The organism is Arthrobacter sp. Soil_C_60, assembly GCF_057656375.1.
In genome coordinates this window covers 506266-621608 of the sequence record NZ_JBDGKM010000001.1, presented here as the reverse complement: position 1 = coordinate 621608, position 115343 = coordinate 506266, and the positions used below count along the sequence as shown (strand labels likewise).

Genomic DNA, 115343 nt, shown 5'->3' with positions numbered 1-115343 from the left:
GCCGGGCCAGTTCAGAGGTGAAACCCCACCGCGCCTCAAAAACGTTTTCGGTCACCATGCCGTTGCCATCCGCCACCGCGTTCAATGCAACAACGAATGGCTGGAGGTCCGTCGGGAAACCCGGATACGGCAGCGTGGAGACGTTGATGGGGGCCGGACGGCCATTGCCCTCGACGATGAATCCATCCGCGCGGGTAGTGATTGTGCACCCGGCCTGGGCAAGCTTGTCCAGCACCACGGAGAGATGTTCCGGAACCGCGTTGCAGACGTCGACGCTCCCGCCGCTCATGGCAGCGGCGAACGCCCACGTACCCGCAACGATCCGGTCCGGAACAGTACGGTGCGTGACAGGCCTCAAGCGTTCGACGCCGGTGATAACCAACGTCGGCGAACCGATCCCTTCGATCTCCGCGCCCATGGCCACCAGCAACTCGGCGATATCGCAGATCTCCGGTTCCCGTGCCGCGTTGTCAATGGTCGTAACGCCGTGTGCCAGGGTCGCAGCCATCATCAGATTCTCGGTTGCCCCTACCGAAGGAAACGGGAGCCTGTGGTGGGCGCCGTGCAGGCCGTCAGGCGCACGCGCGACTAGATAGCCGTGGTCGATGACTATCTCCGCCCCCATCAGCTCCAGGCCGCTGCGGTGCATGTCCAAGCCGCGGGAGCCAATGGCATCTCCACCGGGCAGTGCTACTTCTGCCTGGTGGCAGCGGGCTACCAGCGGTCCCAACACCGATATCGACGCCCGCATCGCCCGGACCAGGTCATAGTCAGCCTGATGGGCCGGCTCAGCAGGAACGTCAATGTGCACGCAGGAGGTATCGACGTCGTAATCAACTGTGCAGCCAAGCCTTCGCAGCAACTCCGCCATGATCCACACGTCCTGGATATTCGGCACGTTGGTGATCGTGGACTTTCCCTCGGCCAGCAGCACGGCAGCCATCAGTTTCAAGACACTGTTCTTCGCCCCAGCCACCTCAACCCGCCCCGACAGGGTGCTGGGTCCGTTGACGACGATCACATCTTCCATAGTCCCCATCCTAATGAGCGGTCCGTAAAGAACAGCGGCGCGGCTCCGGTGAGGAGCCGCGCCGCGAAAGCATTTTCAACGCCAGGTACCGATCCCTATCACCGGACCGGCCTCCAACCAGGAAGACAGACCCGCGTAAACATCGAAACTCATGGCGAGCAGTAATTCCTGCTGGTCATGGCGAAGCATTACCACGATGGCCCCGGGCTGAATTTTCGCCCGCTCGGCCTCCGTAGGTTGGCGCCACCCCTGCAGCTCCAAGGCGCTGCGCCGGAATCTGTAGCGCGGGCTGGGACTCAGGGAAAAGAGCCGCAGCCACTCCAGGTGTTTGTCCGCATAACGACAAACCCCCATCTGCCAGCTGCCAGGCAGCATGCAGATGGAGGCGTCAAAAGTGCCAAGGGCGCGCCGCAGTTGATAGCGGCGCACCCCGAAGGCAAGCAGCGTCAGCAGCAGCAGCAGGAACAGAGCCGCCAGAATAGCGAACGTGTAACCGACTTCTTCCACTGTCGCCGCTAGCTGTACCTAAGCCGTGGCCAGGTCATTGACCGTGGCGTTATCCGCCACGATGACCACGCGGTTGCTGTCGACGGAGAAGAACCCGCCGTCCACGGTCACGTTGATCCGCTCGCCGTTGACCGGGTTGATTCCCAGTTCGCCGGGAGCCAGAATAGCCAGCACCGGCGAGTGGCCGGGCAGGATTCCGATCTCGCCTTCCGCGGTACGAGCCTTGACCAAAGTTGCCGCACCGGACCACACGAAATGGTCCGCCGCCACAATCTCTACTTCCAGTTCAGCCGCTTCGTTAGCCATTGGCTTACTTGCTCTGTTCCTGGATCTTGGCCCACTGGCGCTCTACGTCGTCCAGGCCACCGATGTTGAAGAACGCCTGCTCCGCAACGTGGTCCAGGTCGCCGTCGCAGATGGCCTTGAAGCCTTCAACGGTGTCCTTGATGGAAACGGTGGAGCCCTCCACGCCGGTGAACTGCTTGGCGGTGTAGGTGTTCTGCGACAGGAACTGCTGGATGCGGCGGGCACGCGCGACGACGATCTTGTCTTCTTCACCGAGTTCATCGATACCGAGGATCGCAATGATGTCCTGCAGTTCCTTGTTCTTCTGCAGGATCTGCTTGACGCGGACAGCGACGTCGTAATGCGCCTGGCCGATGTACTGCGGGTCCAGGATTCGCGACGTGGAGGTCAGCGGATCCACAGCGGGGTACAGGCCACGGGAAGCGATTTCACGGGACAGTTCCGTGGTCGCATCCAGGTGCGCGAACGTGGTTGCCGGAGCCGGGTCGGTGTAGTCATCGGCCGGGACGTAGATCGCCTGCATCGAGGTGATCGAGTGGCCCTTGGTCGACGTAATGCGTTCCTGCAGCAGGCCCATTTCATCGGCAAGGTTAGGCTGGTAACCAACGGCGGAGGGCATACGGCCCAACAGCGTGGAGACCTCGGAACCTGCCTGGGTGAAGCGGAAGATGTTGTCGATGAAGAGCAGCACGTCCTGGTTCTGCACATCGCGGAAGTATTCCGCCATGGTCAGCGCCGACAGTGCCACGCGCAGACGCGTTCCCGGCGGTTCGTCCATCTGGCCGAAGACAAGGGCAGTGTCCTTCAGAACACCGGCTTCTTCCATTTCGACCCACAGGTCGTTACCTTCACGGGTACGCTCGCCGACACCGGCGAATACCGAGGTACCACCGAAGTTACGGGCAACACGGGTGATCATTTCCTGGATCAGCACGGTCTTGCCGACACCGGCACCGCCGAACAGGCCGATCTTTCCACCCTTGATGTACGGGGTGAGGAGGTCGATGACCTTGATGCCGGTCTCGAGGATCTCCGTGGAGCTTTCCAGATCGGCAAAGTTGGGAGCCTTGCGGTGGATCGGCCAGCGCTCGCTGATTTCCAGCTCGGAGGCTTCAACGTCGAGCGGTTGGCCCAATACGTTGAAGATGTGTCCCTTGACGCCATCACCAACAGGCACGGTAATGGGCGAACCCGTGTCCGTGACGGTGGTGCCGCGCACGAGACCGTCGGTGGCCTGCAGGGAGATAGCACGAACGAGATTGTCGCCAAGGTGCTGCGAGGTCTCGAAGGTGATCGTGTGGGTGTCGCCGTTGAGCGTGATCTCAGCGGTCAGTGCGTTGTAGATGCCGGGAATGGCATCAGCCGGGAACTCGACGTCGACAACCGGGCCGATCACACGGGCAATACGGCCAGTGGCGCCCGAGCCGACGGAACCGGTTCCGTGCTCGATAGTTTGGGCAGTCATCTCTCTCACTTCATTCAGTTAGATGGCGTGGGTTAAAGTTTACTTTGGCCTGAGGCGCCTTCGACGCCGAAGGTCAGGACGCGCTTAGCGCGTCCGCACCGCCGACAATCTCGGTCAGCTCCTGTGTGATTTCGGCCTGACGTGCGTTGTTCCGGAGCCTTGTGTACTTCTTGATGAGGTCCGAAGCGTTGTCGCCGGCAGACTTCATGGCCCGCTGGCGGGCGGCAAGTTCACTGGCGGCGGACTGCAGCATGGCTGCGAAGATACGCGACTCGATGTAGCGCGGCAGCAACGCGTCCAGTACCTGCTCAGGTTCCGGCTCGTACTCGTACAACGGCAGCAGATCCGATTCCGAGGCAGCCTCCTCCTCCACAACTTCCAGGGGCAGCAGACGAATAACCGTCGGCTCCTGGGTCACCATGGACTTGAAGCGCGTGTAGACGACGTGAATCTCGTCGACACCGCCTTCTTCATAGGCAGTGTTGAAGTCTGCGAGTACGGCGTCGCCGATCTCGCGGGCAACCTCAAAGGCCGGCGCATCTGTGCCGCCGGTCCAGACCTGCTCGTAAGGAAGACTGCGGAAATCAAAGTAAGCCTGCGCCTTGCGGCCAACAATGTAGTGGCGCACTTCCTTGCCGTCTGCCCGCAGCAGTTCGGTCAGCGACTGTGCCTGCTTCAGAATCGAAGCAGAGTACGCTCCTGCCAGACCGCGGTCGGAAGTCATTACCACGACGGCCGCGCGCCGGATCTGCTCCGGCTCGGTGGTCAGCGGGTGTTCGATCTCCGACTGTGACGACACAGCAGAAACGGCACGGGTGATCGCATTGGCGTAGGGCAGTGACGCAGCCACACGGGTGCGGGCCTTTCCAATGCGCGAGGCAGCGATCAGCTCCATCGCCTTGAAGATCTTCTGCATCGACGTGGTCGAAGCAATCTTCTGGCGGTAGACCCGAATCTGGGCTCCCATACTTTTCCTTTCCTAATCCTCGCTGATTGAGCGAAGTCGATTCCTATGCATGACGGCGTCAGGATTTCGACCCCGCTCAATCAACGAAAATGAATTAGCGCTTCTGCCGGACGATCTTTTCCTGATCCACGGCTTCCTCGGCCAGAGCGTCATACTCTTCGTGGCCTGCACCGACAAGCTGGTTGTCGCCTTCCCCGAAGAAGCCCTTCTTGAATTCCGTGATCTGCTGATTAAGTTCCTGGACCGTGGAGTCCTCAAGCAGGTTGGTCTGCGCGATCGTGGTCAGGACCGACGAACGGTGGCGCAGATGCTGAAGGAACTCGGTTTCGAAACGGTTGATGTCCTCAATCGGAACCTCATCCAGGTGGCCGTTGGTACCGGCCCAGATGGAGACAACCTGGTCTTCAACCGGGAACGGCGAGTACTGTCCCTGCTTGAGCAGTTCGGTCAGTCGCGCACCACGGTTCAACTGCTGCTTCGTAGCAGCATCGAGGTCAGACGCGAACATTGCGAACGCCTGCATGTCGCGGTACTGCGCCAGTTCCAGCTTCAACGTACCGGAGACCTTCTTCATGGCCTTGACCTGTGCCGAACCACCAACGCGGGAAACGGAGATACCCACGTCCACAGCAGGACGCTGGTTGGCGTTGAAGAGATCCGACTGCAGGAAGATTTGTCCGTCAGTGATCGAGATGACGTTGGTCGGGATGTACGCCGAGACGTCATTGGCCTTGGTTTCGATGAGTGGCAGACCGGTCATCGAGCCCGCACCCAGTTCGTCGGAGAGCTTCGCACAACGCTCCAGCAGACGGGAGTGCAAGTAGAAGACGTCACCCGGATAGGCTTCACGTCCCGGCGGACGACGCAGCAGCAGCGACACGGCGCGGTAGGCTTCTGCCTGCTTGGAGAGGTCATCAAACACGATCAGGACGTGCTTGCCGCCATACATCCAGTGCTGGCCGATTGCCGAACCGGCGTAGGGCGCCAGGTACTTGAAGCCGGCCGGGTCGGAAGCCGGAGACGCCACGATGGTGGTGTACTCCATCGCGCCCTTCTCCTCCAGCGACTTGCGGACTGCAGCGATGGTGGAGGCCTTCTGGCCGATCGCGACGTAGACGCAGCGGACCTGCTTGTTAACGTCGCCGGACTCCCAGTTGGCTTTCTGGTTGATGATCGTGTCGATCGCGATCGCCGACTTACCGGTCTGACGGTCGCCGATGATCAGCTGCCGCTGTCCGCGGCCGATCGGGATCATGGAATCGATGGCCTTCATGCCGGTCTGCATGGGCTCGTGAACCGACTTGCGCTGGGTCACGCCCGGTGCCTGCAGCTCCAAAGCGCGGCGGCCTTCAGATTCGATGGGGCCCATGTCGTCCAAGGGCTCGCCCAGCGGATCGACAACGCGGCCGAGGAAGTTATCTCCCACGGGAACGGACAGAACCTCACCGGTACGGTGAACTTCCATGCCTTCGACGATGCCGGTGAAGTCACCGAGGATGACGACACCGATTTCGCGGGTGTCGAGGTTCTGGGCCAGGCCCAGAATGCCGTTCTCGAAACGCAACAGTTCGTTGGCCATTACCGAGGGAAGACCCTCAACACGGGCAATGCCATCACTGGCGGTGGTTACGCGGCCAACTTCAACGCGCTCGGCGCTGCCCGGTTCGTAGGACGCCGCGAACTCGTTCAACGCATTACGGACGTCGTCGGCGTTGATGGTCAATTCGGCCATCTGCAGTCCCTGCTCTCCTATGTTGTGATCATCGCGGTGGCGACGACCTGTGTGTATATCAGTCTGTATTGAGGCTTCCGGCTCCAGCTCCTCATTCCCCGAAGGGACGAGTGCTAAGCCGCGAGCTTCCGACGAAGTTCGGACAGGCGGGTGACAACCGAGGAATCAACCACTTCGTCGCCTACCTGCACGCGGACTCCGCCAACTAGTGATGGGTCAACGTTGACATTGATCTTCAGCTCGCGGCCGTACAACCCGTTGAGCCCGGCCTGCAGACGTGAGATCTGCTCCTGGGTCAGCGGACGGGAAACGCTGACGTTGGCGATCCAACGCTGCTGGCGCCGGGCAACCAGTTCCACAAAGCGACGGACCAGAGCGGTCGGTTTGAGCCCGCGCGGGGCAGTAACTGCCTGGCGGATCAAGACCTGCGCCTCGGGTCCGGCGTTCGGAACCAGTTTCAGAGCCAGAGCCGATTTAGCCTCGGCCGATGCCTGCGGTTCAACCAGCGCGCGCTGCAGATCGTGATCTGCCTCGACGAGCCGGATGAAATGGAACAGGTCGTTCTCCAGACCTTCGAGTCCGTCAACTCCAGCGCCCTTGCTCTCCGCAACAGCGATAGCAGTGGTAGCCGCAAGGGTTTCCAGAGCATCACCAATGTCACGTGCAGAGCCCCAGCGGGATGCGGCGAGGCCTTCAGCTATGGCCCGGGCATCAGCCGAGACATTGCCGCCGACCAGCTGGGAAACCAGCCGTGCCTTGTCCTCGCCGCTGCGAGCCGGGTCCGTAAGGCTCCGGCGCAGTCCGGCATTGCTGTCCAGCAGACCCAGAATTGCAAAGAGTTCCTCTGCCAGGGACAGCGGAGCGGTGGGAAGCTTTGCTTCCAGCTCCTGCTGTGCCGCTTTCAGTGACTCGCTCGATACACCAGCCATTAGTTCGAAGCACCTGCATTCTGGGATGCCGGAGCCGAAGCTTCAAGATCGGCCAGGAAGCGGTCAACAACACGTGCGGAACGCGCGTCATCGTTGAGAGATTCCCCGACAATCTTGCCGGCCAGTTCGGTGGCCAGCACGCCGACTTCGCTGCGTAGCGAAGTAACGGCTGCCTGACGCTCGGCTGCAATCTGCACCTGCGCCTGCTCGCTGATGCGATTAGCTTCAGCAGCGGCCTTGTCCTTCAGCTCTGCGAGGATCTGGGCACCTTCGGCACGCGCGTCCTCACGGATGCGGTTGGCTTCAGTGCGTGCGTCCAGCAGCTGCTGCTTGTACTCATCCAAAGCGGCGCTGGCCTCGGCCTGGGCGGCCTCAGCCTTGGCAATGCCGCCTTCAATAGCTTCGGCGCGCTCTGCATACGTCTTCTCGAACGCCGGAACGACGAACTTCGTGACGATGTACATAAGTACGGCGAAGCCAAGCAGTGTTACCGCGATTTCCCAGATATTAGGGACTAGAGGGTTGACGCCCTCTTCGGCGGCGAGGATAACTGCCTGTTTCATATCTCACCCGTCCTATCTACTCGGTTTGAAAAGTAAGCGTTGCCTACTAGAGAACGAACGCGAAAACCAGACCGAGGATGGCCAGAGCTTCAGTCAGCGCCAGGCCCAAGAAGGCGATCGGCTGCAGCACACGCTGTGCCTCCGGCTGACGTGCCACACCGTTGATGTAAGCGGCGAAAACGAGGCCCACACCGATGGCACCGCCGATTGCGGAGAGACCGTAACCTACGAGGTTGATATTGCCTTCCATTATTTTCCTTTCAAGATGCCCAGTGGGCAGGTTGTTTGGTTCAGGTGCTTCCCCAGCGGGGAAATTTAGTGTTCCTCGGCCAGGGAGCCTTGGATGTAGATCGCGGTCAGCAGGACGAAGACATACGCCTGAAGGACCTGGATCAGAATTTCGAACATGTACATGCCGACACCGCCGGCAATCGTGAGAATGCCAAGTGGCTTGAACCAGAAGTCGGCATCCATGATCAGGAATTCGGAGCCCGCGGCCGCCAGCATGATGATCAGGTGTCCGGCCAGCATGGTGGCGAAAAGACGGAGGCTGTGGGTGACGGGCCGAACCAGGAACGTGGAGATGATCTCAATGATGACGATCAGCGGCAGAATTGCCTTCGGGACGCCTGCCGGCACGACAGCGAGTTTGAAGTAGCCGATGCCGTGCTTCTTCAGGCCCAGGACGATCCAGGTGATGTAAACGATCCCGGCCAAGGCGTAGGCCGTGCCGACATGTGACGGCGTTGGGATCTGGAGCAGCGGAATCGACCCGAAAAGGTTGTTTACCAGGATAAAGAAGAATAGGGAGAACAGCAGTGGAACATACGGCCGGTAGTCCCGCTCACCGATGATGTCCTTACCTACGGAGTTTCGGACGAAGTTGTAGCTCATTTCGCCCAGGTGCTGAAGCTTGCCTGGCACCAGCTGACCGCGGCGTGACGCGGCCAGGAAGAACCAGGCAATCAGTGCAACAGAGAGCAGGACCAGCAGCATCTGCTTGCCGAAACCTGTTCCGTACTCGGCAGCCCAAGGGAGAATCTCCGGAAGGTGCATATCTTCGAGGGTCGGTGGAACGAAGCCACCTTCATTAGCGGCCGCCGGAAGCGCAAGCGCGATCAACGCGTTTCCTCTCTGCAGTGTCCATCATTGGGCGTTTCAGGGTGGATTGCCGTCTCGGCACGCCACCATATGAAGTTTTCTGACATTTAGATGTTGTTCCCTTGACCGTCCCCATGGCGGCGCTTAGCGCTGCGGGTGAGGTTGTGTTTTCGGGCCAGATAATATCCACCGCCAGCGCCTAGAACGGCACCAACGATGAACAGCCACCGGGTATTCAACAGATAGTCCAGCCCCCAGCCTATCAAACCCCAGGCTATGATCCCGCCAACTATATAGGTCAAGACCGTGTTGCCACCCTGGTAGCCAGAGTTGCTGCCGTCGGGATCTGAATTGTGGGAATTCTGGGCAGGCATTAGTGAGCTCCCTTCCCGGCTGTAGTGCTTTCGCCGTCTTCCGGATCATCGTAGATCTGGTATCGAACGCGGGAGAATGCGAAAACTTCCGCAATCTGCCACACCACAACGCTGACGACGGCAGCAATGAAGAACCAGGTCGTTTCAAGCCAGTCCGGCGTGCCGACAATAAAGAGCGCAGCGCCGAAACCAATAACCTTGAGCACGTAGGTGGCGATGAAGGCACCAATCGCGCCGGAGGGATTTCTCCGCCCGACGACATGGCCGATCAAAAGGCTGATGGCGAAGAAGAGTACTACCAGCGCCGAACCGAGCACGGCGCTAAGGGCACCCACTCCGTCCGCCACAAGGAATGCCAGCACTACCACCAGAAGAGTGGCTGCAGCGGCACCGAGGGAGGAAGTTTTCAAGATCTTCAGCCATGGTGTAGCCGTGGGACCGGAGACAGGTACGGCACTGCCAGCGGCACTGTTGCCGTTGGAATGATGTGTGCTCATAGCTGTCCGATCGGGTGCACAGGCGGGGATGATGACCGGTAGACCGGCCGACAAGAATTCTACACGAGATAGAAGTCAGCCTGTGAATGCATGTCCTGCTGCTGACGCTATCCGGTCGCAGCGTCGGCGGCCCGGCGGCCGAAGATGCGTGGCGAGCGCAGGTAAAAAAGTACGACGGCGGCACAAACCAGCAGCGCGGATGCCTTGCCCGGTACGTTGCTGGCGGCAGCCACGAGTCCGCACAACCCGGTCAGCAGCGAGCAAACCGCGACCACCAAGGCTGACTGCACATGGCTGAGCCCAACGTCGGTCAGCCGTTGATAGACGTGCTGGCGGTGCGCCGCGTACCACCGCTCCCCCGCACTGATCCGGCGCAGCAAGGTGGTCATTGTATCGGCAAGATAGATGGTCACCGGTCCCAGGAGATACTCCGGCTGGACTCCGCTGAGAAAACCCGCAGCCCCTAAGACGGCTAGCGAAGCGCCCAGCAGATAGCTGCCGACGTCGCCAAGGAAGTTGCTGCCGGAGAGGTTCCAGGGCAGAAAAGCCGCAAACGCGGCGGCCACCACCAGCCCCGAGACCGTCAGCCAGTCAAGCGATGACATCATCCCCGCCACTGAAAACAACAGTCCCACGACCAGCCCATGCAGGCCCGATATGCCGTTCACCCCGTCCATGAAGTTCGCAACATTGATGTAGCCGGCAATGGCCAGCGCGCCAACCGGAATCCACAACCAGGAGGTGTCGGTCAGGACCACGATAGTGGCCGTACCTGCAGCACCAATCGCCAACTGCAGCAGGAAGCGTACGGAGATGGCTACACCTCGGAAGTCCTCCAGCCAGCCCAGCACAGAGGCGGCTGCGCAAACGCCGGCCACAGCAGCAATGATTGCCACACCATCGGCAGCGGCCCCGGTCAGCACAGCCGTGAGCAGCCCGCCAAGGACGCCGACCGCCACGGTGATGCCCATACCCCGGACAACTACTTTTGTATGCGAGGATCTCTCGTTCGGAATGTCCAGCACGCCCAGCTTGAGCAGCAGTGGTTTCAAGGCAAGGGGCAGCGACAGGCTGAGGACGAGGGCAACAGCACTCGAAAGCACTCCGGTCATTTGGCCGACTCCGGCTCGTTACTGGCCAGTGGCAGGTGCTGCCGGTTTTTCCACTCCTCAAGACTCATCTGGTGCGGGTCCAGCGCGTCAATGGAAGCATGCGAAATCTTCGGGTGCAGCGGACGCGAATCGTCTTCACCGATACCGATGAGTTCTTCATGCAGCTTTTCACCCGGACGCAGACCGGTGAAGACGATGTCTATCTCTTTGCCGGACATTGCGATCATGCGCTGGGCGACGTCGAGAATCCGTACTGGTTCACCCATGTCCAGAATCAGGACCTCTCCCCCGCGTCCGATGGCTCCGGCCTGAATCACCAACTGGCACGCTTCCGGAATCGTCATGAAGAAACGGGTTGCGTCCGCATCGGTCACCGTCACCGGTCCCCCGTTGCGGATCTGCTGGTTGAAGAGTGGCAGCACTGAACCGCGGCTACCCAGGACATTTCCGAAACGGACCGAAACGTACTTCAATCCGGTCTGCTGTGCGAGCCACGCTGTGATCTTCTCCGCAACCCGCTTTGAATGACCCAGCACTGTCGTCGGATTCGCGGCCTTGTCGGTCGAAATATTGACGAACGTCTGGACATCGGCCAGACGGGCGGCCTGGAGAACGTTCAAGGTGCCGAGGATGTTCGTCTTCCAGGCTTCCTCGGGATACTGCTCCAGCAGGGAAACGTGTTTGAGCGCCGCTGCGTGGAACACCACCTCGGGCTTCCGGTCCAGGAAGATCTCCTCCAGGGCAGCCGCGTCGCGGATGTCGGCCAGCACCGTGTCTTTGCCGTTGAGCAGGCCCTGGCCGGTAATCGATATCTGGGTGGACTGCAGCCCGGTTTCGTCTCGGTCCAACATGATCAATTCGCGCGGTTCGAATTCGTTGATCTGCCGGCACAGTTCCGACCCTATGGAGCCGCCTGCCCCGGTGATCAGCACGCGCTTTCCCTTGACGTAATGGGCGATCTCATCAACATGGATGTCGACCGGCTGCCGTCCAATCAGATCCTCGATTGCCACCTCGCGGAAGGAGAAGTCGGACCCGCCGGTCAGCATGTCCTTCAGCGGCGGGACAACCAGCACCTTGATGTTCAGGCCCGCGACTGCGTCGGAGATCCGGCGGACTTGTTTGGCGTCGATGTCCGCTATGGCAATCAACAGGACCGTCGCGTTTGTCCTGGCAACGATTTCCGGCAGATCCTCCATGCGGCCAAGCACCGGAACGCTGACAATACGCAGGTGTTTCTTCGCTGGGTCATCGTCAATCAGGCCGACAGGCAGCCAGGGCGACTGCGGGTCGTTGCACATGCGGGTCACGATGGACTTTCCCACAAAACCGGCGCCGTATATCAGGGTCCGGGCGGCTTCTTCACCGGGTTTGGCCTTGCTCTCAACGTACATCCGCTTCAGGTAACGGATGGCCGCCATGAAAAGGCAGGCGAAGGGGAAGGCGATGATACCGGTACCACGGGCGATACCCATGGAGATGCCAAAGAACAGCAGGGCAACCGTGGTGATGGCCGAAACCGCCACCGTCACGATCACAAGCAGCTTCGCCTCGTGGAAGCTGCCAAAACTGTACCGGCCTTTATACAGAGCGAAAGCTGAACCTACTGCGAACTGTGATGCGATCGCTATGGCGCAGAGGATGATGATGCCGGGGATTTTCGAGGGATCCAGCACCATCTCGTACCGCAGGAAGACGGCCAGGACGATCGAAACGATCCAGGCGAATGAATCGAGCAGGAACTGCGACCAGAGCCAGAGGACCTTGTCGCTGCTGGCAGTCTTACCGGATGCGGGGCCACGTCCAATGCTCATAGCTGGCTGCTCTCCCCCGGCGTTTCCGCTTCAAAGTCAGGCGTTAACCCTGCCGGTTCTTCCCCAACGCCGAGGAGGTCCGGCACGATTTCGCGCAGCCGGTCTACCGGTATGGCACCGTCACGGACCACGCGGAAGGGCTGTGAAGTGCAGTCGACAATAGTAGACGGCAGGGACTGGCTGTCTTCGGTATCACCGCGCAGTCCATCTTCCAGGTAAACCTCCACGGATTCGGCGAGCTGCACGTGGGCTTCGGCGGCGGTCCTGGAGGCAGGGTGTCCGGTGCGGTTCGCTGATGAGACCGCCAGCGGACCTGTTACGGCCAGCAGGTCCAGCGCCAGGCGGTCATCGGGCATGCGCAGTGCCACCGTGCCCTTGGTATCACCCAGATCCCAGGTCAATGACGGCTGGGCGTGGAAGATCAAAGTCAGGCCGCCGGGCCAGAATTCGTCCGCCAGGCGTCGAGCCTCCTCGGCGATGTCCACCGCGAGCCCGTCCATGGTCTGCGGACGGGGAATGAGGACCGGAGGGGGCATGGTGCGGCCCCGGCCCTTGGCAGCCAGCAGCGTGGCAACCGCCTGCGGCGAGAACGCATCCGCGGCGATGCCGTAGACCGTATCCGTGGGCATGACAATGCACTGTTTTGATGCGATCGCCGTCTGCGCGGCGGCAAGGCCTTCACTGCGTTCGACGTCGTCCGTGCAGTTGAATGTGGTGGTCACAGGATTATTCTTTCATTTCGGGGCAGCGCTACCGCCGGACAGCGGCGGTGGCCCGCTCGCGTCCGGTCAAATCGTAGACTGTGGCAACATCGTCCCAGTACCCGGCGCTGCGCAGCAGGTGCGACACAGCTTCGGCCTGGACTTCTGCATGTTCCATGATGAAGTAACCGCCGGATTTCAGCAGCCGTGCGGCGGTGCTGGCCGTGGCCGCCGGCAACTGCAGACCGTCGGCGCCGCCGCCGTACAGCGCAATCTGCGGGTCATGTTCCGCCACTTCCGGGTCCCTCGGTACGGCTTCGGAAGGAATGTATGGAGGATTGGAAACAACGACGTCGAAGGTTCCATCGTGTTCGGCAAGCGCGGTACGTAGGTCTTCCTGAACCAGGGTCACGCCCCACGGCTCCAGATTGCGTCCTGCCCAAGCATGGGCGAGATCGCTCAGTTCCACGGCGAAGACATCCGCCTCGGGAACTTCCTGGGCAACGGACGCCGCAATCGCACCCGATCCGGTACCAAGATCAACGACCTTCGCACGCCTGATCTTCGCGGCGCGGTCAATAGCGTACTGGGCAACGGTCTCCGTCTCCGGCCGCGGGATAAAGACGCCGGGTCCAACCTGCAGTTCGAGGTGGCGGAAATACGCCTTACCCGTAATGTGCTGGAGCGGAACCCGGCGCGCCCGTTCCGCCACAAGCTCATCGAACTCTGGCGGGACCAATGCGCCGGTCAGCGCCAGAGATCTGATCCTCCCCAAGGACTCCGCCATGAGGTGCGCCGCCAGAAGCTCGGCATCTACGCGTGGACTGGGCACCCCCGCCCGTTCCAATATCTGAGTTGCCTCGGCGAGAGCTTCGGCAAGCGTTTCTGCGATCACTGGTGCCTAGCGATCCTCGCCGACTGCCTCAAGCCGCGCCTGCTCGTCCGCCTCGATAGCTGATTGGATGACGGGTTCGAGCTCCCCGTTCATGACGGCATCCAGGTTGTAGGCCTTGTAGCCGGTGCGGTGGTCCGCGATGCGGTTTTCCGGAAAATTGTACGTGCGGATGCGTTCCGAGCGGTCCATGGTCCGGATCTGCGATTTACGGGTCTCGGAGTTGGCTGCGTCGATCTGCTCCTGCTGGTGCGCCAACAGGCGGGCACGCAGCACGCGCATGCCTGCTTCACGGTTCTGCAGCTGGGACTTTTCGTTCTGCATCGCGACCACAATCCCGGTGGGGATGTGCGTGATGCGGACCGCGGAATCCGTGGTGTTGACCGACTGCCCGCCCGGCCCGGAGGAGCGGTAGACATCGATCTTCAGATCGTTCTGGCTGATGTCGACTTCTTCCGGCTCGTCCACCTCCGGCAGGACCAGGACGCCTGCGGCGGAGGTGTGGATACGGCCCTGGGATTCCGTGACCGGAACGCGCTGAACCCGGTGCACGCCGCCTTCGAACTTCATCCTGGCCCAGACGCCTTCCGCGGGATCGTTGGATGAACCCTTGATCGCCATAGACACGTCCTTGTACCCGCCCAGATCGGACTCGGTGGCGGAGATGATCTCGGTCTTCCAGCCGCGCTGTTCCGCATAACGGGTGTACATGCGCAGCAGATCACCGGCGAACAAGGCGGCTTCGTCGCCACCTTCACCGCCCTTGACCTCGATGATGACATTTCGTGCGTCGTCCGGATCCCGCGGGATCAACAACCGGCGCAGTCTTGCCTGTGCTGTCTCGAGATCAGATTCAAGCCCAGGGATTTCGGCTGCGAACTCGGGGTCCTCTGCGGCCATTTCCCGTGCCGCGCCCAGGTCGCCCTCCAGCTGGCTCCAGCGGTTGTACGCCTCGACAATTCCGTTCAGCTGCGCCGACCGGCGGCCCAGCTTGCGAGCCAGTCCCTGATCCGCGTATACGGCCGGATCGCTCAGCCGCTTCTGCAGCTCTGCATGCTCCTCGAGCAATCCCTTTACGGACTCAAACATTTCTCAAACCTCTTTCGACTTCTTCAATAAGTCTAGATAAGACACCAACCGGCCGCTTAAACAACGAACCGCCCAGATCTCTCCGCTCCCGCATTTGCGGGACCGGAGAGATCATGAGCGGTCAGGGCAGCTACTTGTCGTTGTCGGACTTCGCGCCCAGCGTCGTCTTCTGTACCTGCATCAGGAACTCGACGTTGGACTGGGTGTCCCGGATCTTGTTCGTGAGGAGCTCAAGCGCCTGCTGCGTATCGAGTCCGGAAAGGACCCGGCGCAGCTTCCACATGATCTTGACTTCCTCCGACGAGAGCAAGTTCTCCTCGCGACGGGTGCCGGAAGCGTTGACGTCCACGGCAGGGAAGATCCGCTTGTCCGCCAGATTGCGGGACAGGCGAAGCTCCATGTTGCCCGTGCCCTTGAACTCTTCGAAAATGACTTCGTCCATCTTGGAACCGGTTTCAACCAACGCGGTGGCCAGGATGGTCAGAGAACCGCCGTTTTCGATGTTGCGGGCAGCACCGAAGAAGCGTTTCGGCGGGTACAGCGCGGAGGAATCCACGCCACCGGAGAGAATACGACCGGAGGCCGGAGCAGCCAGGTTGTAGGCGCGTCCCAGACGGGTCATCGAGTCGAGCAGAACGACGACGTCCATTCCCATTTCCACCAGGCGCTTGGCGCGCTCGATGGCGAGTTCGGCAACCGTGGTGTGGTCGTCGGCGGGACGGTCGAAGGTGGAGGCAATGACCTCGCCCTTGACCGTGCGCTGCATGTCGGTGACTTCTTCGGGACGCTCGTCAACCAGAACCATCATGAGGTGGACCTCAGGATTGTTGATGGTGATGGCGTTGGCAATGGACTGCAGAATCAGCGTCTTACCGGCCTTCGGCGGCGAAACGATGAGACCGCGCTGGCCCTTGCCGATCGGCGCGACCAGATCGATAACGCGGGGGCCGATCTTCTTCGGTTCCGTTTCGAGGCGCAGGCGCTCCGAAGGGTACAGCGGAACCAGCTTGGTGAAGTCGACCCGGTCCTTGTTGTCTTCGGCAGGCTTGCCGTTGACGGAGGTCAGACGCACCAGGGCGTTGAACTTCTGGCGGCTGTTCTGGTTGGCGTTTTCGCCGTCCCGCGGGGCGCGGATGGCACCAACCACGGCGTCGCCCTTGCGCAGGTTGTACTTCTTGACCTGTGCCAGCGAAACGTAGACGTCGTTCGGACCGGGCAGGTAGCCGGAGGTGCGCACGAACGCGTAGTTCTCGAGGACGTCGAGGATGCCGGCCACGGGCAGCAACACGTCGTCGTCGGTAACCTCGGTATCGTCCACGTCCGGGTTCTGGCCGCGTCCACGGCGGCGCTCGTTGCGGTCACGGTACCGGTTGCTGGTATCCGTGTCGCGGTCGCGGCGATTCCGGTTGCGGCGGTTGCGTCCGCGGCCGCCGTCGTCGCCGTCGTCGCCACGGTTGTCACTGCGGCTGTCGCTGCGGTTATCGCTGCGGCTGTCCCGGTTGTCGCTGCCGGCGGACTCGTTGTCGCGGCCGCGGGTACGGCTGCGCTCACGCCGGTCATTGCGGTCGCCACGATCGTTACGGTCGCTGCGCTCACCGCGGTCAGCGCGCTCGGTCTGGCCTTCCTTCGCACCCTCAACAGGAGTTTCGGACGGCTCCGGCTTGTCAGCGGGCTTCTCGGCCTGCTGCTCCGGCTGGTCCTCACGGCGGCTACGGCCGCGGCTACGACGGCCCTCGCGGCCGCCTTCGGATTCCGGCTTCGCCTCGGCGGGCTGTGCATCCGTCGACTGCGCGTCGGCGCGCTGGGCGTCTGCAGCCTTGGAGCCGGCAACTTCGCCGTCCGTTGACGTTTCGGCTGCAGCGGGTGCCTGCGCCGCTTCCGGCGTCACGTTGCCGTCGCTGGTCGCGCGGCGATTGCGGTTGCGGGTCCGGCTGACGCGTTCGGCGGCCTTGTTGAGGTCACCACTGTCTTTCGCCTCCGCTTTGTCCGCGGTATCGGCTGCAGGCGCTGCAGGGGCCGCGGGCTCTTCAGTTGCGGGAGCAGCTTCTTTGGCACTTGCACGGCCGGTGGTCTTCTTGGCAGGACGGTCGGCTACTGCGGAACCACGCTGGTGGTCCGAAATAGCCGCCACCAGGTCGCTCTTGCGCATCCTGGAACCGCCGGTGATGCCGAGCTGGCCGGCCAAGGCCTGCAGCTGGGCAAGCTTGAGTCCGGCAAGTCCTGCGCTCTTCGGCGCAGCAGAGTCTGATGATGTATCCACACCTGCAGCCAGGTCAGTGGTTTCAGTCACGAAGGATCCTTCCCCCTCGTCGGGCGGTCCGCATGTGAAGTGGACCGCGTTGTTTGCGTCCCGGCCTATGCATAAGAAACAAGGCCGGGTCGGGGTTGCCCAAGTGTGAGACCAGGCAACGCCGAGTGACATGAGAAAAACCTTGAATGGATCTCGTTCACCATGGTCTTAGGGATATGCTGCCCGCACTCTTACGCGCACTTACAGCACTCAGTAATTCCGTGACGGATCCTGGAAGGTTGCACCGATCTTTGGTTCGCTGCCGGATGTTGTATGTCCACGCGGGACTTTCGACAGATTGCCAAGCCGGTTATTTCCGGCGGTGCACTTCCACTTTAGCACCATCTGTGTCAACCGTCAGTTTAAGGACACGCCAGCCGTCCGGCATTTGCGAGGACTCCAATGTGGCGGCGATATGCCGCTCGACCTCATCCGCCTGCGCGGACCCTGCAGCCAGCGTCATCACCGTCGGTCCGGCACCGGAGACAACAGCGGCGAAACCGGACGCACGCAGCGACTGCAGCAGGTCTGCGCTCGGTGCCATGGCAGGCGCCCGGTGGCTCTGGTGCAGCTCATCCACCGTCGCCGCGAGCAGCAGTTCCGGGTCACGCGTCAGCGCTTGCACCAACAGAGCTGCCCGTCCGGCATTGGCCGCGGCGATATGGTGCGGCACCGAGACCGGCAGCAGGTTCCGGGCCATTTCGGTTGACAATTCATAGGACGGAATGGCCACGACCGGAACAATTTCCGTAGCGACATCAACGGCAGTGCTGAAGAAAGAACCCGCCGATTCCCAAGAGATGGCCAGCTTGCCCGCCAGCGCCGGTGCCACGTTGTCAGGATGGCCTTCCTGGGCGGAACAAAGCTGCAGTACTTCCTGGGCACTGAGCCGGGCAGCCACGGGCAGCAACGAGTTGGCCAGCAGCACCGCGGAGACGATGGCCGCCGCAGAGGAGCCGAGTCCCCTGCCGTGCGGAATCACGTTCTCGGCCTGCAGCCGCAAGCCTTCCGCCCGGTACCCCGCACGTCCCAGTGTGTCCTGGATGGTGCGGATGATCAGATGGCTTTCATCCGTGGGCAGGTTTGCGGCGCCTTCACCGGAGATCTCGGCATGGAATACGCCGTCGTCGGTGGTTTCAACGCTGACCGTGTCATACAGGCTTACGGCCAGACCGAGGCTGTCGAAGCCGGGCCCGAGGTTGGCGCTGGTCGCCGGTACCCGGACGCTTACGCGCTGCCCGGGCACCACGGCGGTACGCTCTGCGGTCCTCACGGCGGTGTTATTCGAGACCAAGAGCTGCAGCCACGCTCACGACGTCGAAATCCACCTTGACGGGTGTAACCTCATGGCCGTCTTCGGTCTGCAAGGCCCACTGCGGATCCTTCAGGCCGTGGCCGGTCACCGTGACCACAATGGTCTTGCCCGTAGGAACTTCTCCGGCAGCGTGCTTCTTGATGACGCCCGCAACGCCCGCTGCCGAACCCGGCTCGACGAACACGCCTTCCTTGGAGGACAGCCAGCGGTGCGCGCTGAGGATTTCCTCGTCCGTCACGGAATCAATCAGCCCGCCCGACTCGTCACGGGCGGCAATGGCGGTATCCCAGGATGCGGGGTTGCCGATCCGGATGGCGGTGGCGATGGTTTCCGGCTCGGTGACCGGGTGTCCCAGCACCAGCGGTGCCGCACCGGCGGCTTGGAAGCCCCACAGCGTGGGTGTCTTGGTGGCGACGGCTTCGAGGGTGCCGGCAGTCTCGGACTCGTAGGGCTTGGCGTACTCCTGGTAGCCCTTCCAGTACGCCGTGATGTTGCCGGCGTTGCCAACGGGCATCACGTGGATGTCCGGGGCATCTCCGAGGAAGTCGACAGTCTCGAAGGCAGCCGTCTTCTGGCCTTGGATCCGCGCGGGGTTGACGGAGTTGACCAGGAAAACCGGGTACGCCTCCGAAAGTTTCCGGGCAACTTCGAGGCAGTTATCGAAGTTGCCGTTGATCTGGATGATCTCGGCGCCGTGGGCGATGGCCTGGCTCATCTTGCCCATCGCGATCTTCCCGGCCGGCACCAGGACAGCGCACTTCAGGCCCGCCTGCGTGGCGTACGCGGCAGCGGAAGCCGAGGTGTTGCCCGTTGACGCGCACACTACGGCTTTGGCCCCGGCCTCCACGGCCGCGGTGATGGCCATGGTCATCCCGCGGTCCTTGAAGGAGCCGGTGGGGTTCATCCCCTCCACCTTCAGGTAGACGGCGGAGCCGGTCAGCTCGGAGAGGGCCTTGGCATGGACCAGCGGCGTTCCGCCTTCACCGAGCGTGATGATCTCGGTCCGGTCCGTGACGGGCAGACGTTCGGCATACTCGCGGATAACGCCGCGCCATTGGTGGGCCACTTAGACTCCTTCTACTCGCAGTACGGAAGTAACTGAATTAACAATGTCGAGATCCTTGATGGCTTCCACCGTCGCGGCGAGTGATTCCTCGGTGCCGCGGTGGGTGATGATGCGCAGTTCCGCGGACGCCGTCCCATCGGCGATCGAGACCAGGTCTTCCGTGTGCATGGTCTGGCGCATGACTTCGATCGATACCCCATGCTCGGCGAAGACGTGGGCAATCTTGGCCAGGACGCCGGGCTGGTCCGCTGCGTCGATGTCGATGTAGTAGCTGGTGAGGATGCTGTCTTCGCCCAGGACCGGCAGGTGCTTGCCCGTTGTTTCGGTGCGTCCACGGCCGCCGCTGACCATGCGGCGGGCGGCGCTGACAACATCGCCGAGTACGGCCGAGGCCGTGGGACGTCCACCGGCGCCCTGGCCGTAGAACATCAGCTCGCCGGCGTTCTCCGCCTCGACGAACACGGCGTTGAAGGCGCCGTGGACAGCAGCCAGCGGGTGGGTACGCGGCAGCAGGGTCGGATGCACGCGTACGGACACCCCTTCGCCGCCGTCCTTGGTCGGCTGCTTCTCTGCGATCGCCAGCAGTTTGATCACGAAACCGGTGTCTTTGGCCGCGTCGATGTCGGCGGCGGTGATGCCTGTGATGCCCTCGCACTTGACCGCATCCAGCGGGAACATGGTGTGGAAAGCCAGCGAGGCAAGCAAGGTTCCCTTCGCCGCGGCATCCAGCCCCTCGACGTCGGCCGTTGGATCCGCCTCGGCGTAGCCGAGGGTCTGGGCAGCCTTCAGCGCGTCCTCGAAGGCTGCGCCGGTGGTGTCCATCTGGTCGAGAATGTAGTTGGTCGTACCGTTGACGATGCCCAGCACCCGCTTGATCCGGTCCCCGGAGAGGCTTTCCCGGATGGGGCGCAAAATCGGAATGGCTCCGGCCACGGCCGCCTCATAGTAAAGCTCGACGCCGGCGGCAGAAGCCTTCTCGTACAGGGCGGGCCCGTCGGCGGCGAGCAGCGCTTTGTTCCCGCTGACCACGGAGGCACCGTGCTCGATGGAACGCAGGATCAGCGAACGCGCCGGTTCCAGCCCGCCCATGAGCTCAATGACGATGTCCGCGTCCTTGACCAGCGTCTCGGCGTCGTCGGTGAACAGATCCCGAGGCAGGTCGACGTCGCGCGGCGCGTCAACGTTGCGGACAGCGATTCCGGCCAGCTCCAGCCGGGCTCCCGAACGCGAGGCCAGTTCAGCGGCGTCGTCCAGGAGAATCCGGGCCACCTGGGATCCGACATTTCCGCATCCCAACAGTGCCACTTTCAGCGTGTTCATTGCTGTACTTACTCCCAAAGCCATTGTTGTTTCAAGAATTCCGCCGCCCCCGAGCAGACTGACCGGGCCTCAGCCCAGGTCGCGGGCCAGAAGATCCTCTTCTGTTTCGCCGCGCACAATCAGCCGTGCCTGGCCGTCATTAACCGCAACTACCGGCGGCCGTGCCACATAGTTGTAGTTGCTGGCCAGCGCCCAGCAGTACGCACCGGTGCCCGGCACCGCCAGAAGATCCCCGGCGGCTACGTCACCAGGCAGATAAACGTCCCTGACTACAATGTCACCGCTTTCGCAATGTTTTCCAACCACGCGGGAAATAATCGGGTCTTCATCCGTCACACGGGAAGCCAGCACAGCCGAATAGTCGGCGTCGTACAGAACCGGGCGGGCGTTGTCGCTCATGCCGCCGTCCACGGAAATGTAACGCCGCGGATAGGTCCGCCCGTCCTCGCTGTCCACGTTCACGGTCTTCAGCGTGCCCGTTTCATACAGGGTGAACGTGCTCGGACCCACGATGGCGCGCCCCGGTTCGATCGAGATCCGCGGGACCTTCAGTTCCAGCCTGCGGCAGGTGGAACTAACGACGGCGGCCATCGCCTCCGCGAGTTCGGCCGGCGGTCGCGGCGTGTCGACCTCTGTGTAGGCGATGCCGTAGCCGCCGCCCAGATCCAACTCCGGGAGCTCCACGCCATGTTCATCGCGGATCTGGGCGACGAAGGTCAGCAGCCGCTCCGCAGCCAGGGCGAAACCTTCGGGTTCGAAGATCTGGGAACCGATGTGGCAATGCAGTCCCAGCAGATTGATGGACTCGGATGCCAGGGCCTCGCTGACTGCCCGTGCGGCCGGTGAGTTGCCTACGGAAGGCGACGTCCCGCCGTCGTTCGCTGTGCCGGACTCGGTGTCCGCTCCTGCCATGGAGAGGCCGAACTTCTGGTCCTCGTGCGCGGTGGCGATGAATTCATGCGTGTGGGCGTGCACGCCGGGCGTCAGGCGCAGCATGACGTTGGCCCGCTCGGACCGGGCTGCGGCAATGGTTGCCAGCCGTTGGAGTTCATCCAGGCTGTCCACCACGATCCGGCCCAGCTTCATGTCCAGGGCCCGATTCAGTTCCGCATCGGATTTGTTGTTCCCGTGCAGGCCGAGCTTCTCACCGGGAATGCCGGCGCGGGCAGCCACGGCCAGTTCGCCGCCGGAGCAGGTATCCAGCCGCAGGCCTTCCTGCTCCACCCAGCGCGCTACCTCGATGCAGAGGAAGGACTTTCCGGCGTAGTAGACGTCCACTCCCCCGCACAGGTCGGCAAAAGCGGCGTCGAAGGAGTCCTTGAAGTCCCGGGCGCGGGCGCGGAAGTCCGTCTCCGACATGACGAAGAGCGGCGAGCCGAAACGGGCCTTGAGGTCACTGACGCCAACGCCGTCGATCTCCAACTCGCCGCTGGCACCGCGGGCCACGCCGCGGGCCCACATCTTGGGCTGCAGTTGGTTGGCGTCTTCCGGATAGCTCAGCCACTGGGGAGCGAGCGGGGAGGCTTCGCGAATTGTTGAAGTCACGTGCTTACATCCGTTCCGGCGCGCTGACGCCCAGCAGGCCCAGGCCATTGGCCAGAACCTGCGTGGTTGCGTCATTGAGCCACAGTCGGGTGCGGTTCAGGTCAGTTACTTCGCCATCGCCCAACGGCGTCACGCGGCAGGAATCGTACCAGCGGTGGTAGGCGCCGGCGATGACTTCCAGATGGCGGGCCACCCGGTGCGGTTCGCGCAGCTTGGCCGCGGTGGCCACGACGGACGGGTAGGCGCCGAGGTAGGCCAGCAGTTCGTTTTCGGTGGCGTGGTCCAGCAAGGATGCGTCGAAGGCGCTGCGGTCCACCCCTGCGGCTACGGCGTTGCGCGCAACGGCACAGGTACGGGCATGGGCGTACTGCACATAGAACACCGGGTTCTCGTTGCTGCGCTTGGTCAACAGGTCCAGATCGACGTCGATATTGGAATCCGCGTGCGACCTGGTCAGTGCATAGCGGGCCGCGTCCACACCAACTGCGTCCACCAGATCCTCCATAGTGACCACCGTGCCGGCGCGCTTGGACATCCGGACCGGCTTGCCGTCCTTGACCAGGTTCACCATCTGGCCGATCAGGACCTCGACACTGTCCGCGCTGTCGCCCATGGCGGCGGCAGCAGCTTTCAGCCGCGCCACATAGCCGTGGTGGTCGGCTCCGAGCATGTAGATGCACAGATCGAAGCCGCGGTCGCGCTTGTTCTTGAAGTAGGCGATGTCGCCGGCGATGTAGGCTGCATGGCCGTCCGACTTGATGACCACCCGGTCCTTGTCGTCGCCGAAGTCCGTGGACTTCAGCCACCAGGCACCCTCGTCGAAGTAGAGGCTGCCGGACGTCTTGAGCTGTTCCAGCAGCGCGTCGACCGCGCCGTCTTCAAAGAGCGCGTTTTCGTGGAAGTAGACATCAAAATCGACGCCGAACTCATGCAGCGACTTTTTGATCGCAGTAAACATCAGCTCGACGCCCCGGCTGCGGAACTCTTCCTGCGGGTCTGCAGCGGAGAGTGCGTCCGGATTCTGGGCCAGCACGGCGTTGGCAATATCCGCAATGTAGTCGCCGCCGTAGCCGTCTTCCGGTGCGGGCTCGCCCTTGGCGCTGGCGAGCAGGGACCGGGCAAAGCGGTCAATCTGGTTGCCATGGTCATTGAAGTAGTACTCGCGCGTAACTTCTGCCCCCTGCGCCTGCAGGATGCGGGCCAGCGAATCCCCCAAGGCTGCCCAGCGTGTCCCGCCCAAGTGGATGGGCCCGGTGGGATTGGCGGAGACGAACTCCAGGTTGATCTTGGTACCGGCGTACTCCTCACCGGTTCCGTAGCTATCGCCGGTTTCGACGATAGTCTGGGCCAGTGATCCTGCGGCCGCGGCATCCAGCGTGATGTTCAAGAATCCGGGACCGGCGATGTCGACCTTGGCAACGCCGTCGATCTTGGAAAGCCGGGCACTGAGGATTTCGGCGAACTGGCGCGGGTTCATTCCCGCCTTCTTGCCCAGTTGCATGGCCACGTTTGTGGCCCAGTCACCGTGCTCGCGGCTCTTCGGTCGCTCCACGCGCACCTCGCGGGGCATCTCGACGGTGAAGTCACCTGCGTCGACGGCATCCTGCAGGCAGGCGGTAATGGCAGCGGAAAGTTCTTCAGGAGTCACCTGTTAAGCATAAGTGCAGTGCAAACTGGATTCCGCCGCCGCCCCGTGGCCTGTGGCTGCCACCACGGAAGACCTGCAGGACAGGGCCGTCGCACGGTTTCTCCAGGGGTTTTCCACCCGGCAGTTCGCCAAATTCACCGCGATGCCTTCCTCGGACGCTGACAGTTTGTGTCTGTGGGGGTAGTTCCTGATAAGCTCATTGACGTCCCAAAAGGTGCTGGCAGATTTACCCGGCACCGCGCCCTCGTAGCTCAGGGGATAGAGCGTCTGCCTCCGGAGCAGAAGGCCGTAGGTTCGAATCCTATCGAGGGCACCGCAGAAAACCCCGCCGCTGGAATACCAGCAGGCGGGGTTTTCCCGTTCCGGCAGGACACGAAGTGTGCAGGCAAGCCTGGCGACCGTCGTGGTCAGTGAACAGCCATGGCCGCGGAGCTTCCGCGGAACGTCCGGCGATAGGTTGCCGGCGAAATGTTGAGTGCTTTGACGAAGTGATGGCGCAGCAGGACCGCCTGCCCGAAGCCGGTGGCGCGGGCAATCTCGTCGATGTTCAGGTCAGAGGTTTCCAGCAGCTCCTGGGCCAGCAACACACGCTGGGCATTGATCCACGCAGCGGGCGTCGCACCGGTCTCAGCGCGGAACCGTCTGGCGAAAGTCCGTTCCGACATGTGCACGCGCTGGGACAGTTCCGAGATGGAGACCTCGCGGTCAAGGTTCTCGCTGAGCCAGACCACGAGATCCTTGAGAGTGCTGCAACCTTCCAGCGACAAGGGGCGCGCAATGTACTGGGCCTGGCCACCCTCCCGGTGCGGCGGTACCACCATGTCCCGGGCAATCGCTGCCGCCACACCGGCGCCGAGCTCCGTCCGGACCAGATGCAGGCATGCATCGATCCCTGCCGACGTACCGGCACTGGTGATGATCCGGTCATCCTGGACATAGAGCACGTTCTCGTCGACATGGATCTGCGGGTATTGCTGGGCAAGCTGCTGCGAGTACTGCCAGTGGGTGGTGGCGCGGCGTCCGTCCAGCAATCCGGCTCCGGCCAGCACAAAAGCACCTGTGCACAATGACATCACCCACGCTCCGCGCGCATGGGCGCGGCGCAGGGACTGCTTAACCTTTTCCGGGACGGGCGCGTCCCATTGATAAGGCGCCACGATGAGCAGATCCGCGTCCTCGGCCGCTTCCAGACCCAATGCGACGTCGATGGAAAACCCGGTCTTGGTGTCCACTTTCCCCGGCGTAGGTGTGCAGACCTTGAAGTCGAAGGCTGGCACCCCCGTTCCACGCGCGGAACGGTCAATGCCGAACACCTCGCAGGCGACCCCGAATTCGAACGGCGAGGTACCCGGAAGTACCAGCACAGCCACGTTTTTGAGCATGAGTCCATTATGGCAGTTTTTTATCGTTAGTGGTCGTTTCTGCCACTCTTTTTTTGGTCCGTACCGGCGCACCATGAAGTCATGGAACTTCTTCTAGCTCTGGCTTTCATCCTCGTTATCGTTGCCACCGTCGCCATCATCCCCAGCGACGGACACGGCCACACTCCGGAAGAGCGGTCCCTGCAGGACTGGTCCGACGGCGCACTGCCCAGCCGCCCGTTCTCCCAGCTGATGCGCTGGTAAGCGCCTGCTGCTCCCCGCTCGAAGACGGCGCTGCTGAAATACTTACTGCCGGTGGGCAAACAGGTCCCGCAGCAGCGCCACTTCGGCAAGGTGATGGATCATTTCGCGGTTGATGTGCAGTACCAGCGCACCCATGGAACGATCCGCAAACCGCCCTTCTGCCGCCCCGCACGGTTTCTCCAGGCCCGGCTCGCCCAAGGAACCCACGCCGTCGATCCAGCGGGCATAGTATTCGTCCAGCAGCGCCAGCGCACCGTCTGCGGTTCCCGGATAGTCAAAGCTTTCGTAATCGACCGCCGGCCCACCGAAGTGCGACGCATTCCTGGTTCCCAGCACTCCGACCAAGATATGGCCCAGCCGCCATGCAATGGTGGTGACCGGTGCGGGATAGGGCTCGGGGATGGCGAAGTCGATCGTGTAATCACCGGAGCCTACGGCCATCGGCGCATGGCTGGTCCCGCGGTGGCGTACATTCCAGCAGTCCTCCCCCGGTTCCCAGAAATACTCCTCGTCGGTCAGCCCCTTTAGCCGGGGCCTGGCCTGGTTCTCCCAGTGCCACTGAAGCTGGTCCAGCAGTTCGAATTCAGCGTTGAACACCATTTCCCGCTCCCTTTCCCGATGAACTCCGCCCACGGCGGCGCTGCAGCTTGTCTGGCTCCATCATGTCGTGCGATCGCCGGTTTGCCCAGAGAATTCAGGACGGCGGCTGTCCGCAATGGGGCGTAGATTATGTGCATGCTTGAAACGTCGGCACGGCTGCTTCAGCTATTGTCCCTGCTCCAAATGCGCCGCGAATGGACCGGTTCGGCTTTGGCTGCGCGCATGAGTGTCACGGAGCGGACAGTCAGGCGGGACATCGACAAGCTGCGCAGTCTCGGCTATCCCATCAACGCATCGCCTGGCGTGGCGGGCGGTTATCAACTCGGCGCTGGCGCGCAGCTGCCGCCGCTGTTGCTGGACGATGACGAAGCCCTGGCCGTTGCGCTGGGGCTCAGCGCCGTCACCGCCAGCCCCGTTTCCGGTGTTGCCGAAGCTTCGGTACGTGCGCTGACCAAGCTTGAGCAGGTACTCCCGTCGAGACTCCGGCCCAAATTCACCATGCTCAAGAACGCAGTTACCACGCTGAGCAGCCCGCGGACGGTGGTAAACCCGGACACTCTGACCAGCGTTTCCGCCGCCATCGCCGACCGCCGCGTTGTGGCCTTCCGCTACGCCAAACCGGACAGCGAGTCCTCCCGGCGGCTGGCCGAGCCGTACGGCCTGGTGGATACCGGACACCGCTGGTATCTGGTGGCCTGGGATCTGGGCCGCCAGGACTGGCGGACGTTCCGCGTGGACAGGTTCGAAAGCGTTCCTTCCGCACGGGAGCGCTTCACGCCCAGGCCGCTGCCGCAAAAGGATCTGGCAACCTATGTCCAGCGCTCGATCACACGCTCGCCCTACCGTTATGACGTCGTCGTACGAATTTTCGCGCCGCTTCAAACGGTGGCCGAACGGATACCGCCCCAAGTAGCGGAGCTAACTAACGACGGCGGCAATACCGTTCTGCGTTCGGGTTTCGATTCGCTGGACTACCCCTTGATGCAGCTCGCCGCCATGGGGTTCGAGTTTGAAATCCTCCAGCCCGCCGAATTCAAGGACCGTGCGGTGGAACTGGCGGGAAAACTGGCGAAGGCCGGACGCTAACGCGTCCGACCTTCATCAGTCCCGCCCGACACTGGCCCGCAGCCTGGGTCCCGGCAGACCTACTGCAGCATGGTGCGGTCGTCCAGGGCGCCGCCCTTGATCTTTTCGAACTCGTGCAACAGGTCCTGGACGGTGGTTTTACGCTTCTGTTCCTGGCCAATGTCCAGGATGATCCGGCCTTCATGCATCATGATCAGCCGGCTCCCCAGGCGTAGTGCCTGCTCCATATTGTGCGTGACCATCAGTGTGGTCAACTGGTGCCGTTCCACAACCTCCGCGGTCAAGCGGCTCACGAGGTCAGCCCGTTGCGGATCCAGTGCGGCGGTGTGCTCATCCAGCAGCAGGATTTTCGGGCTGCTGAACGTGGCCATGAGCAGTGAGAGCGCCTGGCGCTGCCCTCCGGAGAGGAGGCCCACCTTGGCTTTGAGCCGGTTCTCCAGGCCCAGCTCCAGGGATTTGAGCTCCTCCTGGAAGAACTCCCGCTTCTTCTTCGTGACACCGGGGCCCAGGCCTCGCGTCTTACCGCGCTCATAAGCCATGGACATGTTCTGTTCGATGGTCATGTCCGGGGAGGTCCCGGCCATCGGATCCTGGAAGACCCGGCCAATGAATTTTGCCCGCTGGTGGTCCGCCAGCTTGGTCACGTCATTGCCGTCGATCCTGACCGTACCGGTGTCCGGGCGGAGCTTGCCCGAAGTGATGTTCAGGACCGTCGATTTCCCGGCGCCGTTGCTGCCGATCACCGTGACGAACTCGCCTGGCGTCAGCGATAGGTTGATCTCCTTCAGCGCCACCCGCTCATTGACGGTGCCGGCAAAAAAGGTCTTGTGCACATTAGTTATATCCAGCATGTCAGCCCTTAGCTCCAGCCCCGGTCAAAGACTTCCTCATGTTGGCCAGTCCGCCGATCCGTTTGAAGAACTTCCATTGTGGCAGCACCAAGGCGATGACCACCAGCACTGCGGAGATCAGCTTCATATCGTTCGGGTTCAGACCCGCCTGGAGGGCAAGCTGAATAACCACTCGGTACAAAACGGAGCCGAGAACTACGGCCAGCGAGGCGATGATGATGAGCCTCGAGCCGAAGATCGCCTGCCCGATGATGACTGATGCAAGGCCAGCCAGAATCAGGCCGATGCCCATGCCGATGTCGGCGAACCCCTGGTACTGGGCAATGAGTGCCCCGCACAGGCCAACCAGCCCGTTGGAAAGCGCAAGACCCAGGATTTTCATCCGGTCCGTGCTTACGCCGAAGCTGCGGATCATTTCTTCGTTGTCACCGGTAGCCTGCATGGCCAGACCGACGTCTGTGTGCAGGAACCAGTCGATGACGAACTTGACCGCCAGGGCAAACAGCGAGAAGACCACCACGGCCATGGCCGTGCCAAGCAGGCCTGCGTCGCGCAGGGGCGTAATGAGCGTGTCTTCGCGCAGCAGGGGCAGGTTTGCCCTGCCCATGATGCGCAGGTTGATCGAGTACAGCGCGATCATGGTCAGAATGCCGGCCAGCAAGCCGTTGATCTTGCCCTTGGTATGCAGTATCCCGGTAATCCAGCCGGCAACCAGCCCTGCACCGAAAGCAGCGATGGTGGCGACCACTGGCGAGGAGCCGTTGATAATCATGATCGAGGCGACGGCGGCCCCGGTGGTGAAGCTGCCGTCAACCGTCAGATCGGGAAAATTCAGAATGCGGAAGGTCAGATAGACCCCCAGAGCCATGATCGCGTAGATCAGGCCCAGCTCAACCGCGACAATCATGTGTCGGTATCCTCAGGTTCTACTCGATGACGCGGTCGGCGGATTCCAGCAGGGAAGCCGGAATCTCGATGCCCATGCGCTCAGCGGCTGCGGGATTGACGACAACTTCCAGTTCGGAGGCTGTCTGGATCGGCATGGATGCCGGGTCGGCACCCTTGAGGACCTCGATGGCCATCATGCCCGTCTGGTAGCCCAGGTCCTCGTAGTTGATGCCCTCGGTAGCGACGGCACCGCCTTCAACGCTGGCGGCGTCCGAGGCGATCACCGGGATCTTCTTGGATTCCGCAACGCCGATAAGCGACTTCAGGGCAGACACAACGTTGTTGTCCGTGGGTACATAGAACGCGTCGACGTCCAGGGACTGCGCGGCCTGCTGGACCTCGCTGGAGTTACTGACAGTGGCTTCCTTGATTTCAAGACCCATCTCGGCGGCGACCTTCTTCGCCAAGTCAACCTGGACCTGGGAGTTCACTTCTCCCGAGCTGTAGACAATGCCCACGCTCTTGGCGTCCGGAACCAGTTCCTTCAGCAGGCCCAGCTGTTCCTTGACGGGATTGAGGTCGCTCGTCCCGGTGATGTTGCCGCCGGGGGCTTCCAGCGATCCGACCAGGCCAGCCTCGACCGGATCGGTGACGGCGGTGATCAGGATGGGGATGTCCTGGATGGCCTGCGCGGCCGCCTGGGCAGTCGGAGTGGCGATCGCGAGGACAAGGTCCTTCTGATCGGTGGCGAACTTGCCGGCAATCGAGGTGGCGGTAGCCTGGTCGCCCTGTGCGTTCTGCTCGTCGTAGGTGACGTTTTCACCCTCGGTGTAGCCGTTCTCGGCCAGGGCCTTCTTGAAGCCCTCCCGCGACGCATCCAGCGAAGGGTGGGAAACAATCTGCGTGATGCCGATTTCGACCATTTCCCCGGCCGCCCCGCTCTCGCCGGAGCCGGCCTCGCCGCCGCCGTTACCGCACGCTGTCATCAGCAGCGCCGAGGCGAACAGCGAGGCGCCCATGGTTGTGTATGTTGACCGTTTCATGCCAGTGATTCCTTTCAAATCGCAAACGTGCCGGATGCTCCCGGCCCGCTCCCCCAAGTCACAGCCGTCCATGCGCTCCACCACGTTGCTGACGGCGGAATATGCCGCTTGCCGGCGGCGTCATTACCCGGCTGCGGACACGGACAGTCATTCCCTGCGGAAAGTCCACTTCGATAGTACCTGTGAACAGCGTCACATTGTCTAATCTTGGGCACAGGCCTAGGACAAGAGTCCACTCATGCGGTCCTAAGAATGGACGATCCGTATCGAAATGGCAGCAAGGCTCCGGTTCTGTCCATGGATGTGTGGATGCCTGGGAACCGATAAACTGGGCGCAATCATGACACTGAAAATCACTTATCCCGAGATGTTGCCGGTTTCGGAACGGCGGGATGACATTATGGCGGCCATTGCCGCCAACCAGGTCACCATCATTGCCGGCGAAACCGGTTCGGGGAAGACCACCCAGATCCCCAAAATGTGCCTCGAGTTGGGGCTCGCGGAGAAGGGCCTGATCGGCCACACCCAGCCACGGCGGCTCGCGGCCCGCACCGTTGCCGAGCGGATCGCGGAGGAACTCGACGTCAAGCTGGGCGAGGAAGTAGGCTTCCAAGTCCGTTTCACCGGCCAAGTTGGCCGCAGCACCCGGATCAAGCTGATGACGGACGGCATTCTGCTCGCCGAAATCCAGCACGACAAGCTGCTGAAGAAATACAGCACCATCATCATCGACGAGGCGCATGAGCGAAGCCTCAACATCGACTTCATTCTGGGCTACCTCAAGCGTATTCTGCCGCAGCGCCCCGATCTGACAGTCATCATCACTTCCGCCACCATTGATCCGGAGCGCTTCGCCAAGCATTTCGGCGACGATGAGCCGGCTCCGATCATCGAGGTTTCGGGCCGCACCTACCCCGTGGAAATCAGGTACCGCCCGCTCAACATGCCGGCAGGCACTATCGACTCGGACGATGAACTGGAAGAGGACCGCGATCCCATGGACGCGGTCTGCGACGCGGTGGACGAACTGGCCGGCGAAGCCCACGGCGACATCCTCGTCTTCTTCTCCGGGGAGCGGGAAATCCGCGACGCCGCGGACGCACTGCGGTCGCGGGTGCAAACCAACCGCCGGTTGGCGGGAACCGAGATCCTGCCGCTCTATGCCAGGCTTTCCCTGGCCGAACAGCACCGGGTCTTTTCGCCCGGTTCCGGCGGCAAGCGGCGGATCGTCCTGGCCACCAACGTGGCGGAAACCTCCCTGACCGTACCGGGGATCAAATACGTCATCGATACGGGCACGGCCCGCATCTCGAGGTATTCGCACCGGACCAAGGTCCAGCGTTTGCCCATTGAGCGGATCTCCCAGGCCTCCGCCAACCAGCGCTCCGGCCGCTGCGGCCGAGTCAGCGACGGCATCGCAATCAGGCTGTATTCGCAAGAGGACTTCGAAGCCCGGCGCGAGTTCACCGATCCCGAAATCCTACGCACCAATCTGGCCGCCGTCATCCTCCAGATGACAGCCATGGGTGTGGCCCGCAGCCCGAAGGACATCGAGAATTTCCCGTTCGTCGAGCCGCCGGAGACCCGGGCGATTAACGACGGCGTCAACCTCCTCCGCGAGCTCGGCGCCCTGGCTGAGCCCGGCAAACCAGCAGACGCGGTGCGCGAACCGCAAGCCACCGGCCGCGGCGGTGGCCGTAACCCGAGCCGCGAACCCGGCCTGACCGCCGTCGGGCATCAGCTGGCCCAGTTGCCGGTGGATCCCCGTCTGGGCCGCATGATTGTCGAAGCCGGCAAACGCGGGTGCGTCCGCGAGGTCATGATTCTCGCTGCGGCGCTGACCATCCAGGATCCGCGTGAACGGCCCTCGGCCGACAGCGGCAGTAAGCAGCAGCAGGCCGCCGAACTGCACAAGCGCTTCGTGGACGAGAACTCGGACTTCACCGGCATCCTGAACCTATGGCGCTACGTGCAGGACAAGCAGAAGGAGCTGTCCTCCACCCAGTTCCGCAAGGTGTGCCGCACCGAGTTCATCAACTACCTGCGGATCCGCGAATGGCAGGATTTGTTTGCCCAACTGCGGCAACTCGCCAAGCCGCTGGGCATCACGCTCTCTTCCGGCAGCGAAGTAGATCCTGTTGGCAAGCATGACGACATCCACAAGAGCCTGCTGGCCGGCCTGCTCAGCCACATCGGCGCCTACGAGGAGCGCAAACGTGAATACGCCGGCGCCCGTGGCACCCGCTTCGCAATCTTCCCCGGCTCGGCCCTGTTCAAAAAGTCACCCGATTGGGTCATGGCGGCCGAACTGGTGGAGACGTCCCGGCTGTGGGCCCGCGTAGCTGCCCGGTTCGATCCGGTGTGGGCCGAGGAAATCGCCCCGCAACTGCTCAAACGGACCTATTCCGAGCCGCACTGGTCCCGTCGCCTGGGTTCCGTTATGGCCTACGAGAAGGTCACGCTCTACGGCGTCCCGATCATCCCGCAGCGGCGCATCCAGTACGGCAGGATCGACCGCGAGCTCAGCCGGGATCTCTTCATCCGCCATGCCCTGGTTGAAGGTGACTGGCGCACCCACCACAAGTTCTTCCACCGCAACCGCGCCCTGCTGGCAGAGGTCGAGGAGCTGGAGACACGTACTCGCCGGCGCGGCCTCCGTGTGGATGATGAAACGCTTTTCGAGTTCTACGATCAGCGCATCGGCGAGAACGTGGTCTCCGAGCGACACTTCGACAAGTGGTGGAAGGCGGCACGGCAGGAAAATCCCACGCTGCTGGACTTCGACCCCGATGCGCTCCTGACCGAAGAAGCCGAAGAGCTCGATCCCGGCGCCTTCCCGAAGATCTGGCGCCAAGGCTCTTTCGAACTGCCGCTGAGCTATGAATTTTCGCCGGTGGCGCCCGGCGGGACACCCAATCCCTCGGACGGTGTCACGGCGGAAGTGCCAGTGCTGTTCCTGAACCAGCTCAATCCGGCACCCTTCCGCTGGCAGATTCCCGGCCTGCGGGCCGACCTGGTCACCGCCTTGATCAAGTCCCTGCCGAAACAAGTGCGCAAGAACTTCGTGCCGGCCCCCGATGTGGCCCGGACGGCTGCCGCGGCTCTTGCCGAGGAGTTTGTTCCGGAAGAAGACGAGCTGGAACCCTCGCTGGAGCTGGTGCTCCGCCGGCTCAAAGGCCACATCATCCCGCCCGGTTCATGGAACTGGGAAGCAGTGCCGCCGCACCTGCGGGTCAGTTTCCGTGTGGTGGACGCACGCGGAAAAGTCCTGGGCGAAGACAAAGACCTGGCCCGGCTGCAGGAAGAACTTGCACCGCAGACCCGCCGTGCCATCGCCGATTCACTCGGTGCCACGCCCAAGACGGCCAAGCCCGTGAAACAGGCCAAGACGACGTCGACGTTGGCGGCTCCGGCGTCGAGCGGCATCCAGGAACTGACAGGGCTGACCGAGTGGACGGGCGGCACGCTCGAACGCGAGGTCAAGCGGTTGGTAGCGGGCCACACGGTCACGGGCTATCCGGCATTCGTGGATGAAGGCCAGACGGTCGCGCGGCGGATCTATCCCACTGCCGCAGAGCAGGAGTCCGCCATGCGGTCCGGCGTCATCCGGCTGCTGGCGCTTCGGGTGCCGTCCCCGCAGCGCTACGTGCTGGACCATTTGAATAACACCGAGAAACTCACCTTCAGCCAGAACCCCCATGGTTCGGTCGCCTCGTTGATCGATGATTGTACGCTGGCGGCCATCGATAAGCTGGTGCCGCAGGAGCTGCCGTGGTCCAAGGAAGAGTTCGACCGCCTGTATGAGGTGGTCCGTGCGGAACTGATCGACACCGTCTTCTCGGTGACCGCCGTCGTCGAAAAGATCCTCTCCAGCAACCGGCGGATCCAGAAATCGCTCAAGGCCAGCACGAGCCTGGCCCTGATCAGCGCCCTGAACGACATCAAGAGCCAGCTCGAGCAGCTGATCTATCCCGGTTTCGTCGCCCGTACGGGCTATGCCCAGCTGAGCCATCTCCCCCGCTATCTGACGGCGATCGAGCGGAGGCTGGAAAAGCTGCCAACCAACGTGACGCGGGACGGCCAGCAAATGGTAGCCGTGCAAAAGCTTGAAGACGAGTACGACGACGCCGTCGCGGCTTTGCGTCCAGGCTCACGGCACCCCGAAGAGCTGCGCAGGGTGCGGTGGATGCTCGAGGAACTGAGGGTCAGTTTCTTCGCCCAGGAACTGGGAACGGCCTATTCCATTTCAGAGAAGCGCGTGCGTGCTGCCCTGAACGAGGCCCTCAGTAAATGACGCTGGACGGACGGCCCAGCGTCACCGTCTAATCTGCCGGGACGAATTCGCCGTAGCCGGCGTCGCGCAGGCCCGCGCGCAATTGCCGGGCGTTGTTCTCCATCCGTTCGGGATCCGGGTTCTGCTCTGCCCGCTTGAAGTCGAACTCGGCTTCCGAGCTGGCCGGCCACACGTGAAGGTGGAGGTGGTCCACTTCGAAACCGGCGATAATCATTCCCGCCCGCGGTGCTCCGAACGCCTCAACCTGCACCTTGCCGATGGTCTGGGCAACGGCCGTGACTTTCTGCCAAAGCTCCGCCGGCGCGTCCGTCCAGCGGTCCACTTCCGCACGGGGAACCACCAGCGTGTGGCCGTCCGCCAAGGGCCCAATGCTGAGGAAAGCAACGACGTCGTCGTCCTTCCACACAAATTTGCCGGGAATCTCACCGTTGATGATTTTCGTGAACAGCGTGCTCATGCTTTCTCCTTCACAGATGCTATATCCAGGACAAACCGGTACTTCACATCACCGGCAACCATTCGGTCGTACGCGTCATTGAGCTGGTCGGCGGTGACCATTTCAACGTCGGAAGTGATGTTGTGTTCGGCGCAGAAGTCCAACATCTCCTGCGTCTCGGCGATCCCGCCGATCATTGAGCCGCCATAGGCAATGCGCTTCCGGATGAGCGCGCCGACCGGAACCGGCGGCATGTCCCCGGGAGGCAACCCCAGCTGGATCAGGGCGCCATCCCTACGGATGGTCCGCAAGTAGGGGCCGAGATCGTGCGCAGCCGCGACGGTGTCGATGATCAGGTCGATGCTGTTCCGGACCTGCGCCATCGACACCCTGTCTGAGGAGAGGACTACGCGGTCTGCCCCCAGTGTGCGGGCTGCCTCGGACTTGCCTTCCGACGTAGTGAACACCGTGACTTCGGCGCCCATGGCCTTGGCGAGCTTGACGGCCATGTGCCCGAGGCCGCCCAGGCCCACAACTCCCACCGAATCGCCGGCCTCCACCCCGAAGTACCGCATAGGTGAGTAGACGGTGATGCCGGCACACAGCAGCGGGGCCGTGGCCGCCGGGTCGAGGCTCTCCGGAACGCGCAGACAGTAATTTTCGTCGACGACGATCGAGGTGGCGTAGCCGCCCTGCGTCGGCTCGCCCCCGCGCCGCCGGTCGGGCACACCGTACGTGCCGGTGGACCCGTTCTCGCAGTACTGCTCCAGGCCCTCTTCGCAGCTGATGCATTCGCGGCAGGAATCCACCAAGCAGCCCACGCCCACTAGATCACCGATAGCGTGGAGCGTCACGTCCTGCCCAATCCCCGTCACCCGTCCGACGATCTCGTGGCCGGGCACCAGCGGATACCGCGACGGCCGCCACTCGCTGCGCACGGCATGCACATCCGAATGGCACAGTCCGCAGAAGGCAATGGTGATCTCCACATCGTGAGGTTCGGGCTCACGCCGCTCGATCTGCAGGGGAAGAAGCCCCGACGTCGGCGATGTCGCGGCATAGGCCTGCGCGGTACTCATGGATCTCCTCGGATTCGGCGCTGGCAGGGGCTGGCCCAACGGCGGCGGTTTGGGACGGCCAAGACTCATACAGCGACGCTACCCTGTTGCCGTATCAGCCTGCCAGTTGGGAACGAGGAGCTGTCCCTGGTTCAGAAACAGTGTCGACGGCATACCCGCCCGGCTAGCTCCCCAGAGCCACGGGCAGTTCCGAACGTTGCGACCACTGCGACCAGGAGCCGGGGAACAAGGCGGCCTCGAGGCCAGCGTGGGCCAATGCGGCAACCTCATGGGCGGCCGTGACACCGGACCCGCAGTACACTCCAATCGCCCTGCCCGGCATCACACCCAGCTCGCGGAACCTGGCGGCCAGCTGTTCCGGGGGCAGGAACCTGCCCGCTGCATCCAGGTTGGCGCCGGCCGGAGCGTTGACGGCGCCGGGAATGTGACCCGCCTTCGGGTCCACGGGTTCGCTCTCGCCGCGGTACCGCTCCGGTGCCCTGGCATCGAGCAGCAGCCCGTAGCTGGTAAACCCGGTGACTTCCTCGAGCCCCAGCACGGGCATTTGGCCCGGCGCCAGGGCGACGCAGCCGAGGCACGGCAATTCGTCGCCGCTATCGGTTTCTAAGCCCGCAGCCTGCCAGGCTGACAGTCCGCCGTCGAGCAGGAAGACGTTGTCGAAGCCACCGTCTTTGAGCAGCCACCATAGCCGTGCGGCGGAAAGCCCGCCCACGTTGTCATAGGCGACCACCGTATCCCCGTTGTTGATTCCCCATTCCCGGGCTGCTTCCTCGAAAGCGGCTGCGGCGGGCAGCGGATGGCGCCCGGCTTGCGGGGACGGCGGCGCGGCCAACTGCCTTTCCAGATCGACGTAGACAGCGCCGGGAATGTGCTCGGCAAGATAGTGTTCGCGGCCGTGGGGGTCGCCCAGCGCCCAGCGGACATCGAGTACAACCGTGCGGAGGCCGGAGGTCATCCGGTCCTGCAGGGTCCGTACGTCCATCAGAGTCCTCATGAGATCTCCTCCTGAACTGTTGCCGGCCCCGTTGCCGGCGGATGTGCTGCTGCCCAGGATTTGGGCAGCTGGGTTATTACAACGTGACGCTTTGCCCCGGCTCCAGATGTTCGTAGCGGGTGCCATACCGTTCGCCGAAGGACTTCACATGTTTTTCGACAATACCCTTGCCCGCGCTGTTCAACAGGCCGTCATGAATCGGGAACGCCCGTTCTGCCCGCACAGCCGTGACAAAATCGATTACCTCGCCGACCTTGGACCAGGGCGCATGGATCGGCACCAGTACCGTTGAAACCTGCAGGCCATGGGGCACGATAAAGGAATCCCCTGGGTGGTACACCTCGTCATTAATCAGGTAACCGATGTTGGCGACCATGGGAATGTGCGGGTGGATCAGGGCGTGCTGTCCGCCAAACGTGCGGATGTCGAAGCCGGGAATCGAAAACCGGGTTCCGGAGTCCGACGCATGGATTCGCCCGGCCGCCTCGGGCACCAGCGCACGCAGTTCCTCTGCCACACCCGCCGGGCCGTAGACCTGCAGTTCCGGCATGGCCAGGATGGCCGAAGGCAGCCGTTCCCGGTCGACATGGTCCTCGTGTTCGTGCGTAATCAGGACGGTGCCGGCGCCGTCCAGAGCCTGGTCAACCTCGGACAAGTTTCCGGGATCGAGGACCAGCACGTGTCCGTCGCGCTCAAGTCTGACGCATGCGTGGGTGTACTTGGTTAGCAGCATGGTCCCAGCCTACCCAGCCGGTGCCGTCCGGCAACCGGTCCCGGGCCGGCTGATAGGCTGGAGGTCAGCCTTCAGGCCGCACCACCAGCTGTCAAGGAGACCTCCCACGCAATGTCGACCCCCTCTGCCGATTCCCAGGCACCCCGCCGCGGTTCGGAGCAACGAGTGACCCGGCAGCGGCTCGCCGTCAGCGGCGCACTGGACAGCCTCGACGATTTCGTCAGTACTCAGGAACTGCACCGGCTGCTGCATGGCCGCGGTGAATCGGTCTCGCTGGCTACCACGTATCGGATCCTGCAATCCATGGCCGAGGACGGGCAGGTGGATGTGCTGCGCAAGGACGACGGCGAGGCCGTGTACCGGCGCTGCGCCGTTGAGCACCACCATCATCACCTGCTCTGCAGGGACTGCGGCAAGGCCGTGGAGATCGAGGCGCCGGCAGTCGAACAGTGGGCTTCCCGTGTTGCGGCCGAGCACGGCTACACGCAAGTCGCGCACACCGTGGAAATGTACGGGCTCTGCCCGGAATGCAGCGCTAAGCGGCAGTAACTTTCACCGCAGCGATATCCGGGGAAGTGCTCCGCTTTGTCCTGCCCAGCTTGTCGCGCCGCGCACCGATCAACCGGCAGACCAGGTAGATCAGGAACGAGATCGTGGTGACGTAGGGGCTGATTGGAATGCGCCCGCCCAAAGCCAGAAGAATGCCGCCCACCACGGAAACCAGCGCGAAGATCACGCTGAGACCGACCACCAGCCGCGGAGAAGCGGTGACCCGAAGTGCCGCGGCAGAGGGTGTGATTACCAATGCCAGCACCAGCAGCGCGCCCACTATCTGGATGGACAGGGCGACCGCCAGCCCCAGCAGGAACATGAACGCGATGGCCAGCTTGCCCACGGGCACTCCCCGGGCCTCGGCAAGATCCGGATCCGCGCTGGCAAACGTCAGGGGCCGCCAGATCGCCAGCAGGGCCACGATAACGAACAGCGAGCATCCCAGCATCACATTCAACTGCACGGTGTCTACCGAGACGATCTGCCCGGTCAGCAGGCCGAACTTATTCGCGGACCTGCCCTCGTACAAGGACAGGAAAAGAATGCCCAGGCCCAGGCCGAACGGCATGATGACTCCGATAATGGAGTTCCTGTCCCGCGCCCGCATGCCCATGACGCCGAGGATGACGGCGGCAACCACGGAGCCCACCAGCGAGCCGAAAACCACGTTGGCGCCGACGAGCAGCGCGAAAGCGGCGCCGGCGAAAGACAGTTCGGCGATGCCGTGGACGGCAAAGGCCAGATCCCGCATCATCACGAAGGTTCCGATGAGGCCGCCGACCAGGCCAAGCACGGCTCCGGCAATGAGCGAGTTGGTCACCAGCGGAAGCAACTGGGCGTAGTCTTCAAAGTTGAAGACCGCGTTCATGAACTCATTGAGGTCCATGCTCAGTCCTCCTCGCCGTGATGATGGGTGGTGGCGTCCGGCAGCCCGACCACGATGATGCGGCCCTCGTTATGGATGACTTCGACGTGGCTGTTGTACATGTCCGACAGGACTTCGGTGGTCATAACCTCTTCGGGCGCCCCGACCCGGAACTGGCCGCCCGCCAAGTACAGCACCCGGTCCACGTAATCGATGATCGGATTGATCTCGTGCGTCACGAACACCACGGCGCTGTTCTGCTCATGGCATTGCGCATTGATCAATGCACTCACTGCCTGCTGATGGTGCAGGTCCAGCGACAGCAACGGCTCGTCGCACAGCAGCACCTTGGGATCCGTGGCCAGCGCCTGCGCGGCCCTCAGCCGCTGTTGCTCGCCGCCGGAGAGCAAGCCGACCGGAGCCTCCGCATAGGACGAGGCACCGACCAGATCCAGCAGTTCGTCCACGCGCCGGCGGTGCTTGCGGCCATTGAGCCGGACACCCCAGCGGTGACCGTCCAGGCCGAGACCGACAAGGTCCCTCGCGCGCAGTGGCGTGCCCGGAACAAATGACTTCTGCTGCGGGATGTAGCCGATCTCGCGGCTTCCCCGCGCGATCGAGCCGCCGTTGATGCGTGCACTTCCGTGCGTCAGCGGCTGCAGTCCGAGCAGTACCCGCAGGAAACTCGTCTTGCCGGACCCGTTCGGCCCGAGCACCGCAAAGAACTCGCCCGGGTTGATCTCGAGGTCCAGATCATGCCACAGCACGCGGTTGCCAAAGGAAAGGGAGGCCCCCTGCAGGCTGACGGCGGGTGTTGTCACACGGTTCCTTGTACTCGGTCCGGCTGGCTGGGACAAGTCAATCACAGTACTGCTGGTCATGGTCGTCACTTAGGCCGCGAGCACGGTGGAAATATTGTCCAGGTTGCTGCCCATCCACGACAGATAGTCCTGGCCTTCGGGCAGCGTTTCAGTGAAAACAACGACGGCGACGCCGGCCTCTTCCGCCACGGCGCGCAGCTGCTGCGTCTGGGGGCCTTCTGTCTGCTCGTTGTAGGCCACGAAACGGACGTCTCCCCCGCTGATCAAGTCCTGCGTCTCCTTTACGGCAACCGGCGCGGCATCGCTGCCTTCCTCGACCGCCTGCAGGAAGTCGGCCGGAGTCTCGTTGTGCAGACCCAGCGCTTCGAGCAAATAATGCGGCACTGGATCCGTCGCCGCCACTTCAGCGTTGCCAGCACGCTCGGCCAGCGCATCGCGTTCCTGCACCAAGGCGTCGATGTCCTCGTTGAAGGCGGCGCTGTTGGCCTCGAACGTCGCGGCGTTGGCTGGGTCGAGCTTGCTGAGCTTGTCGGCGACGACAGTGGCCATCTTGCCCATGGTCTCGAAGTCATACCAGACGTGTTCATTCAGGCCTTCAATATGCCCGTGGCCTGCGTGCTCATCGTCGGCTTCCGGCTGAGCGGATTCCCCGGCCTTCCCGCCCAAACCTGAGACGTCCACGGCGGTGACAACATACTCGTGGTCCTTACCGGTTTCATCGACCAAACCGTGCAGGAACGGGTCGTAGCCGCCACCGTTTTCGATGACGACATCCGCCTCTGACACGGCCAGCTTGTCCCTGGCGGTTGCCTCATAGGAATGGGGATCCTGCGAGAGCTTGTTGATAATAGAGGTCACCTCCACGGCCTCACCGCCGATGGTGGCCGCGAGGTCGCCGTAGACGTCGGTCGAGGCGACGACCTGGACTTTTCCGGCTTCCCCGCCGTCCGTCCCGCCGGCTCCGGAATCACCTTGGCCACAGGCCGAAAGCACTAGTGCGAGTCCGGCGACGCCGGAAATAGCAGTCAGACCACGAAACAGCCTCATGGACACCTCGATCTACTCATAATGAGAATCAATACAACAGGGAACCCGTCCAGTGTAACGTAACGCGAACCGTTCGCATTACAGGCGCTGCCTACTGCCGGCGGCCTGCTGCGGCCCGGAGCTGTCACGCTCCGGGCCCCGGGCCGGGGGTCAAGCGCCCAGCCGGCGCACACCCTGATTCTGGGTAGTGTCCCGGATCTCCCCTACCAGTTCCTCGAGCACGTCCTCCAAAAAAAGCACCCCGTGGGTCCGGCCCCCCGGGCCAATCACGCGGGCCAGATGGGAACCGGTGCGCTGCATGACAGCCAGCGCGTCCTCGATTTCCTCGTCGAGCGACAGGTTGGCCAGCGTACGCACCTTGGTCACCGGGATGGCCATCGAATACCGCTCCTCGGGGATCGTCATGATGTCCTTCAGATGCAGATACCCCGTCAGGTTAGCGTCGCCGTCGGCCACCGCGAAGCGGGAGAAACCCGTCCGGCCCACTACCCGCTCGAACTCCGCCGGCGTGGTGTCCACGCCGATGGTCACCAGGTCATCCAGCGGAACCATGATGCTTTCCGCCGTCTGGCCGGAGAACTCCAGCGAGCTGGAGATCAGCCCCGCTTCATCCTCCACCAGGCCGTGCCGGGTGGACTCCTGCACGATGGACTGGACTTCCTCCAGGGTGAAGGTGGAGGTCACCTCGTCCTTCGGTTCAATGCGGATCGCACGCAGAATGTGGTTCGCCGACCAGTTCAGGACAACGATCACCGGCTTGACGATCCTGCTGACAAATACCAGCGGCGGAGCCAGCAGCAGGGCCGCTTTATCCGCGGTGGACACCGAGATGTTCTTCGGCACCATCTCGCCGAAGGTCACGTGCAGGAACGTCACCAGCAGGAGGGCAATCACGAACGAAATTCCGTAGGAAACGTCGTGCGGTATCCCGATCCACCGCTCCAGCGGAATCAGCAGCAGTTCCTTGATGGCGGGCTCGGCGACGTTGAGGATGAGCAAGGAACATACGGTGATGCCCAGTTGTGCACAGGCCAGCATCAGGGAGACGTTTTCCATGGCCCACAGCGTGGTTTTGGCCCGCTTCGATCCCGCTTCGGCCAACGGTTCGATCTGGCTTCGCCGGGCCGACATGACGGCAAATTCGGCACCGACGAAGAAGGCATTGCCGAGCAGCAACACAACAAGCCAGAGGATGCCCATACCGGCGCTCATCGGACGCCCCCTTCGGCAGCCGCGGTCCCGGGCGTCGTCGTACTGCCGCCCTCACCGGCCACCGGATCCGGAATGAATCGGACCCGGTCCACCCGGCGCCCGTCCATGCGCTCCACTTCCAGCACGCCGCCGGGTACGTCGATGCGGTCGCCGGCAGCAGCTATGCGGCCCAGCTCGCTCATGATGAATCCGCCGACGGTCTCGTAGCCTGCTTCGTCCGGAACAGTAAGGAGCGGGATCTGTTCGGAGACCTCGTCCGGGCGCATCAGCCCCGGAAAGTACCAGTTGCCGGCAGCGCTCTGCAGCACACCGGGCTTGACCCGGTCGTGCTCATCGGAGACCTCGCCGACGATTTCTTCCACCAGGTCCTCAAGCGTCACGACTCCCGCCGTGCCACCATATTCATCGAGAACGACGGCGAACTGCAGGTTTGATGCGCGCAACTCCGACAGCAGCGAATCCAGGTGCACAGTCTCTGGCACCCGCAGCACATCGGTCATGATCGTTGCGGCGGCCAGCTCGGACCGTTTCCAGCGCGGCACACCGATGGCCTTTTTGATGTGGACTACCCCACGGACATCGTCCGGCGAGTCGCCCAGGAGCGGGAACCTGGAAAAGCCGGTCCTTCGAGCGGCCGCCACGATGTCTTCGACGGTGTCGTCGGCATCGATGAACTCGACCCGGATACGCGGGGTCATGACGTCGGCGGCCGATCGGCCGGAAAACCTTAAGGTCCGGGACAGGAAGTTTGCCGTACCCGCATCCAGCGTGCCCATTTCGGCGGACCGGCGTACCAAGGAGGCCAGCTCAGACGGCGTCCGGGCGCCGGAGAGTTCTTCCTTGGCTTCCAGGCCGAACAGATGAAGCACCTTGTTGGAAAAGCCATTAAGGACAATGATCGCCGGTTTGAATACTGCGGTGAACAGCAGCTGTGGCCGTGCAACCGCTTTGCCGACTGCCATGGGCAGGGCGATGGAGGCATTTTTAGGCACCAACTCGCCGATCAGCATCGAGAGCAGAGTTGCCACCGTCATGGCGGTGACAACTCCGGCCGTCTGGATGATGGCCTCAGGCAGAGCCAGCATCGCCAGCGGCGCACGAAGCAGACTGCTGATGGCGGGCTCCATCAGGAAACCGGTCAGCAAGGTGGTCAACGTAATGCCCAGCTGGCAGCTGGAGAGTTGGGTGGAAAGGGACTTCAGGCACTTCATCACAGCGACGGCGCCCTTATCGCCCTTGTCGATGGCCCGCTGCACGGTGGCCTGGTCCAGCGCCACGAGGGCGAACTCAACCGCCACAAAGAAGCCGGTTCCGAAGATCAATAGCATGCCTGCGGCAATCTGGATCCACTCCATCAGAGGACCACCACCGCACCCGGTGAAGTTAGGAGCGCAGACTGCGCCGGCGGGGGCTCGTCGTCAGAGCCCGGACTAGAAGGCTCCTGTCCGGCCGCCGGGGCGTCAGGAAGTGAATGATGGGCACGGGTACGGGGTCTGCCGGTGCTGTGTGAGCCATCCGATTGCGTTGCCACTGCTGCAATCGTGCCCACGGACCGGCGCCTAGAATAGCTGTCCATTATTCGTTAAGCGTAGCAGGCGCTACCAGCTTTGCGGCAGCGGCCGGCCTTCCTCATACCCGGCCGCGGACTGCACCCCGACGATGGCCCGTTCGCGGAATTCGGCCAGGTTGGTTGCTCCCGCATAGGTCATGGAACTGCGCAGTCCCGACGTGATCTCGTCCAGCAGGTCTTCGACGCCGGGGCGGGCAGGCTCAAGATACATCTTGGAGGAGGAAATGCCTTCCTCAAACAGGCCCTTGCGCGCTCGCTCGAACGCCCCTTCGCGTTGTGTCCGGTACTGCACGGCACGGGCCGAGGCCATGCCGAAACTCTCCTTGTATTGCCGGCCGTTGCTGTCCGTCATCAGATCCCCCGGGCTCTCATAGGTCCCGGCGAACCAGGAACCGATCATGACCTGGCTGGCACCTGCGGCCAAAGCCAGAGCCACGTCGCGGGGGTAACGCACTCCGCCGTCCGCCCAGACATGGGCGCCAAGTTCGCGGGCGGCCGCCGCGCATTCGTACACGGCGGAAAACTGCGGCCGGCCGACGGCGGTCATCATCCGCGTGGTGCACATTGCGCCGGGTCCAACGCCGACCTTGACGATGTCCGCACCTGCTGCGACCAGATCGCGTACGCCTTCGGCACTGACCACGTTCCCGGCCACCACCGGGACGGCAGGATCCAGTCCCCGTACAGCCCGCAGCGCGTCGAACATCTTCTGCTGGTGACCATGGGCTGTGTCGACAACAAGAACGTCGACGCCGGCCTCGAGCAAGGCGGCGGCTTTGGCCTGGACGTCTCCGTTGATCCCCACGGCAGCTGCGACCCTGAGGCGCCCCTTACCGTCCACGGCAGGGCGGTAGATCGTTGAGCGCAGCGCACCGGTGCGGGTCAGCGCCCCGAGGAGGTAGCCCTCGTCGTCGACGACCGGCGCGAAGCCGACCCCAGCGCCGTCGAAAAGCTCAAAGGCCTTCCGGAGCGCAGGCTGCAGCTCACCGGAAAACATGGATGCCTGCAACGTCAGCGGGTGCTCGCGCATGACCGATTCCAGCGAGGCGAACCTGTCCACGCCTTCGCATTCGTCGGCCCGGACCACACCGAGGCAACGCCCTTCGCCGTCGACAATCGCAACGGCTCCATGGGCGCGCTTGTTCATCAGGTGCAGCGCGTCGATGACGGTGTTGGAGGGCTGCAGTTTCAACGGAGTTTCGTAGACCGCATGGCGTGCTTTGACCCAGCCGGTGACTTCGCCCAGCACGTCGAGGGGAACATCCTGGGGCAGGACCGCCAGACCACCGCGGCGGGAAATCGTCTCCACCATCCGGCGACCGGTCACCGCGGTCATGTTGGCCACAACCAGCGGGATGGTTGCCCCCGTTCCGTCCCCCGAGGCCAAGTCAACGTCCAGCCGTGAGACCACTTCCGACCTGGACGGAACCAGGAAAACGTCCGAGTAAGTGAGGTCCGTCTGCGGCTGATTGATGAACTGCATGTTCTGCTCCTGAAATTGACGTGCAGGCAACGACAGCACGAGTCTACGACGGGCCGAGCGAAATCACCGTCGCACCGCTTTTGACGGGTCTCTTGGTGCTTCGTCACATTGGTTTCAAAACAATCGTAGGAGATTGGCCTGCACAGCGGATGTGTCATTAGACTGGCTAGAGGTCCAGACCCGGTGCGTCCAAACGCACCTCACGCGCCCGTGACGACTGCAGCAGGTTGTTGCCATGGGCCGCAGCGTGTGGTCTGCAGGGCAAGCGGCAACACATGGAAGAGGCGTATAACAAGTGCCAGAGCATCCCAATCTTCGTCTACCCGAGGAATTCGGCGGTAACGAATGGCTCGTCGACGAAATTTACGAGCAGTACCTCCAGGACAAGAATTCGGTGGACAAGAAATGGTGGAGCATTTTCGAATCGGCCGGCGCCGGCTCAGCTCAAACCGCTAATGGCAATGCGCCGCGCGCTGCAAGGGAGGAAACCGACCCCCAGACGCGCCAACTGCCGGTAGTCAAGGAGCCCAAGGGCACCCCGCCGGCTTCCGCCGAAACCACCGCGAACAGCCGCAGTGCGGAAAAGCGGATCCCCGCGGATGCCGAGCCTGCACCCAATACTTCCAAGGACAAGGCAGTGCCCGCCGCCGCTGCCGATGCGGCTAAGCCCGAGCCGAAGACGGCTCCCATCCCGGCCCAGCTGCCGAAGTCTTCGCCAAACTCGCAGACCGAGGAAGACATAATCTCGGTCCTGCGCGGCCCCGCCAAGGCCATCGCCACCAACATGGACCAGAGCCTGAGTGTCCCGACGGCTACGACGGTGCGCGCTGTCCCCGCGAAGCTGCTGATCGACAACCGCGTGGTCATCAATTCCAATTTGGCACGCGCCCGCGGCGGCAAGGTCTCCTTTACCCACCTCATCGGCTACGCCGTGGTCAAGGCACTGGGCCAGTTCCCCAGCCAGAACGTGCACTATGACGAGGTCGACGGCAAGCCCGTTGCGGTCCAGCCGGCCCACGTCAACTTCGGCATCGCCATCGACATGCCCAAGCCGGACGGTTCCCGCCTTCTTGTTGTTCCGAATATCAAGAAGGCCGAAACCATGAACTTTGCGGAGTTCTGGCACAACTACGAGAACCTCATCAAGCGCGCCCGCGCCGGTAAGCTGACCGCTGACGATTACGCGGGCACCACCTCGTCGCTGACCAACCCGGGCGGCATCGGTACCGTTCACTCGGTGCCGCGGCTGTCCAAGGGCCAGGCGACCATCGTCGGCGTCGGCGCTCTCGAATATCCCGCCGAATTCCGCGGGGCAAGCGAGAAGACCATCGCCGCGCAGGGCGTTGGCAAGATCATCACGCTGACCTCCACGTATGACCACCGCGTCATCCAGGGCGCCGGCTCAGGCGAGTTCCTGCGCCTCGTAGAGTCGCTGCTGCTCGGCGAGCAGGACTTTTACGACGAGATCTTCGAAGCCCTGCGAATCCCGTACGAGCCGGTTCGCTGGCGTCCGGACAACCAGGTTGACGTAGAACTGCAGGTCAACAAGATTGCCCGCATCCAGCAGCTCATTCACGCTTACCGCGTCCGCGGCCACCTCATGGCGGACACCAACCCGCTGGAGTACGTCCAGCGCAAGCACCCTGACCTGGACATCCTCACTTACGGCCTGACCATGTGGGATCTGGACCGCGAATGGGTCACGGGCGGCTTCGGCGGCAAGTCCCGGCTGAAACTGCGCGACATCCTCGGTGTGCTCCGCGATGCTTACTGCCGCACCACCGGCATCGAGTACATGCACATCCAGGATCCGGAAGAACGTAAATGGTTCCAGGACGAGTTGGAGCGCCCGTACGCGAAGCCCAGCCGCGAGGAGCAGCTGCGCGTCCTGGGCAAGCTCAATGCAGCCGAGGCATTCGAAACGTTCCTGCAGACCAAGTTCGTGGGCCAGAAACGCTTTTCGCTGGAAGGCGGCGAATCCCTGATTCCGCTGCTGGACGCAGTGATCTCCGATGCAGCCGACGACGGCCTGGACGAAGTGGCCATCGGCATGGCCCACCGCGGCCGCTTGAACGTGCTGACCAACATTGCCGGCAAGACCTACGCCCAGGTGTTCCGCGAGTTCGAGGGGACGCAGGACCCACGCAGCGTTCAGGGCTCGGGCGACGTGAAGTACCACCTCGGCACCGAGGGCACCTTCACCTCGGACAACGGTAACGAGACCAAGGTCTACCTCGCCGCAAACCCCTCCCACCTTGAAGCCGTTGACCCGGTCGTCGAAGGCATCGTGCGTGCCAAGCAGGACCGTCTCGATCAAGGCGACGGTGCGTTCGGCGTGCTCCCCATCATCATCCACGGCGATGCGGCCTTCGCAGGCCAGGGCGTGGTTGCGGAGACACTCAACCTGTCCCAGCTGCGCGGCTACCGCACGGGCGGTACGGTGCATGTCATCGTCAATAACCAGGTCGGCTTCACCACCTCGCCGCACGCGTCGCGCTCCTCGGTGTACTCCACCGACGTGGCAAAGATGATCCAGGCACCGGTCTTCCACGTGAACGGGGATGATCCCGAGGCCGTTGTCCGGGTGGCACAGCTTGCGTACGAATACCGCCAGCGTTTCCACAAGGACGTTGTCATCGACATGGTCTGCTACCGCCGGCGCGGGCACAACGAGGGCGACGATCCCTCGATGACCCAGCCGATGATGTACAACCTGATCGAAGCCAAGCGCTCCACCCGCAAGCTGTACACCGAGGCCCTCGTTGGCCGCGGCGACATCACGCAGGACGAGGCGGACCAGGCACTACGCGACTATCAGGAACGTCTGGAACGGGTCTTCGCCGAAACGCATGCCGCCCAGACCTCCCCGATTCCTGTTGTCACCAAGGACGCGGCCGCAGTCTCGGACATCGAACGCCCGCTGTCCCAGCAGGCCGAAGACGAGGTCCGCATCCCAACCAGCACCGCTGTCACAACCGAGGTGCTCGCCCAGATCGGCAAGGCACACGTCAGCATCCCCGAAGACTTCACCGTGCACCCCAAGCTCAAGGCGCTGCTGGAGAAGCGCGAGCAGATGTCGCGTGAAGGCGGCATCGACTGGGGCTTCGGCGAAATTGCCGCCTTCGGCAGTCTGCTGATGGAAGGCGTTCCGGTCCGTCTGGCTGGCCAGGACTCGCGCCGCGGTACGTTCGTCCAGCGCCATGCCGTCTTCCATGACCGGTCGTCCGGCAAGGAATGGGCACCGCTGACGCAACTGTCCGAAGACCAGGCGAAGTTCTGGATCTATGACTCGCTGCTCTCCGAATATGCGGCCATGGGCTTTGAATACGGTTACTCGGTTGAGCGACCGGATGCGCTGGTCATCTGGGAGGCGCAGTTCGGCGACTTCGTCAACGGCGCACAGACCGTAATCGACGAGTTCATTTCTTCGGCCGAGCAGAAGTGGGGACAGCGTTCCTCACTGGTCCTCATGCTGCCGCACGGTTATGAAGGCCAGGGGCCGGACCACTCTTCCGCTCGCATCGAACGATTCCTGCAGATGTGCGCTGAAGACAACATGATCGTGGCCAACCCGACCACCCCGGCGTCGCACTTCCATCTGCTGCGCCGCCAGGCTTACAGCCGTCCGCGCAAGCCGCTGATCATCTTCACACCCAAGCAGCTGCTGCGCCTCAAGGCTGCCGCCGCCAAGGTCGAGGACTTCACGGAGGGCCGCTTCCAGCCGGTCATCCCGGAGGTCCAGGAACTGAACCCAGGGGAAGTCGACCGGGTGGTCCTGGTATCGGGCCGCCTGTACTACGACCTGCTGGCTGCGCGTCAGAAGAACGGCGACACCAAGACGGCTCTGGTGCGGGTCGAGCAGCTGTACCCGCTGCCGGCACAGGAAATCGAGGCCGAACTGGCCAAGTATCCGAACGCCGAAGTGGTCTGGGCCCAGGACGAGCCCGCCAACCAGGGACCGTGGCCGGTTATTGGAATGATGCTCCCGCAAAGGGTGGACACGAACCTTCGCCTGGTTTCGCGTCCTGCCTCCGCCGCCACCTCAACAGGTTCCGCCAAACGGCACGCTGTCGAGCAGGACGTCCTTGTGAAAAAGGTGTTTGAGCGTAAGTAAGTAAGATGATGGGTGGGGTGCACAGACACCCCACCCACTTCTTTTTAACCAGAGGCCTGCCCTAACCAACAGAAAGCATCTTGTGGAGCAACGCAAAATCAGGATCGCCGCTGTCGGCGACGAACTCCTTGCCGGTACCGGTGATCAGCGCGCCCTCGGTTGGCTCGGACGGACTCTGGCCCGTACCAATCCCGCGCCGGCCAGCCTCGAATCTTTCACTCTGGCATCGCCTAACGAGGGCACGGAGGAGCTTGCCGGACGCTGGCTGCAGGAGGCAGGACGCCGGTTTGATGACGGCTACGAAAACCGGCTCGTTATCGGGCTGTCCGACCGCGACCTGGATCTGGAGCTGACAACCGCCCGGAGCCGGCTGAATCTGGCCAACATTCTTGATGGTGCTGCCCAATTGAGCGTCAAGGCTTTCGTCGTCGGACCGCCGCCCGGCCTCGATGCAGAACGCAACCAACGCCTTGCCGAACTGTCCGCTGCGTTCGGAGATGTCACCACCCGGCGCAAGCACGTCTACGTTGATACCTTCACTCCCCTGCTCAACCACGAACAGTGGCGCACGGATCTTGCCGCCAACGGCGGCGCTCCCGGGCAGGCCGGCTACGGTTTGATTGCCTGGCTGGTTCTCCACCGCGGCTGGTACAGCTGGCTGGAACTGCCCGAGCCCTCCTAACTCCACTCCCCCTGTCGAGTCCGCCGGTCAACACGGTTCAGCGGCCGTCACCGGTTAGGCGTGCATGGGCGGATGTGGGAGACTAGTACGCAGTTCTTTTTCATCCAGGTAAGGAGGCAGCTATGAGCAAACGAGCACGCAAGCGTCGTGACCGTAAGCGCGGCGGCGCAAACCACGGTAAGCGTCCCAACACCTAAGCAACCGGTTCTTCCGGTTTGGCTTACGGGTCACCCGCCAGCTGAATAAAGCAGGAACCCCCGCCGACCATCAGGTCTGCGGGGGTTCCTGCTTTATCTATTCCGGCAGGCAGTTCTAGGCGTCGGCCTGTACAGGGTCGCCGGCTTCGAGGTGCCCGATCCGGTCCAGAATCCGTTCCTTCAGTGTCTGCGGTGCAGCCTCTTGGCACGACCTCTTGACCACGCTTCGGATCAGGCACTCCAGGCTGTGCTCCTGGGCGCATTCTTCGCAGCCGTCCAGATGCTGTTTGATCTCGTTGAGGTCCTCGCGGGACAACGCGCCGTCAACGTATTCATAGATCCGCTTCATGCGGTCGTCTTCGCAGTCGCCCAAGCCGTGGCAGTCGCTCATTTGCCGTTCTCCTGTTTTGTCCCCACAGTGGTTTTGTCCGTCTTTTTGCCCATTCCGCGTTCGTGCGCGTAGTCGGCCAGCAGATCGCGCAATAGCTTGCGTCCGCGGTGGAGGCGGGACATAACCGTTCCGATCGGGGTGTTCATGATTTCCGATATTTCTTTGTAGGCAAAACCCTCTACATCTGAAAAGTAGACAGCCAGCCTGAACTCCTCCGGGATAGCCTGGAGGGCTTCCTTGACGTCCGAATCCGGCAGGTGGTCCAGGGCCTCCGCTTCGGCGGAACGAAGTCCCGTCGAAGTGTGCGAAGCGGCTTGGAACATCTGCCAGTCCTCAACCTGGTCCGCGTTGGACTGGAGCGGTTCGCGCTGCCGTTTGCGGTACAGATTGATATAGGTGTTGGTCAGGATCCGGTAGAGCCACGCCTTGAGGTTGGTCCCCGGCTTGTACTGATGGAAGGCCGAAAACGCCTTCGTGTACGCCTCCTGGACCAGGTCTTCGGCATCGCTGGGGTTGCGGGCCATACGCATGGCAGCTGAGTAGAGCTGGTCCACATACTGCATGGCGTCGCGCTCGAAGCGGGCACTGCGTTCTTCTGGTGTCTCGGTGTCAGCGGCCGCTGCCGGCGCGGATTCCTCCGCAGCCTCCAGCGGGGCAGCCTCATCGGATTTGTCTGTTGTCATCGGCATCAAGTCTACGCTGGAGGTGTTCCGGGCAGGGTCCAAACGCAGCTGCAGTCCCGCAGCAGGCTGGAGAGTTGCTGATGGCACTGATTGTCCTTTCGACACGGTGGCGCCGGCGCTATGTTCGAGAACCCGCACCTATTGCTCCTCTTCACAACGATGCAGGCACCGTCCTTATTCCGCCTTCGGTCATCGTGGATACCCCAACGTTGCGTATGCAGGATGTACAGTGCACGCAAAAGTGCCAGACTAGAGAACAGCGTCACCAGCAGCCCTAGAAACAGCTTCCGCACTGCGGACAGCGCCAGCCAGGAGGTACTTATGACCATCGTTCGCTTTGTTGCCCGCCCCATGCTTGCCGCAACGTTTGTGGCTTCGGGAGTCGATCGCTTGCGAAACGTGCAGGACACCGCGGACCAGCTTCAGCCGGCCCTGCGGCAGGTCCAGACCATGGTTCCCTCCGCAGCACCGGTAACAGGCAACGAGAAGCTGGTTGCCCAGGTCATTGGTGCCACACAGGTTGGGGCCGGCGTTTTGCTGGGGATCGGCAAATTCCCACGCATTGCGGCACTGCTTCTGGCAGGAACGGCAGCGGCGAACGCACTGGTGGAATTCAACGCCGCGGACGCTACGTCGCCTGAATCCCGCCGGACCCGGCGCAACCAGTTGCTCAAGAACGTATCCCTCATCGGCGGCGTTCTGTTGGCCGCAGTCGATACCAACGGCCGCCCCGGACTGGTCTGGCGTGCCGAACATCTCGCCTCTGATGCGCGCAGAAATGTGCAATCCTTCGGCAAGGATGCCCGCAAGAACGCTAGCACCCTGAGCAAGGACGCCCGCAAGCAGTTGCAGAAGGCTGAGCGGACCGTGCGGGCGGCTGCCTCCGATGTGGTGGGTTCCTAGTTTTCATGACTGAGCAAGCAAGCGCCGGCAGCAACAGCACTCACTGGTCCGCACCTTTCGCCCCGGGGCCGGTCGATGCCACCGTATACGTACCGGCCTCGAAATCCCTGACCAACCGCTACCTCGTGCTCGCGGCTTTGGCGGACGGCCCGTCGCGCCTGCGGGCTCCGCTGCACTCGCGTGATTCGGTTCTCATGATCGATGCGCTGCGTGCGCTCGGGGCCCGCGTCGAGGAAACGCCGGGCGAGGGCCGGTTCGGTCCCGACCTGCTGGTCACGCCTATTGAACAGGACAGGGAGCTGGGCGAGACGCAAGTGGATTGCGGGCTGGCCGGTACGGTGATGCGCTTCGTGCCGCCTCTGGCAGCATTGTGCACTGGAACTGTGACCTTCGACGGCGATCCCCAGGCGAGGAAGCGGCCGATGGGCAGCACGATCGACGCGCTACGCGGCCTCGGCGTCCGGCTGGAGGACGGCGGAAACCGCTCGCTGCCGTTCACGCTGGCCGCTTCCGGCGGCGTCGACGGCGGGCATCTGGTCATCGACGCCGGAGCCTCCTCCCAGTTCGTCTCGGCGCTGCTGCTGGTCGGCGCCAGATTCGGCAACGGGCTCCACCTCGAACATTCCGGCCAGAGCGTCCCTAGCCTGGACCACGTTGCCATGACCGTGGCGGTACTGCGCAGCGTCGGGGTGGAGGTAGACGATTCCCGGCAGAACCACTGGGTGGTCCGGCCCGGACTGATCAAGGCTTTCGACGTCACCGTCGAACAGGACCTTTCCAATGCCGGCCCCTTCCTCGCGGCGGCCCTGGCCACGAAGGGAACGGTTCGGATCCCGGGCTGGCCGGCGGAAACCACGCAGGTGGGTGACAAATGGCGCAGCATCCTGGCGCAACTCGGCGCCACCGTCAGCTACGAGAACGGCACCCTCACCGTGACCGGCGGAGCAGAGATCACCGGGGCGCAGCTCGCCGACACCAGCGAACTTGCCCCCACCACGGCGGCGCTCTGCGCCCTGGCCGGCAGCGAATCCAGGCTCACCGGAATTGCCCATCTGCGCGGACATGAAACCGACCGGCTGGCGGCTCTGGTCGCGGAAATCAATGCCTTGGGCGGCGACGCCGAAGAAACCGAGGACGGGCTGATCATCCGTCCGAGGCCGCTGCACGGCGGGGTTTTCCATTCATATGAGGACCACCGGATGGCTACTGCCGGAGCCATTATCGGGCTGGCGGTCGAGGGCGTGGAAGTCGAAGACATCGGCACCACGGCCAAGACCATGCCCGAGTTCCCGCGGCTATGGCAGGACCTGTTCGAGACTTCCGCCCGCCAGTCCGAGGCGGGAGCGGTCTAAGGTGGTGCGCGGCAACCGTACGTGGGATGAATCCGATGTCCGCATCCGTCCCAACAAGCGCGGCTCGCGTCCGCGTACCAAGGAACGGCCGGCCCACGAAGACGCGGTCATCGGGCGGATCATCACCGTGGACCGCGGCCGCTACACCGCGGTGGTCGATGAAGACACTGCCCAGGAACGCGTGGTTGTCGCCGCCCGTGCCCGGGAGCTTCGCCGCAGCCCGGTGGTAGCCGGCGACTTCGTAGCGCTCGTCGGCGACATTACGGGCGAGCCGGACTCTTTGGCCCGGCTGGTCCGGATCGAGGAACGACGGACGCTGTTGCGGCGCAGCGCCGACGATACCGACCCGGTGGAGCGGGTAGTCGTGGCCAATGCGGACCAACTGGTCATCGTGGTGGCCGCCGCCAACCCGGAGCCGCGCACCGGTTTTATCGACCGTGCCTTGGTAGCAGCGTACGACGCCGGGATCAGCCCGCTGCTGTGCGTCACCAAAGCGGACGTCAAGGATCCTGAAGAACTGCTCTCCAACTACCGGCACCTCGATCTGCCCGTCATCGTCAGCCGGACCGCTGGCACGGAGGGCTTTGGAATTGATGCACGGTCCGCCGACGGGCTTTCGGCCCGTCTCGACCGTGACGCCGTGGCCGAGCTGAAAGGCTATCTGGACGGGATGGTCAGCGTCATGCTCGGCCATTCCGGTGTCGGCAAGTCCACCATGGTCAATGCGCTCACGGGTGCGGAACGCGCCACGGGCGGCGTCAACGCCGTGACCGGGCGGGGACGGCATACTTCCTCCTCGGCGCTGGCCCTGAAGCTGACCGATGCCCCGGCCGGCAGTTGGATCATCGACACGCCCGGCATCCGTTCTTTTGGACTCGCCCATGTGGACCCGGACCGGATCATTTCCGCCTTTCCCGACCTGGAGCCCGGCACGGCCGATTGCGAGCGCGGCTGCAAGCACGACGACCACGCCGTCAACTGCGGCGTGGACGCGTGGGTGGCTTCCGGGCAGGCCGGCGAATCAGGCCCGGCGCGGCTGGCGTCGCTGCGTCGTTTGCTGGGAACCGAAGAACGCGCCCAAGCTAAGGAACTGGGGTTCCAGTAGCACCGCCGTCGTCGGTCGGGGACTTCACATCCCGCATCCGGCCACCGAATAAGGATAAGTTGAAGCCTATGACCCGTGACGTTCAAAGCTATAACGATGATCTGCGCCTGGCCCATGTGATGGCCGATTCCGTGGATTCGCAGACCATGGCCCGCTTCAAGGCGCTGGACCTGAAAATCGAGACCAAGCCGGATCTCACCCCTGTCACGGATGCTGACCGCGCCGCCGAAGAGGCCATCCGCGGCCAACTCTCCCGGGCCCGGCCGCGCGACGCGGTGCTTGGCGAGGAGTACGGCAGCAGCGGCCACGGCTCCCGCCGCTGGATCATCGACCCCATCGACGGCACAAAGAACTTCGTCCGCGGGGTGCCGGTCTGGGCTACCTTGATCGCGCTGGTGGACGAAGACCGGCCCGTGGTCGGCCTGGTCAGTGCCCCCGCTTTGGGCAAGCGCTGGTGGGCCGCGACCGGAACCGGTGCCTACATGGGACGTTCGCTGTCCGCGGCCACCCGGCTCCGGGTCTCCGATGTCAACCGGCTCGAGGACGCGTCCCTCTCCTATTCCAGCCTCACCGGCTGGCAGGAACGGGGCAACTTCCCGGAGTTCCTCGGCCTCACCGAATCCGTCTGGCGCACCCGTGCCTACGGGGACTTCTGGTCGTACTGCATGGTGGCCGAGGGCGCCGTCGACATTGCCTGCGAACCGGAACTCAACCTCTATGACATGGCGGCACTGGTGCCGATCGTGACGGAGGCCGGCGGACGGTTCAGTTCGCTCGAGGGCGAGGACGGCCCCTTTGGCGGCAACGCGCTGGCCACGAACGGCACGCTGCACGACGAGGTGCTCTACCGGCTCAATCCCCAGTTGCGCGGCCAGCGTCCGGCCGCACACCCGGAGGATGCGCCCTTGCCGGAAACCGCTCCGGAGGCCTCTGTGGAGGCGGACGGCCTGCGCTGACGCTGCCTTTGTGACGAATTACGACGGCGGCCGTCCCCACTCCGGGGATGGTCGCCTTTTCGTTCCCGTAACAAAGGTGCGGCCGCTCCCGCCGGACAATAATCTCGATGGCAGGTCACGAGTGCCAGCGCTAAACCCCGGTTTGCTGGCCGGCAACCCTCCTAACGCGGCGGGGTGCCCCGGGTGACGACCTGGCCGTGCCTGACTGGTTCGGCAAGCGCGGATCCGCTCTGCCATGCGCACGGATCCCTCACCAGATGAGGTCATATGAGCACCACTGTTATCGATTCCGCCCTTTCCCCCGAGCTGCTGGCAGCGGAACAACCGTTCCAGGAAGTTACCGGCGCAGAACTCGCCGCTCCCCTGCTGGACGGCGGCACCATCCGCTACGCCAACTTGGACTACGCCGCGTCGGCACCCGCGCTGGCTTCCGTCACCGCCTATCTGGAGCAGTTGCTCCCCTACTACGCCAGCGTCCACCGCGGTGCCGGGTACGCATCCCAGGTCTCCACCTCCGTCTATGAGCATTCACGCGACGTTCTGCGTTCTTTTGTGGGCGGGCGGACCGATGACCTGGTCATCTTCACCCGCAACACCACCGATTCCCTGAACCTGCTCGCCGGCTGCGTCCCTGCCGGCGGCGAAGTACTGTACCTGGACATCGAACACCACGCCAACCTGCTGCCCTGGCAGGCGGTACCGCACCGCAGCGTGGTGGCCCGGCCGAGTGTTGCAGGCACGCTCGAGGCCATCGAGGCCGAACTGGCAGGTGGCCAGGTGGCACTCGTGGCCATCACCGGAGCGTCGAATGTTACCGGCGAGATCTTCCCGATCGCCGAAACCGCGCGGCTTGCCCACCGGTATGGGGCAAGGGTAGTGGTGGATGCTGCGCAGCTCGCCCCGCACCGGCGCCTCGACATTGCCCGGGACAACATTGACTATGTGGTCCTCTCCGGACACAAGCTCTATGCCCCGTTCGGTGCGGGAGCGATCATCGGCCGGGCCGACTGGCTCGATTCCGGCACACCGCATCTGGCTGGCGGCGGCGCGGTGAAACAGGTCCGGCTGGACGGCGTGGTCTGGACAACCGGGCCGGCCCGGCACGAAGCCGGCTCTCCCAATGTGCTCGGTGCTGCCACCCTGGCCCGGGCCGCGGAGCACATTGCGCAGCTGGATGAGGAAGCGTGGCAGCAGCATGAGTCCGTGCTGCGTGGGTATCTCATCGAGCGGCTGGAGGCGGTGGACTCGGTCACCGTGCACCGGATTTTCAGCGGCGAGGCCAGCCCGCTGGATGCCATCGGCGTCGTAAATTTTTCGGTGGCCGGATACGACGCTGGCCTCGTGGCCGCGTATCTTTCGGCAGAGCACGGCGTCGGCGTGCGGGACGGGAAGTTCTGCGCCCATCCCTTGCTCAACCGCCTCGGGCTGCCGTCCGGTTCGCTGCGTGCCAGCTTCGGGCTGGGTTCCCGCTTGGAAGACGCGGCCCGGCTAGCGGACGGAGTGGCAGCGCTGGTCCGTGACGGCCTGCGCCACGACTACGTCGTGGAGAGCGGTCGCTGGGTGCCGGCGGTGGAAACACGGGCCTTCCCCGAGTGGGCACCGGTGACGCCGGGAACCGCCGGTGCGGCGCCGTGCTCCTAGGGCTAGGAACGTATCCCTGCGCGCCGGATGGGGCATGATCTAATTGACCCGTCGTTGCGAAGCCGCCGGTGCAACGGCACGGGCGGCTGGCGGCGTCAATGACAGGTCAATGAGAGGCCCCTGACCGAGAGCAGAGGGTGCACGAGGAGTGTGGCAGTGGTTCGCGGCGGACCCCGGATGGACGACGAACGGCGCCGGGAGTTCGGCAGCAGCTTCCAGCAGGGTGGCGCGCATTATGACCGGGTCCGTCCCGGCTACCCGGATGACGCCGTCGATTGGCTGGTGCCGCCGTCGGCACGGGACGCCGCGGATGTAGGCGCCGGTACCGGAAAATATACGGCCGCGTTGCTCGCCCGGGGCCTGCGGGTGACCGCCGTGGATCCCTCGGCCGACATGCTGGAACAATTGGCAACCAACTATCCCGCGGCCCGGATCCTGCTGGGGACGGCCGAACATACCGGCATCGCCGATTGCGCCGTCGATCTGGTGACCGTGGCGCAGGCCTGGCATTGGGTGGATCAGGCAGCGGCCAGCGCGGAGGCTGCCCGGATCCTGAGGCCCGGGGGAACGCTGGGCTTGATCTGGAACCAGCTCGATGTCTCCATTCCGTGGGTCCACCGGCTCTCCCGGATCATGCATGCCGGTGACGTTTACAGGCCGGACTTCCGCCCCTTCATCGGGCCTGAGTTCATCGGGCCTGAGGGCCATGAAACCCACTGGGCCGATCCGCTGACGCCCGCCGACTTGCTGGAACTGGTCAAGTCGCGCAGTTACTACCTGCGGGCGAGCGAACAGACGCGCGCAAAAGTCCTGGCCAATCTGGACTGGTACCTGCATGAACATCTGGGCCACGACAGGGAAGAGAATATCCAGCTCCCCTACCTGACCCTGACGTGGCGCGCTGTGAAGGCCGACCGCTAGGTTCGAGGGCTTCGGCGTCAACATTCCGTGCCGCTCCGAGCGGTAACGAGCAGAAATTTTAGCCACACCCTATTATTCCGGCGCCCCTTTACGATAAATTTAGGCATGCCGAAAAAACTGTGGTCCGTGCTGGCCGTCTTGACGATGGGTATGCTGACGGCCTGCGGTCCCGTGGGCAACGGTTCGGCGGCCGTACCGGAGCCGTCCGACGAGCGCCCCATGGTGTTGACCACCTTCACAGTGCTTGCAGACCTGGTGCGCCAAGTGGCCGGCGAGCATGTGCGGGTGGAATCAATCACCAAAGTGGGCGCGGAGATCCACGGCTACCAGCCCACTCCTTCGGATCTGGTCGGCGCCCAGGAAGCGGACCTGATTCTCGATAACGGACTGGGCCTGGAGCGTTGGTTCGCCCGGTTTGTGACGGCGGTACGGGCCCCGCACGCAGTCCTGTCGGAGGGGATTGACCCGGTGGATATTCGCTCCGGAAACTACGAGGGCAAGCCCAATCCGCATGCCTGGATGTCGCCGGAGGCCGCCAAGCTCTATGTCGACAACACTGTCGTCGCCCTAAGCGAACTGGATCCGGCGCATGCCGCGGACTTCCGTGCCAATGGCGAGCAGTACAAGGACCAACTGGACGGTGTCATGCAGGAACTGAAGGACGCCTTCCAGGACAGCGACGCCGTTGCTGCCCTGGTTACCTGCGAGGGCGCTTTCTCCTATCTGGCCAGGGACGCCGGCCTGAAGGAAGCTTTCCTGTGGCCGGTGAACTCCGATGCCGAAGGCACCCCGCGGCAGATCAAAGACACCATCGCCTTTGTGCAGCAGAACCAGGTTCCGGCCGTGTTCTGCGAATCCACAGTAAATCCCGGCGCGATGGAACAGGTTGCCGCTGCGACCGGCGCCGAGCTCGTCACCCCGCTCTACGTCGATTCGCTGTCCGGTCCCGAAGGCCCGGTGCCGAGCCACCTGGACCTTATCCGGCATGACATCGCACTAATCAAAGAAGGACTCGCCTCATGAGTGTGCATGAACTTCCCACCGGCGCCGACGCCATTACCGTGAGGTCGCTGCATGTGGCGTACAACGAGGTCATAGCCCTGGATGGCGTCACGTTGACTGTCCGGCCGCAGACCATTTGCGGGCTGATCGGCGTCAACGGCTCCGGCAAGTCCACACTGTTCAAGTCCCTCATGGGCCTCGTCCAGCCGACCAACGGCGACGTGCGGCTGTTCGGCGTCGAACCCAAGGACGCGCGGAAGCTCAACGTCGTCTCCTACGTGCCGCAGTCCGAGGATGTGGACTGGACGTTTCCCGTGTCCGTCCGCGACGTCGTCATGATGGGCCGCTATGGCCGGTTGGGACGTGCACGCCGTCCGCATCGCGCCGACCGGGAAGCTGTGGCGGCAGCACTGGAACGTGTTGGCCTGTCGGAGCTCCAGCACCGGCAGATCGGCGAGCTCTCGGGCGGTCAGCGGAAGCGGGCCTTCGTGGCGCGGGGAATCGCGCAGGATGCAGGCCTGCTGTTGCTCGATGAGCCGTTCGCCGGCGTCGACAAGGGCTCCGAAGGGGCCCTGATCTCCCTGTTCAAGGAGCTGCGGAACGAAGGCCGGACCGTACTGGTCTCGACCCATGACCTGGCCGGCATCCCCCAGCTCTGCGACGAAGCCGTCCTGCTCCACCAGCGGGTGCTCGCCCATGGCAAACCCGAGGCGGTCCTGACCAACGAGAACCTCGCCCGGGCTTTCGGTACAGCCCTGGCCACCGCCCCGGAAGGAGCGCATCATGGACGTCATTAATTGGGTGCTGGAGCCGCTGCAGTACGGCTTCTTGACCCGCGCGCTGCTGGTGACACTGGCGGCGGCTGTGGTCTCGGCTGTACTGTCCTGCTGGCTGATCCTGATGGGCTGGTCCCTCATGGGCGACGCCGTATCCCACGCAGTGCTGCCCGGCGTCGCGCTGGCGTACATTGTCGGCCTGCCGTTCTCGCTGGGCGCCTTCATCTTCGGCGCGGGTGCCGTAGCGTTGATCGGCGCCGTCCGGTCCACCACGAAACTCAAAGCGGATACGGCCATCGGCGTCGTTTTTACCGGGTTATTCGCACTGGGTCTGGCTATCATCTCCAAGACTCCGAGCCAGACGGATCTGCAGCACATCCTGTTCGGCAATGTCCTCGGCGTGAACACCGCCGAACTGCTCCAGGTGCTCGTTTTGGGCGCGATCACCCTGGCCGTGCTGCTCTACAAGCGGCGTGACCTGACGCTGCTCGCGTTCGACCGGATCCATGCCCACGCCATCGGGCTGAACACGCGCTGGCTTTCCGCCCTGATGCTGGGCCTGCTGGCACTGACCGTTGTGGTGGGCCTGCAAGCGGTGGGCATTATCCTGATGGTGGCCATGCTGATCACGCCCGGCGCCACGGCATTCCTGTTGACCCGCCGCTTCGATACGATGCTGCTGATCGCAGCGTCGATAACCGCATCGGCCGCAGTCGCCGGCATCTACGCCAGCTACTATCTGGACATTTCCACCGGAGCCTCCGTGGTCCTGGCCCAGTCCGTGGTCTTCGTCGCCGTCTACCTGTTCTCCCGGCGGAACGGGGTAGTCTGGCAATTGCAGCGGCGGCGCAGCGCCAGGCGCCGGGTCTCCGAACAACCGAGCATCCCCACGTCCGTCTAGAGAACAAGATGCCTCCCAACAAACACAGTCCCGCCCTGAGCAGCGGCTCCGCCAGTGTTCAGGACTACGTCAAGGTGATCTACTCATTCACCGAGTGGCAGGACGAACCGATCAGCTCGTCCCAGCTGGCCAACAGGCTGGGCGTCGCCAACTCCTCGGTATCGGAGATGGTACGTAAGCTCGTCGAGCTTGGCCTCGCCATCCACGAACCGTACAGCGCCGTGGAGCTGAGCGACGAGGGCCGCCGGCTCGCTCTGGCCATGGTCCGCCGGCACCGGTTGCTGGAGACCTTCCTGGTCCAGGAACTCGACTATGCCTGGGACGAGGTCCACGACGAGGCCGAACTGCTCGAACACACCGTTTCGGACACGTTCATCGAACGGCTGTCCGCCAAACTCGGCTACCCCGACCGTGATCCGCACGGCGATCCGATTCCGGATGCGCACGGCGCCGTAGACATCCCGCAGGCACACCAACTCGCCAGCCTGGATGCGGGCCATACGGGCCGGATCACCCGCATCAGCGACGCGAACCCCGAACTCCTAAGGTTCCTCAGCGCTGAGGACATCGGCCTGGATGACCATGTGGAGGTCATCGGCCGCAAGCCCTTCGGCGGCCCTCTGGTAGTCCGCGTCGCCACCGCCGGGCGCAACCGGGAGCTGGATCTGGGTGACGAGGCCGCATCGGCACTGTGGGTTTTCAGCGACAAACCCCACGCTGGCTGCGCCCTCATCACATGAGAACGACGCCGGCGACGCGCCTTGGGCGGCTGGGAAAGCCTCCGCTGCCGCCCGCCACCGTCTGGACAGCTGTGGCCGTCGGCGGACTGCTCGGCACCGAGGCGCGCTTCGGCCTGGGGCTGCTATTTCCTGAAGACGGCGGCGGTGTTCCGTGGACCACGCTGGCGATCAATGTCACAGGCAGTCTCCTGCTGGGGATAGTCACCGCCTTCTGGACGGAACGACCGGGGGCTCCGGCGTGGCTCCACGCCGGCCTTGGCCCCGGCCTGTTAGGTTCCTTCACGACGTTTTCGGCGGTCACTATCGCCATCGAGCAGCTCGCCGCTACCGGACGTCATAATGTTTGGCTGGCGTATCTGGGACTGTCTCTCGCCGCCGGGCTCGCCGCGGCCGTGGCCGGTTTGGTGCTCGGCCGAGTGCTCGCGAGTCGCTTGGTGGGCTCAACGGACGGACAGTCGTGACCGCTCTGGCCGCATTGCTGGTGGGTGTCTTCGGCATGGCAGGGGCGCTGGCCAGGTTCGCGGCGGATATCCTGTTCAGCCGGGCCGCTGACTCCGGGACCGCCCGGATGGCCTGGCCGTGGTCAACCTTGCTGGTCAACGTAACCGGTTCGCTCATCATCGGGCTGACCGCTTCAACGGCCACGCAGAGTTCGTTGGCGGAGCCATGGAGTACGGCGGTGGCGACGGGACTGGCCGGCGGCCTGACCACGTTCAGCTCCTGGACGGTTGCCACCGCCAGACTGTGGGCAGAACGGCGGCCTGTTGCCGCCGTCGTCAATCTTGCGGCAAATCTGGTGCTGGGCCTGGTAGCGGCCGCGCTGGGAGTGCTGCTGCTCCGATGAGGGGGCTGTCATCAGCACACTGACAATTTGGGTAAGCTCAGGTTTGTCCGCTTCAGCCAAGGGAAGGGCGTTTAATGGCAACGCTGGGAATTGAGGAAGAGTACCTGCTGCTCAATCCGGCCACGGGACTGCCCGAGGCGGTCGCAGACAAGGTGGCCCAGAACCTGGAGTCCCTGCAAGTTGCCCGCGGCGACATCCAGCGGGAGCTGCTCAATTGCCAGATCGAGACTGCCACGGCCGTTTGTTCAACACTGACCGAGGCAGAGGAATCGCTGCTGAACTTCCGCCGTCAGCTGGACACTGCCGCACGGAAGGCGGGCGTCCGCGCGGCCGCCACCGGCACGGCAGCGCGGATCCACGAAGACTACCCGGAGCTGACGGACAAGCAGCGCTACCACGACCTCAAAGCCAGCGCCAAAGGGATTGTCGCCGACCAGTTCGTCAATGGCCAGCATGTACACGTTTCAGTCCCTGACAAGGAGTCGGGCGTGCAGGCCTTGAATCGGATCCGGCCCTGGTTGCCGGTCATCGTAGCGCTGAGCTCGAATTCGCCGTTCTGGCTGGACCGCGACAGCGGGTTCGCCAGCTGGCGGATTGTGCACTACCGCCGTTGGCCGGTCCAGGGCTGCCCCCCGCTGTTTGCTGATGCTGCGGATTACGAGCGGCGGATCCAGCGGTTGGTGGACACCGGAGTCGTCATCGACCGAGGCGTCCTCACCTGGCTGGCACGCCTGTCCGACCGCTACCCCACGTTGGAAGTGCGCGCGGCGGATGTGCAACTGGAAGCCCAAGATGCAGTCCTCATCGCCGCGCTGATCCGCGGACTGGTCGTCACGGCCCTCACCGAAGCGGAGGCCGGCAAGGAGTTTCCCGACCTCGACGCCGAGCTCCTCGACGCGGCCGTCTGGCAAGCCGGAAGGCAAGGGCTGGCCGATAAGCTGATCGACCCGTTTTCCGGACTCCTCCTGCCCGCACGCGATGTGGTCAACCTGCTGGTTCGCCGCATCCGGCCTGCCCTTGAGGAAGCCGGCGATGCTGAGTGGGTAGACGCTTCCCTGGAACGCTTATGGGCCGACGGCATCGGTGCCGAACGCCAACGGCGGGTCATGGCAGCTGGCGGAATGCCGGCGCTGATGGATCTCTACGCTGGCTCGCTGACCGCCGAGGCTTGAGCGTCACGGGCTAGCCGCGGCCACCGCTCCGCCCCAGCTGCTGCTCGCCATCCGACCCTTCCACCAGCGAACTGATCAAGTCCGAAATGATTGGCGAGGGGGCAACGCCGAATTCCTGCCGCAACCTGATCCGGAAGGACTGGTAAGCCCGCAGCGCTTCCGCATTGTTTCCCTCCGCCAGGTAGCACTGGAGCAGTAACCGCTGTGCACTCTCGCGTAGGGGTTCTATGGTCGTCGCTGCGCGCGCCGCTTCCATCGCCGGATCGATCCTGCCCAGCAGCAGGAACTGCTTGGCCAGTCGTTCAAGCACCGACAGCCGCAGTCGCTGCCACCGCTCCTGCTCGGAGATGACCCAGTCTTCGTACCAGCCCGGCAACAATTCCGCATCCTGCACCGCCTCCAGCAGGCTCTGCTGGAGGCCGGGATTGGCATGTTCCTCCAGACGGGCTGCCTGTGCCCTGAGATCGCGGACGTCAACGCTGACGTGCTCGTCCAAGTCCAGCGGATCCTGAGTCGATGACAGGAGCTGAGGCAATGTCCGATTAACTAGGAAAACACTCTCCCGAAGACTGCCCGCCGCCTGATGTTCGGAGCTGTCCGGCCACAGCAATCCGGCCAAAAAAGTACGGGACTGCCTGCCGTACAGCGCCAAGGCCGCAAGAAGGCGCTGCTGACGCAGAGCCACTTTAACGGGTTGACCCCCGCGATGCAGTTGCCAGCCCCCCACAAGTCGTAAATCCCAAGGTCGATCGGTAGCCATAGCCGCAGTGATCCCCACAGTACACTCCCCACAGAGCCAGCCGGACTCTCCGGCCCCGGCTCCCCTCGCGGGCCCCACCGCTTGGAGTCTTCAGGATCGCTAATGCGCGCGGCAGTGTCAATGAATCGGGCAATCCGTATCAGGAAAGCCCAAGGTCCACGAAAAAAATCAAGATCCAGGGGTTATCGCCAACCGGAAGCCGGCAGCTAGGAGGCGTCATGGACTGACAGTCGGCCCATTGGTGGCGGGACGCTGGGTCTCGCCTCGACATGGCGGCGACAAATCAGCCCACTCGCGGGGGAGCAGTATTCCCCGATCCGTTTCGAATCGGCGCTCATGGCGGCATTGGCCTATTGTTGATGACGATGATTACGAGACGAGATGCAGCCCTGGCCCTTGACATTCCGCTTGAGATGGCCCGGCGGCACGGCATACCTTCGCGGCTCAGCGAGGAGGACCTCGCCGAGATTGTGGCTAATCCGCCGCAGTGGCTACTGCAATCCCGCGCCAACCGCACAGGCAAGAGGCCTGTCTGGGTTGAATTGCGGTGCCATGTCTGCGGCTTTTCGGAGGCGGCGCGGCCTAAGAAGTGGTGGCCTGAGTTTACTTACGTCATCTGCGAATTCCACGATCCACAAGAGTTGCCCGAACTCGGGGCCGGAATGCGCCGGAGCGAATTCGATGGTGTAGGCAGTCGCTTCATCGGTATAGTCGAGGATCCTGTAGCAGGTTCCTGACGCTGTCCAGATCAGCGGCCAGCATGCTTAAGCGACAAACAGGCCGGAAGCGTTATGCCTCCGGCCTGTTTCCGTTGGTGGAGATGGGGGGAATTGAACCCCCGTCCGATGTTGCGTTGCCAGGACTTCTCCGGGCGCAGTTTGCTTCGGGATTTCTCGGCCCCAGCCATCCTGCAAACAAGTGGCTGACCCGGGCCCAGCCGTCTAAAAGTCCCGGACACTCCAACGGCGAAAGTGTCCAGCAGTGGCCCTCTAAATGACGCCAGAAACCGGGTCGAGAGCGTACCCGGACTGACGGACTATGCCCGCTGCTTAGGCAGCGAGAGCGAAGTCGTGCTGTTTAGATTCAGCAGTTATTTTTTTGCAGAGAGCGTTAACGAGATAGCCCTGCATCCTCGGCCCGCTTCCCCTGGCGCGACTAACATCGTCGAAACCTGTCATCCCCATATTGAATTACCAAACCGGTGGTTCACACCGGACTATCTATTCTAACCACAACATCTGCGAATGTATTCCCCGAGGCCTCAGATGTTTTATGGCCCTCCGGGCACGCGCTGATTTAGGCTCTATTTAGGCTTGCCGGCGACCACTGTGGCCGCCTCGCTGGGGTCAAGGAGCTTACTCATGCTGGTCAAGGCTGGGTGGCCAGGCTTGGCCGGGAAGGTAGCAGGGTCTGGCGCCAAGGCTGGCTGGCTGGCTATGCAGCGTTTCAGCGACCCTGGGGCGAGTTGCTGAATCCCTCGCTCACGGAGATTCCCGATGAACGCTGATCAGGCAGAGCTGCGGTTGCGCTCACGCATGGCACGTAGCGCTTCGCGCTTGTCCTGCTGTTCACGCAATGTCTGACGCTTGTCGTAGTCCTTCTTACCGCGGGCAATTGCGATTTCGACCTTCGCCCGGCCGTCGTTGAAGTAAAGCTGAAGGGGCACAATCGTGAAGCCTGATTCGCGGATCTTGTGTGAGATCTTGTTCAACTCTTCGCGGTGCAACAGGAGTTTCCGTCGACGCCGGGCGGAGTGATTGGTCCAACTGCCATTGAGATACTCCGGAATATAGACCGCTTCCAGATACAGCTCATCGTTGTAGAAAACGCAAAATCCATCGACCAAGGAGGCCCTGCCCTCGCGCAAGGATTTGACCTCGGTCCCCATGAGCGCCATGCCGGCCTCAAAGGTATCCATAATGTGATAGTCATGCCGGGCCTTACGATTGGTGGCCACTACCTTCCGGCCACTTTCCCTGGGCACGGGGCAACTCCTTCTGGTTCAAATCCACTTAGTTGAAAACATCCAGTATACCGGCGTGGAACAAATCCCTCGCTGGCTACAGCAGGCCCATGGGGTTGACCAGCGAACCGTTCAGGATCGTTTCAAAGTGCAGATGGCATCCGGTCGAGTTGCCGGTTGTTCCAACGTAACCGATAACATCCCCTTGGTTGACCCTCTGGCCAACGGACACAGCGGACCGCGTCAAGTGGAAGTAGTTCGTGGCCAAGGCGCTGCCGGAAACTACGCCATGGCTGATCACTACCATGTTTCCGGCCGCACCGCCCCACCCGGACGTCCAAACTTCGCCACTGGCAGGCGCGCGCACCGGGGTGCCGCAGGCTGACCCATAGTCCAGACCCGTATGCATGTAACCGCCGGAACCGCCAAAATCGATTGTGCCGGCGGGGGTAGCCCTCCACCCGTATCCCGAGGTCACCGGGCCGGACACCGGAGAGGCCAGACCGAACGAGGACGACTCGCTCGGCGCGGCGGGCGGTGGTTCGACCGTGGGAACAATTTGCGGGACCGGCTGGTTAGCTGCCGCGGCAGCCGCCTTCGCGGCCTTGATCCGCGCCTGCTCCTTCTCCCAGGCCGCTTGAGCAGCCTTGCGCTCGGCTTCTTCCTTCTTACGGCGTTGTTCGGCTTCGCGTCGGAGCCTTTCCTGCCGTTCGGCGATATCGGCCTGCACCTGCTGGTGCTGTTTTTCGACCTCAGCCAGCTGCTGCTGGATCTTCGGTTTCTGGGCCTGGAGTTTGTCCGAAAGGGCGGAGGTATCCGCGATCAGCGTGTCCACCTTCTCCTTCTCGGCTGCGGCCTCATCCCGGGCAGTCTGCTCGGCAGCCAATGCTTCTTCGGCCTGCTGCTTGAGGTCCCGGATTTCTTCCTCGACTGCCTCGAGACGGGCCTTCGAGTTCACGTTCGTAGCGTTCTGCTGGGAAAGCTTGTTCAATGCGGCGTTCTGGCTGCGCAAGGCCTGGTCTGCCAAACCGATAGTATCGGCCAGGCCAGAGTCACCCTCCGAGCCAAAAAACAGCGTCAGGTTAGACGGGACCCCACCCTGCTTGTAGGCCTGGGTGGCGATCTGCCCTATGATCTCCCGGGTTTCAGCGAGCTCTTCCTTGTCGTCGTCGAGCTGCTTGTTAATGTTGTCCTTGGTCTGCAACGCCATGTCCACGCGCTGTGCCAGTGCGGCGACCTTGTTCGCCGCTTCCTCGACGCGTCCCTGCGCATCTGCCAGTTTCTGCTGGGCCGCGGGCAACTGGCTCTGGTACTCCTTGAGCTGCTTTACCGTCTCTATGATGTCGGCGTCCAGGAATTCCAGCGAATGCTCAACTTCGGCCATTTCCTGCTCGAGCGCTTCTTTGCGATCGTCCAGTTGATCCGCCTGTGCCGGACCTGCGGTGCCGAGGGAAAACGCCAGGAAGGCGGCCAGCGCGGCGCTGATAATCCCCTGCGGCAGACACGACTTCCTACCCGCGTGTAAACGGTTCACTGTCCGGTTCCCCAACCTGTTGTTCTGCTCAGTAGACATGATTCTAGACCTTCAAATAGCGTCGGAGGGTAAGAAGAGAAGAAATTCCTGCCAGCACGGTACCGAGCAGGATCAGCGCAGGTGCGATCAGGAGCACCGATCCCTCCGATATGAACGCCGTATCCGGATATTGCTGTGCCAGCCAGTCGCCGATAAAGAACCGCGCCACTGCCCACAACGTGACCGAGGCCAGCAGTGCGCCGATGACAGCGGCAATGACGCCTTCCAGCACAAACGGCAACTGGATCACCGCCTTCGAAGCTCCTACCAGACGCATGATGCCCGTCTCGCGACGTCGACTGAACGCCGAGAGACGGATAGTCGTCGCTATTAGCAGGATCGCGCACACAATCATGATGGCGGCGATGCTGACCGCCACGAGGGAGGCTATGTTCATCACGCTGAAGACTCGTTCGAGGATCTCCCGTTGGTCCACAACAACTTCGACGCCTGGCAACGAGGAGAAGATCTCGTTAATGACCTCGTACTTTTCCGGGTCCACGAGGCTGACCCGGAAGGACTCCGGTAGCTGATCCGCGGTTACGGAATCCACAATCGGCGAGTTGGCGAACTGGTCGCGGAAGTGTCCCAACGCGTCCTCTTGCGACTCGTACAGGTAAGAGTCCACGTACTGCGCGACAGCAGGCGACTCAAGCGTGTTTTTGATTTCCGCCCGCTGTTCGTCGGTTACGGGCCCGGAGGCACAGCTTGCCGCCGTCGACGTATCGACACAGAGGAAGACTGCGACCTGGACCTTGTCGTACCAGTAGCCCTTCATCTGGTTGATCTGCAACTGGAGCATACCGGCAGCCCCGACGAACGTCAGCGAGATGAAAGTGACCAGGATGACGGAGACGACCATGGAAAGGTTGCGGCGCAACCCGGAACCGATTTCACCAAGAATGAATGCGAGTCTCATTTGTTATCACCTTGGGCGCCAACATAGATGCCTTCGGCTTCATCCCGGACCAATACGCCGTCGACCAGTTCGATCACTCGCTTGCGCATGTCGTTCACGATCACGTTGTCGTGCGTCGCCATGACGACGGTAGTGCCGTTTTGATTGATCCGGTCCAAGACCTTCATGATGCCCATCGAAGTGGTGGGATCAAGGTTTCCGGTCGGTTCGTCGGCCAACAGGATACCCGGTTTGTTCACGATGGCCCGGGCAATAGCCACTCGCTGCTGTTCGCCGCCGGAGAGCTCATGGGGCATACGGTGGTCCTTGCCTTCCAGCCCGACCGTTTTGAGTACTTCTGGAACCGTCTCGCGGATCATGGCCCGGCTCTTGCCGATCACCTGCATGGCGAAGGCAACGTTGCCGGCAACGGTCTTGTTCGGCAACAGTCGGAAATCCTGGAAGACAACGCCGATGCCGCGACGCAGTTTGGGCACCCGCCAGCTTGGAATGTTGGCGACGTTCTGGCCGGCCACGTAAACGGAACCACGGGTAGCCCGGTCCTCCTTGAGAACCAACCGGATGAAGGTGGACTTCCCTGATCCCGAGGCTCCGACCAGGAACGCAAAATCCCCGCGGTCCACTTCAAGGCTGACCTTGTCCAGAGCGGGTCGCGTGTTCTGGTCGTAAATCTTTGTGACGTTGTCGAATCTAATCATGACTACTTCGTGCCCAAATACAGCTGCCGACGGCTCGGGCCTATGGTTGAAGGAAAAATCATCGGCGTACTGACTATATGCAGTACGCCTTGGGATTTACCTGCAGGCCCCTAACGGGCGTGTCGTTCAGGCAAAGCCAGCGGCAGGAAGCCGGGGTCGGCAATGCACCCCATCTGCGTGGCATTCTTCCTCGTGAGAGCAGGCTCGGAACGAACGCCTGCGGCAACAGCGCAGGCGCTTGGTTCCCTCACAATTGTATAGTGATTCATGTCACCCAAGTCCCCGGAAACACTGGGTGAACCTAGCGTGCGACTGGGGTTCCTGGCCGGGCTCCGCGGCACAATCGGGGCTAGTCCGCCGCGTTTCGGGTGTTAGCACGCCAGCGGATACCCGCGTCGATAAAGTCATCGATCTCGCCGTCGAATACAGCAGTGGTATTGCCCACTTCGTGTTCCGTACGCAAGTCCTTAACCATCTGGTACGGATTGAGTACGTAGGAACGCATCTGGTCACCCCACGATGCCTTGACGTCCCCGGCGAGGGCCTTCTTCTCCGCATTTTCTTGCTCTTTTTTCAGCAGCAGCAGCCGGGATTGCAACACGCGAAGCGCGGCGGCGCGGTTCTGGATCTGCGATTTCTCGTTCTGCATCGAAACCACGATGCCGGTGGGAAGGTGCGTCAGCCGCACGGCCGAGTCTGTGGTGTTCACCGACTGTCCGCCCGGTCCGGAGGAACGGAAAACGTCGACCTTGATCTCGTTGTCCGGAATATCAATGGAGTCCGTCTGCTCGATCAGCGGGATCACCTCGACCGCGGCAAAGGACGTCTGGCGTCGGCCTTGGTTATCGAAAGGACTGATCCGTACCAGGCGGTGGGTACCGGCCTCGACCGATAAGGTACCGAAGGCGTAAGGTGCTTTGACTTCGAAGGTCGCCGATTTCAGCCCTGCTTCTTCGGCGTAAGACGTGTCCAGTACCGACGTGGGGTACCCGTGGCGCTCCGCCCAGCGCAGGTATAGACGCATGAGCATTTCCGCGAAATCCGCCGCGTCAACGCCGCCGGCGCCAGCGCGGATGGTGACAACAGCTTCCCGCTCGTCGTACTCGCCCGAGAGCAAGGTGACGACTTCGAGCTGGGCAAGCGCTTTCTTCAATGCCCCCAACTCGTTGGCTGCCTCCGCCATCGAGTCGGCGTCGTCCTCGCCCTGACCCAGCTCAACGAGGACCTCCAGATCGTCGATCCGTGCCTCAAGTTTTTCGAGCCGTTCGAGATCGGACTGGCGGTGCGAGAGCTTTGACGTGATCTGCTGTGCTGCGGCAGGATCGTCCCAGAGATCGGGCACGCCGGCCTGCTCGCTCAGCTCTGCGATGTCCTTGCGGATGGTTTCGACATCGGTCACTGCCTCGATGGAGTCATAGGTGGCGCGCAGGGCGCGGATTTCTGCGGGAAAGTCGATCTCAGCCATGGTTCTCCAAGCCTACGCCATGGTGGGAACGCCGATGTGCTTCCCGCGGCTAGGTATCCACTCAGCGCTGGCACCTGGCATCAGCGGCGCAGTTCCGAACGGGCATCACTGGACACGGTGATCGGCACACCTGCCGGCACCAGAAAATTAACGATAGGAGGATGCACTACGGCGGAGAGGACCACGTGGGCAGTACGGCTTTCCGGCGAACCAGTGCCCGGGTTGATGGACAGACCGTCGAAGCGACCCGCCGCTCCGGTATCCGCAATATAGCGTTGGACGGCGCTGTGGACGGTACCGTCGCTCAAGGTTGGAACGGGAGCACCGGCAGAGCCCTGGACGTCCGCGAGCGCAAAAGTGTCTGCGGCGGCCAAGGAGGCTCCGTCTGCCACCGAGAGCAACTTCTTGCGCTCTACGTACACGGCTGATGCAGCCATGACCACGGTGAGTATCAGCAGGCTCAACATCACAAAGCCGATGATCAGGACCGCTACCTGGCCACTATCGTCCCGTGCATTCCGCCCTTTACCGGCAAGGCCTGCCGGCCTGCGAGGCCCGATGAAGCGGCTCATAGTTCCCGGCAGATTCATCCGTAACGCTCGACGATCTGGGTTGCGGTGGATGTCACCGTGGCGAAGGACAGGTCCAATCCCGACATCAGCGGCAACGGTACTTCCAGGGAGACGTTGACTGTCACGGTTGAACCCGGTTCGAGACATGCGCCGCCGCCGCAGCCGACAGCCATCCCGAGATCGCCTGGCCCAAAACCGAAATCCTGTACGGAAAGCAGCGCTGCCTGTTCAGCCTGGCCATGAGCGGCCGCGGGTGTGTCTGCCGAGACAAAAACCTTTGCTGCATGGTCGGCGGCGCTGACGACGGCGAAAGAGCCGCCCTGAACCTGGGCCACGGCGATGACGAAGTAGACCACCGGCACGAGCAGCAGCGTGCCAAGGAAGACGAACTCCACAACAGCACTGCCCCGCTCCGCAGGCTCGTCAGGATGCACCGCCGATGCCAAGCGCAGGCGAAGTTCGTCCGGCCACCTCGACGGCCGGTGTTTGCTATCGCGACAGTGCTGCATGGCCCTCCACCTCCAATCCGCCTGCAGGACCGACCAGTCCGACCGCTGGCAACGGAGCGTTCACCGTCACGCGAAGTGTCCTGATTCCCCCACGCTGGATCTCTTCCACTTGTACGTCCGTGGCATAGGCAGAGTTCAGGGAGCCGGTAATCAGGGATACCGTGCGGCCCCGGGCGTCTTCTGGCCCGCGATCTGCCAACGCACCGTAGCGGGCCCCGGAACCGGCGGCATCGATCAAGGTGTTCCGCACGTGCAGAACAAGTGCCAACTGCATGATCGAGACGAAGATCAGCGTCAGGACACCGCCGACCAGCACGAAGTCCACAGCCGCTGAGCCACGTTCGGAGCGAAGACCGCCCGGAGCGCACAGCAGTGTTATCAAGCGGCGCATATCAAGGCTGGCTGACGCGTCCCATGGCATCGTTGAATAGGCCTTCGAGCGCGGGCTTGGCAATGGCGAGGATCCCGGCGACAAGCACAGCCGACATTAGGGTGATCATGACCCACCCAGGCACATCGCCACGCTCGGGGTCCCCGCCGGACACGACCGTCCGGAACCGACCGGCGAGCTGTACCAGCATCATCGACAGCAGTACAGCTGCTTTCAGAGTGAAGGAATACTTGTTCATTTTCCGCCTTCTTTACCTTTGATCCGTTGTGAATTTCTCATTGGCTGCACCGTCACCAGCCCAGATTGATCAGGGCCAGCCCCGGATATACAGCGAACAGGACAGTGAGGGGCAAGACACCGAACACGAGTGGAACCATCATGGCGATTTCCTTTTTGCCTGCCGATTCCATAAGGCTACGTTTGGCCATATCCCTGACGTCCTGTGCCTGAGCCCGAAGCACATCCGCCAGCGGCGTACCTCTTTCAACTGCCACAGTGATGCCGTCAACGAACCGCACCAAGGCCTGCAGCCGGCTCCGGCGCGAAAAGTCCTGCAGCGCCGCCAGCAATGGCGTCCCCGACCGCGTATCTGCCAGAACGGTAGCGAATTCGTCGGCAAGTTCGCCGTGAGCGCTGCGGCAGATTCGTTCCAGCGCACCGGTGGTGCTCTCCCCCGCGCTGACAGCGAGCGCCATCAGTTCCGCCAGACTGGGGAATTCGGCCAGCATCTTGGTTTCCCGGCGCTGTATCTGCACGGTCAGCATGTAGTCGCGCAGCAGGAATCCGCCCGCGGCGAGGCCGATTGTGAGAATGATGCCCGTAATGGGGTCCAGCCCTCCCCCTGCCGCGGATACCAGGGCCAGCAGAATTCCGGCGGCAAGTCCCAGGACCGCCCACAGCAGTTGTTCCGCCCTGAAATCGACGGCCGTCTGGCGGCGGCCGGCCTGCGCCAGACGCTTGGATAACACGGTCGTCCCGAGATTGAATCTGCCTAGCCAGGAAACGGCGTCGAGAAGGACCGGCCGGATGATGCGTTCCAAGGGGCCGAACGGGGTCACGTTGACCGGTCCTGCAGCCAGCAGCCTGGACTGGACGTCCACCGATTTCAGCTGAGGGGCGATCCTGTCGACGAACCGTATCCTGCGCATGGAGGGGAGCCGCGTCAGGACCAGCCACAAGCCGACGCCGAGGCCTGTCCCCGCGAGGACGCCCATGGACATCAAATGTGTCATTGCATCACCCGTTCGTCTTCGGGCAAGGCGCCGATACGGAGCATGAGCCGGTAACAGACCAAAGACACGACCAGACCGCCGAGCAGTACCATGGCCCCCGCCGTCGAGTTATAGGCGGCAACGGCCTCGGGCCGCGTAGCCAGCAGCATCAAGATGATCCATGGTGCGGCAACGGCCAGCCTCGCGGCGCTGACTGTCCACGATTGACGGGCCTCCAGCTCGCTTCGGGTGCGGGCACTGTCGCGAAGAAAATCCGCCAGCGTACCCAGCAGCCTGCCGAGGTCGGAGCCGCCCACCTCCCTCGTCATTCTGAGCGCTTCGATGATCCGGTCCGCGACGGGATCCGCAAGCCGGTCCTTCAGCCGCTCCAACGACTGGTCGAAGCGCCCTCCGGCCCGATAGTCTGCCCCGAATTCGACGAACGCCGGACGCAACTCCACCGGCCCCCGGATCCCCAGCTGTATCAGGGCCTCCGGCAACGAGAGGCCGGCGCGAATGGCGGAACGAAGGTGGTCCACTACGTCCGGCCAAATTTCACGCATGGCCGCCACACGGCGCCTCGCGCGCCACCGCACCAGCACCAATGGCAGCCATCCGCCAAAGAGCGCGAAACAGCCGGCGATCGGAGGCGATTGCGTAATAACCAAGATCAGCAGGAAGGTAAAGACTGCCGTTCCGGCACAACTGGTAATAAGGCCGTTGACAGAAACTTTCTCAATACCGGATTGGTTGATGACCTCCTGCAAGCGGGTGAACCGTGGGTTGCGTGGGCTCTTGGGAGGCGGTTCCGGCAACTCCCAGCAGGACCACCAGATCAGGAACAGTCCGAACCCGCCCACAAGGCCAGTGGCAGCAGTCATGACATGCCGCCGAGCAACTGCATGACGTTGTACCCGGCACGGGCAAATTTGTCGTCTCCCGGACTGGCCGAATCGCTAGCCAGTAGATCACCGTTCTGCCGGCTGAAAAGAGTTGATGTCTCGATAATGCCGTTTTCGACTCGTCGGCCGAGCGAGACTATTTCGGCAACCTGCCGTTGGCCGGAGGCGCTGCGCGTGCAGTGCACGACCAAATCAATGCAGGAAGCTACCGTAGGCAGGACGAAGGCACTGGAGATATTCTCGCCAGCTAACAGGGGCAATGTGCACACCTTCGTGATGGCGTCATGGGCACTGTTCGCGTGAATCGTGCACATCCCTGGCAAGCCGCTATTTAGGGCAATGAGCATGTCCAAGCTTTCGGCTTCCCGGACTTCGCCCACGATCAGGCGGTCCGGCCGCATGCGCAGGGCTTCCTTGACCAGCCGCCGCAGGGGGATTTCGCCCTCGCCCTCCAGATTCGGTTGGCGGCATTGCAGCCCTACCACGTCGCGTAGGGGCAGCTGAAGCTCGAAAATTTCCTCGACCGTCACCACGCGCTCTCGGCTGCCGATGCTTGCCGCAAGGCAATTGAGCATCGTCGTCTTCCCCGCCTGCGTTGCCCCGGAAACCAGGATGTTGAGCCCGCTGGCTACTGCGGCGGAGAGGAACCGCGCTGCCTCGGGCGAGAGCGAGCCCAGTTCCACCAAATGGTCCAGTTTCGACGCACGGGCAATGAACTTACGGATGTTGACGGCCCAGTGCCGTTTGGTGATATCAGGAATGACCACATGCAGGCGGGAGCCATCGGGCAAGGCCGCGTCAACGAATGGTGACGACAAGTCAAGCCGCCGGCCCGAGGACTTGAGCATCCTTTCTACCAGGTCCCGTACCTGCTGCTGGCTCAGCGTGACCGAAGTAAGCTCGGATTCCCCGCCGCGCGCAACGTACACCTCGGCCGGGGAATTTATCCAGATTTCCTCAACCGAGGGATCATCCAGCAACGGCTGCAGTGCGCCGAACCCTGCGACCGCATCAAAGACGTACTTCCTGGCAAAGTCAAGGTGCCCCAGCGGCGGCAGTGTCCCCAACAGGGACCGCTCGTCATAATCATTGACCGCGGCCTCCACCAGGCGGCGCACTTCCCCGCCCTGGTGCTCCGGGTCAATGCCCCTGCGGCGGATGAGCTCGCGCACCTCATCTTCGACAATGCGGATAGCATCCATCCGTATCCCCCTGGCGCACAGCGCCGTCCTGACGCCGGAACTCCGTGAGACTGGATCCGCCGTCGGTGTACGTTTTCTCTCCCGAGAGTAGGTGAAAGGTTTGCGGCAGGCTAGGTCTGTGACGCGGCTTGTGGATAAACAACTAGTCTTAGTGCCAGTATGAATAGCATTCTGAAGGTCCTCGGGCCGTTGTTGAAAACGCTGCCCGAAGGCAGCCGCCGATTCCTGACCGGTTACGCCGCTGCTTCCGCAGCCCTGGCGCTGCTTGACATCGTGGCCCTGGGCCTGGTCGCCGCGCTGCTCCCGGGCCTCGTCAGCGGGCAGCCGATGGTGTGGCCGGTTCTGGGCGACATCACGGAAAAGGGCCTGGTCCTGCCGCTGCTGGTCTTCATCTGCCTGCTGATTGTCCTCAAGGGCATCCTCGCGGTGATGCTGCTGCGTTTCGCCACTAAACGGTTCGCCCGCCACGAGGTCGCCATCGGGGACCGGCTCTTCGCCGCCTATCTCGCCTCGCCCTGGGAGAAACGGCTGGGCCGCAACTCGGCTGAAATCGTCCGCTCCGTTGACGTGGGAGTGGGCATCACGGTCTCGGGTGTGCTGATGCCGGCCATGACGCTTTTCGGCGAACTGGGCACGATGGTGGCGGTCGTCGTCGTACTTTTCATAGCCCAGCCGCTGATCGCCATTGTCACCATGCTGTATCTGGGCCTGGTGGCGCTGCTGCTGGCCAAGGTTATTTCGCCCCGGGCGGTGGCGATCGGACGCCAGAACCGCGAGTGGTCCAACCGGACGGCCAAAACACTTTACGAGGCGCTGGGTGCACTGAAGGAAATCACTCTCGCGGACCGTGGGCCGGAGGTGCAGGAGCAGGTCCACGGCACCCGGACCAAATCGGCCCTGGCCCGGGCCGGCGCCATCCAGATATCGCAGATTCCCCGCTATGTTCTGGAAACCGCCCTGGTGGTCGGTTTCGCCTTGGTCGGCGGTGTTGGCCTGCTTGTCGGCGGTCCCGCCGGCGCCGTGAGCGCCATCGGGCTGTTCGCCATTGCGGGATTCCGCCTGATCCCCTCGCTGACCCGGATGCAGGCCGTGCAGTCCTCGGTGAACACCAGCGCATCCTTTGCCCGTCAGGTCGTCGAAGACATTCGCGAAGGCGACGAGGAAATGGCGCGCCAGAACAAGGAACGGCCGCAGCACGACCTCGCCGACGCACCGGCGGATATTGTGCTCCACGACGTCTCTTTCAGCTATCCGGGTGCCCAGGCTCCTGCGCTGGACCGGATCAGCATCCGGATTCCAGCCGGCAGCCATGTGGCCTTCGTGGGGTCTTCCGGTGCCGGAAAATCCACCATGGTGGATGTTCTGCTCGGGCTGCTGGAGCCGACCGCGGGCCACATCGAAGTGGGCGGCGAGCGGCTCGAATTCGTGCTCACTTCCTGGCGCAAGCGGATTGGCTATGTGCCGCAGGAAGTGTCCCTCTTCGATGCCTCCGTTGCCCAGAACGTAGCCCTGGCGTGGGACGAATCCAAAGTTGACCGTGAACGGGTGGAAACGGCGCTGCGCCGGGCACAGCTGCTTGACACGTTGCTGGCCCGCGACGGCGGCATCGATGCCGTGGTCGGCGAGCGCGGCATGGCCCTTTCCGGCGGCCAGCGGCAGCGGCTGGGCATCGCCCGGGCGCTCTACGACAACCCGCAGGTGCTCGTGATGGATGAGGCCACTTCGGCGCTGGACACGGCCACGGAGGCCGCGGTGACCAAGGCGATCAACGAACTCCACGGCAACGTCACGGTCATCACCGTGGCCCACCGCCTCGCCACCATCCGCCACGCCGATATCGTTTTCTTCATGCGCGACGGCGAGGTGGCCGCCCACGGAGCCTTCGACGACGTCGTCGCCCGGGTCCCGGATTTCGCCGAGCAGGCGGCACTGGCGGGCCTCACGCCGCAGGAAGTGGCGGCCGACGAGCGTTCGGAGGCCTAGCGGCCGGCCCTAACTTCGCGGTACACCCCGGCGAGTTGCCGCACTGATTGTTCGGGTGAGTGGTTCGTGTTGATCCAGCCCGGGCCATCCAGCGCACGGGAGACCGCCGGCGGATCTGCGAGCGCGGTCAGCACCTGCGCGGCGAGGCCATCGACGCTTTCGGCCTGCAGCACCGGAGACGGACCGGGGTAATAGCCGTCGCCGAGTTGCATGACCACCGGGGCGCCGATGGCTACGGCCTGCAACTCGCTCATGGCCAGGATTCCGGCACTCTGGCCGACCACCGCATGCGCAGCCGCCAGCCAGCGCAGGTAGTCCGGTTTGGCCATTTTCGGTACCAGCTGAACGCCCATAGCGGCAGCCCGGCCTGCCTCGTCGCCCCAGTCCAGTCCCATAACTTCCGTTCCGGGTACGACGGCGGCCAGCAGTGTGCGCGCGAGTTCCAGCTGCGTTTGGCCTCCTTTGGAACCATCCCAACGGGAGGCGAAAACCACGCGCGGCCGGTCCGCCGGAGCCCAATCCGGAAGTTCCTCCATGTCCACAGGGTTCGGCAGGTAACGGGCACCGGGATGCGCAGTCTGGGCGTGCTCGGCCAGATCGGGCGTGGAGTACAGGACAGCGGCGGCGTGGTCGGCGCCCCACTGGATCGCCGGTCCGCGGGCCGGATCATAATACTGGGTGCGGATGTCGGTGCCGTGGAAGTGCAGCACAAAGGGCTTGTACGGCCGGGAGCGCACTACGCCTATGCGGGAGCCGGAGTGGACATGGAGCAGATCGGCGCGCAAAATCTCCGCCGCCCGGCCCGCTTGCCAGGAAAGGCCCGCCAGCAACCGCCTGCTTTTTCCCGCTGCGCCGACGGGGACGCCGGAATCCGCGGGCGGCGTGCGGTTGAACTGCCGCCAGGGATGTCCGTCCTTCCTGCCGTATTTGACCAGGGTGCGGCCGACGTCGGCGGCATCGTACAGATGCAGGACCTTCGGTTCTGCTTCCAGACCGGAACCGGGAGTGGTGGCGCGGGGAGCTGTCCTTGAACCCGGCACGTATCAGGCCTCCGCCGGTTCCAGGAGAGCCGCGATCGCCCTTTCCCAGGCGCGGTTCTGGTGCTCGGAGGACAACTCGTCGGCGGCCTTGTCCGCGTTGGCCTTCCACTGATCGATCTGTGCACGGGTCAACGACTGCAGCACCGCACGCAGTCCTTCCGCGGTGAAGTCCTCGGTCACCGCGCCGAGGCCGTGGCGTTCGAGCAGCGTCTGCATGGCCGGCGACGGACCGATGATGAGGGCCGTCCGGGCTTGGACGGCCTCGAAGAACTTGTTCGGCAGGGCCTGGGCCAGATTGAAGTTGGTTGGCGGAATGACCGAGATGGACACGTCGTACTCACTGATGGTCTTGACGAGTTCGGTGTACGGCACCGGGTCACGGAACCGGACATTGGGCAGCGGCTCCGCCTGGCTGCGCAACTGGTCCACATACTCCGGCTCGTTGGGCATGACGATGAGGTCCAGTTCCAGATCCTCAGGCACCCCGTCCATGGCTGCGATGATGTCCTCGATCCGGCGGTAGCGCTGTCCGGCCGAACTGTAGATGATGCGGATTTTATCCCCGGTTGGGCGCGGTTTCAGCTCGGCGTACGGCGCCGCATTGGTGACCACATCGACGTCGACCCCGAAGTCCTTCTGGTACTGCTCGGCAATACCCTCCGAAACCGTGGTCACGGAACTGACCGCTGGCAGGTACGTGCGGCACAGCCAGCGGACATAGGGGGCCACCAGGACCCGCCACGCCGGCTTGTTGAAGTGCTCCTTCGGGGCGAATTCATGCAGGTCCGCGTGCACGCCGCGTTTGGGTTCCAGACTCAGCGCCAGGGGCACCGTGTTCGCGTCGTTGGCCAGGACAGCGTCAAAGTGCTGCCCGCGCAGCATTCGCGAGGCCTCCGCAACGGCAGCGATGTTCCAGTACACCTGGCGGTACCGCCGCGCGGCCAGCCGTTTCGGATCCCGTGGCCAGCTGGGCAGCACCCGGTCCAGCTCGAAGTGTCCGGCCACGCCGTCCGGTGCGGGGCCGAAGCCGCAGGTGAGAACCTGATACTTGTCCCGGAACAGGTTGATCTGCTTCAGCACGCGCGGATCGTTGCGTAGGGGCGAGAGGGACAGGATCAGCAGACTGCTGGCAGAGTGGTTCATGCAGCATCCTTTCGGCGTTGCGGGCTGGACCGTTGCCGCCGGTCAGCCGGCGGCAAGGCGGAAAGTACAGTGTCGGTGCCGGCGGCCAGAAGCGAGTTCAGGTTGCTGCGCAGGGGCGCCTCGATGCGGAAATTATCCTGCCAGCGCAGCGTCACGCTGCGCCGCAGCGCAGTGGCGGCATCCCGCCGTCGTAATGATTGCTGGACGGCCTCGGCGCTGACCGCGTCGCGCAGTTCCAGCAGCAATCGTTCATCGGGCGCACTAAGCACTCTAGGCGCGGCCGGAGCCAACCCGGTGACCACTTCAATGACGCGGCTTAGCTCCCGTCGGTCGGCTGCCGGCCAGCTGAAGTCCGGCCCCCGCCGTACTGCGGCACTGATGACATGGCCGCGCAGAATTTTGACCGCGACCGCAGCGCGCTTCCCCCCGGGCAGCGAGGTGAACCATGTTCCTGCTACCAGTGCCCGCACATCGCGGAACTGCTCCGCCAAGGACAGCACGGCCGCGGTCACCCGTTCCACCGCGTCGTTCCCAACCACGTAGGCCGGCCCCTGCGTCGGGTAGGCGATCCGTTCGCCGGAAAACCACAGCTTGAGCCCGAACTCCAGGTCCTCGCCGGTCCGCAGTTCGGGGGTCAGGGCCAGACCGTGTTTGGAGAGCAGGTCGCGCCGGAACAGCCCCAGCGGAGCGGTCCGGTAGGCCAGCCGGTCCCGCACCGGATCCACCAACATCCCACGGAGCACACGCGCCCGCGGGGTCAGGATCCGCCGTCCCCCTTGGAGCCGCAGCGGCGCCATAACGACGGCGGCGCCGGCACCTTCCGCGGCGGCCAGCCAAGCGTCCACGGCTCCGGCTTCGAGCGTGTCGTCGGAGCCCATGATCCCCACGAATCGGGCCACTGCGTGTTCGAGCCCATAGTTGAACGGTCCGGCCGGCGAACGGATTCCGTCCGTCAGGGCCAGGACCCGGACCTGCTCGGCGGGCAGCCCGGCGAGCATGTCGCGGATGGGCGCGGGCTCGAGATTGTGGCACACTACGGTTGCCAGGGCACGGCCGGGCGCGGCCGCCGCGAGAACGGATTCCACCGCCCGGCGAATCGGTCGGTCCGCACTGTGGACGGCAATGATCAGCTCGGCCGCCGGGGCCTGCCGGTCAGTCATTCCCGCGGCCTTCCCCGGCTGCGGCGTCCGGACGCGGCGCCTCGTCCAGGGCAATCCGACGGGCCAGCTTGGTGATCCGGGCTTCCAGCTGGCGCGTTCGGTGATAGGAACTGGCCATGAAAATCAGGAAGCACACAATCAGCCCGTAGAGCACCAGGTCTGTGCCACGGCCGATGCCCAGGAGATTGGCCACGCGCGTGAGAAGTCCGGGGAAGAACACCGACAATGCGGCAACACCGGCAAAAAGTACCAGCAGAATGCGCCGTACGGCCTGGTGCCGGGCGTTGCCGGCACCCCGCATCAGGGCCAGTGCGCCGACGATGACGGCCAGGACCAGGACAATTTGGACAACTATGATCATTGGTTCACCTGAAGAAGAGATCCGCGAGGATGTTGACGCCGTTCAGCAGCGACTGCCCTTTGGCCTTGGAATATTCCGTATAGACGATCTTTACCGGGTGCTCCACCAGTACCGGTTTCAGGTTGGCCAGCTGCTGGATCAGTTCGGAGGCGTGCGCCATCCGGTTCTGCGTCAGCTGGATCTTCGCCGCGATCGGGGCAGAGATCGCCCGGAGCCCGTTGTGCGCGTCCGTGAGCCGCAGCCCGGTGGAGAAACGGGACTGCAGTGCCGCCGTGCGCAGCACCAGCCGCTTAAGCCGGGAGATGTCGGCAGTTCCTTCGAGGAAACGCGATCCGAGCACGACTTCGGCTTCGCCCGAGCGGATCCGTGCGAGCATGGCGGCGGCATCCTCAACCCGGTGCTGGCCGTCGGCGTCGAAGGTGACAATAGCGTCCAGCTGCGGGTCCTGGAGGGCGAATTCGATCCCCGTCTGCAGGGCCGCTCCCTGTCCCAAATTGACCGGATGTTCAACAACGACGGCGCCGGCGGAGCGTGCGATGGCCGCTGAACCGTCCGAGCTCCCGTCATCGACACAAACCACGTACGGAAATTCTTCGAGCAGTCCGGAAACTACCGAACCGACAACGGTAGCCTCGTTATACATCGGCACGACTACCCAGCAACGACTCACCTGCCTAGTATTCCACAACAGGCATAGGACGGCGCGCAGCCTCAGCAGCCGCTCAACCGAGCTCGCGCACCTGCCGATAATGGGCGTCCAGCTCTTTGCTGCTGCCGGCGAGGCTGCGATGTTCGACGACGAAATTCCGGGCCGCGCGCCGCATGGCCAGATACTCGCCGCTGCCAAGTTGAAGCAGCTGCAGCAGCCGGCTCTGGAGCTGGGAGAAGTCCGCTTCGCTGGCGAGCAGGCCGGTAGTGCCGTCGTCGAGCATTTCCGGAATCCCGCCGCTGCGGTACGCGAGCACTGGCGTTCCGCAGGCCTGTGCCTCCAGAAGCACCAAGCCGGCCGCCTCCCGCGCTCCGCCGGCCTCCTGGCTGGGCGCCACCAGAATGTGCGCCTGCTGCATCCAGCCGCGGATGGCTTCCCGGTCCAGCCGGCCGAGGAAATCAAGGTGCGGGTGGCTGGCCGCTTGTTCCTCGACGGCATCCCGCAAGGGTCCGTCCCCGATCACGACCAGCCGGTGATGGGCCTTCCGCCAGACGGCGAGCGAGGCATCGATCAGATCCCTGATGCCCTTCTGGGTGTTCAAAGTGCCCACGAAGAGCACCACCGGAACGCCCTCGCTGTCATGTCTGCCCGGGACAAAGTAGTCCGTGTCGACGCCCTGGTAGTGCACCTCAATCTTGTCCGCGTCCAGTCCGAGCGCCGTGGCACGGCCTGCCAGATAGCTGCTGACGGCCAGGATCCGCTTGCTCTGGGAAGCGGCGGCCAGCACATTGCGGTGGTGCCACTTGGCCATGAACGTATCGGCCGGGTTCCCCAGCGAGACCACATCGGAACCGTGGAGGGTAGTCACCAGCGGAGTGCCCTGCCGGGATGCCTGCACGGCCGGCTGGGACCAGGTACCGAAGTGCTGGTGGATCAGATCCGGTTTGAAGCGCCGAATGGCCAGGGTCATGGCGGGCATGAACGCGGGCATGACCAATTCACGACGGCGGAAACCCAGCAGCTGGCCGGGCACAAAATCGGTCACGGGCACGGTAACGGATCTGTCGGTGATCTCGGCGACCAGGGTAAAGAGGTGGAAATCGTGGCTGGCCTTGAGCTGCTCGGCGTGGGCCGTGGCGAAGTACGTCGGCGGTACGCGCAAGGTGCTCTTGGTGATCGCGATCTTCACGTGGCTTCCTGACCCGGCTGTTGGCTGGTGCGGCGGCCGTGGCCGCGTCTGTCACAGCCATAGTAGCCCGGCAACACGGACCGGCTGCAGACCCGGCGGCAGGTAGGCTGGTCACGGTCCGGATACGGTCCGGGCAGGCACCGGGCCCACGCGTGCCGCTTCCCAGCACTGAGGTAAGGAATGACGGTGCCCCAACAGATGCTTTGTATCTCCTTCTCCGACATCGAGGCCGATTCACGGGTCTTGCGCCAGCTGGCCTTGCTCGCGGAGGCCGGCGAGGTGACCACGCTCTCCTACGGCAACCGCCCGCCAGGCTCCACCACGCACTTGGAAATCGATTCCGCCCTGCCTTCCCTCCCGCAGACCATCTCCGGCGTTCTGCGCCTGGGACTCCGCCGACACGCATCGGTGGAACTGGCGGCCCCCGCGGTCAAACAGGCGCTCAATCTGGTCCGCGGCCGGACCTTCGACCTGATCGTGGCCAACGAGGCCCGTGCCCTCCCGCTGGCCCATGCGATCGCCGGCGGCACCCCGGTATGGGGCGACATGCACGAGTGGGCACCGGAAGAGCGCGCTCATGTTCTGCCGTGGCGGTTGCTCGTCAAGCCCTATATGTGGGCAATTTGCGCCAAATACCTTCCACGTACGACGGCGGTGACGGCCGTTAACGCTTCGATTGCGGCCTTGTATTCGGAACAGTTCGGCATCGAAACCGAGGTGGTCCGCAACGCCGGCCCGTACCGGGATTTGGAGCCGTCGGAGCCGGTAGCCGGTAAAATCCGCTTGGTCCACAGCGGCGCAGCAATTCCGGGCCGGAACCTGGAGGGCACCATCGAAGCCTTCAGGGCCCTGGACGATCGCTTCAGCTTGGATCTGTACCTGGTCAAGGCGCGCGACGGCGGCCGGTACTGGCAGCAGCTCAAGGAACTGGCGGCAGGAGACCGCCGAATCACCTTCCACGATGCTGTCGCACCCGACGAGCTGCCGGCCACGCTGAATAAGTACGACGTCGGCGTCTTCAGCCTCCCCCCGCGCACCACCAACCACAGGCTCATGCTCCCGAACAAGTTCTTCGACTTCGTCCAGGCCCGCCTGGCCCTGGTGTTCAGCCCCTCCCCCGAAACCGCCCGGCTGATGCACCAGTATGATCTGGGTGCCGTAACCGAGGACTTCAGCACGGAATCCCTGTCCCGCACGCTGGCTGCGCTCACCGCCGAGGAAGTGGAACGCTACAAGGCGAATGTGCATCGTGCCGCGCAAGCCCTTAGTTCTGCCGAGGACGAGGCGGTCACCCGCGGCCTGCTGACCCGCCTACTGGGCTGAGGATTCTTCTTCCCGGGCAAGCCCGTTCAGTTCCGGCCCCGTCCTGCTACGGAGGCAACAGCATCAGCCGCGCGGTTCCCGACGCTGCGCAGTGAGTAATTCTGCTCTACCCAGCTCGACAGCCGGCGGCGTTCGCCCTGGTCCGCGGGCTGCTCCAACACTTCGCTCATGGCAGCTGCCACGGCTCCTGCGTCCCAGTCGACGCTGTGTCCCAACGAATTTTCCGCGACGATCGCGCGCAGCGGGCCTACACCGGAGTAGATGACCGGTGCGCCGCAGGCCAGGCTCGCGAAGGCCTTGGTGGCGAACGCAAAATCATAGCCCCGTGCGGGCCGGACAGAGGCCAGTCCGGCTGCTGCCTGGCTCATCGCTGCAGCTATCTCCTCACCGCCGGCCACACCCATGAAGCGGATGCGCCTCCCGGCCGGCGCCGCCCTGCGTTTGAGCTCTCCAAGCTCCACGCCCTGCCCGTACATCAACAGCCGGGCTTCGGGATGGCTGTCCAGAATCTTCAGGAAGCCGTCCACGAAAACGCCGGCACCCTGGATCTCGGACATGGTGCCCGCGTAAACGAACGTTGCCGGACCAGCCGTCGCTTCCTGCCGCTCCGACACCTGCAGTGCAAAGGTATCCGTGTCGATTCCCGTGCCGACTTCGGTCACGGCGGCACGGCCGTCCGTCAGTTCATGAACGGCATCGCTGACACCGGACGAGACGCTGAGCACTCCCGCCGCCCCGGAAAGCACCCATTTCTCCACGGCGCGCAGCACCTTGACGACCACCGGATTCACGCCGATACCAGCCGCCGCATTCGAACTGACATCCGCGGCAAAATATATGTACGGCCGGCGCCGCAGCCACGAGGCCACGCGGACCACCACGCCAGTGGTGGGAGGAGGCTCCACCAGCACGGCGTCGAAGTTCCGTGCTGCCAGCAGGCGGAAAAACAGCGGGATATCAAAACTGGCGTACTGCACGTAGCCTCGGACGGCACCGGTTTTATCGCGCAGAACCGGCCAGCGTTGCAGCCGCGCCTCCCGTGCTGCAGGCATACCCGCCGCACGTCCGGCCGCAGCAGCACCGCGGGCGGAGCTGCCGGAATTCCCCGTGGTCCGGGTGGTCAGCACGGTGACCTCATGCCCGCCTTCGACCAGTGCCCGGACGGTAGCAGCAAGCCTGTAGGCTGCGGCCCCCGCTTCCGGGGCATAGATCCGCGTCGCGACCAGAATACGCACGCCCGGTCAGTCCTGCAGCCGGATGGTCCTGGCCTCGCGGCTGGAGTCCACCATGGCTTCGGCGACGCGCAGGGTGTTCAGCCCCTCGCGCATGGTGACGATCTGCGCGGCCGGCGTTTCCGGGGCCGCCGCGGATTCTCCGCGGGCGGCCAGCACCGCGTCGCGGAAGGCCTCGTGTTCCACCTTCAGGGGCTCCCGTTTGGGAATGGCCAGGCGGGTGACATTGCCTTCGGAGACGCCGCGGAAGTTGGCCACGGAGTCCCACTGTGTGCTGATCGTGCCGTTTTCGTAGAAGGTCAGGTCAGCGGTGAGCGTATCGGCGAGGAAGGATCCGCGCTCACCGGTGACAACCGTGATGCGTTCTTTCATGGGCGAAAGCCAGTTGACCAGGTGGCTGGTAATGATGCCGTTGGCCAGCTGTCCGGTGGCCGCGACCATATCCTCGTGCTCGCGTCCGGACCGGGTGGTCGCGCGGGCGCTGACGGACTGGTAGTCGCTCTGTGCCAGCCAGGCCGTCAGATCGATATCGTGTGTGCCCAGATCCTTGATCACTCCGACGTCGGCAATCCGCGCCGGAAACGGCCCCTGCCGGCGGGTGGCGATCTGGTAGACAGTGCCCAGGTCGCCGTTTTCCAACCGCACACGCAGTGACTGCAGTGCGGGGTTGTAACGCTCGATATGTCCGACGGCACCGATCAGGCCTCTGGCCTCGAAGGCCTCGGCCAAGCGCAGACCGCCGTCGACGGTGGAGGCGATCGGCTTCTCGATCAGAGTATGTATGCCCGCATCGGCCAGGGCCAGGCCGACTTCTTCATGCAGCCCCGTAGGCACCGCACACACCACCATGTCCAGCCCGTGCGCGATGAGTTCCTCCACAGTGTTCCGGAGCGGCACGTCCGCCGCCACCCCATGCGGGTCCCCATAAGCATCCGCCACGGCAACCAGTTCAACCCCGTCGGTTTCGGCCAGCACGCGGGCATGGTGGCGGCCCATCATGCCCAGCCCGATCAGGCCGGCCCGCAGTTTGGCCATCGCCTACGCACCTGCCTTGGCCAGGGCGTTGACCGCGGTGACGATGCGGTCCAGATCCTCGGCGTCCAGTGACGGGTGGACCGGCAGCGAGAGCACTTCGCGCGAGGCCTGCTCGGTGTGCGGCAGGTCCGCGTCCCGGTTGAAGGACGGCAGCCGGTGGTTCGGAATGGGGTAATACACGCCGGAACCGATGTTGTATTCCTCCTTCAACGCGACCGCAAAACGGTCCCGCTCCCCCGCCGCCACCCGGACGGTGTACTGGTGGTAGACATGCTCGGCGCCGTCGGCCACGGCCGGCGTGCCCACTCCGTCGAGGTTGCCGGTCAGGAACGCGGCGTTGGCTTGGCGGCGTTCGGTCCAGCCGACTATCTTCCTCAGCTGCACCCGCCCGATAGCGGCATGCAGATTGGTCATCCGGGCGTTGAAGCCGACGAGTTCGTTCTCGTACTGGCGTTCCATGCCCTGGTTCCGCAGCAGCCGCAGCCGCCGCGCGACGTCGTCGTCAGCGGTGGAGACCATCCCGCCTTCGCCTGAAGTCATGTTCTTCGTCGGGTACAGGCTGAACATGGCAAACGTGCCGAAGGTGCCGACCTTCTTGCCGTGCAGGGCGGCGCCGTGGGCCTGGGCCGCGTCCTCGAACAACGCAAGCCCGCGGGAGCTGGCCAGGGCGCCGAGGTCATCCATGTTGGCCGGATGCCCGTACAGGTGGACGGGCATGATGGCCTTGGTCCGCTCGGTCAGGACCGCTTCGGCAGCCGCCGCGGACAGGCAGTAATGGTCAGGTTCGATATCGGCGAAAACCGGAGTTGCCCCGGTCAGCGCAACGGAGTTTGCCGTGGCGGCGAAGGTGAAGGACGGCACGATGACCTCGTCGCCCGGACCGATGCCGGCCGCCAGCAGCCCCAGATGCAGTCCCGAGGTACCGGAGTTCACCGCGACCGCGGCGCGGCCGTCCAGCAGGACCGACGAAAACTCCTGCTCAAAAGAGGCAACTTCAGCGCCCTGCGCCAGCATGCCCGAGACCAGCACCGCGTCGACGGCCGCCCGTTCCTCCTCGCCGACGATCGGCTTGGCAGCCGGAATAAAGTCCTTGCTCAATTAGTTCTCCTCGTTTGCCGGGGCCGCGTGCGGTCCGGCGGATCCGGTTTCCCGCAGCGTTCCGCCGTCTTCAATGTAGGTTGTCCCGGTCTCGGGACAGACCCACGAAAGCGGGTCGCCGCCGTCGTTCTGCCGCAGCGGGTGGCCGGCGCGGCCCACCCAGCCGATCCGCTTGGCCGGAACGCCGGCCATCAGCGCGAACGCCGGGACGTCCTTGGTCACCACGGCGCCGGCGGCGACGGTTGCCCATTGCCCGATGGTCACCGGGGCAACACACACTGCGCGGGCACCGATCGAGGCGCCGTCTTCGATGGTCACGCCCACCGGAGTCCAGTCATCGGCACTCTTCAGGGAACCATCCGGGCCCACCGAGCGTGGGTAGGTGTCATTGGTGAGCACCACGGCCGGGCCGATGAAGACACCGCGGCCCAGCCGCGCCGGTTCGTAGACCAAGGCGTAGTTCTGGATCTTGGTGTTGTCCCCGATTTCGACGCCGGTGCCGATATAGGCGCCCCGGCCCACGATGCAGTCCGTCCCCAGCACAGCGTCCTCGCGGACCTGGGCCAGATGCCAGACCTTGGTTCCGTCGCCCAGCCGGGCGCGGTCCGAGACGTCCGCTGTCTCAGCGATGAAGCTCACAGGTGATTCCTTCCCTGACGGTGCCGGCCGCCGTCGTTATCTTGACCATGCGCAAGCGCTCAGGCCTTGCCGATCACACGGTAGGTCACGCCGGGCCACTGCTCAGCGGAGCTAACGCGCCGGCCGTCGATGAAAACCCTGATGCCGGGCAGGTCCGCCGGTCCGAGATCCCGGTATTCGGCATGGTTGGCCTGCACCACGGCGGCGTCGGCCGCCTCGCCCAATTGGTACGGCGCAAAGCCCAGCTGCGCCAGTTCCTCGTCGTTGTAGAGCGGATCGTGCACCAGCGCTTTGCCGCCGCGGGCCGTAATCGCCTCCACCGCACCGAACACACCGGAGAACGCCGTTTCCTTCACCCCGCCCCGATAGGCAGCACCAAGTACGACGACGCGCGCGCCGGCCAGATCGCCGAAAGCACCTTCCAGCAGCCCGATGGTGTAATCGGGCATGCCGGCATTCGCCTCGCGGGCTGCCCGGACCACGGTGGCCTCCGGATCATTCCACAGATACAACCGCGGATACACCGGGATGCAGTGCCCGCCCACGGCAATGCCGGGCTGGTGGATGTGGCTGTAGGGTTGCGAGTTCGAGGCCTCAATCACCTGGTAGATGTCGATCCCGGCCGTGGCCGCGTAGCGCGCAAACTGGTTGGCAAGCCCGATGTTGACATCGCGGTACGTCGTCTCGGCCAGCTTTGCCAGCTCGGACGCCTCGGCGGAGCCCAAATCCCAGACGCCGTTGGGCCGGGCCAGATCCGGACGCTCGTCGAAGTCCAGCACAGCTTCGTAGAACTCGGCAGCCTTGGCAGCACCGGCTTCGGACAGGGCACCGATCAGCTTGGGGTACTTGCGCAGATCCTCAAACACCCGGCCGGTCAGCACCCGTTCCGGGGAGAAGACCAGATGGAAATCCGTACCCTCGCTCAGCCCGGATCCTTCCTCCAGCATCGGCTTCCACCGGGTGCGGGTGGTGCCGACCGGCAGCGTCGTTTCGTAGGAGACCAGCGTGCCGGGCCGCAAATGCCGTGCCAGTTCGTCCGTCGCGGCATCCATCCAGCCGAAGTCAGGGCGGGCCTGCTCGTCAACGAACAAGGGAACCACCAGGACGACGGCGTCTGCCTCCGGTACCGCTTCGGCATAGCTGGTGGTGGCCCGCAGCCGGCCTGAAGGAACCAGTTCGGCAAGCTTTTCCTGCAGGTGTGCCTCGCCCGGAAACGGCTCCTGTCCGGCATTGATCTTCGCCACCACGTCGGTGTTGACGTCGACGCCGAGAACCTCGTGCCCCTTGGATGCGAACTGGACAGCCAGCGGCAGACCGATCTTTCCCAAAGCTACGACAGCTATCTTCACCAGAGGGGAACCTTTTCTCATCTCTTGAATTTCCCGCCGTACGGCGGCCCACGTCCAAGCGTATCGCTACTTGGCCCGGTGCTTCGGATTGAACGTTGGTTATCCACAGGCGGGTGCACGAAGCAAGCGCAAGCCGCGCCCCGCGGCCTATGGTGCTGGTGAACGTCACGCCAGCCGTCAAGGAAAGCCGATGCCCCTGCACCTCACGCTTGCTGCCGCAGAAGGTCTGCCCGAATCGGCTACGCGCTGGATTGCCGACCATCGCGAAATCGTCATCGAAAGCAGCGGAACCTCGTCAGGGAGCGTCTTGGCGAAGTGGCTGCGGGATCAGCTCGGGAGTAGGCAGTTGGTGCTGAGCGTTGGCGGCGAGCCCTTGGAAAGCCTGATGCCCCATAGTTTCCCGCTGGTAAACGGTGCCGTTGTGGTCTGCAGCGGCGCGGCTGCGTTCCGCCCCCGGCATCGGTTGTCCGCTTCGGACGCTCCCGGTGCAGGTGCCTCAGGTGCCGCGTCTGGCCTCACTTTGGCGGTAACGGGCGGGCCGGACTCCGGCCGGATTTTTGAACTTCCGCGAGGAAACCATTCAATCGGCCGGGACGGCTGCCCCGTGGGCATCGATGACCCGGCGCTGTCGCGAAAGCATGCATTGCTCAGCATCACGGAGCGCGAGATCCGTATATCGGATGTCGGGTCGGCCAACGGCATCGAGGTAGATGGAAACGCTCGGAAATCTGCGGCGCTGACATCTGGGATGGTTATCGCGGCTGGCAACAGCAGGCTCTCTTTGTGGGTCGGCAGCGAACCGCCCGAACCGCTCACCCCTGATGAGGACCTCGCCGCACCGGTGCCGGTTAATGCACGTGCGCCCGAGGGTCGAGGAAAAATGACACTGCTACTGGCGGGGCTCCCGCTGGTAGCAGGCGTGGCCCTGGCTCTTCTGACCGGGATGTGGTTCTTCCTCGCGTTCAGCGCCCTGTCCCTGCTGACGGCAGCCATTCCCCATGCGGCAGGAAAATCACAGCGCAAACGCTTCAAAGCGGCCTTGGACCGGGCCGTTGCACATGATGTCGCGCGGCGCTTTCTGAGCGCACCGGATCCGGCGAGATTGTTGTACGGCCTGCTCCTAAACGAGCCACCTCCCGTCACGCCGGCGATGCCGGAGCACCTGTGGCTCCGACTCGGGACAACAGAAGACGCGCCGAAGGTCGAATTTCCTGCCGGTGCAGAAGGCCGAGAGCTGCCGGCCCTGCCTGGGATGCCGCTGGCCTTGGATCTGCTGGCGGAGCGCAACATCGTCTTCAGCGGCAGCAGTCGTGCGCTGCACCGGATGCTAAATTCCTGTTTGCTGCAGCTGGGTGCCCGGGCTCTTCGTGCCCGGTTTCGGGTGATCTGCTTCGGCGATCCACAGTCACTTCCGGCAGCGGCACGTTTCCTCCCGAGCACAACACTCTGCAGCCGTCCGGATGCGCTTGCCAAACTGCTGGAGTCCGCTCCGGAAGAAGCCGTCGTCCTGATCGCCGGCAGGCCGGATGAAGCCGCGTCTGTCCTGGAGGGACTTGAAAACCGGCCAGCAGTCCTCTGGTTCGCAGGCGGAACCGATGCCGGCCTACGGATCGAACTGTCTTTCCATCAGGGCTTGCTGCATGAGTCCGCGGACCGTCATGGTTTCTTGCCGGATCTCGTTTCAGACCAGACCCTGGAGCGGTTCGCCCGCTTGTCTGCGGCCGCCGTACTGCCCGGCACCGACGCGGCGCTGGTTGGGCTTCCGGAAACGTGTGCGCTGGAATCCCTTCTACCGCAGACTTTCCCGGGGCCACGATGGGCGGCCAACGCTGCGGTACACGGGCTGGGCACCGTACTGGGCGTCGGCGAGTACGGCCCGCTGGAACTTGACCTGACCGTTGACGGTCCTCATCTGCTCGTCGCCGGTACTACCGGATCAGGTAAATCCGAACTGCTTCGGTCGCTGGTCCTCGGTCTGGCGCACGGGCACCCACCGCAGAAGGTGCACTTCCTCCTGGTGGATTTCAAAGGTGGAGCAGGGCTCGGGCTGCTCGCGGACTTACCGCACAGCATCGGCCTCCTGACCGATCTATCGGCGGAGAACGTCAACCGCGCCCTCATCTGGCTACGGGCCGAAGTCCAGCGGCGTGAAACGGAATTAACCGGCTTAGGGGCAACCGACATCAACGAATGCCGGCCCAGCGTACTGCCGCGGCTCGTCGTCGTCATTGATGAATTCCGGATGCTCGCCGACGAGGTACCGCGGGCAGTCCCGGAACTCATGCGAATAGCGGCGTTGGGAAGATCGCTCGGCGTCCACCTGGTAATGGCAACACAGCGGCCGCAGGGCGCCATCACCTCCGATATCCGGGCCAACGTCACGACGGCGATCGCCTTGCGCGTGCAGACAGCGCTGGAATCCTCCGATGTGATCGACTCATCTGCCGCGGCCGCCATCGATGTCGGTTTACCGGGACGAGCCTTTCTAAGGACCGGTTCAGGAGTACCGTACGAATTCCAGTCAGCATCAGCGACGGTTCGCAGCATCGGGACAAACTTTTGGGCGATGCGACTTGAGGACTGGCTTGAGCGGGGAAACGGTCTGCCTGTTGAGGATGGTGAAGGTGACCTTACTGGCCGGCAGACGTGGTCTCCTGACCCTGACCCTGCCAAGACTCTCGTCAAGGAACTGCGCGATGCCGCTGCCGCGGCGCAGCTGCCCGGACCCCTCCGCCAACTGACGCCCCCGTTGCCGGATGTCATCGTTCCGGAAGATCTCTTAACCGGGAGTGCTGGCACTGGCGACGTCGCTCTGGGAATGCTGGATCTCCCGGAGGAACAGTGTCAGCGCGTTCTCCGATGGCACCCCGAGAAGGACGGACATCTAGTGATCGTCGGAGTGGACGGCAGCGGAGCCCGGGAGGTGGTCGGTGCTCTGTCCGCGTCCCTACTCGCCGGAGATCCGGAACGCCATTGCTACGTACTTGACGGGGATGGTTCTCTGGTTGCATCGGCAGGCGCCGGACGGACCGGGGCTTACGCCGGCCCGCAAGATGTCGAACGTGCCGCACGCCTCCTGCGCAAGCTCTCAGATGTGGTGGCTGACCGTCTGGGTCGCGTATCGGCTGCCGGACGCATTGGGGCTGAACCCGCCCCAATGCCTCTGGTTGTCCTTGTCACCGGGTGGGGCCGTTGGGCCTCTGCCTTTCGGAACAGCCGCCTGGCCTGGGCAGAGGAGTGTGTACAGGACATTGCCAGGGACGGCGGCAGGACGTCCGTCATCCTGGTGATGTCCGGAGAACGGGAACTCTTGACGGGGAGGTATTTCGGGCTGCTGGGTAACAAGCTCTTCCTTCCGGCCGGCAGTAGCCCGGAGAACCTCATGGCGTGGCCGAAGCTCCCGCCGATGGAATTCGTTGCCGGCCGAGCCCTGGTCCAAGGACGGATCGGCGCTAAATCCGCGGCCGTTGGCCAGTTGCTGGCCGCCGGCGTCCGCCTTCCTCCAGTGCCGCCTCGAAGCCGCCCATTCAAGGTAGAGCCGCTGCCTGCGTGCATCGGCCTCTCTGACCTGCCGGAAGCCATCCTGCCCGATGACAAGCATCTCGTCATCGGTGTCGAAGGCGATGAGCTGGAAGCATCGCTCATGAAGATAGTCCCCGGAGAGGCGTTGCTGGTCCTCGGTCGAGCCGGGAGCGGCAAATCCAACTTACTCCAGGTTCTGAATCGCCAGTCCGCAGGGCAGTTCCGGTGCCATTGGCCGCCTGCCGGAACTGAGCCAGAGCGGTTCTGGGAGGAGCTGGATATCAGGGAACCCGGGGCCTTGATGCTCGTCGATAACGCCCACAGGTTTGGTCCGACGGCACAGCGGCGCCTCGCTGAGCTGGTCGCGGCCGGCGCTGCCGCGGTTGTGACCGCCGTTCCCGGCCCGGCATTGTTGCAGCAGATTCCGTTGGTCTCCGCGGCGCGGGTCGCCGGAACAGGAATGGTGCTTTCGCCGCAGTCTCCGAGCGACGGTGATTTTTTCGGGATGCGGCTTGACCAGGCGCAGTCCCCGCCAGGGCGGGCTTGGTCAATGCGGCATGGCCGGAACGTGGCGCTGCAAATAGCCTTCGCGGACTGAGGCAGGTCCCAGCTACAGGGCCGTCGGTGCCGCGCCTTTGGTCAGGAAGTCCGTCACGGGACGGGTAAATATCAGCAGCATCACCGCGGCGGCCGGCAACAGTAACGCCAGCCCGGGGCCGACCAATCCTCCGGAGAGAGTCGGCACCGCGATAACAATGATGAACAGCTGCCACACCAGGGCTGCCGCTCTCGTCCACCGGTAGCCGCGAAAAAGAAAATGGCTTACGGCCAGAAGCCACCCGGCAAGGAGCACCAACAGCACGAGTTGGAACACGGCTCCGCCGAAGGAGGTCGGCGTTTGCGTCAGCAAGCCGTAGACGAACCACCCAGCGACTGCCAAAAGTGCCAGTGCCTCCAGAACGACAATTCCAGCGATAACGATGATCGCAATCGGACGTTTGGCAGGTGCTGAAGGGGCCGTAGGTATTGACACATAGGCACCCTACCTTAGATAGTCGGTACTCAGCCGTTGCCGTAAATCAGAGCAAAAGCGGCATCGTATCAAGCCTGTGATGAATGACTCACGTTTCTGAACGATTAAGTCAGCAGAACCCCTTGTTTACACGGATTTAACGTGAAACTCTTGATCTGAAGCGAACGGGGGCCATCAGAGCCCCCTTTACTATGAGTCCGTTCGTGAACGTTTTCACAAGAGAATTCCACCGGACCCCATTTAAAAGGAGTATGTGATCAGCATGGATTGGCGTAGCCGCGCGGCGTGCCTCGACAAGGACCCGGAGCTGTTTTTCCCCGTGGGAAACACCGGTCCGGCACTGCTCCAGATCGAGGAAGCAAAGAGCGTTTGCCGGCGCTGCCCCGTGATCGACACTTGCCTCCAGTGGGCGCTTGAGTCCGGTCAGGATGCCGGTGTCTGGGGCGGCATGAGCGAAGACGAGCGCCGTGCTCTCAAGCGCCGGGCCGCAAGGGCCCGCCGCGCTTCCTGAATCGCAGTGCCTAGGTAAGAGGCCGTCACCGAAAGGTGGCGGCCTCTTCCATGCCCGGAGTCCTCAACGAGGGATCGTAGGGTCAAGGATCAGTTCAATGTTGACGCACGTTCCACCGCCCTCTCTCGGGCTCCATTCAATGGTTCCGCCCAGCTCACTGGTAACCAGTGTCCGCACAATCTGCAGACCGAGGCCGTCGCTCTTGGCCTCTTCGGGCAACCCGACCCCATCATCGGCGATGGTGACTTTGAGGAGTTCCGTCTCCGCGTCGCTTGGCTCCCGGTGAGCCGTCAGCCAGACCGTGCCCGTCCGGCCGTCCAAGCCATGCTCGACGGCGTTTGTCACCAACTCGTTGATGACCAGCGCGAGCGGCGTTGCGAATTCGCTCGGCAGTTCGCCAAAATCGCCGCTGCGTTCGGTGCTGACCGTCTGGGTAGGTGAGGCTACTTCCGCCGAAAGCCGGAACTGCCGCCCGATCAACTCATCGAAATCCACATTCTGCGCTAACCCCTGCGACAATGTCTCATGCACCAAGGCGATAGTGGAAACACGACGCATGGCTTGCTCCAGCCCCTGTTTGCCTTCCTCACTGACCATCCGCCGTGATTGCATCCTGAGCAGTGCGGCCACGGTCTGCAGGTTGTTCTTGACACGGTGGTGGATTTCCCGGATCGTCGCATCTTTGGAGACCAGTTCCATTTCCCTTCGCCGCAGCTCCGAGACATCCCGGCAAAGCACCAGCGCGCCGAAGCGCTCCTGCTCATTGCGCAAAGGAATGGCCCGAAGGGTCAGGGTTACACCGCGTGATTCAATTTCAGTCCGCCACGGCATCCGTCCCGTGACGACCAGCGGAAGCGTTTCGTCGACCATCCGGCGGTCTTTGAGCAGCCCCGTCGTGATCTCGGCCAGCGACCGGCCTTCCAAAGATTCCACATCGCCTAACCTTCGGAAGGCTGAAACGCCGTTCGGGCTGGCGTACTCAACGATTCCCTCGGCGTCCATACGAATGAGTCCATCGCCGACACGGGGAGCACCTCGGCGGGACCCCGTGGGTGAAGCGAAATCGGGCCATAGGCCGAGCGTGCACATGTGTAGCAGATCGTAAGCACACTGCCGATAGGTCAGTTCCAGCCTGGACGGCATCCGGGAGCTCGACAGATCCATATGGGAAGTGACTATGGCCAACGTCCTGCCATTACGCACCATCGGCACGGCTTCGACCCGCATGGCCATCTCAGTGGTCCAGTTGGTCTCGCCAGAACGCTCAATGACCTGCGATTCACGGGCAGCGTCAACCAGAGGTTTCAGATCCGCCCGGATACGCTCACCCACGAAGTCGCTGTGGAAGACGGTGTGCGTTGTTGACGGCCGGACGTGCGCCAATGCCACGTAGCCGCCGTCGGGAGTTGGGAACCACAACGCCAGATCGGCGAACGCCAGATCGGCGATTAGCTGCCAATCCCCCACCAAAAGGTGGAGCCACTCCGCGTCCCCCGGCCCAAAATCTGCATAATCCTTTATCGGGTCCGTAAAGATGGCCAAATTAGCTCCGTACAGTCGAACGCATCAGTCGCAGGGCGACTGATAGGGAGGCCATGTCATCATGCTCCAGCTGGTTGATTTCCTCGAACATCTTCTTTGCTCGTTCTATGCTCTCGGAATTGGCATTAACCCACTTCTGCATCCGGTCATCGGCATCAAGATGCGCTTCTGTGCTATTCATGACGGCAAGCGTCATATCCGTGATGGTCGAATAGAGATCATCGCGCATCGCAGCACGCGCCAGTGCCTGCCACCGGTCTTCGCGCGGCAGTTTGGTAATGCGGTTTAGCAGGACGTCGACTTCGAACCTGTCGTAGACCGTGTAGTAGATTTGGGCGACGGTATCGACCGGCTCCTCAACGCGTACTGCAATTCGTGCTATATCCAGCAATCCAAAGCTTTCGAACTGTTCGGCCCACTGATGGGCGATCGTCTCGGGAAGTCCCCACTGCTCGCCCTGCTGCCGCCACTCCTGTACTCGCTCCAGGTCATTGCCACGCAGGTACTTAACCAGCTTGGTCCGAAGCGGATCGATCAGCGGCTTGAAGGCCGCAATGCCTTCGCCGACCGGAGTGGCGCTGTCGGTATGGTTGACGTACCAGCGCACTGCCCGGTCGAGCAGCCTGCGGATGTCCAGATGGATCGTCGACCAGACCTCGGTCGGGAAATTGGCTGGTAGCTGGTTCAGTTGAGCCACCTGCTCGTCCAGTTCGTAGATCTCGCGAAGCGTCACGAACGCTTTGGCGACAGCAGCTTCGTCAACGGAAGTCTCTTCCATCACCCGGAAGGCAAAAGTGATGCCTCCCATGTTGATCATGTCGTTGGCGACTACCGTAGCGATGATTTCACGCCGCAACGGATGCAAGGCGAGGTCCGAGCCGAACCGCTCGACCAGCGGGATCGGGAAGTAGCCGCGAAGTACCTTGTCGAAGTACGGATCGTCGGCAAGATTGCTAAGAGTCAGCGCGCGGGTCAGTTCGATTTTGGCGTATGCGGCGAGAACCGACAACTCAGGCGATGTCAGACCCTTGCCTTTGTCGATGCGCTCGTGGAGTTCGCCGGTGGTCGGCAGTGCCTCAAGCTCACGGTTGAGATCGGCTGTCTTTTCCAGCCAATCCATAAGCCGTTCATAACTCGGACTCCACTCGACAACACGTTGACGGTCATTGAGCAGCAAGACATTCTGGTCGATGTTGTCCTCAAGCACGAGCCTGCCGACCTCGTCGGTCATGGACTGGAGAAGTTGCGTGCGCTCTGCGGCCGGCAGTTTGCCCGCTGCCACCAGTTGGTCGACGAAGACCTTAATGTTGACCTCATGGTCCGAGCAGTCCACACCAGCGGAATTGTCGATGGCATCAGTGTTCAGGATGACTCCGTTGAGAGCCGCCTCGATACGGCCACGCTGGGTCATCCCAAGATTGCCGCCCTCGCCGACGACCCTGGCGCGCAGATCTTTTCCGTTGACCCGGATGTTGTCGTTGGCCTTGTCTCCGACCTCCGCGTTGGATTCTGTGGATGCCTTGACATAGGTACCGATGCCACCGTTGTACAGCAGATCCACTGGGGATTGCAGAATAGCGCGCAGTAGTTCCGGCGGGCTGATTGCGGTCACGCTCTCACTCAGTCCTAGAGCCTGACGGACTTCCGGAGAAAGCTCAATCGACTTGATGGATCGAGAATAGATGCCTCCTCCCGCGCTGATCAGTGACGTATCGTAGTCTGCCCAGGACGACCGGGGCAGTTCGAACAGACGCTTACGCTCGGTGTAGGACGATGCCGGGTCAGGATTGGGATCCAGGAATATGTGACGATGGTCGAAGGCTGCCACGAGGCGAATGTGCTTCGAGAGCAACATGCCGTTGCCGAAGACGTCGCCGCTCATATCCCCGACACCGGCAACCGTGAAGTCCTCCTGCTGAGTATCGATGCCCAGCTCGCTGAAGTGGCGCTTTACCGATTCCCATGCACCGCGAGCGGTAATCCCCATGGCCTTGTGGTCATAACCGACGGAGCCCCCGGAGGCGAATGCATCCCCCAGCCAGTGACCATACTCTGCGGATATTTCATTGGCGATATCGGAGAAGCTCGCGGTGCCTTTGTCTGCCGCAACAACCAGATACGTATCATCCCCATCTAGACGGACAACGCGTTCGGGTGGGACAACCTCCTGGCCCGCAGGCGTCCGGACAAGATTGTCTGTGATATCGAGCAGACCACGGATGAATGTCCGATAGCTCGACTGGCCTTCTGCCATCCAAGCAGCTCGGTCATTTGCCGGGTCAGGCAACTGCTTGGCATAGAAGCCGCCCTTTGCACCGGTCGGTACGATGACAGCATTCTTGACCGTTTGCGCTTTGACCAATCCGAGGATTTCCGTGCGGAAGTCTTCCCTGCGGTCGGACCACCGAAGGCCGCCACGTGCGACCTCGCCGAAGCGCAGGTGGACCCCTTCGACCTGCGGTGAGTAAACCCAGATCTCGAATTTCGGCCGCGGGAACGGTGCTCCTTCGATGGCCTCCGGACGCAGTTTAAAGCTCACGTAGGGCTTGTTCTGAAAGTAGTTGGTCCGCAAAGTGGCCTCAATGACGTTGGCCAGCGTCCGAAGCACGCGATCCGCGTCCAGAGTCGGAACAGCCTGAAGCCCGTCGGCAAGGCTAGCGCGCGCCTGCTCGAGGGCAGCAGCACGGGAATCCTCGTCCATGTCGGGATCGAACCGGACCTTGAACAACGAGATCAACGCATGGGCTACCGCCGGGTTTGCAAGCAAGGTATCGGCGGTAAAACTATACGAACCTGCATAGCCCAACTGCCGCACATAACGGGCGTAGCTGCGCAGCATCGAGACCTCTCGCCAAGGCACCCGTTCCTGCACGACCAACCGATCGAACCGATCGGATTCACTTCGCCCTGTGACAACGGCGCCAAAGGCATCCTGCACGAGCCCGCCGGTGGCGAGCGGGTCCACCTCTGACGGATACTTCAGGCCCAAATCGTAAAGGAAGAAATCCTCGCCGTCGGCCGTGATGATCTCGAATGGGCGTTCGTCCAAAACCTCCAGGCCGAGGTTTTGAAAGACGGGCAGAATCTGGCTCAGTGACTGCGGCTCAGGCAAATAGAGTTTGAGCCGGGCGTCTTCGACCTTCGTCCGCACATCCGCAGGAATGTACACGTGCATGATCGGGCTTACGTCGGCCTTTTCGCTATAGCTCTCGAAGCGCGCGATGTCCTCGAGTGCATCCTCGACCTCGTAATCGACCCGGTAACTGGCAGGGAACGCTTCGGCCCACTTCGCCGAAAGCTTCTCGGCCTCCTCGCCGTCAAATTTTGTCCGTACAATCTGATCGATGCCCTCGGACCACGACCGTGCCGCAGCCGCCAGCCGCTTCTCAAGGTCTGCAACATCGATCTGCGGCACTTCCGAACCGTGTCTGAGCCTGATGCGGAAGAACAACCGTGCCAAGGAAGACTCAGTCATCCGAGCTTCATAGTCAATGGCCTTCGCTTCGAAGGTCTTGCGCAGTTCGTCCTGCATCCGCAGTCGTACCGCTGTGGTGTAACGGTCGCGCGGCAGGTAGACCAGTGCCGAAACGAACCTCCCGTACACGTCTTGGCGGAGAAAGAGCCGGGTCCTCCGGCGTTCCTGGAGCCGCAGGATGCCCATGGCGATGTCCGCCAGTTCCTGGGTACCCATCTGAAATATCTCATCCCGGGGGTACGACTCAAGAATGGACAGCAGGTCCTTGCCCGAATGCGAGTCGGGTGCAAAACCGGAATGTTTGAGTACTGCGTCGACCTTTTCGCGCACGATGGGAACGCTGCGCACTGAACGGTTGTAAGCGCTGCTGGCAAAAAGGCCGATGAATCTGCGCTCACCGTTGACGTTGCCCTGAGCATCAAAGCTCTTGACTCCGATGTAGTCCAGGTAAGCCGCCCGGTGCACCGTGGAACGTGAATTCGCCTTGGTAATGACCAATGCGCGCTTCTCGCGGGCGCGGGCGCGGCCTTCCTCTGTCAGATGCTGGACATGTCGGTCCTCTGGCAGTTCACGCATAATCCCGAGACCAGTGCCCTCGCGCAGCAACAGCACGTCCTCCCCCGCTTGATTGGCAAGGTCATATTCCCGGTATCCCAGAAAAGTGAAGTTTCCGTTGTCCAGCCACTCCAGGAGCTCCTTGGCCTCGTCAAGGTCAGGTATCTCTTCGGCGCCGGCAACAGAATCCAGCGATGCAGCAATCTGCCTGACTCGGCTGCGCATGGAAGACCAGTCCTCCACAGCGACGCGTACGTCACCCAGCACCTTGCGGATTCCCTCAATGACCTGCCGCGCCTGCTCGTCGCCGGAGATACGTACAGTCTCAACTGAAATCCAAGACTCAATGTGCGAGGCTTTGTCACCCGTGGCGATGAACTCGGCGAGATTCGGCAGCGCGGCGGTGTCGCCGCTGGAGGCACCCAGGTGAGCCGGTACGCGTTTGAGCTCTACGAGTTCGTGGCTGGTCCGGTCACGAATGGCAATAAAAGTGGGATGCATGAGCATCCGGATAGCCAGGTCCTGGCGCACAATTTCCGCTGTCACTGAATCGACCAGAAACGGCATATCATCGGTCGCTATCATGATGACACTGGAATTACGTTCGTTGCGAATGCCGATGACTGCTTGCCCGCTGGGCCGCCTCAGTGCGAGCTCTCGATGCGCCATGGCCCGGGTTTCCAAAGTGTCGCCGCTATAGCTTGCAGCATCCTCGGCAGCCAGGTGCTCGTAATAGTTCCCGAGGAAGTCCCCGGGATGCTTGCCTGATGTGGAAAGATCCGTAGCACTGGATCCTGACGACATGAAAAACGCCTCCGATAGGTGGTCCAAGGCCGCCCCATTGCGGCCACACCTGCAAGCCTAACGCCAGCCGACTAAAACTACACTTTGAGGCGCCTGCGTCTGCGCGAACCGTTACGGCGGACAGGCAGGTCGCGACCAGCCAGCAGTGCGATAGCGTGCCGCAGGGGTGAATCCGGGGCGCTTTCGAGAAATACGGAGCCACTGAGCAATGCCGCGTCCGCGACATCGAAGTCGGCTGGCAGGAATGACTGCACCTCTTTGACGGGGCCGAATCGCTCCCAGGAGTGCCGGAGCTGGTCAACGGGCGCCGATCCGATCGATGATGCACGCACCTTGTTCAGGACGACACGGGGCGCAGCACTGGGAACAGCCTGTTCAATTTCTGCAAGCGCCCGGACCAGTCGCGGGACTCCAACGGCGTCGGCAGCTCCGACTGCAAAGACAGTATCGGCTAATTCGAGGCAACGAAGGGTCGCGCCATTGCGGCGTGGGGCCATAGTGTCAAAGCTGAGTTCTTCGTCGGCCTCGAGGCAGAAACCGCAATCGATGATGGTGTAGTCCGCGAGAGATCTGGCCAGCCCTATTATCGTGGCAATGGCTCCGGACCGCAGTTCCGGCCACCGCTCGGCCCTTGTGATGCCTGTCAGCACCTGGAGGTGCGCCCCTTGTACCGCTACCTTGACGCTTATCCGTGCCAGGGCCGGTCCATCCAGGATGCCCTGATCTGCCAGCCTGCAGGCCTGGGCCAAGGCGGCGGATTCGTCCATCAGGCCGAGAAACGCCGCTACGCTCGCAGAATAGGTGTCGGCATCGATCAGAATCGTCGTCTTGCCTGATGCCGCATATTCTGCCGCCAGATTCACCGCGACCGTCGTTCGGCCGGGCGCGCCCGCTGGCCCCCAGACAGCGATAACCTGACCGCCGGCTGACAGATCAGCGGGTTGGTCGTCCGGGATCTCGACCGGCAACAGGGCGTGGGCCGGGTCGGCATAGTCCGCCACCTGGGTGCCTGTTACGGGAATATTCGCGACGGCTTCGGCGATAAGGTCGGCCAGTTGCAAAGGCTCCATCAAGACCGGTCCGTGGGCAACCCCCAGTGCATCGAATCGCCGGCGCTCCCCTTCATCGTCCGTGAGCACGACGACGGCAACCTGTGAGCTGTGAAGCCGCTCCAGGACGCCGATGCCAAGCTCGGACGTGTCGCCGGCAACAATTGCGGCACGGGCGAGCCCAGTCTGGCAGGCAGCAATCATTTCAGCGAGGGCATCGCACCTGCGCACAACAGTTACCGGACCATGCAGTCGTTCCAACCCGCCAACGAAGTCAGTAAACGTGTCGCCGTATGTAATAACGGGGATGTTCATGAACCGCTGCCGGGGTTTAGGACCACGTTGATCCGTGCACCGTTAGACAGGGCATTAAGCAAGCCCGGCATTTTTTCATCTGTGACCAGTACATGCAGCTGGTCTATTTGCGCGGATCCGAGCGCAGGTCCTGTCTCTGTAAGCTGGGAAATTTCGGCACTTTCCAAGAGTCTTTCAGGAGGGCTGAAGCCGTTTCTGCCGTCAGGCATGGCGACCCAAACGTCCACTCTAGCCCCCGCTCCAGCGCCCTCGGGAAGCACACTGTCGATGGTCAGCGCGACCGGCTTCCGGTCCAAAGCGTCGGCTGTGCCCAAGCTGGCCCCCGGGATGAGCTCTCCCTTGCGTATGAAGGTTGTCGCGACCGCATTCTCAGGAATGCCGGTTTCCGCACTGAGGTAAGTCTGCTCGACCTCGCCTAGTCTGACGTTCACGATGGAAAATTCGTCCGAAGTTATTTTCTGGCCGACACTGATGTCGTCCCTGGCCGCGAACATTTCAACCGTCTTGTCCGCGTTCCCCAGCAACGCCGTCACGGAGGCAACTGAAACCAGAACCAGCAGGATACCGATGAGCAGCCGGGGGTCCTTCCACGATGGCTTCTTCAATCGTGCTGCGGGAGCAGCAAGGTCGGTAACAGCGCTCAAGGTACTCCCCTGTTGGATTAGCAAATGCACCGAAGACAAATCCTCTGATCTGCTGAGACATTCGGCTGACATCGCGGGCTCCGACCATTCTTATGGAGACCGCTTGAAAAACAAACCTTCAGGTTGCTGATGCCGCGAATTGTGGATAACAAAGTGTCATTTTGCATCAGTCCACAGCATCGAGAGCCGGATCGCGTCAAACAACATCAACCGATGTCATAATGAACTTGACCCCTGTACAACAATTGCTGTCGAGGAGGACCTGATGCCGCGGTTTCTGACTTTGACCGATGTCGCCGAAATACTGCAGATATCATCTTCCCAGGCCTACGCACTAGTGCGCAGCGGTGAGTTGCCGGCGATCCAGATTGGCGGCCGCGGCCAGTGGCGTGTGGAACAGCTGATGCTGGACCAGTACATCGACAATAAGTACGCCGAGACTCGTCGTCTGGTCGAAGAAGCCAGATCAGGAAAGAACAACTAGGTCTATGCCTTCCCGCTCAGCGGGCGTGGAATCAAGCGCTTTGAATCCGGCGGGGTCGTTTCAATCCCCTGCGCGGACTGAGGCAAGGGCCCCAATCGCAGTAAATGGGACGGCATACACAGTCCGCACGTTACTGGCTCTCCGCGCCTCGCCTGAAGGAACAGCTGCAAGCTCCAAAAAATCGCTGCCGACGCGGTCGATCATGCCATTGACAGTCCTGCTGGCTGAGCCCGATGCCAGATGAAGTACCACGTCGGCTCGGTCCCGTGCCAGCGCGCGCAGCGCGGAGCCCATACCGAGCCGCTTCGCCACAGACGACTTCTCAACTGACGAGCTACGGCTTAGCCCTTCCAGTAACTGGATTGCCGGCAGCGGAACGAGAACGCTCCTGGCCCGTTCGTTAAGGACCAGCCAGCTGGACCCAACGTGTGCCAAGGCCCCGGTGAACTGCAGTCCTCCGGATACTGTCAGCCGGATCCCCGAACCGATTTGCCCGCGTAACCGGTCCCCGAGCGACGTCTCGGCGTGGTTCAGCCGCGCAAGCTCGTTGGCTTCGGATTCAAGCCCCCGCTGGCCAGCGGCATGCAGTTGCGCTTCCATGTCCGCAAACAACGAGTCCCATCGCACTGCTCCAGCCTAGAAGCAGCATCAAAGTGGGTCAAACTGCGCCAAAGGGGTTTACACCGCCGCACGCTGATGCCATCATCAAGAGTCACAGCCAACTCATACACATCAAACCGCATCAAATGATGTCAAACAGAACATTCTTTGCGTGGAGCGTGACATGAAGAAGACAGGAACGGACACAGTCGTCACCGTGATGATTCCGCTCTGCGGGGCAGCACTGCTGTGGGCAGGAAGCCGCATCAGCTTCGACGACGAGGGAACATGGCGTCCCTTGCTCTTGCACACATACTCGGAATTACTAGCTTCCAGCGCGGCTCTGGTTGGCTTGGCGATTGTCGCTTGGTGGCTGGTTGGCATCGTCTGCGCTGTCGTCGGTGCCGTACTTCAGCGTGCCGGACATACCAAGCTCGCGGCTGCGTCCTTTGCCTGTAGCCCCGCATTCATGAAACGGCTCGCCACTGCCGTTATTGGACTCAATCTCCTAACCGCACCAGTGCTGGCCAATGCCGCGACCTCAGTACCCGGGACGGACAACGTATCCCAGTCAGCGTCGCTCCAGAGCAGTGCAGTTTCCCCGTACTTCCGGATGGCCCCGGCCTCATCAGGTGAATCCCATTCGGTCAGCCCTTGGTGGAAGCCGGCTGCGCCGCCAGCGTCACCGGGTCTGATCGCCAGGCCGATCAGCCAGACGAACGAGGAAGGCCGGGCTGTGACCGTGGGAGTCGGAGACACGCTGTGGGAAATCGCTGCCAAGGATCTGGGCAAGCTTGCCACCGACACTGAGATAGCGGCCCATTGGCCAAAATGGTACACCGCCAATAAGGATGTCATCGGACCGGATCCTGCCGTACTTCTGCCCGGACAAATCCTTCTAGCGCCCACAAACCGTTGAACTCGCAATCGCACCGTCAGATGAGGAAAGGCCATGCCATGAACAACGTCACCCCTATGCGGCAGGATAAGCCGGAACACGCGGACCGGGAGCTAACCGAGGTACAGGCGCTTGCGCCTGCCAGCGGAGCACCCCGGCCACTCACGGTCCGGCCAGTCAGGTCGCCGGATCCGGAGGATTACTTCGCACCCGTTATCCGGCTCCAGCCACGCACTCCTTCGCAGCCCGCTGCCCAGGCAACGGATCGGGCGCCAGGCGGGCCGGTAGCAGAGCAAACCCACGGGATGGACGCCCAGGAACTGCGGCAGGTAACTGCTACCGCGAGATCCGTGGCTCAGGCCGCGATGGAAGCGATCGGTGGCACTCGCCCCGTCCAGCAGCTGGCTCGCTGGCTTGATCCCGTCTGCTACGAAAAGGTCGCCCGGCGCGCAGGCTTGGTCAGGGAACGGCAGAACCGCCGAGCTGCTGCTGGACAAACGGTCCTACGGCTCCACCGCAGTGCTACCATCCGTTCCTCCCGCGTGTGCCAGGTCTCGGACAGCGCCTATGAAGCATCCCTGGTGATCGCTGAAGCATCCAGAGTCCGCGCCGTGGCGCTGCGCCTTGAATTCAGGCGCGGACTCTGGAAGGTCGCGGCGTTGGAAATAGGGTGACAACAGGTCGGGAGCGGTTTACTTCCGGCGACGTTTGGCGTCCTTTGCCGCCTTCGCGCCGTCGGAAGCTTCAGCCTGATTCCCTGGCTTGCCCGAGTTCTGCCGCTCGACACGGGTCACTGCTTCGCCGGTAACGGTCGGAGCCGTGAACTGCAGCGACGCCGGCCGCTGAGGTGCCTCCAGACCTGCCGCGGTTATCTCCGGTGCCCGAACTGCGCTGCGGCCATCCGTTACACCGGGAAGACCTGTCGGAGCAGGTTCTTTGACCTTGACTTCAAGGTTGAACAGATACCCAATGCTCTCTTCGCGGATGGCTTCCATCATCGCCTGGAACATGATGAAACCCTCACGCTGGTATTCCACCAGAGGATCGCGCTGTGCCATCGCACGCAGGCCGATACCTTCCTTGAGATAGTCCATCTCATAGAGGTGTTCCTGCCACTTCCTGCCGATCACCGACAGCACGACCCGGCGCTCCAGCTCGCGCATGGTTGCGGCTCCAAGAGCCTCTTCACGCTGAGCGTAAGCAACCTTGGCATCCGAAACGATTTCTTCACGGAGGAAGTCCGCCGTGATTTTTGGCTTGCCGCCAGCCTCCTCGACCACTTCGTCGATGGTTAGCTGGATCGGGTACAGCTGCTTGAGGTTCGTCCAAAGCTGCTCGTAGTCCCAGTCGTCGCCGTGACCTTCCTGCGTCGCCTCATCCACCATGGCCGTGATGACGTCTTCGAGGAAGAAAGCGACCTTCTCATGCAGGTCATCGCCTTCGAGAATGCGGCGCCTGTCGCCGTAGATCGCCTCGCGCTGGCGGTTCAACACGTCGTCGTACTTCAATACGTTCTTGCGTTGTTCGGCGTTGCGTCCCTCGACCTGGCCCTGGGCATTTTCGATTGCCTTGGACACCATCTTGGATTCCAGGGCAACGTCGTCAGGCATACGGGATGAGTTCATAATGCGTTCGGCTGCACCGGAGTTGAACAGCCGCATCAGGTCATCCGTTAGTGAGAGGTAGAAGCGCGACTCGCCGGGATCGCCCTGGCGGCCGGAACGTCCACGCAACTGGTTATCGATCCGGCGCGATTCATGGCGCTCGGTACCGAGCACGTAGAGCCCGCCTAGCTCCTTGACCTCGTCGTGTTCCGCCTTCACGGCCTTCTGCGCCGCTTCAAACGCCGCTGGCCAGGCCGCTTCGTACTCTTCGGGGTTTTCCGCGGGATCGAGCCCGCGCTTCTCCATTTCGGCCACGGCGTTGAATTCCGCGTTGCCGCCAAGCATGATGTCCGTGCCGCGGCCGGCCATGTTCGTCGCTACCGTGACCGCACCCTTGCGCCCGGCCTGGGCCACAATGGCAGCTTCACGCGCATGGTTCTTGGCGTTCAGCACCTCGTGGCGTACCCCCTGCTTCGCCAACTGCTTAGACAGGTACTCGCTCTTTTCGACGCTCGTGGTGCCGACGAGTACCGGCTGCCCCTTTTCATGGCGCTCTGCAATGTCCTTGACGACGGCGTCAAACTTGGCCAGTTCGTTCTTGTAGATCAGATCCGGCTGATCAGCGCGGGCCATCGGCTTGTTGGTGGGAATGGGAACGACGCCGAGCTTGTAGGTGCTCATGAATTCGGCGGCCTCGGTTTCGGCCGTACCCGTCATGCCCGACAGCTTGTCGTAGAGCCGGAAGTAATTCTGCAGCGTGACCGTGGCCATCGTCTGGTTCTCGGCTTTGATCTCCACACCCTCTTTGGCCTCTATGGCCTGGTGCATACCCTCGTTATAGCGCCGGCCGGCGAGAATTCGGCCCGTGTGTTCGTCGACAATGAGGACTTCGCCGTTGAGGATGACGTAATCCTTGTCGCGCTTGAACAGTTCCTTGGCCTTGATGGCGTTGTTCAGGAATCCGATCAGCGGAGTGTTGGCCGACTCATAGAGGTTGTCGATGCCGAGGTAGTCCTCGACCTTTTCGATGCCGGATTCCAGCACGCCTACCGTGCGCTTCTTTTCATCGACTTCGTAGTCGTCCTCAACGTTCAGCCGCTTCACCACGCGGGCGAACTCTGTATACCAGCGGTTCACGTCCCCCGAAGCCTGCCCGGAAATGATCAGCGGAGTACGGGCCTCATCGATCAGGATCGAGTCCACTTCGTCAACGACGGCGAAATGGTGCCCGCGCTGGACCAGTTCGTCCTTGCTCCAGGCCATGTTGTCGCGGAGGTAGTCGAAGCCGAACTCGTTATTGGTTCCATAGGTGATGTCGGCGTTGTACTGTTCGCGGCGAACTGACGGGTTCTGGTTGGACAGGATGCAGCCGCTGGTCAGACCGAGGAACCGATAGACTCGGCCCATCAGGTCGGACTGGTATTCGGCCAAATAGTCGTTGACCGTGATGACGTGGACGCCCTGGCCGGTCAAGGCATTCAGATAGGCAGGAGCTGTCGCAACCAAGGTCTTGCCTTCACCGGTTTTCATCTCGGCGATATTGCCCAGATGAAGCGCAGCGCCGCCCATAAGCTGGACATCGAAATGGCGCAGGCCGAGTGTACGGCTGGACGCTTCCCTAACGGCGGCAAACGCTTCGGGCAAGAGATCATCGAGATGCTCGCCGTCCTGGTAGCGCTGCTTTAAAGTGTCAGTCTCGCCGCGAAGCTCAGCATCCGAGAGGGCTTTGAAGTCCTCTTCGAGAATGTTGATCGCGTCAGCATAGTTGCGAAGCCTCTTCAGCGTCTTTTTGTCGCCGGTTCTTAGGACTCGCTCGAGAATCGATGGCACTGCTTTGCTCCCAGTCGTTTGCACAGAATTCTGGCTTCATCAGTCTACGGGAGAGACGTATCAACCTCTGCTTTGGTTCCCGCAGGGCGGACAAGTGACCTTCGGCGCTGCCCTGACAGCAAAGTTTTAAGCGGCCCAGCCAAGTCCCCGCGGTCCTCCACCCGGACGCCATCCAGACCAAGCCAGCGCGACATCAGCTCCAGTTCGGCAGCAAGTTCTACGGCGGTATCCGCGGGTGCATCGGCCTCGCCGAAGGCCCCCTTGACCAGGAGCAGGCCGGCCGACCGGTCTGCCTTGAGGTCCACCCTGGCACACAAGGACTCCCGCAGCAGGAACGGCAGGACGTAGTACCCGTAGCGCCGCTGCGCGGCAGGGGTATAGATTTCGATCCGGTAATGGAAGTGGAAAAGGCGTTCCAGCCGGCGCCGCTCGAAGACCAGCGAATCGAAAGGTCCGAGCAATGCGCGGCCTCTCGCCGTACGAGGCCGGAGCGCCTCGGTGTGCAGATAGTGCGGTCCCTGCCATCCGTCGACAGCTACTTCTTCCACTCTGCCTTCGGCCAGGAGCTGCTGCAGGGCCGCCGCGGCCGGCTGAACCGGAATCCGGAAATAATCGGCGAAACATTTCAGCGTACCGATGCCGTGGGCTGTCGCGGCGGCATCTATCAACCGAACCATCGCGTCGTGTTTCTCGGGTCGCTCCGAGGGATCGACGCCCTTCGGCATCACTTTCCCGGTCAAAGCGTAGAGCCGCTCGAACTGTGCGTTCCGGCCAGCAGCGCTGACGTCACCGCGTTCAAACAGGTCTTCAAGCACGCGTTTGGCCGCGTTCCAGTTCCACCCCCATTGGGCCGTGGAACGGGTTTCGGCATGACCAATCCGTTCGGCAACGGCCCGGGCGCTCAAGGGACGCGACGAAGCGAGAGCCTGTATGATCCGCTCCGACAAGTCATCCCGGGTATCCGGGTCCATCGCAGACGCGCCCACCCATTTTCGTTTCTGCCACACGCGCAGGTCGTTGAAGTGGTCCGGCCGGATGTAGCTGGCTTCGTGCGCCCAGTACTCAACCATGCGTCTCGGAGCCTTGCCCGCAAAGCGATGCAGGATTTCGACGTCGTAATTACCCAGACGGGAAAACAACGGCAGGTAATGGGCCCGGGTCAGCACGTTCACCGAATCGATCTGCAACAGTTGCAGCCGGTCGAAGGTACGGCCCACCGCTCTTGCCGAAACAAGACCGGTGGGCCGCTCCCTGTGGAGGGACTGTGCAGCGAGCGCGATGCGCCGGGCCTGGCGGAGACTTAGGGGTGCAGCCATCCACCTATCCTAGGCACTGGATTGCGCTTGCCTTGAGGTTTTAAGCGTTTGCTCCTTCTGCTGCGCGGTACGCCAGAAGCTCTTCCTTCGCGGTGGATTCCTCTTTGCAATCGGCGTCCAGCGAAATCACACCATAGGTCCAGCCGCGGCGCCGGTAGACAACACTCGGGGAGTTCGTTGCCGAATCGATGAACAAGTAAAAGTCGTGCCCGACGAGTTCCATGTTGTCGACAGCGTCGTCGAGCGTCATCGGCGGGGCCGGAAAGACCTTCCGGCGGATCAGGACCGGGGAATCGCCGGCCGGAATGTCATTCTCTATTTCATATTCGTCCGTAGTTTGCGCTGACGGAGTGGAGCCGTTCAGGCTGGCCTCCGATGTCTCGACATGCAGCGGCTTGGTGGTGCTTGCAGGTTCGAGCGACGCGGTAGCTTCATGGACGCCCTTGGGGTTGTGGCGTCCGTGGTGGACCTTGCGGCGGTCACGGGCCCGGCGAAGGCGTTCCATGAGCTTGCCGTAGGCCAGGTCGAAGGCGGCAAATTTGTCAGCTGCGGTGGCTTCCGCACGAACAACGGGGCCGCGGCCTAGTACTGTGAGCTCGACGGTCATGGAGCTGTCCGCCTGACGAGCGTTTATTTCCTTCGTAATCTTGGCATCCAGCCGCTGAACCTTGTCGCCCAGCTGCTCTATTTTGGAGATCTTCTCTTCGGCGTATTCCCGGAACCGGTCGGAGACCGAGAGGTTGCGGCCGTTGATATTGAATTCCATGGTGCCCTCCATAACTGCTTTAGATGACACAACAGCGACTGAAGAAAATTTCTCCTCCCAGTCGCTGAAGACGGGCCCTCGTCCCTTTTTGCGGAGCCCATACTTCACGTTAAGGCAACGTCATCCTTTATTCACCCCCTCCCCCGCGGATTTTTCCTAAAACGTCCCACATTGTTGGCTTCCGCCCTGTATCTGCGCGGATCCGCGCCATTACGCCTGCGGCTGATTCCGGTTTGTGTCGCGATGCTTCAGGCGGTTCCGGAGGGCGCGGTTGTCGCAGCCACAACCACGCCAGCATCGACTACTGCGCCCGCCTCGCGCAGGGCCCTCGTCAACTCGGCTAGGGTCGATCCGGTTGTGAGCACGTCATCGACCAAAATGCAGTGTCGGTTCTGCAGGGACGCGGTGTAGCGCCGCTTGATCCGCATGGATGAGGAGACGTTGCTCCGCCGGCCGGATTTGCCCAGCGACTTCTGCGAAGCTGCCGGCAGGATACCTTTCGCCAATCCGGCTATACCGGATCGGATACAGGCCGCGCGCAGCACGGACAATTCAGGCGGCAGGAGTTTCTGCCGTTCCAGTCGGCGCAGCAGCAAGTCCAGCGGGTCGTAGCCGCGCCGTCTGCGCGAACTGGAGCGGGAGGGCACGGGCACCAGAAAAACCCCTGGATGGCCGCCGTCGATGTGCGCCGCGGCGTGGACAGCGGCTGCGAGCGCAGGCGCCAGCGCGTGCACAAGGTCCGTCCGGCCTTGGTTTTTGTAGGCCAGGATCGCCTGGGACAGCTCGTGCCGGTAACGGCCCGCAGCCATAACCGGGAGAACCTCGGCCACGTCCGTCCCGACGAAGGGCAACGACTCGGCGCCGTCCTCGGCGCGGTAGGGCCGCACGGTCGCCCTACGCAGCCTGCTCCGGCAGGCCGGACACAGTGTGTGGTCCTCGGCCCCGCAGCTAACGCAATCGGTAGGCAGCACAAGGTGGCCGAACTCTGCGGTCCACCGCAGCACCCGCTGCACCGCGGCGTGGAAGTACACAGCATCAAACAGGGCAGCGGGGAACCACATGCTTTCCACCCTCAAGCATCATTGATGGCCAGGCAATGCCTGTGCGCCGCCTGTGGACAACGAGCCACCCCTGCCGAACGGGCACCCTTATGGGGCTGTCCGTCCGGTTATCCCGGGAATGACGGATCGATCACCAGCGGCGGTGGCTGTGGCGCCCAGCTGTTGCCGACCCGGATATACAGCGCTTCCTCCGTCTGGGCATAAACGTCCTGGTCTCCGTTGCCGGCACTGATGTCCAGCATTCCGGTGAGTGGCGCCATCCGCTGCGAGCCGCCGTCGAGCCTTAATATTTCCGTTTCCACCGGTTCGTCCGCCGATGACTGCATGACGATCACCGTTGATTCGTTGGCCCACACCCCTGAATCCGCGGGAACGGAAGCATCCAACTCGATCGGCGTGCTGATGCTGCGCGGCTGTCCGTCCTGGTCCCGGACCACGCCGGCAACGTAGACCTTGGTCTCGTCTCCTTCACGGGCGATGACCAGGGCGCGGGCGCCTTCCCGCGAGATCCGCAGTTCCTCGATGGTCCGCTCCGAGAACCATTGCGCGGTGATGTCGACCCGCGTCCGCTCCTCATCAGGGGCGATGGCGTAGACCGCACCACTCTGGTCGCCGGCCGCAGTCCAGGTCCAGCCGAACGGATCGACGCTGGGGGCGGTCAGCTTCGTTCCGGCCACTGCCTGATGCGCTGTCCTGTCCGGGCCAATAACGTACATACGGTTGCGCTCCGCGTTCAGGAACCCGAAGTGCTCCTGGTCCAACGACATGGCCGGATCACGGGGATCGAGTTCCGAGACAGCGGGCAGGTTCTGCGGCTCGACCGGACGCGAGCCTTCGTAGAAAGTCAGTTCGTTGTCCAGCACCCCGATCTGGAGACTGCCGACCGCGGGATTGGTCACGGCGGCTTGGAAGGCAGGATCCGGGGACGGACCCAGATCAACCTCCCGCTGGTCCACGGTCATGTGCACTGTGCTGACCGTGTTCAACCCGCCCAGCGTCAGCTCCAGCTGCTGCTGCATCTGCTGTCGGCGCAGGAAAGTGGTGCCGGTCAGGACTTCGGCCGAGAGGTCAACCGTGGCCGCCCCGCTTTCCACCGGCACCGAGCGCCTGACCAGCGTGGAACCCTCGGGGAAGGCACTGATCACCGCGCCGCTGAGGTACGGGGCCGGCCCTTCCAGGAGCGCGGAGACTATCGCCGCCGATACCCCCTGGCGGCTGGCGTACCAACGTACATCGGGTACGGCATAGGTGTACGTGGCGTCGTAGAAATAGAGGTTGTAGGCGGAGAACAGCGTCTGGAAGTCGACGTTGGAAACCATGGTGCCATCCGGAATCTCGGCGATCCGCCATTCGCCGTCCACATCGGTCAGCACCACCGGCACTGACTCCGTGGCGCCTTCCTCCGCCGGCTCGCGGATCCCGTGTTCGTCGATGACCGAGGCGACTTCGAGCTGCACAACGAATTCGGTGTCCGTAGGTGAGCCCACGATGTTCACCGAATTCCGGTAGACAACAGTGCGCTCCACCGGCTGCCATTCGCCCGCGAGCGACGGTGCGAGGAATTCACGCGCCGTGCGGTAATCGTCTTGGGCCGCGGTTCCCGCGAGCAGGAAGCCGTCGACAATGGCTTTGGGATCCGCGCCCGGGACAGGTCCCGGCGGATTGAATGTGTACTCGGCCGCCTCGGTCTGGGGCTCTTCGCCTTGGCTGGTTCCCACCGGGCCCGACATGGGAATGGAGGAGCAGGCGCTGAGCATGATCAGGGCGGCAAGAAGTACGACGGCGGCGCGCAGCAGTGGGCCCGGCCCGCCTTTGCGCTCACCCAACGTCCGTTGCATGGTGTTCCCCCTCCATCGTGACCTGCACATCCTGCCGTTCCGGCGCGGAGATTTCCGCGGGCCCGCCGTGGGCCTCGGCGGGCGGCAGCGGCAGCGGAGACCGCGTCAGCACCGTGTCCCGCCGCCGCGGCAAAGTCAGCCGGAAGCAGGATCCCTTTCCTGGTTGACCCCAGGCCTGCAGCCAGCCGCCATGCAGCCTGGCGTCCTCGGTCGCGATGGACAGCCCGAGCCCGCTGCCGCCGGTGGTCCGTGCCCGGGCCGGATCCGCCCGCCAGAACCTGTCGAAAACCCGGGATGCTTCCAGGGGCGTCATGCCTATGCCGTGGTCGCGCACTTCAACGGCAACCGCTTCCTCGGAGGAAGCAACAATCACTTCCACCGGCTGCCCCTCGCCGTGCTCCAGAGCGTTGACGATGAGGTTACGCAGGATCCGGTCGATGCGGCGCGGATCCATCTCCACCACGCAACTGGTTTCGGCGGACACCAGCTCAAGTTTCGACCCGGAGTTCTCCGCCAACGGCTGCGCACCCTCCATGGCATGGCGGACGACGTCGAAAATTTCGGTTGGCTCTGCTTCCAGCACCGCCACGCCGGCATCGAAACGGGAGATCTCCAGCAGGTCAGCCAGGAGCGCCTGGAACCGCTCCACCTGGTGATAGAGCAGTTCGGCAGATCGGGAATTGATCGCATCGAAGTCCGAACGGGCATCGTAGAGGACCTCGGCTGCCATCCGCACCGTAGTCAACGGGGTGCGCAGTTCGTGGGAGACATCGGAAACGAACCGCTGCTGCATCTCCGACAGCGTGGCGAGCTGGGTGATCTGTTCCTGCAGGCTGGCCGCCATCCGGTTGAAGGACTCGCCGAGCCGCGCCAGTTCGTCCTCGCCACGGACCTCCACCCGTTCCTGCAGTTGACCCGCCGCCAACTTCTCGGCCGCGATGGCGGTTTGGCTCACGGGATGCACCACGGCGCGCGTCAGCAGCCAGACGATCCCGCCGGTGAGTATCAGCAGCAGGCCTCCGCCGATCCAGAGGATGCCGTGGATGAAGTCCAGGGTCTGCTGGACCGCTGACAGGTCGTAGATCAGATAGAGCGCGTAGGTGTTGCCAGGCGGCAGCGACACCTGTGTGCCGAACGCGATGGCGGGCACATCATGGTCTCCCCGGGGCAGGGCCATGGGCTGGCGGTACTGGCCGGTCCCGCTGGCGACCGCCTGGCTGAGCCCTTCAGGGATGATGCTCGCGGTAATGCTGGTGTTTGACCGGCTGGCGACGTAGAGGTTCTGCGCGTCCTTCATGGGAGTCAGCA

Annotated in this window: 103 protein-coding genes, 1 tRNA gene, 1 other RNA gene and 1 riboswitch (2 of these 106 only partly in view); of the genes, 29 read left to right on the top strand and 76 right to left on the bottom strand. The window is 63.0% G+C overall.

Translation table 11 applies throughout. From position 1 onward, the window contains the following. The 23 genes from murA to argS form a co-directional block, all read right to left on the bottom strand. Positions 1-1030, bottom strand: partial view of a UDP-N-acetylglucosamine 1-carboxyvinyltransferase gene (gene murA / locus AC3A4M_RS03000; RefSeq protein ID WP_498733894.1) — the 5' portion only. 272 nt of this gene lie to the left of the window's left edge; the window shows 1030 of its 1302 coding nt (coding positions 1-1030); the start codon lies at positions 1028-1030; its stop codon lies beyond the left edge, outside the window. A gap of 75 nt (positions 1031-1105) precedes the next feature. Next, entirely contained in the window at positions 1106-1537 is a 432-nt protein-coding gene (locus AC3A4M_RS02995; protein WP_498733892.1) for a DUF2550 domain-containing protein, read from the bottom strand. Between the two features lie 18 nt (positions 1538-1555). Next, positions 1556-1843 (bottom strand): F0F1 ATP synthase subunit epsilon, encoded by a 288-nt coding sequence (locus tag AC3A4M_RS02990; RefSeq protein WP_074701693.1) that lies wholly within the window; start codon positions 1841-1843, stop codon positions 1556-1558. A 4-nt stretch (positions 1844-1847) separates the two neighbouring features. Then, on the bottom strand, positions 1848-3308 hold the full coding sequence (atpD, locus tag AC3A4M_RS02985; RefSeq protein WP_498732612.1) for a F0F1 ATP synthase subunit beta: 1461 nt from the start codon (positions 3306-3308) through the stop codon (positions 1848-1850). Positions 3309-3381: 73 nt separating this feature from the next. Beyond that, the gene (locus AC3A4M_RS02980; protein ID WP_498733887.1) at positions 3382-4275 is read right to left on the bottom strand and encodes a F0F1 ATP synthase subunit gamma; all 894 of its coding nucleotides are present in this window, start codon (positions 4273-4275) and stop codon (positions 3382-3384) included. A 94-nt stretch (positions 4276-4369) separates the two neighbouring features. Then, on the bottom strand, positions 4370-6007 hold the full coding sequence (atpA, locus tag AC3A4M_RS02975) for a F0F1 ATP synthase subunit alpha (protein ID WP_498638383.1): 1638 nt from the start codon (positions 6005-6007) through the stop codon (positions 4370-4372). 113 nt (positions 6008-6120) lie between these two features. Beyond that, positions 6121-6936, bottom strand: a complete 816-nt coding sequence (locus AC3A4M_RS02970; protein ID WP_498732611.1) for a F0F1 ATP synthase subunit delta — start codon at positions 6934-6936, stop codon at positions 6121-6123. After that, positions 6936-7499 (bottom strand): F0F1 ATP synthase subunit B, encoded by a 564-nt coding sequence (locus AC3A4M_RS02965; RefSeq protein ID WP_074701685.1) that lies wholly within the window; start codon positions 7497-7499, stop codon positions 6936-6938. Before AC3A4M_RS02965 ends, AC3A4M_RS02970 begins: the two co-directional genes overlap by 1 nt. 46 nt (positions 7500-7545) lie before the next feature. Beyond that, positions 7546-7749 carry an ATP synthase F0 subunit C gene (atpE, locus tag AC3A4M_RS02960; RefSeq protein WP_074701684.1) on the bottom strand — a complete coding sequence of 68 codons (204 nt, stop codon included), beginning with the start codon at positions 7747-7749 and terminating at the stop codon, positions 7546-7548. Positions 7750-7814: 65 nt separating this feature from the next. Then, positions 7815-8621 (bottom strand): F0F1 ATP synthase subunit A, encoded by an 807-nt coding sequence (gene atpB, locus AC3A4M_RS02955; protein ID WP_074701682.1) that lies wholly within the window; start codon positions 8619-8621, stop codon positions 7815-7817. Between the two features lie 86 nt (positions 8622-8707). Further along, positions 8708-8974: a hypothetical protein gene (locus tag AC3A4M_RS02950; protein WP_498733883.1), complete on the bottom strand. Its 267-nt coding sequence runs from the start codon at positions 8972-8974 to the stop codon at positions 8708-8710. Further along, entirely contained in the window at positions 8974-9471 is a 498-nt protein-coding gene (locus tag AC3A4M_RS02945; RefSeq protein WP_498733881.1) for a Cg1360 family ATP-synthase-associated protein, read from the bottom strand. Before AC3A4M_RS02945 ends, AC3A4M_RS02950 begins: the two co-directional genes overlap by 1 nt. 107 nt (positions 9472-9578) lie before the next feature. Next, positions 9579-10583 carry an MraY family glycosyltransferase gene (locus tag AC3A4M_RS02940; RefSeq protein WP_498733879.1) on the bottom strand — a complete coding sequence of 335 codons (1005 nt, stop codon included), beginning with the start codon at positions 10581-10583 and terminating at the stop codon, positions 9579-9581. Beyond that, positions 10580-12397, bottom strand: a complete 1818-nt coding sequence (locus AC3A4M_RS02935; RefSeq protein WP_498733877.1) for a polysaccharide biosynthesis protein — start codon at positions 12395-12397, stop codon at positions 10580-10582. Before AC3A4M_RS02935 ends, AC3A4M_RS02940 begins: the two co-directional genes overlap by 4 nt. Then, positions 12394-13119, bottom strand: coding sequence for an L-threonylcarbamoyladenylate synthase (locus tag AC3A4M_RS02930; protein ID WP_498733875.1), 726 nt, complete (start codon positions 13117-13119; stop codon positions 12394-12396). Before AC3A4M_RS02930 ends, AC3A4M_RS02935 begins: the two co-directional genes overlap by 4 nt. Before the next feature lie 28 nt (positions 13120-13147). Next, positions 13148-13993, bottom strand: coding sequence for a peptide chain release factor N(5)-glutamine methyltransferase (gene prmC, locus AC3A4M_RS02925; protein ID WP_498733872.1), 846 nt, complete (start codon positions 13991-13993; stop codon positions 13148-13150). Positions 13994-13999: 6 nt separating this feature from the next. Continuing rightward, the gene (prfA, locus tag AC3A4M_RS02920) at positions 14000-15079 is read right to left on the bottom strand and encodes a peptide chain release factor 1 (protein ID WP_498733870.1); all 1080 of its coding nucleotides are present in this window, start codon (positions 15077-15079) and stop codon (positions 14000-14002) included. 130 nt (positions 15080-15209) lie between these two features. After that, positions 15210-17369: a transcription termination factor Rho gene (gene rho / locus AC3A4M_RS02915; RefSeq protein ID WP_498733868.1), complete on the bottom strand. Its 2160-nt coding sequence runs from the start codon at positions 17367-17369 to the stop codon at positions 15210-15212. A gap of 310 nt (positions 17370-17679) precedes the next feature. Continuing rightward, positions 17680-18642 carry a homoserine kinase gene (gene thrB / locus AC3A4M_RS02910; RefSeq protein WP_498733866.1) on the bottom strand — a complete coding sequence of 321 codons (963 nt, stop codon included), beginning with the start codon at positions 18640-18642 and terminating at the stop codon, positions 17680-17682. A 7-nt stretch (positions 18643-18649) separates the two neighbouring features. Further along, positions 18650-19750, bottom strand: coding sequence for a threonine synthase (thrC, locus tag AC3A4M_RS02905; RefSeq protein ID WP_498733864.1), 1101 nt, complete (start codon positions 19748-19750; stop codon positions 18650-18652). Then, positions 19751-21070, bottom strand: coding sequence for a homoserine dehydrogenase (locus AC3A4M_RS02900; protein WP_498733863.1), 1320 nt, complete (start codon positions 21068-21070; stop codon positions 19751-19753). It lies immediately after the preceding gene. 69 nt (positions 21071-21139) lie between these two features. Beyond that, positions 21140-22615 carry a diaminopimelate decarboxylase gene (lysA, locus tag AC3A4M_RS02895; RefSeq protein WP_498733861.1) on the bottom strand — a complete coding sequence of 492 codons (1476 nt, stop codon included), beginning with the start codon at positions 22613-22615 and terminating at the stop codon, positions 21140-21142. Positions 22616-22619: 4 nt separating this feature from the next. Next, positions 22620-24263, bottom strand: coding sequence for an arginine--tRNA ligase (argS, locus tag AC3A4M_RS02890; RefSeq protein WP_498733859.1), 1644 nt, complete (start codon positions 24261-24263; stop codon positions 22620-22622). A gap of 240 nt (positions 24264-24503) precedes the next feature. Between argS and AC3A4M_RS02885 the strand changes: the two genes are divergently transcribed. Beyond that, positions 24504-24576: transfer RNA gene (locus AC3A4M_RS02885), tRNA-Arg, on the top strand. 94 nt (positions 24577-24670) lie between these two features. Here the strand turns inward: AC3A4M_RS02885 and AC3A4M_RS02880 are convergent. Beyond that, positions 24671-25645, bottom strand: coding sequence for a GlxA family transcriptional regulator (locus AC3A4M_RS02880; RefSeq protein WP_498733857.1), 975 nt, complete (start codon positions 25643-25645; stop codon positions 24671-24673). 81 nt (positions 25646-25726) lie between these two features. On the opposite strand from AC3A4M_RS02880, the gene AC3A4M_RS02875 reads away from it, so the two are divergent. Further along, positions 25727-25888 carry a hypothetical protein gene (locus tag AC3A4M_RS02875; protein WP_171059325.1) on the top strand — a complete coding sequence of 54 codons (162 nt, stop codon included), beginning with the start codon at positions 25727-25729 and terminating at the stop codon, positions 25886-25888. A gap of 42 nt (positions 25889-25930) precedes the next feature. Here AC3A4M_RS02875 and AC3A4M_RS02870 read toward each other — a convergent pair whose 3' ends face one another. Continuing rightward, complete coding sequence (locus tag AC3A4M_RS02870) at positions 25931-26488, bottom strand: DinB family protein (RefSeq protein WP_498733854.1); 558 nt, start codon at positions 26486-26488, stop codon at positions 25931-25933. A gap of 135 nt (positions 26489-26623) precedes the next feature. Here AC3A4M_RS02870 and AC3A4M_RS02865 point away from each other — a divergent pair, with 135 nt between their 5' ends. Continuing rightward, positions 26624-27574 carry a helix-turn-helix transcriptional regulator gene (locus AC3A4M_RS02865; RefSeq protein WP_498733851.1) on the top strand — a complete coding sequence of 317 codons (951 nt, stop codon included), beginning with the start codon at positions 26624-26626 and terminating at the stop codon, positions 27572-27574. Between the two features lie 59 nt (positions 27575-27633). Here AC3A4M_RS02865 and AC3A4M_RS02860 read toward each other — a convergent pair whose 3' ends face one another. From AC3A4M_RS02860 to AC3A4M_RS02850, 3 genes are read right to left on the bottom strand one after another with little or no spacing between them, the layout of a single operon-like run. Continuing rightward, positions 27634-28425 carry an ABC transporter ATP-binding protein gene (locus tag AC3A4M_RS02860; RefSeq protein ID WP_169994276.1) on the bottom strand — a complete coding sequence of 264 codons (792 nt, stop codon included), beginning with the start codon at positions 28423-28425 and terminating at the stop codon, positions 27634-27636. A gap of 1 nt (position 28426) precedes the next feature. Beyond that, a complete protein-coding gene (locus AC3A4M_RS02855) occupies positions 28427-29332 on the bottom strand; it encodes an ABC transporter permease (RefSeq protein WP_498733849.1) in 906 nt (301 codons plus the stop codon). Between the two features lie 19 nt (positions 29333-29351). Beyond that, complete coding sequence (locus tag AC3A4M_RS02850; RefSeq protein WP_498733847.1) at positions 29352-30356, bottom strand: ABC transporter substrate-binding protein; 1005 nt, start codon at positions 30354-30356, stop codon at positions 29352-29354. Positions 30357-30696: 340 nt separating this feature from the next. Here AC3A4M_RS02850 and hrpA point away from each other — a divergent pair, with 340 nt between their 5' ends. Further along, positions 30697-34650, top strand: a complete 3954-nt coding sequence (hrpA, locus tag AC3A4M_RS02845; RefSeq protein ID WP_498733845.1) for an ATP-dependent RNA helicase HrpA — start codon at positions 30697-30699, stop codon at positions 34648-34650. Between the two features lie 28 nt (positions 34651-34678). Here the strand turns inward: hrpA and AC3A4M_RS02840 are convergent, their stop codons facing one another. From AC3A4M_RS02840 to AC3A4M_RS02825, 4 genes are all read right to left on the bottom strand, one after another. Next, positions 34679-35107, bottom strand: a complete 429-nt coding sequence (locus AC3A4M_RS02840) for an HIT family protein (protein WP_498731372.1) — start codon at positions 35105-35107, stop codon at positions 34679-34681. Further along, a complete protein-coding gene (locus AC3A4M_RS02835; RefSeq protein WP_498733843.1) occupies positions 35104-36234 on the bottom strand; it encodes an NAD(P)-dependent alcohol dehydrogenase in 1131 nt (376 codons plus the stop codon). Before AC3A4M_RS02835 ends, AC3A4M_RS02840 begins: the two co-directional genes overlap by 4 nt. A gap of 94 nt (positions 36235-36328) precedes the next feature. Further along, a complete protein-coding gene (locus AC3A4M_RS02830) occupies positions 36329-37159 on the bottom strand; it encodes a sulfurtransferase (RefSeq protein WP_498733841.1) in 831 nt (276 codons plus the stop codon). A 76-nt stretch (positions 37160-37235) separates the two neighbouring features. Beyond that, positions 37236-37892 (bottom strand): MBL fold metallo-hydrolase, encoded by a 657-nt coding sequence (locus AC3A4M_RS02825; protein ID WP_498733839.1) that lies wholly within the window; start codon positions 37890-37892, stop codon positions 37236-37238. Between the two features lie 111 nt (positions 37893-38003). Here AC3A4M_RS02825 and AC3A4M_RS02820 point away from each other — a divergent pair, with 111 nt between their 5' ends. Beyond that, positions 38004-38441: a Fur family transcriptional regulator gene (locus AC3A4M_RS02820; protein ID WP_498638427.1), complete on the top strand. Its 438-nt coding sequence runs from the start codon at positions 38004-38006 to the stop codon at positions 38439-38441. On the opposite strand, the gene AC3A4M_RS02815 is transcribed toward AC3A4M_RS02820, so the two are convergent. The 6 genes from AC3A4M_RS02815 to guaB1 form a co-directional block, all read right to left on the bottom strand. Then, the gene (locus AC3A4M_RS02815) at positions 38428-39330 is read right to left on the bottom strand and encodes a metal ABC transporter permease (RefSeq protein ID WP_498733836.1); all 903 of its coding nucleotides are present in this window, start codon (positions 39328-39330) and stop codon (positions 38428-38430) included. The genes AC3A4M_RS02820 and AC3A4M_RS02815 overlap by 14 nt on opposite strands. Positions 39331-39332: 2 nt before the next feature. Next, positions 39333-40130 carry a metal ABC transporter ATP-binding protein gene (locus tag AC3A4M_RS02810; RefSeq protein WP_498638429.1) on the bottom strand — a complete coding sequence of 266 codons (798 nt, stop codon included), beginning with the start codon at positions 40128-40130 and terminating at the stop codon, positions 39333-39335. A 69-nt stretch (positions 40131-40199) separates the two neighbouring features. After that, the gene (locus AC3A4M_RS02805) at positions 40200-41177 is read right to left on the bottom strand and encodes a metal ABC transporter solute-binding protein, Zn/Mn family (RefSeq protein ID WP_498731366.1); all 978 of its coding nucleotides are present in this window, start codon (positions 41175-41177) and stop codon (positions 40200-40202) included. A 150-nt stretch (positions 41178-41327) separates the two neighbouring features. Further along, entirely contained in the window at positions 41328-42389 is a 1062-nt protein-coding gene (locus tag AC3A4M_RS02800) for a hemolysin family protein (protein WP_498733834.1), read from the bottom strand. After that, positions 42386-43744, bottom strand: coding sequence for a hemolysin family protein (locus AC3A4M_RS02795; protein ID WP_498733832.1), 1359 nt, complete (start codon positions 43742-43744; stop codon positions 42386-42388). The genes AC3A4M_RS02800 and AC3A4M_RS02795 overlap by 4 nt, the downstream gene beginning before the upstream one ends. A gap of 243 nt (positions 43745-43987) precedes the next feature. After that, a complete protein-coding gene (gene guaB1 / locus AC3A4M_RS02790) occupies positions 43988-45442 on the bottom strand; it encodes a GMP reductase (RefSeq protein ID WP_498733830.1) in 1455 nt (484 codons plus the stop codon). A 295-nt stretch (positions 45443-45737) separates the two neighbouring features. Here guaB1 and AC3A4M_RS02785 point away from each other — a divergent pair, with 295 nt between their 5' ends. From AC3A4M_RS02785 to AC3A4M_RS02775, 3 genes are all read left to right on the top strand, one after another. Beyond that, the gene (locus AC3A4M_RS02785; protein ID WP_498733828.1) at positions 45738-49556 is read left to right on the top strand and encodes a multifunctional oxoglutarate decarboxylase/oxoglutarate dehydrogenase thiamine pyrophosphate-binding subunit/dihydrolipoyllysine-residue succinyltransferase subunit; all 3819 of its coding nucleotides are present in this window, start codon (positions 45738-45740) and stop codon (positions 49554-49556) included. A gap of 82 nt (positions 49557-49638) precedes the next feature. After that, the gene (locus AC3A4M_RS02780; protein WP_139004852.1) at positions 49639-50238 is read left to right on the top strand and encodes a GDSL-type esterase/lipase family protein; all 600 of its coding nucleotides are present in this window, start codon (positions 49639-49641) and stop codon (positions 50236-50238) included. 122 nt (positions 50239-50360) lie between these two features. Then, positions 50361-50435, top strand: a complete 75-nt coding sequence (locus tag AC3A4M_RS02775; protein ID WP_369299106.1) for a 50S ribosomal protein bL37 — start codon at positions 50361-50363, stop codon at positions 50433-50435. Positions 50436-50550: 115 nt separating this feature from the next. Here AC3A4M_RS02775 and rsrA read toward each other — a convergent pair whose 3' ends face one another. Next, on the bottom strand, positions 50551-50826 hold the full coding sequence (gene rsrA, locus AC3A4M_RS02770) for a mycothiol system anti-sigma-R factor (protein WP_498731361.1): 276 nt from the start codon (positions 50824-50826) through the stop codon (positions 50551-50553). Further along, entirely contained in the window at positions 50823-51509 is a 687-nt protein-coding gene (locus AC3A4M_RS02765) for a sigma-70 family RNA polymerase sigma factor (RefSeq protein ID WP_498733825.1), read from the bottom strand. Before AC3A4M_RS02765 ends, rsrA begins: the two co-directional genes overlap by 4 nt. 321 nt (positions 51510-51830) lie before the next feature. Here AC3A4M_RS02765 and AC3A4M_RS02760 point away from each other — a divergent pair, with 321 nt between their 5' ends. The 13 genes from AC3A4M_RS02760 to AC3A4M_RS02700 all read left to right on the top strand — a co-directional run bounded on the left by AC3A4M_RS02760 (position 51831) and on the right by AC3A4M_RS02700 (position 63822). After that, complete coding sequence (locus AC3A4M_RS02760) at positions 51831-52412, top strand: DoxX family protein (RefSeq protein WP_498731360.1); 582 nt, start codon at positions 51831-51833, stop codon at positions 52410-52412. A gap of 5 nt (positions 52413-52417) precedes the next feature. Further along, a complete protein-coding gene (aroA, locus tag AC3A4M_RS02755) occupies positions 52418-53764 on the top strand; it encodes a 3-phosphoshikimate 1-carboxyvinyltransferase (RefSeq protein ID WP_498733822.1) in 1347 nt (448 codons plus the stop codon). Between the two features lies 1 nt (position 53765). Beyond that, the gene (rsgA, locus tag AC3A4M_RS02750; protein WP_498731358.1) at positions 53766-54869 is read left to right on the top strand and encodes a ribosome small subunit-dependent GTPase A; all 1104 of its coding nucleotides are present in this window, start codon (positions 53766-53768) and stop codon (positions 54867-54869) included. Positions 54870-54937: 68 nt separating this feature from the next. Beyond that, entirely contained in the window at positions 54938-55825 is an 888-nt protein-coding gene (gene hisN, locus AC3A4M_RS02745; RefSeq protein ID WP_498733820.1) for a histidinol-phosphatase, read from the top strand. Positions 55826-55938: 113 nt separating this feature from the next. Continuing rightward, a riboswitch (SAM riboswitch) is annotated at positions 55939-56051 on the top strand. A 41-nt stretch (positions 56052-56092) separates the two neighbouring features. Next, a complete protein-coding gene (locus tag AC3A4M_RS02740) occupies positions 56093-57466 on the top strand; it encodes an aminotransferase class V-fold PLP-dependent enzyme (protein ID WP_498733817.1) in 1374 nt (457 codons plus the stop codon). Positions 57467-57622: 156 nt separating this feature from the next. Then, a complete protein-coding gene (locus AC3A4M_RS02735) occupies positions 57623-58387 on the top strand; it encodes a class I SAM-dependent methyltransferase (protein ID WP_498733814.1) in 765 nt (254 codons plus the stop codon). A gap of 105 nt (positions 58388-58492) precedes the next feature. Further along, the gene (locus AC3A4M_RS02730; protein WP_498733812.1) at positions 58493-59410 is read left to right on the top strand and encodes a metal ABC transporter substrate-binding protein; all 918 of its coding nucleotides are present in this window, start codon (positions 58493-58495) and stop codon (positions 59408-59410) included. After that, a complete protein-coding gene (locus AC3A4M_RS02725) occupies positions 59407-60186 on the top strand; it encodes a metal ABC transporter ATP-binding protein (protein ID WP_498733810.1) in 780 nt (259 codons plus the stop codon). The genes AC3A4M_RS02730 and AC3A4M_RS02725 overlap by 4 nt, the downstream gene beginning before the upstream one ends. Next, positions 60173-61066, top strand: a complete 894-nt coding sequence (locus AC3A4M_RS02720; protein WP_498731352.1) for a metal ABC transporter permease — start codon at positions 60173-60175, stop codon at positions 61064-61066. The genes AC3A4M_RS02725 and AC3A4M_RS02720 overlap by 14 nt, the downstream gene beginning before the upstream one ends. An 8-nt stretch (positions 61067-61074) precedes the next feature. Next, positions 61075-61806, top strand: a complete 732-nt coding sequence (locus AC3A4M_RS02715; protein ID WP_498733808.1) for a metal-dependent transcriptional regulator — start codon at positions 61075-61077, stop codon at positions 61804-61806. Then, positions 61803-62267 (top strand): fluoride efflux transporter FluC, encoded by a 465-nt coding sequence (locus AC3A4M_RS02710; protein WP_498733807.1) that lies wholly within the window; start codon positions 61803-61805, stop codon positions 62265-62267. The genes AC3A4M_RS02715 and AC3A4M_RS02710 overlap by 4 nt, the downstream gene beginning before the upstream one ends. Beyond that, positions 62264-62650: a fluoride efflux transporter FluC gene (locus AC3A4M_RS02705; RefSeq protein ID WP_498733805.1), complete on the top strand. Its 387-nt coding sequence runs from the start codon at positions 62264-62266 to the stop codon at positions 62648-62650. Before AC3A4M_RS02710 ends, AC3A4M_RS02705 begins: the two co-directional genes overlap by 4 nt. A gap of 74 nt (positions 62651-62724) precedes the next feature. After that, the gene (locus AC3A4M_RS02700) at positions 62725-63822 is read left to right on the top strand and encodes a carboxylate-amine ligase (RefSeq protein WP_498733803.1); all 1098 of its coding nucleotides are present in this window, start codon (positions 62725-62727) and stop codon (positions 63820-63822) included. 10 nt (positions 63823-63832) lie between these two features. Here AC3A4M_RS02700 and AC3A4M_RS02695 read toward each other — a convergent pair whose 3' ends face one another. After that, positions 63833-64318 (bottom strand): AfsR/SARP family transcriptional regulator, encoded by a 486-nt coding sequence (locus tag AC3A4M_RS02695; RefSeq protein WP_498731347.1) that lies wholly within the window; start codon positions 64316-64318, stop codon positions 63833-63835. 629 nt (positions 64319-64947) lie between these two features. Here AC3A4M_RS02695 and AC3A4M_RS02690 point away from each other — a divergent pair. After that, positions 64948-65319, top strand: coding sequence for a hypothetical protein (locus AC3A4M_RS02690; RefSeq protein WP_498734088.1), 372 nt, complete (start codon positions 64948-64950; stop codon positions 65317-65319). A 75-nt stretch (positions 65320-65394) separates the two neighbouring features. Here the strand turns inward: AC3A4M_RS02690 and ssrA are convergent. The 13 genes from ssrA to AC3A4M_RS02625 form a co-directional block, all read right to left on the bottom strand. Next, positions 65395-65764: a transfer-messenger RNA gene (gene ssrA / locus AC3A4M_RS02685) on the bottom strand. A 325-nt stretch (positions 65765-66089) separates the two neighbouring features. After that, complete coding sequence (gene smpB / locus AC3A4M_RS02680; RefSeq protein WP_498731345.1) at positions 66090-66566, bottom strand: SsrA-binding protein SmpB; 477 nt, start codon at positions 66564-66566, stop codon at positions 66090-66092. Between the two features lie 76 nt (positions 66567-66642). Beyond that, positions 66643-68118, bottom strand: coding sequence for a peptidoglycan DD-metalloendopeptidase family protein (locus tag AC3A4M_RS02675; protein WP_498733801.1), 1476 nt, complete (start codon positions 68116-68118; stop codon positions 66643-66645). 4 nt (positions 68119-68122) lie between these two features. Then, positions 68123-69037, bottom strand: a complete 915-nt coding sequence (gene ftsX, locus AC3A4M_RS02670; RefSeq protein ID WP_498733799.1) for a permease-like cell division protein FtsX — start codon at positions 69035-69037, stop codon at positions 68123-68125. Then, entirely contained in the window at positions 69034-69735 is a 702-nt protein-coding gene (ftsE, locus tag AC3A4M_RS02665; protein ID WP_074701615.1) for a cell division ATP-binding protein FtsE, read from the bottom strand. The genes ftsX and ftsE overlap by 4 nt, the downstream gene beginning before the upstream one ends. Before the next feature lie 349 nt (positions 69736-70084). After that, entirely contained in the window at positions 70085-71200 is a 1116-nt protein-coding gene (gene prfB, locus AC3A4M_RS02660) for a peptide chain release factor 2 (RefSeq protein ID WP_498733798.1), read from the bottom strand. 80 nt (positions 71201-71280) lie between these two features. Then, the gene (locus AC3A4M_RS02655; RefSeq protein ID WP_498734087.1) at positions 71281-71667 is read right to left on the bottom strand and encodes a pilus assembly protein TadG-related protein; all 387 of its coding nucleotides are present in this window, start codon (positions 71665-71667) and stop codon (positions 71281-71283) included. Positions 71668-71786: 119 nt separating this feature from the next. Further along, positions 71787-72167, bottom strand: a complete 381-nt coding sequence (locus tag AC3A4M_RS02650) for a hypothetical protein (protein ID WP_498733796.1) — start codon at positions 72165-72167, stop codon at positions 71787-71789. Between the two features lie 94 nt (positions 72168-72261). After that, a complete protein-coding gene (locus AC3A4M_RS02645; protein WP_498733794.1) occupies positions 72262-72672 on the bottom strand; it encodes a TadE/TadG family type IV pilus assembly protein in 411 nt (136 codons plus the stop codon). A 1-nt stretch (position 72673) separates the two neighbouring features. Beyond that, positions 72674-72865, bottom strand: coding sequence for a hypothetical protein (locus AC3A4M_RS02640; protein WP_498734086.1), 192 nt, complete (start codon positions 72863-72865; stop codon positions 72674-72676). Between the two features lie 97 nt (positions 72866-72962). Beyond that, positions 72963-73904: a type II secretion system F family protein gene (locus tag AC3A4M_RS02635; protein WP_498733792.1), complete on the bottom strand. Its 942-nt coding sequence runs from the start codon at positions 73902-73904 to the stop codon at positions 72963-72965. Next, complete coding sequence (locus tag AC3A4M_RS02630; protein WP_498733790.1) at positions 73901-74764, bottom strand: type II secretion system F family protein; 864 nt, start codon at positions 74762-74764, stop codon at positions 73901-73903. The genes AC3A4M_RS02635 and AC3A4M_RS02630 overlap by 4 nt, the downstream gene beginning before the upstream one ends. After that, positions 74761-75987 carry a TadA family conjugal transfer-associated ATPase gene (locus tag AC3A4M_RS02625; RefSeq protein ID WP_498733788.1) on the bottom strand — a complete coding sequence of 409 codons (1227 nt, stop codon included), beginning with the start codon at positions 75985-75987 and terminating at the stop codon, positions 74761-74763. Before AC3A4M_RS02625 ends, AC3A4M_RS02630 begins: the two co-directional genes overlap by 4 nt. Before the next feature lie 159 nt (positions 75988-76146). On the opposite strand from AC3A4M_RS02625, the gene AC3A4M_RS02620 reads away from it, so the two are divergent. After that, entirely contained in the window at positions 76147-77970 is a 1824-nt protein-coding gene (locus AC3A4M_RS02620; RefSeq protein ID WP_498733786.1) for an ABC transporter ATP-binding protein, read from the top strand. Here AC3A4M_RS02620 and AC3A4M_RS02615 read toward each other — a convergent pair. From AC3A4M_RS02615 to AC3A4M_RS02590, 6 genes are all read right to left on the bottom strand, one after another. Then, the gene (locus AC3A4M_RS02615; RefSeq protein WP_498733784.1) at positions 77967-79010 is read right to left on the bottom strand and encodes a glycosyltransferase; all 1044 of its coding nucleotides are present in this window, start codon (positions 79008-79010) and stop codon (positions 77967-77969) included. The genes AC3A4M_RS02620 and AC3A4M_RS02615 overlap by 4 nt on opposite strands. A 3-nt stretch (positions 79011-79013) precedes the next feature. Beyond that, positions 79014-80153: a glycosyltransferase gene (locus tag AC3A4M_RS02610; RefSeq protein ID WP_498733782.1), complete on the bottom strand. Its 1140-nt coding sequence runs from the start codon at positions 80151-80153 to the stop codon at positions 79014-79016. Further along, positions 80150-81313, bottom strand: coding sequence for a glycosyltransferase family protein (locus tag AC3A4M_RS02605; protein WP_498733780.1), 1164 nt, complete (start codon positions 81311-81313; stop codon positions 80150-80152). The genes AC3A4M_RS02610 and AC3A4M_RS02605 overlap by 4 nt, the downstream gene beginning before the upstream one ends. Next, positions 81306-81674: a DUF2304 domain-containing protein gene (locus AC3A4M_RS02600; protein ID WP_498733779.1), complete on the bottom strand. Its 369-nt coding sequence runs from the start codon at positions 81672-81674 to the stop codon at positions 81306-81308. The genes AC3A4M_RS02605 and AC3A4M_RS02600 overlap by 8 nt, the downstream gene beginning before the upstream one ends. A gap of 4 nt (positions 81675-81678) precedes the next feature. Further along, a complete protein-coding gene (locus AC3A4M_RS02595; RefSeq protein ID WP_498733777.1) occupies positions 81679-82317 on the bottom strand; it encodes a glycosyltransferase family 2 protein in 639 nt (212 codons plus the stop codon). Between the two features lie 79 nt (positions 82318-82396). Beyond that, positions 82397-83512 carry a glycosyltransferase gene (locus tag AC3A4M_RS02590; protein ID WP_498733775.1) on the bottom strand — a complete coding sequence of 372 codons (1116 nt, stop codon included), beginning with the start codon at positions 83510-83512 and terminating at the stop codon, positions 82397-82399. Between the two features lie 186 nt (positions 83513-83698). On the opposite strand from AC3A4M_RS02590, the gene AC3A4M_RS02585 reads away from it, so the two are divergent. Then, positions 83699-84835 carry a glycosyltransferase gene (locus AC3A4M_RS02585; protein ID WP_498733773.1) on the top strand — a complete coding sequence of 379 codons (1137 nt, stop codon included), beginning with the start codon at positions 83699-83701 and terminating at the stop codon, positions 84833-84835. Between the two features lie 26 nt (positions 84836-84861). Here AC3A4M_RS02585 and AC3A4M_RS02580 read toward each other — a convergent pair whose 3' ends face one another. From AC3A4M_RS02580 to AC3A4M_RS02560, 5 genes are read right to left on the bottom strand one after another with little or no spacing between them, the layout of a single operon-like run. Continuing rightward, positions 84862-86070 (bottom strand): glycosyltransferase, encoded by a 1209-nt coding sequence (locus AC3A4M_RS02580; RefSeq protein WP_498733771.1) that lies wholly within the window; start codon positions 86068-86070, stop codon positions 84862-84864. A gap of 6 nt (positions 86071-86076) precedes the next feature. Next, entirely contained in the window at positions 86077-87102 is a 1026-nt protein-coding gene (locus tag AC3A4M_RS02575; RefSeq protein WP_498733769.1) for a Gfo/Idh/MocA family protein, read from the bottom strand. A 3-nt stretch (positions 87103-87105) separates the two neighbouring features. After that, positions 87106-88200, bottom strand: a complete 1095-nt coding sequence (locus AC3A4M_RS02570; protein WP_498733767.1) for a DegT/DnrJ/EryC1/StrS family aminotransferase — start codon at positions 88198-88200, stop codon at positions 87106-87108. Beyond that, the gene (locus AC3A4M_RS02565) at positions 88201-88839 is read right to left on the bottom strand and encodes an acyltransferase (RefSeq protein WP_498731325.1); all 639 of its coding nucleotides are present in this window, start codon (positions 88837-88839) and stop codon (positions 88201-88203) included. Between the two features lie 59 nt (positions 88840-88898). Next, on the bottom strand, positions 88899-90188 hold the full coding sequence (locus AC3A4M_RS02560; protein WP_498733764.1) for a nucleotide sugar dehydrogenase: 1290 nt from the start codon (positions 90186-90188) through the stop codon (positions 88899-88901). A gap of 190 nt (positions 90189-90378) precedes the next feature. Between AC3A4M_RS02560 and AC3A4M_RS02555 the strand changes: the two genes are divergently transcribed. After that, positions 90379-94308: an FtsK/SpoIIIE domain-containing protein gene (locus AC3A4M_RS02555; RefSeq protein ID WP_498733761.1), complete on the top strand. Its 3930-nt coding sequence runs from the start codon at positions 90379-90381 to the stop codon at positions 94306-94308. Between the two features lie 12 nt (positions 94309-94320). On the opposite strand, the gene AC3A4M_RS02550 is transcribed toward AC3A4M_RS02555, so the two are convergent. Continuing rightward, the gene (locus AC3A4M_RS02550) at positions 94321-94743 is read right to left on the bottom strand and encodes a hypothetical protein (RefSeq protein ID WP_498731322.1); all 423 of its coding nucleotides are present in this window, start codon (positions 94741-94743) and stop codon (positions 94321-94323) included. A 262-nt stretch (positions 94744-95005) separates the two neighbouring features. On the opposite strand from AC3A4M_RS02550, the gene AC3A4M_RS02545 reads away from it, so the two are divergent. Beyond that, positions 95006-95254: a WhiB family transcriptional regulator gene (locus AC3A4M_RS02545; protein WP_026818945.1), complete on the top strand. Its 249-nt coding sequence runs from the start codon at positions 95006-95008 to the stop codon at positions 95252-95254. A gap of 63 nt (positions 95255-95317) precedes the next feature. Here AC3A4M_RS02545 and AC3A4M_RS02540 read toward each other — a convergent pair whose 3' ends face one another. From AC3A4M_RS02540 to AC3A4M_RS02525, 4 genes are all read right to left on the bottom strand, one after another. Further along, positions 95318-96796 carry a sensor histidine kinase gene (locus AC3A4M_RS02540; protein WP_498731321.1) on the bottom strand — a complete coding sequence of 493 codons (1479 nt, stop codon included), beginning with the start codon at positions 96794-96796 and terminating at the stop codon, positions 95318-95320. Between the two features lies 1 nt (position 96797). Next, positions 96798-101630, bottom strand: a complete 4833-nt coding sequence (locus tag AC3A4M_RS02535; RefSeq protein ID WP_498733758.1) for an NAD-glutamate dehydrogenase — start codon at positions 101628-101630, stop codon at positions 96798-96800. Between the two features lie 77 nt (positions 101631-101707). Beyond that, the gene (locus tag AC3A4M_RS02530; protein WP_498733756.1) at positions 101708-102994 is read right to left on the bottom strand and encodes a CpaE/TadZ family protein; all 1287 of its coding nucleotides are present in this window, start codon (positions 102992-102994) and stop codon (positions 101708-101710) included. Beyond that, positions 102991-103527, bottom strand: a complete 537-nt coding sequence (locus tag AC3A4M_RS02525; protein WP_498733755.1) for a hypothetical protein — start codon at positions 103525-103527, stop codon at positions 102991-102993. Before AC3A4M_RS02525 ends, AC3A4M_RS02530 begins: the two co-directional genes overlap by 4 nt. 376 nt (positions 103528-103903) lie before the next feature. Here AC3A4M_RS02525 and AC3A4M_RS02520 point away from each other — a divergent pair, with 376 nt between their 5' ends. The 3 genes from AC3A4M_RS02520 (at position 103904) to AC3A4M_RS02510 (ending at position 106294) form a co-directional block, all read left to right on the top strand. Continuing rightward, a complete protein-coding gene (locus tag AC3A4M_RS02520) occupies positions 103904-104122 on the top strand; it encodes a helix-turn-helix domain-containing protein (protein WP_498733753.1) in 219 nt (72 codons plus the stop codon). Positions 104123-104906: 784 nt separating this feature from the next. Beyond that, positions 104907-105641 carry a LysM peptidoglycan-binding domain-containing protein gene (locus tag AC3A4M_RS02515; RefSeq protein WP_498733751.1) on the top strand — a complete coding sequence of 245 codons (735 nt, stop codon included), beginning with the start codon at positions 104907-104909 and terminating at the stop codon, positions 105639-105641. A 38-nt stretch (positions 105642-105679) separates the two neighbouring features. Further along, the gene (locus tag AC3A4M_RS02510) at positions 105680-106294 is read left to right on the top strand and encodes an Rv3235 family protein (RefSeq protein ID WP_498733749.1); all 615 of its coding nucleotides are present in this window, start codon (positions 105680-105682) and stop codon (positions 106292-106294) included. Positions 106295-106312: 18 nt separating this feature from the next. On the opposite strand, the gene secA is transcribed toward AC3A4M_RS02510, so the two are convergent. From secA to mtrB, 6 genes are all read right to left on the bottom strand, one after another. Then, complete coding sequence (gene secA, locus AC3A4M_RS02505) at positions 106313-109054, bottom strand: preprotein translocase subunit SecA (RefSeq protein ID WP_498733747.1); 2742 nt, start codon at positions 109052-109054, stop codon at positions 106313-106315. Between the two features lie 44 nt (positions 109055-109098). Next, the gene (locus tag AC3A4M_RS02500; RefSeq protein ID WP_498733744.1) at positions 109099-110370 is read right to left on the bottom strand and encodes a winged helix-turn-helix domain-containing protein; all 1272 of its coding nucleotides are present in this window, start codon (positions 110368-110370) and stop codon (positions 109099-109101) included. Positions 110371-110410: 40 nt separating this feature from the next. Continuing rightward, positions 110411-111136, bottom strand: a complete 726-nt coding sequence (hpf, locus tag AC3A4M_RS02495; protein WP_074701569.1) for a ribosome hibernation-promoting factor, HPF/YfiA family — start codon at positions 111134-111136, stop codon at positions 110411-110413. Between the two features lie 248 nt (positions 111137-111384). Further along, a complete protein-coding gene (locus AC3A4M_RS02490) occupies positions 111385-112197 on the bottom strand; it encodes a ComF family protein (RefSeq protein WP_498733742.1) in 813 nt (270 codons plus the stop codon). 107 nt (positions 112198-112304) lie between these two features. Further along, complete coding sequence (locus AC3A4M_RS02485) at positions 112305-114035, bottom strand: LpqB family beta-propeller domain-containing protein (RefSeq protein ID WP_498733740.1); 1731 nt, start codon at positions 114033-114035, stop codon at positions 112305-112307. Next, positions 114016-115343, bottom strand: the 3' portion of a protein-coding gene (gene mtrB, locus AC3A4M_RS02480) for an MtrAB system histidine kinase MtrB (protein WP_498733739.1). The gene runs 376 nt beyond the window's last position; the window shows 1328 of its 1704 coding nt (coding positions 377-1704); its start codon lies beyond the right edge, outside the window; the stop codon is at positions 114016-114018. The genes AC3A4M_RS02485 and mtrB overlap by 20 nt, the downstream gene beginning before the upstream one ends.

Excerpts from the sequence above, each read along its gene's own strand:
- AC3A4M_RS02990 (WP_074701693.1), bottom strand. The coding sequence starts at position 1,843 with ATGGCTAACGAAGCGGCTGAACTGGAAGTAGAGATTGTGGCGGCGGAC.
- atpD (WP_498732612.1), bottom strand. The coding sequence starts at position 3,308 with ATGACTGCCCAAACTATCGAGCACGGAACCGGTTCCGTCGGCTCGGGC.
- AC3A4M_RS02980 (WP_498733887.1), bottom strand. The coding sequence starts at position 4,275 with ATGGGAGCCCAGATTCGGGTCTACCGCCAGAAGATTGCTTCGACCACG.
- atpA (WP_498638383.1), bottom strand. The coding sequence starts at position 6,007 with ATGGCCGAATTGACCATCAACGCCGACGACGTCCGTAATGCGTTGAAC.
- AC3A4M_RS02970 (WP_498732611.1), bottom strand. The coding sequence starts at position 6,936 with ATGGCTGGTGTATCGAGCGAGTCACTGAAAGCGGCACAGCAGGAGCTG.
- AC3A4M_RS02965 (WP_074701685.1), bottom strand. The coding sequence starts at position 7,499 with ATGAAACAGGCAGTTATCCTCGCCGCCGAAGAGGGCGTCAACCCTCTA.
- atpE (WP_074701684.1), bottom strand. The coding sequence starts at position 7,749 with ATGGAAGGCAATATCAACCTCGTAGGTTACGGTCTCTCCGCAATCGGC.
- AC3A4M_RS02950 (WP_498733883.1), bottom strand. The coding sequence starts at position 8,974 with ATGCCTGCCCAGAATTCCCACAATTCAGATCCCGACGGCAGCAACTCT.
- AC3A4M_RS02945 (WP_498733881.1), bottom strand. The coding sequence starts at position 9,471 with ATGAGCACACATCATTCCAACGGCAACAGTGCCGCTGGCAGTGCCGTA.
- AC3A4M_RS02940 (WP_498733879.1), bottom strand. The coding sequence starts at position 10,583 with ATGACCGGAGTGCTTTCGAGTGCTGTTGCCCTCGTCCTCAGCCTGTCG.
- AC3A4M_RS02935 (WP_498733877.1), bottom strand. The coding sequence starts at position 12,397 with ATGAGCATTGGACGTGGCCCCGCATCCGGTAAGACTGCCAGCAGCGAC.
- prfA (WP_498733870.1), bottom strand. The coding sequence starts at position 15,079 with ATGTTTGAGTCCGTAAAGGGATTGCTCGAGGAGCATGCAGAGCTGCAG.
- AC3A4M_RS02900 (WP_498733863.1), bottom strand. The coding sequence starts at position 21,070 with ATGAACACGCTGAAAGTGGCACTGTTGGGATGCGGAAATGTCGGATCC.
- AC3A4M_RS02880 (WP_498733857.1), bottom strand. The coding sequence starts at position 25,645 with ATGCTCAAAAACGTGGCTGTGCTGGTACTTCCGGGTACCTCGCCGTTC.
- AC3A4M_RS02875 (WP_171059325.1), top strand. The coding sequence starts at position 25,727 with ATGGAACTTCTTCTAGCTCTGGCTTTCATCCTCGTTATCGTTGCCACC.
- AC3A4M_RS02870 (WP_498733854.1), bottom strand. The coding sequence starts at position 26,488 with ATGGTGTTCAACGCTGAATTCGAACTGCTGGACCAGCTTCAGTGGCAC.
- AC3A4M_RS02865 (WP_498733851.1), top strand. The coding sequence starts at position 26,624 with ATGCTTGAAACGTCGGCACGGCTGCTTCAGCTATTGTCCCTGCTCCAA.
- AC3A4M_RS02860 (WP_169994276.1), bottom strand. The coding sequence starts at position 28,425 with ATGCTGGATATAACTAATGTGCACAAGACCTTTTTTGCCGGCACCGTC.
- AC3A4M_RS02855 (WP_498733849.1), bottom strand. The coding sequence starts at position 29,332 with ATGATTGTCGCGGTTGAGCTGGGCCTGATCTACGCGATCATGGCTCTG.
- AC3A4M_RS02850 (WP_498733847.1), bottom strand. The coding sequence starts at position 30,356 with ATGAAACGGTCAACATACACAACCATGGGCGCCTCGCTGTTCGCCTCG.
- hrpA (WP_498733845.1), top strand. The coding sequence starts at position 30,697 with ATGACACTGAAAATCACTTATCCCGAGATGTTGCCGGTTTCGGAACGG.
- AC3A4M_RS02840 (WP_498731372.1), bottom strand. The coding sequence starts at position 35,107 with ATGAGCACGCTGTTCACGAAAATCATCAACGGTGAGATTCCCGGCAAA.
- AC3A4M_RS02835 (WP_498733843.1), bottom strand. The coding sequence starts at position 36,234 with ATGAGTCTTGGCCGTCCCAAACCGCCGCCGTTGGGCCAGCCCCTGCCA.
- AC3A4M_RS02830 (WP_498733841.1), bottom strand. The coding sequence starts at position 37,159 with ATGAGGACTCTGATGGACGTACGGACCCTGCAGGACCGGATGACCTCC.
- AC3A4M_RS02825 (WP_498733839.1), bottom strand. The coding sequence starts at position 37,892 with ATGCTGCTAACCAAGTACACCCACGCATGCGTCAGACTTGAGCGCGAC.
- AC3A4M_RS02820 (WP_498638427.1), top strand. The coding sequence starts at position 38,004 with ATGTCGACCCCCTCTGCCGATTCCCAGGCACCCCGCCGCGGTTCGGAG.
- AC3A4M_RS02815 (WP_498733836.1), bottom strand. The coding sequence starts at position 39,330 with ATGGACCTCAATGAGTTCATGAACGCGGTCTTCAACTTTGAAGACTAC.
- AC3A4M_RS02805 (WP_498731366.1), bottom strand. The coding sequence starts at position 41,177 with ATGAGGCTGTTTCGTGGTCTGACTGCTATTTCCGGCGTCGCCGGACTC.
- AC3A4M_RS02800 (WP_498733834.1), bottom strand. The coding sequence starts at position 42,389 with ATGAGCGCCGGTATGGGCATCCTCTGGCTTGTTGTGTTGCTGCTCGGC.
- AC3A4M_RS02795 (WP_498733832.1), bottom strand. The coding sequence starts at position 43,744 with ATGGAGTGGATCCAGATTGCCGCAGGCATGCTATTGATCTTCGGAACC.
- guaB1 (WP_498733830.1), bottom strand. The coding sequence starts at position 45,442 with ATGCAGTTCATCAATCAGCCGCAGACGGACCTCACTTACTCGGACGTT.
- rsrA (WP_498731361.1), bottom strand. The coding sequence starts at position 50,826 with ATGAGCGACTGCCACGGCTTGGGCGACTGCGAAGACGACCGCATGAAG.
- AC3A4M_RS02765 (WP_498733825.1), bottom strand. The coding sequence starts at position 51,509 with ATGACAACAGACAAATCCGATGAGGCTGCCCCGCTGGAGGCTGCGGAG.
- AC3A4M_RS02760 (WP_498731360.1), top strand. The coding sequence starts at position 51,831 with ATGACCATCGTTCGCTTTGTTGCCCGCCCCATGCTTGCCGCAACGTTT.
- aroA (WP_498733822.1), top strand. The coding sequence starts at position 52,418 with ATGACTGAGCAAGCAAGCGCCGGCAGCAACAGCACTCACTGGTCCGCA.
- hisN (WP_498733820.1), top strand. The coding sequence starts at position 54,938 with ATGACCCGTGACGTTCAAAGCTATAACGATGATCTGCGCCTGGCCCAT.
- AC3A4M_RS02740 (WP_498733817.1), top strand. The coding sequence starts at position 56,093 with ATGAGCACCACTGTTATCGATTCCGCCCTTTCCCCCGAGCTGCTGGCA.
- AC3A4M_RS02730 (WP_498733812.1), top strand. The coding sequence starts at position 58,493 with ATGCCGAAAAAACTGTGGTCCGTGCTGGCCGTCTTGACGATGGGTATG.
- AC3A4M_RS02725 (WP_498733810.1), top strand. The coding sequence starts at position 59,407 with ATGAGTGTGCATGAACTTCCCACCGGCGCCGACGCCATTACCGTGAGG.
- AC3A4M_RS02720 (WP_498731352.1), top strand. The coding sequence starts at position 60,173 with ATGGACGTCATTAATTGGGTGCTGGAGCCGCTGCAGTACGGCTTCTTG.
- AC3A4M_RS02715 (WP_498733808.1), top strand. The coding sequence starts at position 61,075 with ATGCCTCCCAACAAACACAGTCCCGCCCTGAGCAGCGGCTCCGCCAGT.
- AC3A4M_RS02710 (WP_498733807.1), top strand. The coding sequence starts at position 61,803 with ATGAGAACGACGCCGGCGACGCGCCTTGGGCGGCTGGGAAAGCCTCCG.
- AC3A4M_RS02700 (WP_498733803.1), top strand. The coding sequence starts at position 62,725 with ATGGCAACGCTGGGAATTGAGGAAGAGTACCTGCTGCTCAATCCGGCC.
- AC3A4M_RS02690 (WP_498734088.1), top strand. The coding sequence starts at position 64,948 with ATGATTACGAGACGAGATGCAGCCCTGGCCCTTGACATTCCGCTTGAG.
- AC3A4M_RS02675 (WP_498733801.1), bottom strand. The coding sequence starts at position 68,118 with ATGTCTACTGAGCAGAACAACAGGTTGGGGAACCGGACAGTGAACCGT.
- ftsX (WP_498733799.1), bottom strand. The coding sequence starts at position 69,037 with ATGAGACTCGCATTCATTCTTGGTGAAATCGGTTCCGGGTTGCGCCGC.
- ftsE (WP_074701615.1), bottom strand. The coding sequence starts at position 69,735 with ATGATTAGATTCGACAACGTCACAAAGATTTACGACCAGAACACGCGA.
- prfB (WP_498733798.1), bottom strand. The coding sequence starts at position 71,200 with ATGGCTGAGATCGACTTTCCCGCAGAAATCCGCGCCCTGCGCGCCACC.
- AC3A4M_RS02655 (WP_498734087.1), bottom strand. The coding sequence starts at position 71,667 with ATGTTGAGCCTGCTGATACTCACCGTGGTCATGGCTGCATCAGCCGTG.
- AC3A4M_RS02645 (WP_498733794.1), bottom strand. The coding sequence starts at position 72,672 with ATGCGCCGCTTGATAACACTGCTGTGCGCTCCGGGCGGTCTTCGCTCC.
- AC3A4M_RS02640 (WP_498734086.1), bottom strand. The coding sequence starts at position 72,865 with ATGATGCTGGTACAGCTCGCCGGTCGGTTCCGGACGGTCGTGTCCGGC.
- AC3A4M_RS02635 (WP_498733792.1), bottom strand. The coding sequence starts at position 73,904 with ATGACACATTTGATGTCCATGGGCGTCCTCGCGGGGACAGGCCTCGGC.
- AC3A4M_RS02630 (WP_498733790.1), bottom strand. The coding sequence starts at position 74,764 with ATGACTGCTGCCACTGGCCTTGTGGGCGGGTTCGGACTGTTCCTGATC.
- AC3A4M_RS02625 (WP_498733788.1), bottom strand. The coding sequence starts at position 75,987 with ATGGATGCTATCCGCATTGTCGAAGATGAGGTGCGCGAGCTCATCCGC.
- AC3A4M_RS02620 (WP_498733786.1), top strand. The coding sequence starts at position 76,147 with ATGAATAGCATTCTGAAGGTCCTCGGGCCGTTGTTGAAAACGCTGCCC.
- AC3A4M_RS02610 (WP_498733782.1), bottom strand. The coding sequence starts at position 80,153 with ATGAACCACTCTGCCAGCAGTCTGCTGATCCTGTCCCTCTCGCCCCTA.
- AC3A4M_RS02605 (WP_498733780.1), bottom strand. The coding sequence starts at position 81,313 with ATGACTGACCGGCAGGCCCCGGCGGCCGAGCTGATCATTGCCGTCCAC.
- AC3A4M_RS02600 (WP_498733779.1), bottom strand. The coding sequence starts at position 81,674 with ATGATCATAGTTGTCCAAATTGTCCTGGTCCTGGCCGTCATCGTCGGC.
- AC3A4M_RS02595 (WP_498733777.1), bottom strand. The coding sequence starts at position 82,317 with ATGTATAACGAGGCTACCGTTGTCGGTTCGGTAGTTTCCGGACTGCTC.
- AC3A4M_RS02575 (WP_498733769.1), bottom strand. The coding sequence starts at position 87,102 with ATGGCCAAACTGCGGGCCGGCCTGATCGGGCTGGGCATGATGGGCCGC.
- AC3A4M_RS02555 (WP_498733761.1), top strand. The coding sequence starts at position 90,379 with ATGCCCCTGCACCTCACGCTTGCTGCCGCAGAAGGTCTGCCCGAATCG.
- AC3A4M_RS02545 (WP_026818945.1), top strand. The coding sequence starts at position 95,006 with ATGGATTGGCGTAGCCGCGCGGCGTGCCTCGACAAGGACCCGGAGCTG.
- AC3A4M_RS02535 (WP_498733758.1), bottom strand. The coding sequence starts at position 101,630 with ATGTCGTCAGGATCCAGTGCTACGGATCTTTCCACATCAGGCAAGCAT.
- AC3A4M_RS02530 (WP_498733756.1), bottom strand. The coding sequence starts at position 102,994 with ATGAACATCCCCGTTATTACATACGGCGACACGTTTACTGACTTCGTT.
- AC3A4M_RS02520 (WP_498733753.1), top strand. The coding sequence starts at position 103,904 with ATGCCGCGGTTTCTGACTTTGACCGATGTCGCCGAAATACTGCAGATA.
- AC3A4M_RS02515 (WP_498733751.1), top strand. The coding sequence starts at position 104,907 with ATGAAGAAGACAGGAACGGACACAGTCGTCACCGTGATGATTCCGCTC.
- AC3A4M_RS02510 (WP_498733749.1), top strand. The coding sequence starts at position 105,680 with ATGAACAACGTCACCCCTATGCGGCAGGATAAGCCGGAACACGCGGAC.
- AC3A4M_RS02500 (WP_498733744.1), bottom strand. The coding sequence starts at position 110,370 with ATGGCTGCACCCCTAAGTCTCCGCCAGGCCCGGCGCATCGCGCTCGCT.
- hpf (WP_074701569.1), bottom strand. The coding sequence starts at position 111,136 with ATGGAATTCAATATCAACGGCCGCAACCTCTCGGTCTCCGACCGGTTC.
- AC3A4M_RS02490 (WP_498733742.1), bottom strand. The coding sequence starts at position 112,197 with ATGTGGTTCCCCGCTGCCCTGTTTGATGCTGTGTACTTCCACGCCGCG.
- AC3A4M_RS02485 (WP_498733740.1), bottom strand. The coding sequence starts at position 114,035 with ATGCAACGGACGTTGGGTGAGCGCAAAGGCGGGCCGGGCCCACTGCTG.